Source organism: Sulfurimonas sp. (assembly GCF_028694605.1).
Classification (GTDB): Bacteria; Campylobacterota; Campylobacteria; order Campylobacterales; family Sulfurimonadaceae; genus Sulfurimonas.
In genome coordinates, this window is the sequence record NZ_JAQVKP010000011.1 from 1 (window position 1) to 97,751 (window position 97,751).

Below are 97,751 nucleotides of genomic sequence, written 5' to 3' on the forward strand. Positions count from 1 at the left end.
TTAAGAAAATTGAGTTAATTAGAGCAAAACAACGCGAAAGCAAAATGAGAATGATTTTTTTAAAGTAAAAAATAGCTACAATGAAAAATTAGCTACTTGGTGGGGATTGAATTTGCAAGTGGCTCTAATTTTAAAAATTAAGGTTAATTATATGATAAGCAAAAAAATCATTCCTTTATCGTTAGTAACGGTAGCAGTTTTAGGGGCAAATGAAGTTACGCTTCCAAATGTCAATGTCGAATCGACTACGATTACAGAAGTAAGCCAAAACGCACAACTCTCGGCGGATTTGGCACAAGCACTCAGCTCTAGCGTGCCGAGCATCGATATGAACCGCCGAAGCGGCATCGCAAACGACATCTATATCCGTGGGCAAAAAAGAGACAATATCTCTGTAAATGTTGACGGCACGAAAGTTTGCGGCGCATGTGTAAACAGAATGGATCCGCCGACTTCACATATCGTTACAAACCAGATTGACACAATCGAGGTAATTGAAGGACCTTACGATGTTGAAAACTTTGGCACACTAAGCGGCGGACTTAAAATCACTACAAAAAAACCATCGATAAAGCCTCAAGGAGAACTTAACTTTGGAATGGGAAGCTGGGGATACAAAAAGATAGGAGTAAGCGGAAGCGGTGGCACAGAGCGCATCCGTGCACTTATCAGCGCATCTTACGAGACAAGCAATCAGTATGAAGATGGGGATGGAAACACACTTGCAGAACAAGTCGATAATGCCATTGCAAACGGAAGCGCTCCTTCTTCAGCAGCTTACCAAACACAATATCATGACGTTGATTCATATACCAAAAAAAGTATCATGACAAAACTTTTCATTGAAACACTGCAAAACCAAGAGCTTCGCCTTAGCTACACGGGCAACAGAAGCGATGATGTTCTCTACGCAAACTCAAAGATGGACGCAGCGTATGATGACTCAAACATCTACAGCATTGAGTACAACATCGACGATGTGACAAAAGAGTACAAAAACATCAACATTCAGTACTACTACTCCGACGTTGACCATCCGATGGATACAAAATACAGAATATCAGGCGCTACAAGCTACAGCACGAACCATCTTAAAACTTCCATGCAGGGTGTGAAGCTTAAGAACAGTTTTGAGGTAGAAAGTTATAAATTTTTGCTCGGGCTTGATGGAAGCAAAAGAACATGGGAGGGTGAAAAATACAGTACAAACGCAACTACCGGTGTTGTAACTCCGATGGGTGTTAGCTTAACCCACACCCAAACAGACAACAAAGCCATATTTGCAAAAGCAGAGAAGAGTTTTGGTGACCTAAAAATCCAAACAGGTGCGAGATTTGACACAACAGAGATAGATCCGGACGATATAACAAAAAATGAAAACGATTACACAGCTTTAAGTGCAAATGTATTGGCAACATACTCTTTGGATGCTAAAAACAGCATCTTTTTAGGCTTTGGCTCTTCTGCACGTGTTCCTGATGCAAGAGAACTCTATCCTGTTGTTGATAACATCACAGGAAATCAAAATCTCAAACAGACAAAAAACAGAGAGATAGACCTTGGATATGAGACAAAACAAGACAGTTTTACTTTCAAAGCAAAAACTTTTTACTCTATGCTTGAAGACTATATCTACCTTAAACATACAACGCCAACTGCTTACACCTTTGAAAACATAGACGGTACCGTCTATGGTGTAGAGCTGAGCGGCTCTTACTTTGTAACGGATGCCATGACAGTTGATGCAAGCGCTTCTTACAAAAGAGGTAAAAAAGCATCTACATCAACACAAAGCGACAGAGACCTCGCAGACATGGCTCCGCTAAGAGGAAAAGTGGCGCTCAACTATGAGTATATGAGAGACTCTATAGCAACTTTGGAGATGCAAGCATCTGACAGATGGGACAACATAGACAGCAACAGCGGCGAACAAGAACTAAGCGGATGGAGCGTCTATAACGCAAAAGTAAAACATACACTTAGCAAAAGTGCAGATATAACAGTCGGTGTCAACAACCTTTTTGACACAACATACATCCAAAGCAACTCCTATGTTGACTTGATTTTACTAAACTCAAGCGGTACGACAATGCTTCTTAATGAACCGGGAAGATACTTCTATACAAACGTTAATTTCAAGTTCTAAAAGCCTTGCAGCCTGACTTTGCGTCAGGTGTATTGACTTATTGATTTTAAATCATTATACTTTCTTTGCTAATACAATTTTCTTCATGTGAACTATGGAGCGATAAATGAAGGTCGGGGGAGTAATTAACCTTCGGCCTTTTTTTTTGTCCTCCAAGTTCACATTTTGAAGGGGTTCTTTATGGATAAGCTTGTATTAGCATTGCTGCTTATGTGCATCTTCGCACCGTTACTTAGGTAACGCCAAGGGGTTTTTACCCCTTGCCCCCGTAAAAGCATTTTTTTATACCAATCTGGCTAAAATCTCCTTATGATAAAAAGATACCCAACCAAAAAAATATTTGTCGGCAGTGTTGCAGTTGGCGGTGATGCGCCCATAAGCGTGCAGTCTATGACATTTTCAAAAACTGCCGATGTGGCGAGTACGGTGGAGCAGATAAAACGCCTCCATTTTGCGGGGTGTGACATTGTGCGAGTCGCCGTTCCGGAGATGGAAGATGCACTCGCACTCAAATCCATCAAAGAGCAAATCTCACTTCCCCTTGTAGCAGATATCCACTTTAACCACCGTCTAGCGCTTGTAGCAGCGGAAGTGGTTGACTGCATACGCATAAACCCCGGAAATATCGGTTCAAAAGAGCGTGTCAAAGAGGTAGTCAAGGCGTGTCAAGCACGCAACATCCCTATCCGTATCGGGGTTAATGCCGGAAGTTTGGAAAAAGAGTTTTTAAACAAACACGGACAGACTTCAGAGGGGATGGTAGCTTCTGCGGAGTACAACATCAAGTTTTTAGAAGATTTGGGGTTTGATAACCTCAAAATCTCTCTCAAAGCGAGTGATGTTCAAAGAACGGTTGATGCCTACAGAATGCTTCGTCCAAAAAACAGCTACCCTTTTCATCTGGGCGTTACGGAAGCGGGAACTCGTTTTCACGCAACCGTAAAAAGCGCTATCGGTCTTGGCGCACTTCTGCTTGATGGTATCGGCGATACGATGCGAGTGAGCATCACCGGAGAGCTTGAAGAGGAGATAAAAGTTGCCCGTGCCATCCTCAAAGACAGCGGTGCGGCAAAAGACGGGCTTAACATCATCTCATGCCCTACTTGCGGGCGTATTGAGGCGGATTTGGTAAGTGCGGTGGGAGAGATAGAGGAGAGAACGGCGCACATCAAAGCACCGCTCAATGTCTCTGTTATGGGGTGTGTCGTCAACGCTATCGGCGAGGCGGCGCATGCGGATGTTGCCATTGCCTATGGTAAAGGAAAAGGACTTGTAATGGTCAAAGGCGAAGTAGTTGCAAATCTCGATGAGAGCGAACTTGTCGATAGATTTGTCAGCGAAGTCGAAAAAATGGCAAAAGAGTTGAACTAATGCAAGAAAATCTTTACAATCTCGCTTTTGAGCGAAGCATTTTAAGCTCTATCATCTTTGAGCCAAGCCAGTTTGACGAGCTAAGTTCACAACTCAAAAAAGATGATTTTTACCTCCCTGCACATCAAGATATCTTTCATGCCATGACGCTTCTTTTACAAAAAGAACAGCCTATAGATGAAGAGTTTATCAAAAAAGAACTTATCCGCATGAAGAAGTTTGATGAGGGCGTGATGCTTGAAATCCTCTCCGCAAACCCTATCTCCAACACAAAAGCCTATGTCGATGAGATAAAAGACAAATCACTCAAACGCCACCTTCTAACCCTCACAACAGAGATAAAAAGAGTAACGGTTGAAGAGGAACTGCCAAGTGCGGATGTTATCGACATAGTTGAGAGAAAACTCTATGAGATAACCCAAAACAGCCAAACAAGCGACTTTAAAGACTCTCCAAAGATGACTTTTGACACCATGGAGTACATCAAAGAGATGAAAGCCCGCGGCAACAGCGTTTTAGTCGGCGTGGACACGGGTTTTCATGAACTCAACAAGATGACGACGGGTTTTGGCAAAGGGGATTTGGTTATCGTGGCGGCTAGGCCTGCGATGGGGAAAACGTCCTTTATACTAAACACCGTCAACAACCTTATTGTTCAAGGCAAAGGGGTGGCATTTTTCTCGCTTGAGATGCCCGCAGAGCAGTTGATGCTCAGGCTTTTGTCTATCCAAACTTCCATACCGCTTCAAAAACTGCGTGTCGGAGATATGAACGATGAGCAGTGGAGTTCACTAAACGGAGCGATTGACAGGATGAACGGCGCAAAACTCTATGTTGATGATACGGGAAGCATCAACATAAACCAGCTCCGCTCCAAACTGCGCAAACTAAAAAACCAACATCCCGAAATTGAGATAGCCGTTATCGACTACTTGCAGATTATGCAGGGGATTGGAAGTCAAGAGAGACACTTGCAGGTCTCAGATATTTCTCGTGGACTTAAGATGCTTGCCCGTGAGCTAAATATGCCTATCGTCGCACTATCTCAGCTCAACCGTGGACTTGAGAGCAGAAACGACAAACGCCCGATGCTTAGCGACATCCGTGAATCCGGTTCTATCGAGCAGGATGCAGATATTATCCTTTTTGTTTACCGTGACGATGTTTACCTCTACAAAGAGGAAAAAGAGCGTGAAAAAGCGGCAAAAGCAGAGGGCAAAGAGTTTACTCCGACCTATATTGAGCGTGATGAAGAAGATGCGGAGATTATCATCGGCAAGCAGAGAAACGGTCCGACAGGACATGTGAAGCTTATCTTCCACAAAAAACTGACCCGTTTTGTTGATGCAACGCCGCATATCCGCTCCATTGAAACCGTCTTTGAAAATGTGGACACCCGTTCCGCAAACATCAGCTTTGGCAACGACACCATCTCAATGCCTCCTCTGTAGATGCTAGAGAGGGTTTCGCTTTTTAACTCATGGCGTGACATCTCTCTTTTTCTTTTTGCTTCCTTTTTTATCCTTTTTCTCTCCCTTTTTTTTGAGTACCGCAACTACAAAGAGTTTACCCGTTTTGACTCGGCACTCGTTGATGCCACCGTACTAAAGCAGTATGAGAAGCAAAACGGCAAAAGAACATACCAAGTGCTTAAACTCAAAAACAGTGACGGTATCACATTTTATACAACCGCAAAAAAATCGCTTCAAGATATGAAAAACAGCCGCCTAAAAATGGAGATTTGGGCAAAAGAACTTACCTTTTTTAACTACCTCAACTCCTTTTATGCCTTTAGCAAAATCATCTCCATAGAGGAGAACAACACCACAAAAGAGAAGGTCAACGCTTTTATCGCCTCTGCACACGAAGATGCCTTGATGGGCAATATCTATCAAGCGCTCTACACTGCCGAGGAAGTGGACCAAAAGACGCAAACCGCATTTTCCAACCTCGGTGTATCGCATATCGTTGCTATCAGCGGGTTTCATCTTAGCATCTTAAGTGCGCTGCTCTACTTTTTACTAAAACCTCTCTATGGTTTTGCGCAAGAGCGGTTTTTTCCTTACAGAAACTCAAAAATGGACATATTTGCAGTCGTTGCGGTTGTTCTTTTTGCCTATACGCTTTTTTTGGATGCACCGCCCTCGCTTGTACGCTCTTTTGCCATGTTTTTGGTAGGATTTTTTCTTTACGACAGAGGCATCAAAATCATCTCCATGCAGACACTTTTTGTTACCATCATACTTTTGCTTGCGTTTTTCCCGCGCCTTGCATTTTCTCTTGGTTTTTGGCTCTCCGCCGGCGGGGTTTTTTATATATTTTTATTTTTGATTCACTTCAAAAATCTCAACTTTTTTTGGCAAATGGTGGGCATCTCCGTACTTGTTTATCTCTACATGCTCCCTGTTTCGCTCTACATTTTTCAAAACTTCAGTATCTATCATCCCTCTTCCATCATCCTCTCCATGCTTTTTACGCCGTTTTACCCACTTAGCATATTGGCGCATTTGGTAGGATTTGGCGATTTTTGCGACCCTTTTTTACTTTGGCTTATGGAGCTTGGAGAAAACGGAACAAAAGTAGAACTTGCTCTCTACATCTTTTTACTCCACATAGCACTCTCTTTCGTCGCCATTTACAGCAAAATGGCGATGTGGGGATTAACCTTTTTCAGTACCCTTGTTTTCATATACGCTATGTATCAAGTGGCAGAGTTTTAACCCGTAGATAAAGATAATCCACGACGCATAAATCCATAAAAAAAGAAACATAAGGATAGAAAAAGAGCCGTACATCGTCTCGTACGCCTTGTTGTAAAAAACATAGTAGATAAAGAGATTTTTGGCGATACTAAAGACAACCGAAGCGGCAAATGAGCTTATAAATGAAGCTTTGGCATTAACCTTTACATTTGGCGCTATCTGAAACACAAGAAAAAAGAGCGCCCAGAGGATAAGATAAGGAACATAAGGGAGGATATTTATCTCAGCGGTATATTGACTGCTTGCCATCAGATTTGCCACATACCCCGTGATATAAAAAGAGACCCCAAGCCCAATGGGTGTGAGTGTAAGAAGCGTCCAAAAAGTAGTTACGCTTTCCCAAACTCCACGCACCTTTGCATGAAAAATTTTGTTTGCAATGTACTCAAAGTTTTGAAAAAAGAGAAGCGATGAGACGATAACCGCCGCAAAACTTACCGTGCTCATCTCAACCGAGTTTTGTAAAAACCCGTTGATATGCTCCATCACCGCCTCAGAGTTGACAGGCATAATGTTAGAGAAGATAAAATCACGCAACTTCTCATAGTACTGGGCAAAATTTGGCAATGATGTAAAGAGAGTAAGCGTAATCAAAAGAAGCGGCACAAGCGTAAAGATAGTATAAAAACTAAGGCTTGCCGCATAAAAAGCAAGGTCTTTATCTAAAAAGAGAGTAAAAAGTAACTTTACCTTCTCGTAGAGTTTTTTGCCCTCTATCATCATAATTTTAGGAGTTGTTCTTTTAGCTTAGGTATATGAACTCTAAGCACTATCTCTAAAATTTCATCATCCACGCTATCATAATCATGTGCTATAAAATTTCGAACAGCATTTAAACCCTTGAGGTCATTTTTATCTATTTGAGAGAGGAGTTCAAACTCATTTATTCTCTCTTTCATACCAAAATCTCCTCATTTTTTAGACTTTGCTGTATCAAGCTATTTTTACTGTTTGATGGTATAAAATCTATCTTTTTTTTCAGCTCTTTTTGCAGTTCTTCCTTAAATTCCTCTATTTTAAGAAGTTTTGCAAAAGCATTATCTTTAAAAAATCTCTCGTGATCCATCTTGTATGTCAAGTCTATATCACTAAAATCATCCGCATTTCCTCTAGCATAAGAGCCAAAGAGACTTACCACTCTAAAGCCCTCCTCTTGATGCGCTTCATTGAAATTTTTCAAAGCTTTTAGGATATTTTCTCTACTTAACATCACTAACCCTTACGACAATCCCATCTTATAAGGATTCAAGATATTATTAGGGTCAAATGCCATTTTGATAGATTTGAAAAGTGCCATCTCTTCTGGGGTAAATGCCATCTTCATATAAGGTGCTTTTGCAAGTCCTATGCCGTGTTCTCCGCTAAGCGTTCCGCCCAAATCTATAGTTGCCTGAAAAACTTCTTCTATGGCTTGATAAGCGATTTTTACCTGCTCGGGGTCTTTGCCGTCAACCATGACGTTTGTATGCACATTGCCATCACCCGTATGCCCAAAACATGGGATTTTTACATTGTACTTGTCGGCTATGGCATAAAATTTCTCTAAAAGCTCCGGAAGCGCAGAGCGTGGGACTGTAACATCTTCATTAAGCTTTTTGCTTCCATAAACACTTAGTGAAGGAGATGCGTTGCGTCTTGCAAACCAGAGATCAGATGCTTCTTGCTTATCTTTTGCGATTTTAAACTCACTGCATCCGTTCTCTTTAAACACCTTCTCAATTTGTGCAAGCTGAAAGTCCAAATCCTCTTCCAAGTTTCCATCCACATCCGTTACCAAAAGAGCCCCCGCATCCACAGGCAGCCCTTTTTTGTAAGTCTGCTCCACTGCTCGTATGGTAAGGTTGTCCAAAAACTCCATCGCAACAGGCGTGATACCGCTTGCCATTGTTTTATAAACCGCATTCATCGCTTCACTCACGCTAGAAAAGATTCCCATCGCCGTTTTTGTCATCTTTGGTTTTGGGATAAGTTTCAAAGTTATCTCTGTCAAAACCGCCAAAGTTCCCTCGGAAGCTATCAAAATCCCGCTGATATTATACCCCGCCACATCCTTAATGGTGCGTTTACCAGCTTTGATGATATCGCCGTTTGGAAGCACTGCACGAGTAGCCATCACATAATCTTTTGTAATGCCGTACTTTGCCGCACGCATACCGCCGGCATTTTCGCTTACATTGCCGCCGATGCTGGAGTACTCTTGGCTTGCAGGGTCCGGCGGATAAAAAAGCCCCACCTCTTCAACCGCTTTTTGCAGATCCATATTGATAACACCGGGTTGCACAACAGCAACCATGTTTTTCATATCAATCTCTAGGATTTTGTTCATATGGCGTTCCATGGCAAGGACGATTCCCCCGCTGCTTGGAAGTGCCCCGCCCGTAAAACCGCTCCCCGCACCACGAGGAACTATGACGATACGACGCTCATTACAATACTTTAAAATCTTACTTACATCATCTTCATTTCTTGGAAAGATTACCGCATCAGGCTCAAAATGCTCACGTGTCGCATCGTACGAGTAAGCGATAAGATGCGCCTTATCGCTATAGATATTTTCACTTCCTACAATCTGACTAAAATAGTCCAAATCTCTTTTTTCTATCATCTTTCTTTCCTTCAAAATCAAACTCTTTAAGTAAATCTTCAAATCTCTCGCCACCGCTCTTAAGTATCTCATAAAGCCCTTTATGACCGCGGTTTGCTTCTACCATCAGCTCATAATAGTACGGCTCATACTCCTTAAGCTCATTACTTCCCTCTCCCCACCAAGCAGCATCAATCTTTTCAATTCTTGTGTAAAAAGGGAGCTTTATCTCTTTTTGCTCCACTTTAGCATCCGTAATTGCCAAAATCTTAAAGCTCTTTGCATCCAGCGTAAAAACCCTGTTTTGCAAAAATAGAAAAACAAGCCCCACCGAACTCTCGGTACTCATCTGTGAAAAGTCGCTTCTTAATGGTGTCGGGTGTCCATTAAAAGAGAGCAGCGCAGCAAAAAGATCCGGATGTACCCACCCAAGAGCAGAACTCTTTGTGATTCTGTAGTAAATCTCCTCGCTTGGAGCTATCAGAAGTCCTCTGGTGTAGCCAAAAGCCAAAACAACCTCATCGCCAACTTCGACACTCCACTTCCCCTTTGGCAATGAGCCGCTGCTAAGCGCATCATACTCGCCTATGGAGAGTTTTGCTTTTTTTGTACTTGCGTCAAAGCTCTCAACTACAACACTTGCGACAATACTTCTCTTGTCGTTAGCTATTTTATGCACCACAAAACCGCTCACGCCTACATCAATCTTATCAACCTGAATCGTCACTTCGGTTGCACCCTCATTGACGCTTACAACAGGAGATTGTACAACTGCTCCAAAGAGCTGCAACACTGCTAGAACCGATAAAAATAAATACTTCATTTTTTTCACTTTGCAAATAATATAGTGCGATTATAGCAAACAAACCTCACACTAAGGCAAATTTTGTTAAAGTTTTAAAAATTCATAGTTACGGTTTTACAGTATGGTACGATTATTCCTTTTTTTACTTTTGACGATTTCTCTCTATGGCGCACGTGTCGAGACATTTCGTTGGAGTAACGGTGAGACATATCTCTCCTTTTTAGAGAGAAACAAACTCCCGCTCAAACCTCTTTTTTATAGCCTTGATGAAGATGAAAAACAGCTTACAGAAGAGATTATCTCCGGTGTTCACTGCAAAGAGACAAGGGACAAAGACGGCTCTGTTTTGCAAGTTTTCATTCCACTAAATGAAGAGCTGCAAATCCATATCTATAAAAAAAAAGAGGAGTATTTCTTTGAGACTATTCCTATCATAAGCGAAACAAGAACAGAGGCGTTTATTTTAAAAATCCAAAACTCCCCGTATCAAGATATACTTGATGAAACAGGGTCTAAAAAACTTGCTACTATTTTCGTGGAAGGATTTCAAAACTCTCTTAACTTTAGAAAAGACCTCAAAAAAGGGGACACGCTTGTAATGGTTTATGAACAAAAATACCGCTTAGGACAGCCTTTTTCAATGCCTACACTCAAAGCTTCGATGATAGAAGTCCATGGAAAAAACCACTATATCTATTTGGGTGCTGATGAAAGATACTATAACCAAGACGGAAACGAACTTCAAGGCTATTTTTTAGGAATTCCTGTAAAAAACGCAAGAATATCTTCTGAATTTACAAAAAAAAGATTCCATCCCATACTTAAAAAGTATCGTGCCCATTTAGGCGTGGACTATGCAGCAGGACGCGGCACTCCCATATACTCTGCCGGGGATGGAAGGATTTCGTTTATAGGAGATTCGGCAGGATATGGAAAGGTAACCAAGATTCAACATAGCGATGGATATCTCACTCTCTATGCACACCAAAACTCTTTCAAAAAAGGGCTGAGGAGCGGCTCAAATATCAAAAAAGGAGAAGTTATTGGCTATGTAGGAAGCACAGGACTCTCCACAGGACCACATCTTCACTTTGGTCTCTATAAAGATGGCGAAGCCATCGACCCGCTGCGCGTGGTACAAGTCGCAACAAAAAAGATTTCATCCAAAGAGAGAGAAGCCTTTTTCAAACTTAAAGAAAACTACAACAAAGATATAGATTCCCATATCACCAATGAGACAAAATTTGTAAGAGCCTCAATGCCGGAAAATGTCTGCTACTTTTTTGATGAAGATACCAAACATGAGCAATCTTCTCCGGCGGGTTAATTAAACTCTACTGGATCCATATCTATTTCTGCAAGAGCATTTTTACACACACTAACCGCTTTGATAATCTCCGTACTCTTATCTGAGCGTAAAAGTATCTCAAAGCGGTACTTGTCCGCCACTCTCTCAATACCGCACTTTCCAAAGCCGACAATCTCTACGCCTGCAAACGCACGCAAGCACTCCGCCATCTCATGCATCGCCTCTTGCGCCTTCACTCCGTTTTTGTGTGAAAACAGAACTCTGCAAAGCTTTTTGTAGGGCGGATAAAGCTCTTTGCGATACTCTTTTTCTTCTTCTAAAAACGCCTCATAATCTTGCACGAAGGTTTTAAAAAACTCCTCATTAAAGCTCTGCACAAGCACTTTGGCACTCTCTTTGCGCCCGCATCTGCCCGCTACTTGTACAAGTGTGGAGAGTGCTTTTTCTCTTGCTCTATAGTCGCTCATGCCAAGCATATTGTCCATTCCCAAGACCACCGCCAACGCCACACCGTGATAGTCATGCCCCTTGCTGAGCATCTGCGTACCTATGAGGACATCTATCTCTTTGGCATTAAATCGCTCCAACATCTCTTCAAGCTTTTTGGCGGTGGTAATGGTATCTCTGTCAAACTGTTCTACTCTGGCATCACTTATCTGCTCTCGTACCTCTTTGAGCGCTTCTGCCGTCCCTAGTCTGGAACTGACAAGATGCTCACTGCCACACTCTGAGCACTTTTGCGGTATAGCTTGTGCAAAGTTACAGTAATGGCACTTCAAAGAGCGGGTCTTTTGATGCACACTCATCCCCACACTGCAAAAAACACACTTGTATGTATGCCCGCAATCACCGCAAATAAGATACTTAAAGTTCGCACGTGTTGGGAGAAAAAGGATGGACTGCTCTTTTTGCTCCACACTTTTTTGCAAATGCTTAACTACAAGCGGTGAGAGACTTTCCACGCTCCGCTCATAGATAAACTCTTTTTGGGCGTTGAAGTAACCGCCTTTAAGCCTAAAATACGGAAACTTAACATAGCTGGTCAAACTCGGCGTCGCACTTCCAAGCACCACAGGCACATCATAGAGTTTTCCCATATAGATGGCGATATCTCGGGCATTGTAGCGTGGACGGGAAGAGGATTTATAGCTATCGTCATGCTCCTCATCCACCACTATCAGCCCCAAATCCCTAAGCGGCAAAAAGAGAGCCGAGCGCGGACCCGCTACTATCATCGCACTTCCGTCATAGATAGATAAGAGTGCTTTTTTCTTCTGAGACGGCGAGAGTTTAGAGTGCCAAAAAACAACGCTATCGCCAAAGTGAAGCTTGAGCCGTTTACTCATCTGAGGCGTAAGTGAGATTTCCGGCATAAGAAAGATAGAACGCTTTTTTTGCGCAATCATCTCCTCAAAGTACCGCATATAAATTTCTGTTTTACCACTTCCAGTATCGCCAAAAAGCACAGAGACAGGATGTTTTTTCAAAAACGCCAACGCCTCGTTTTGTTTGTCTGAGAGCCGGATGCCAGATTCCAAATCAAGTTTGGAATGACGACTGTCGTCATTCTGAACTTGATTCAGGATCTCCCCACCCCCAAAAGCCACCATTACCCCCAGTGCCTCACCAAGCGAACAAAAGTAGTAAGAAGCCATAAAAATTGCTATTTCAAGCTGCTTTGGCGAATAGTGAAATGAACCTGTCTCTAAAATCTCCAAACACTCAAACGACGGCTCATTACACACCGCCACAACCACACCCTCAACTTCTTTACCACGCATAGCAACGCTTACTTTTGCGCCAACAAGGGTGGTATGCCGACTTTGGTATGTTAAGAGTTCTAGCGGTGAGTTAAGAAGTGCGATGTTATAGTAATTCAAAGGTTTTTGTTCAAATTTTCAATCATAAGCATTTTGTCGATGCTTAAAATCAACCACCACGACTACGACTTTTTCATTCTCTACAAGATAAAAAAGTCTATAGTTTCCGATGCGATAGCGATAGTATTCCTCAAACTCACCTTTGAGTTTTTTGATATTCGTCCCAAAAAATGGATTTCTTTTTAACTGCGGATAAACAACATTGACTATTTTATCGTACTGTTTTTTATCAATTTCATTTTTAATTTTTATAAAAGAGTTAGCTTCTGCAATTAAAAAATCAGACAACTGTATAATCCCCATTTTTTAGCTCAGAAAACCCATTTCTTAGGCTCTTTACTAACTCTTTGTCATTCATAATTTCACTCATTTCATTATCATCTACATATTGAGATGATGAAAGATACTGCATTGTGGCAAATTCTATAAAATTAGAAATATTTCTTCTTTGTCCATCAGCGGCAAGTTTTATCATTTCATAAATGGAATCATCAATCTTCATTGTTAAAGTTTTCATAATTAAGTTCCTTTTGGAATATTATAACTAAAATCTCTAATTATATAAATTGCTAATTTTTAACCTGATATAAAATTGTTGTATCTAGCATAATCTATTTCTAATTGGTAAGTTGATTGCAGTATGTACCGCTTGTACATCCAAAAGAGCCTGTCGTGGCATTATAATCAAATTGCGTAGAAGTTGAGCCAACCCAGTATCTGTAGGAGCCGTTACCGTTTGCTCCATTGTTGTCCCAGTGACCTGAAGTGGAACTTGGCGTCATTGGAGTTATAAGAACTCCGCCAAAAAGCCCGCCGGTGTCCAAGTTTGCGGCAGTTATATAACTTCCGCCGCTGCCCAGCACCACATTTTTTTGTCTGTTGTTTGCTATGGCAGCCCTGATGGTAGCAACATCGCCTTTGCCTTTGGCTATATCCGCCTGTTCTCTCACACCTGCAAATTTTGGGAGTGCCACCGAAGCGAGTATGCCAAGCACCACGATGACAAAGATAAGCTCAATAACGGTAAAAGCGTGGGAGCGTTTCATAGAAGACCTTGCGTAATAATTTTAAAATTATCCTCAGACAACTTTAAAATGATTACCCTCTATATGCATTCCACCTCTGGAGAGGTGGAACGAGGAAATTACCATGTAGTAACAGCACCCGAAGCAGTATCTGAAACCTTCCATCTTGGAGCACTTGTCGCATTGCCATCCATAAAATCCACACCAAATTTCCCACCAGCTGTAGTATTTGCATCAAAAGTACAATCATTCTGATGTGAAAGCTCTTCAGGAATTGTATCAAGTTGCAATAACAACTCCGCTTGAGTATCGCATAATGTAGTAACAAGTCCTGTTCCTATCGTACCACTAATAGACTGAGCCCACAGAGCAGGACCAACAGTTCTATTCAACGTACCAACAAAAGCATCAACTTTACTATTGTGTGCTTGCTCAGAAACACCAATAAACTTCGGCAATGCAACCGCAGCCAAAATACCCAAAATTACGATTACGAAAATCAACTCTATCATAGTAAAACCAGCTCTTTTCATAAGAACTCCTTTTGTAGAAAAATTTGGGTTACACTTATAACCTTAAGAGCTATTATGAAACATAGAAGATTAATTGTTGCTTAATGTGATATTTCTTTTCGTTTTTCTAGTTTTTCTCGTTCCACCTCTCCCGAGGTGTCCTCTCGTCATCCTGAACTTGATTTAGGATCTTTGGTTTGCAAGAAGTCTATTAAATAAAAAATCCATTTTGGAACTATATTTGCTTATGATAGAGAAAAAAGAGGAGTTTTCATGAGCATACAGGTTTCAGCTACGCAAGAACTTGCTGCAAAAGCGCTTGATTATAGGGCTATTCGTCAGGACATGATATCTTCAAATATCGCAAATGCCGATACTCCTTTTTATAGACCTCGTGATATCCGTTTTGAAGATATGCTAGCGCAAGAAAAGGCAAAAGTGCTTGGGACTGGCAGCCCAAAACTTGAGATGGCACAAACAAGCAGTGCGCATTTTGCCCTTCAAGAAGAGCAGAGTACATCCAAGGCAAAGACATTTTTTCGTGATGGACATATGGCGCGCAATGACGGAAACAGTGTCGATTTGGATGTTGAGACTACGGAGATGAGCAAAAACTCTGTTATGTTCAACGCTCTTGTCAATGCGATGAAAAAAGATAGCGGCATCTATAAGAGCGTTATTGATTCATCTTCAAAAATCAGTTAAAGGTTTCATAAGTATGTCAAATTTTTTAAACAGCTTTGATATCAGCGGTTATGGACTCTCTGCACAGCGTGTGCGTGTCAACACCATTTCGCAAAACATCGCCAATGCACACACGACAAGAACGGACGAGGGCGGACCATACAGACGCAAAGAGGTGGTTTTTAAAGCTATCGACTTTAACGAGCAGTTTAACAAAGCCCTTGATGCTATGAGCGAGAGCGCAAAGTATGAAGACCCGCTGAGCGAGGGGGCATACGGCACAAAGGTAAATCCTGCTATAATGAGTGTTATAGTTGACAAAATATCCAGAGACGACAAAGCGCCGCTGATGAAGTTTGAGCCAAACCATCCCGATGCAGATGCAAACGGGTATGTCGCATACCCAAACATTAACCCCGTTATCGAAATGGCCGATTTAGTAGAAGCAACACGGAGTTATCAAGCCAATGTAGCGGCTTTTGAGAGTTCAAAAAACATGGCAAACAGTGCGATTTCACTGTTGCAGTAAATAAAAGAGGAAGAGTATGAGTCCAATTGACGGTATATCGGGCATTTCGTCTGCCGAACTATTAAAACAAAAAAGTGCTGTTGAGAGCAGTGGCGGAGAAGATTTTGCGCAACATCTCAAATCTGCTATTAGCGATGTTAATGATTTGCAGAAAAAAAGTGAAAAAGCACTTGGTGACATGGCAACAGGACAAGTAAAAGATCTGCATCAAGCAGCACTCGCTATAGGAAAAGCAGAAACAAGCATGAAGCTTATGCTTGAGATAAGAAACAAAGCACTCAGTGCTTATAAAGAATTAGGTAGAACTCAGCTATAATCTTTTTTTTAAAAACCAATTTAGCCAAGAAGTATGATTAACCAAAACAAAAGCAAAAAAATAGCCATTCTCTACGCCTTACTAGTTGTTGGTTTTTTGCTTTTTTTAGCAGCGGTACTCGCTACCGTACTCAAATCGCGCGACCTTCCGTCCCTTTACACAAAAAACAGCTCCAAGGCAACACGCGGCTCTATCATCAGTGCGGATGGCTACCGCATTGCAACTACTGTTAAGCTCTACAAAGCCATCGTCAACACACACTATATAGACCCTCTTAAAAAAGAGCTTTTTGTCAAACTTTTTAGTATCTACTCCGAGATAGACGCCAAAGAGATAGAAAAAAAACTCAATACACAAAAAGGGGTGGCAGTTCTTAGCTACAATATCCCGCAAAAGCAGGCACAATACCTCAAACAGCTTGCCTATGAGCTGCGAAGGTTAAAAGTTTTTATGGAGATAAAAAATCCTCTTACAGGCAGAACTTCGCTTCATGGGCTTAGTATTATTGAGAGCGGCGAAAGCAGAGAGTACGCTTATGGCAAACTTCTTACCCCTATTTTGGGCTATCCTCACAAGGTAGAAGAGGATGGATACACACTTATCAAAGGGATAAAGGGGCTAGAGAAAAGATTTGAAAATGAGCTTCAAGCAAAAGAGGATGAGTTAAGCCAAGGGCTAAGAGACGTTAACAGCTACATCATCCTAAACAAAAACAGCTTTACAAAACAAGAGGTAAACGGGCTTGACGTAAAACTTACTATTCCGATTTCTCTTCAGATACGTGTAGAAAATATGCTTGATGAAATGAAAGAGGATTTACGTGCCAAAGAGATTATGGTAAGTGTTATGGAAGCTTCTAGCGGAAAAATTCTCGCCATGGCAAGCTCCAATAGATTTTTGCCAAAAAATATAGAAACCGAGGATTATAAATCACTCAACAGCTCAATGATAGAGTATAGTTTTGAACCTGGAAGCGTTGTAAAAACCGTCACTTTTGCACTTCTGCTTGACAAAGGGCGTGTCAATCCTTATGATATGGTAAATGGGCACGGCGGACGTTATACTATAGGTAAAAAAACAATTACGGATGAACATAAATTTGACCGCTTAAGCGCTGAAGATATTATTGTACACTCCTCAAACGTAGGTATAGCCCAACTTGCTCAAAAACTGACAGGCGGAGAGTTTAACCAAGGGCTTATGGATTTTGGCTTTTCAAAAGCTTCTACGCCTGATTTGGTTTATGAGAGAGTTGGTTCCATACCAAGCACGATGCAGCTAAACAGCGAAATATATAAAGCTACATGTTCATACGGGTATGGCATGCGTGTAAATCTAATGCAGCTTATCCGTGCGTATAGTGTTTTTAATAATAACGGAAGAATTGTTACACCAAAAATCGTTGACACTTTTATCGATAGCCGCAGAAAAGAGATTGCCACACCGTACGAGGAGCAAGCGCAAGTTGTCAGTACTGCGACTGCGCAACGCATAAAAGATATTCTTATAAAAACGGTCAAAGAGGGGACTGGTACAAAGGCACAGACAGAGGGGCTTGAAGTCGGCGGTAAAACAGGAACGGCACATATCGTTGAGGGCGGGAGATATGTTAGCGAGTATAACACGGCTTTTATGGGATTCGCAAACGATATGAAAAATAAATATACTATAGGCGTTATCGTTATCAGACCTAAAAAAAGCCAGTTTGCCGCACAAACGGCAGTGCCTGTCTATAAAAAAATTATTGACTTGCTTGTTGAAGAGGAGTACTTAAAGCCAAATATTGTCGAGCAGCCTAGTCCCCCCAACAACAACCTCCACTAAAATGATAGTATTGCCAAGCTCTACTCTGGAAATTTGAACAAACTCGCGATTAACGATTGCTACGTAAGAGATTTGAAGCGGCGATAAAATCTCTCTCATATTTTCTACTATAGCGTTTGCATCCAAAACTCCTCGCATCACCATTGCAGTCGCACTGCGAAGAGATGTGGCGATTTTGAGTGCTTCTTGCCTCTCTTGTGCATTTAAGTAAGCATTGCGGCTGCTAAGAGCCAAGCCATCTTTTTCTCTTACCGTATCTACTGCAACGATAATTACGTTCATAAAGAGCTGTTTTACCATGAGTGTTATGAGATTGAGCTGTTGCGCATCTTTTTTGCCGAAGTATGCTCTTGTCGGATTTACTATGTTAAGAAGTTTCATAACCACAGTCAAAACACCGTTAAAATGCCCGGGGCGGCTCTCTCCCTCCAAGATATAGCCTCGCACCTTTGGGGCAAGAAGCGAAACCTCATCATTGCCATACATATCCTCTGCCTGCGGCAAAAAGAGCACATCCACTCCGCTAAGTTTGCATATAAGCTTATCTGCTTCATCTTTTTTAGGATACTTATCCAAATCCTCCCCCTTTAAAAACTGTGTAGGATTTAAAAAGATAGAGACAACAACAACCTCATTCTCCTCTTTTGCTCTTAAGATAAGTGCCCTATGACCCTCATGCAAAGCGCCCATCGTCGGAACAAAACCTACAGTTTGTGTCTCGTTTTTAAGGTACTCTTTTAACTCAAAGGGGGTAGATATAATCTTCATTTTAAGCCTTACTTTAATATAATCGCGCAATTATACAACAATGGAATTACATTTATGGACAACTACGAGTACACCGAACTTTTAAAAGATCTTTCAAAAAAAATGAGCAATATTACGGGTGTTGTTGAACCCGACAAACTTGAGACGAGGCTTCAAGAGATAGATGCGCTTGAGAACTCTCAAGATTTTTGGAATGATGCAGAACAAGCCGCAGTCATACAAAAAGAAAAAACCCAGTGCGAACGCAAACTCAAAAAATACAACCTTGCTAAAAACGCCATCAATGACGCAAAAGAGCTTTACGAGATGGCAAAAGCGGAAAATGACGAAGAGCTTATCAATGAGGCGTATGACGGCGCAAGCCATCTTGAAGATTTGATTCGCACCATGGAGATCGAGGTACTGCTTAGCAATGAAACAGACAGCAATAATGCCATCTTGTCTATCCACCCGGGAGCTGGCGGAACAGAATCGCAAGATTGGGCTTCCATGCTTCTTCGCATGTACAAACGCTTTGCGGAGCGACGTGGATGGAGCATAGAAGTACTTGACTATCAAGCGGGAGATGAAGCAGGGATAAAAGATGTCTCTTTGCTTGTCAGCGGCGAAAATGCGTATGGCTACCTTAAAGCAGAAAACGGGATTCATAGACTTGTGCGTATCTCTCCTTTTGACTCCAACGCAAAAAGACACACCTCTTTTACATCTGTTATGGTCTCGCCCGAAGTTGACGACAATATCAACATAGAGATTGAGGATAAAGACATCCGCGTGGACACATACCGCTCAAGCGGCGCAGGTGGGCAACATGTCAACAAAACTGAATCAGCCATCCGAATCACCCATCTTGCCACGGGCGTAGTCGTACAGTGCCAAAACGACAGAAGCCAGCACAAAAACAGAGCAACCGCTATGAAGATGCTCAAGTCTAGGCTTTATGAACTTGAACTTGAAGCACAAAAAGCAGCAGCAGACGGAACCCCAAAGAGCGAAATAGGATGGGGGCATCAAATCAGAAGCTACGTTATGCAGCCATATCAACAGATAAAAGATACAAGAAGCAACATCGCCTACTCAAATGTTGCAGCAATTCTTGACGGAGATATCGACAAAATGATAGAGGATGTGCTTATTTCTCAGAATCGTTCTTAGGAAGAAAACTATAGCCTAAAAAAAGAGCTCCAAAAATCATGGTTATCATGGTTAAATATTGCATTTGTGCTTCTTGGGTATTTTTAAGCTCCTCTACAAATTTAGAGCTTGAGGACTCTTCTTTGTGCTTTGCAGTTGCTCCGCCGCCACGAACACTTGCCTCCATCCGTGCTATATTTGCAGCGGCAATTTCATTTTCACTCATAACTTCTTTAGGCGCACTCCAAAAATATGCCACCATACCCACAAACAGCATGAACGCACCCAATAATCTAAAAATAACTACCTTGTGCTTATAAAATATCTCTTTCATTCTTCTTCTTTTTTTCCTATAATTTTATTATGAATATACTTAAAGAGTTTCAACTAGAAGACAAATGCTCCTACCTTGATGGCAAACATCAGACAACACATTATAAAGCAATTGAGGAGTGTTCCGCCTCTTTTTGTCAAGAGCTTATTGAGCGTGGCTATAGAAGGTTTGGTAAAATCTTTTTCCGCCCTGTTTGCGCTACTTGCACTGAATGCCAAAGCATCAAAATTGATGTGCAAAATTTTCACTTCTCTAAATCTAAAAGGAGAGTGCTACACAAAGCTTTCGACATTAAAAGTTATATCCGCAAACCGTCTCTAAGCAAAGAGCATCTCGAACTTTTTGAAAAATACCACCTTTATATGCAAGAAAAAAAAGGGTGGGAGCACACACCAAAAAGTGCGCAAACTTACTACAGCTCTTTTGTGGATGCACATTACGACTTTGGATATGAAGTTTTATACTATTTGAATGAAAAACTTATCGGAGTGGATCTTATAGACATTTTAGAAGATGGTATCTCGTCTATCTACTTTTACTATGATCCTGACTACTCAAGCTACTCCTTAGGAAGGCTCTCGCTCTACAACCAGATACTTTTTGCACAGCGTTGGAACAAGAGATGGATTTACCTCGGTTACTATGTTCAAGATTGCCCTTCTCTCTCTTATAAATCACACTATACCCCATATCTTACCCTTAAGGGGAGACCAAATTTAGAAGAAGAAGCGATTTGGATTTAGCTATAATTCCATTATGAAAAAGATACTGACAGAAATACTTTACTTTATGGCACTATTGTTGATTCTCGCACTCTTGCAGCATCCCGATTTACTCTCCTCACCTCTTGAGAGAGCAGCTCGTATGACGGAAAAAGGGAATTTTATTCATCCATTTTTATGGACATCGGGCGTTTACTTGGCAGTTGGTCTTGTACGATTGGTAGTAAAATATGCGCTTTACTTAAAGAATAGAAAGAAAAAATAGGAAAGGATTTTATACGGTTTTTTTAAAAGAGAAAGAGATGCTTCCAAAGGTAGCATCTCTAGGCTTGTCTAGCCGTTTCTCTTCTTGATAATCTCTTCAGAAACATTTCTTGGAACTTCTTCATAGTGATGGAACTCCATCGCATATGTTGCTCTTCCTTGTGTCGCTGAACGAAGATCTGTTGAATAGCCAAACATCTCAGCAAGTGGAACGTATGCATCGATAGTTTTGTTTCCGGCTCTGTCACCCATAGCACTTACTTGACCACGGCGACGGTTAAGGTCACCGATAACATCTCCCATATAGTCCTCAGGAACTTCAACTTCAACTTTCATGATTGGCTCTAGTATCGCAGGATTTGCTTTTCTACAACCCTCTTTAAAGCCCATTGAAGCAGCAAGTTTAAATGCCATCTCGTTAGAGTCAACCTCATGGTATGAACCATCATAAAGAGTGATATCCATATCTTCCATCGGGTAGCCCGCAAGAACACCGTTTGCCATAGTCTCGGCACAACCTTTTTCAACCGCAGGAATATACTCTTTTGGAACAACCCCGCCTTTGATTTCGTTATGGAAGACAAAACCTGTACCTGCTTCGCCCGGCTTGATTCTAAGATATACGTGACCGAATGCACCGCGTCCACCGGACTGCTTAGCATACTTGTACTCTTGCTCAACTTCTTTTCTGATAGTTTCACGGTAAGAAACTTGCGGTGCACCAACTTCAGCTTCTACTTTAAACTCTCTTTTCATACGGTCAACGATGATTTCAAGGTGTAGCTCACCCATTCCTGAGATGATTGTTTGACCTGTCTCTTCATCTGTATGAACTCTAAAAGATGGATCCTCAGCAGCAAGTTTTCCAAGAGCTAGTCCCATTTTTTCTTGGTCAGCTTTTGTTTTTGGCTCAACCGCAACAGAGATAACCGGCTCTGGGAATACCATACGCTCTAGGATAACTTTATCATCTTCTGAACAAAGGGTATCTCCCGTAGTTGTGTACTTAAGACCAACAACAGCAGCGATTTCTCCGGCATAAACCTCTTTAACCTCTTCACGCTTGATAGCATGCATCTTCACGATACGACCAATACGCTCTTTTTTGTCTTTTGTAGAGTTGTGAACAAAAGAACCTGCCTCTAATGAACCACGATAAACACGGATAAATGTCAATGTTCCAACAAACGGGTCTGTCATGATTTTAAATGCAAGTGAAGCAAAAGGACCTTTGTCTGTTGATTCAACAACAACTTCTTCATCTTCATCATCCATTTTTGTACCACGGATCGCCGCACACTCAGTCGGTGCAGGAAGGTAAGCAACAACTGCATCAAGAAGAGTTTGAACACCTTTGTTCTTAAATGCAGTACCTGCAGTCATTGGAACGATGTGCATATTGATTGTAGCAGATTTGATTCCATCAACAATCTCTTCTTCCGTAAGCTCTTCGCCCTCTAGGTATTTTTCTGCAAGATGCTCATTACCGTCAACTTCAGAGATAGATTCAATCATCTTTTCACGATACTCGGCAGCTTTGTCAAGCATATCTGCGGGAATCTCTTCTACATGGTAGTTTGAGCCCATAGCAGCATCTTGATCCCATACGATAGCTTTCATCTTTACAAGATCGATAACGCCTGCGAAACGCTCTTCTTCGCCGATTGGCAACTGAATAGGAACCGGATTGCCTTTTAAACGTGTACGGATTTGATCCTCAACCGCATAAAAGTTAGCTCCCGTTCTATCCATTTTATTAACAAATACTATCGATGGTACGCCATAACGATTTCTTTGTCTCCAAACAGTCTCAGATTGTGGCTGAACACCGCCAACTGCACAGAAAACTGAAACAGCACCGTCAAGAACACGCATAGAACGCTCAACTTCGATAGTAAAGTCAACGTGGCCCGGAGTGTCGATAATGTTTATCTGCTTACCGGCCCATTCACAAGTTGTAGCTGCAGAAGTAATCGTGATACCTCTCTCTTGCTCTTGCTCCATCCAGTCCATAGTAGCAGCGCCATCATGAACCTCACCGATTTTATGCTCACGACCTGTATAGAATAAAATTCTCTCAGTCGTTGTAGTTTTACCCGCATCAATGTGAGCAGCAATCCCGATATTTCTTACATCTTCTAATTTATGTGATCTTGCCATAATAATTCCTATTACCAGCGATAGTGAGCAAATGCTTTATTTGCTTCAGCCATACGGTATGTATCCTCTTTTTTCTTGAATGCATTTCCCTTGTCAGATGCTGCATCCATTAACTCGTTTGCCAATCTCTCAGCCATTGTTCTCTCGTTTCTTTTGCGAGAAGCGTCGATTAACCATCTAATAGCTAAAGATAGTTGACGCACCGGGCGTACTTCTACTGGAACTTGATAAGTAGCACCACCAACACGGCGACTTTTTACTTCTATAATAGGCTTAATGTTTTCGATAGCATTGTTAAATATATCAATTCCAACATTGTCGCCACGAGAGCTGATAATATCTAAAGCGCTGTAGATGATTTTTTCAGCTGTACTTTTTTTACCATCATACATTACTTTGTTGATAAACTTTGTCAAAATCTTGCTTCCATAGATTGGGTCTGGCATGATTTCACGAACGGGAGCTTTTCTTCTTCTCATTTGTAATTTTCCTTACTTCAATTTTTTTTAAATTTACTCAAAACATACCACTTAAGGCATATCCTGTGCTCTTTTGCTATTTTGCTTTGCTTCGTATCTTAGGATGAGCAGAGCCAACTTAAGTTATTACTTTTTTGCTTTAGGTCTCTTAGTTCCGTATTTAGAACGAGAAACAGTACGGTTTGCAACACCTGCGGTATCAAGTGCACCACGCACGATATGGTACTTAACACCCGGTAAGTCTTTGATACGACCGCCACGAACAAGAACGATAGAGTGCTCTTGAAGGTTGTGTCCCTCACCCATGATATAAGAGATAACTTCAAAACCAGAAGTTAAACGAACCTTTGCAACTTTTCTTAAAGCCGAGTTAGGTTTTTTAGGTGTTGTCGTATAAACACGAGTACAAACACCGCGACGCTGTGGACATGATACAAGAGCAGGTGATTTTGATTTCTTAACCACTTTTTGACGCTCTTTTCTAATCAATTGATTAATTGTAGGCATACAATTCCTTTACTTAATTTTTCCAGTAGAATTTAACTCACTAAATTTTAGGGAGTTATAGACGCGTGATTATAATAAAAATATAATAAAAAATAGCTTATTTTAAGTGTAGATTAATAAAAGAAACTCGCTATGTAGAAAATAGTAGAATTTTATAAAGGATTTAAAAAATAGGGGAAACCCTATTTTTTAGTTTTTTCCAAAAAGAATCTCTTGGTTTTTATAAATACCTGTTCCAACAGGAATAGTACGACCGATAATAACGTTTTCTTTAAGATCGTTTAGGTCATCTATTTTTGCACTTACAGCAGCTTCCGTTAATACTTTTGTTGTATCTTGGAACGATGCAGCAGAGATAATACTGTCAGCCGAAACAGCCGCACGAGTAATACCGACAAGGAATGGCTCGGCAATTGCAGGGCGACCGCCAAGCTTAACAATCTTCTCATTCTCTTGAGCAAACTTAGTTTTAGAGATTAAATCACCTTCAATAAACTTTGTATCGCCTGATTTAAGAATTTTTACCTGTCTTAGCATCTGCGTAAAGATAACCTCGATATGCTTGTCTGCAATATTTACCCCTTGAGAGCGGTAAACTTGCTGTACTTCACTCACTAGGTAGTTATAAAGTGTTTTTACACCCATAATACGCAGCAACTCATGAGAAGAGATAATACCCGAAGTAAGTCTCTCACCTGCATGTACAAAGTCACCCGTATTGACAACCGGTGTATGTGACTTGTCAACAAAGTACTCTTTTACCATCCCGCTGTCTGAGGCTACCAGAATTCTTATCTTACCACGGAGTGATTTTCCAAAAGTTACCGTTCCGTCAATCTCAGAGATTAATGCCGTTGCTTTTGGGCGACGACCTTCAAAAAGCTCACTTACACGAGGAAGACCCCCTGTAATATCGCTTGATTTTTGAAGTGCTTTTGGTGTTTTTGCAATAATATCGGCAACTTTAACTTTTGCACCATCTTCAACATAGATAGATGTCTTAGGCTGCATTTGGTATCTTAACAACTCTCCGTCTTCGCTTGCAAGAACTATTGTCGGTTTATACTCAACCGGAATATGATCACTTATCATAAGACGTGTTTTACCGCTTAGTTCATCATACTGCTCTGTAGCTGTTGTTCCAATAATGATATCCTCAAACTTCACAACACCGTTTGTTTCAGAGATAACAGGATTAGAGTATGGATCCCACTCCGCAATCACTGTTGACTCGTCGCTCTTTGGTTTTGCAATAACAGTTTTTGGATCAACAGTCGCATCATCCTCTGCAACAATAATAGAACCACGTGCTATATAATGGCGTACCGCTTCACGGTTGTTTTCATCAACAACAGTTGCGAAAAGACCCTTTTCAGCAACTTCATAACCAGCTTTAAGTCCTTCAAATCTCTCAAGATAGTCACCGCGTAAAATGAAGTATTTTACAACACCGTCCTCTTTTGCAAGAATTTTTTGCGTTACAGGTGCGCCATTTGCAACCAAAATCTCAGATGCGTACGGAATACGACTTGGAACATTCCATCCATCTTTGATAGTCTCAACGATAGACTCATTCTCTTTAACTTCAGCGCCGTTCTCATACGGGAAGTAGTATTTTCCTTCTATTTGACCGCCGACACCAGCTAGCTCATTTGGTTTTGCTATCTCATTTTTACGAAGCACATAACGTACGGTATCTGCTTTTGATGATACACTGATAATAACTTCATCATGTGCAGTTTGAACTTCAAACTTACCTGCAAAAGGAGCTTTAATTTTAGGTTCTACCAAAAGAATTGCTGCATTTCTACGGTTGGCAACGATATTTTTACCCTCTTTAGAAGCATACGTTTTAAGGTTATAGTAACGGATAAAGCCCTCTTTCTCAGCAACAACTTGTCTCTCTTGAGCAGTTGAAGACGCCGTACCGCCGACGTGGAAAGTTCTAAGCGTAAGCTGTGTCCCAGGCTCACCGATAGATTGTGCAGCGATGATACCGACTGCTTCACCCTTACGGACAATCTGCCCTGTTGCCAAGTTCACGCCATAACAAAGAGCACATATGCCATTTTCACTCTTACACGTTGTAGGTGTTCTGATATATGCCGTTTTAATACCGGCTTCAGCGATAACTTTTGCGCTTACTTCATCAATAAGGGTACCCTCTGCAAAAAGAATCTCGTTGCTTATCGGATCAATTACATCATCTGCCAAAACCCTGCCGTTAAGTCTGTCTTCAAGAGACTCAATCAGCGTGTTTTGATCACTAATGTCAGAGATTTCGATACCCTCATGTGTATGACAGTCATGCTCAACAATCTTAACATTTTGTGCAACGTCAACAAGTTTACGAGTAAGGTAACCGGCATTTGCTGTTTTTAGAGCTGTATCGGCAAGACCTTTTCTCGCACCGTGTGTAGAAATAAAGTATTCTACAACGTTAAGACCCTCTTTAAAGTTAGAGATAATCGGTGTTTCAATAATCTCACCGCTCGGCTTTGCCATAAGACCACGCATACCTGCAAGCTGACGAATTTGAGCCGCTGAACCACGAGCTCCGGAATCCGCCATCATGTGGATAGAGTTAAATCCTGCCTTATCTGTCTGAACCAGGCTCATCATCTGTGTAGCAAGCGTGTTGTTTGTATCTGTCCAAACGTCAATGATTTTATTGTATCTCTCTTGCTCTGTTAAAAGACCTGCTTCAAACTGCTTTTGAATCTCAAAAACTCTGTTTTTAGACTCTGTGATTTTTGCCTCTTTCGTAGCCGGAATTCTAATATCATCGATTGAGATAGAGATACCGGCTTCCGTTGCGTGCTTAAAGCCTAAGTTTTTAAGTCTATCTAAGAATCCTGCCGTTACTCCGATTCCGCCATGCTTTTGAACATAGTCAACAACCTCGTTGATTGCTTTTTTCTTCATAACTCTGTTCCAAAGCTCTACCGGAACAAAATCAGGCAAGATTGCTTTTAGAAGCATACGCCCTGCTGTTGTATGGATGATTCTACCCTCATCTCTTGTTCTTACTTTGGCATGCAAGTCAAGTGCGCCATGCTCAATAGCGATACGAACTTCATCCACGTTTGCAAATAGCTTATTGGAACCTTTTACACCATTTTTTTCTAATGTAATATAGTAAATACCAAGAACCATATCCTGCGAAGGTGTCGCTATCGCCTTTCCTGATGCAGGAAGAAGAATATTCATAGATGCAAGCATCAACACTTTTGCCTCAGCTATTGCAGCAGAGCTTAACGGAACGTGAACAGCCATCTGGTCACCGTCGAAGTCAGCATTAAATGCGGCACAAACAAGCGGGTGCAGCTGTATCGCTTTTCCATCAATTAGTTTTGGATGGAATGCCTGAATTGAAAGCTTGTGAAGCGTAGGTGCACGGTTAAGAAGAACCGGATAACCGTCAACTATCTCCGCAAGACACTCCCAAACTTCGTTCGTCTTATCTTCAATCATCTTCTTTGCAGATTTTACGGTCGTTGCATATCCTTTTTCTTCAAGCTTTGCAATCAAATGCGGTTTGAAAAGCTCTAAAGCCATCTTCTTAGGAAGTCCACACTGATCCATTGCCAAAGATGGACCCACAACGATAACAGAACGCCCAGAGAAGTCAACACGCTTTCCAAGCAAGTTTTGTCTAAAACGTCCCTGTTTACCTTTGATGATTTCACTCAAAGATTTTAGCGGACGCTTATTTGCACCTTTTACGGCATTTGCACGGCGACCATTGTCAAAGAGAGCATCTACCGATTCTTGAAGCATACGCTTCTCATTTCTAACAATAATCTCCGGTGCTTCAAGCTCCACAAGACGCTTTAGTCTCTGGTTACGGTTGATAACACGGCGATAAAGGTCGTTGACATCTGAAACCGCAAATTTTCCGCCATCAAGTGAAACAAGAGGTCTAAGATCCGGTGGAAGAACCGGCAAGATTGTGAGCATCATCCATGCAGGGTTATTTCCTGAATTTAAAAATGACTCGATAACCTTCAATCTTTTTGCGATTATTTTTGTTTTAGCCTCACTCTTTGTCTGCTCTATCTCTTCTTTTAACTGTGTAAAAAGATCTACAAGGTCGATAGAATCAAGCAAATCACGAACAACTTCGCCACCCATACGTGCTTTAAAGCCAAGCTCACCAAATCTGGAAACCAATGTACGGTACTGCTCCTCATTTAAAACATCATACTTGAGAACAGGAGTTTTTGCTTCAGCATCATAGTATGCTTCGCCACCGCTCTCAACGATATATGCCTCATAGTAGAGTACACGCTCAAGGTCTTTCATCTTGATACCAAGAAGAGTTCCTATACGAGATGGAAGTGAGCTAACATACCAAATATGAGCAACAGGAGTAACAAGTTCGATATGACCCATACGTGTACGACGAACTTTTGTAGAAGTAACTTCAACGCCACACTTCTCACAGACTACACCTTTGTAACGCATCTTTTTGTATTTTCCGCAAAGGCACTCATAGTCTCTTACAGGACCAAAGATTTTTGCACAAAACAGACCATCGCGCTCTGGTTTAAGCGTACGATAATTGATTGTTTCAGGCTTTTTAACTTCACCATGACTCCAAGATAAAATCTTATCCGGAGCAGCCAAGCGAAACTGTAATTGTTTTATATCCGCCGGTCTTTTCTCTTCACTTACTTCAATAGGTACTAGTTTACTCATTCTCTTCTACCTCGTCAAATATTTCTACATCCAGAGCCAATGATTGGAGCTCTTTTGTTAATACAAAGAGTGTTTCTGGGATACCAGATTCTGGTACCAATTCCCCTTTTGTAATCGCTTTGTAAGCACGCACACGCCCGTCAACATCATCTGATTTTATAGTTAACATCTCTTTAAGAACTGCACTCGCTCCATACGCCTCTAACGCCCAAACTTCCATCTCTCCAAATCTTTGACCGCCAAAGAGCGCTTTACCGCCGACCGGTTGTTGCGTTACAAGAGAGTATGGTCCGGTTGAACGTGCGTGAATCTTCTCATCAACCAAGTGATGAAGCTTAAGGATATACATATAACCGACATTGACGCGTTCTTTGATTTTCTCGCCTGTCATACCGCTATAAAGTACAGTTTTACCGTCTGTATCCATTTTAGCGAGTTCAAAAAGCTTCTCGAACTCTTTTGCATTTACGCCTTCAAAAATTGGGGTTGCGAACTTGACTCCTCTTGACCAATCTCTTGCATAAGAGAGAAGTTCTTCATCACTCATTTTGCCAAGTACCTCTTTTGCATTCATCATACCGGCAACATCAGCTACTTCAACCATTTTTGTGCGAATGTTTTCTATAAAATCTTTCTGTTTCGCATCAAACTGCGCTTGAATCTGATGACCAAGTTCACGTCCAGCCATACCTAAGTGCATCTCCAAAATCTGACCGATATTCATACGAGATGGAACCCCAAGCGGGTTGAGACATACATCCACGCTTCTTCCGTCTTCCATGTATGGCATATCAACTTCAGGGACGATTGTGGAGACAATACCTTTATTTCCGTGGCGTCCTGCCATTTTATCACCGACTTTTAACTGACGTTTTGTTGCAATGTAAACCTTAACATACTTTACAACGCCGTTTGGAAGAATGTCATCTTTTTCTAAGATATTAAGCTTTTCCTCATGCTCATCACGGAAAAGTCTCTTCTCTTTTTGAAAATAGTTTTTTGTTTTGTTATATTCAGACTGAATCTCTTCACTAAAAGATTTGATAATCGCATTCATTGCAAAACGATTAACCTCTACCAAATCTTGCGGATTAATCATATCTCCGGCTTTATAGTTCGTACTTCCTATTTTTATATCAGCTATAAGAGACTCTTTTGTTAAGAGTTTTGTAACTCTAAGCATCTCTTCCTTGTCTATCATAAGAAGTCTATCATAGTGCTCACGCTCTAAATGATCACGCTCCTCTTTCTCAAGCTCAAGTGTACGAGAATCTTTGTCATAACCTTTTTTTGTAAAAATTTTAACATCAACAACAACACCTTCCATACTCGGTGGGCAATAGAGAGATTTGTTAATAACATGTCCGGCTTTTTCACCAAAAATTGCGCGAAGAAGTCTCTCTTCAGGTGTCGGCTTTACCTCGCCTTTTGGAGAAACCTTTCCTACAAGAATCATTCCACCCGTAACATTTGTTCCGATTTTAACGATACCGCTCTCATCCAAGTGGGAGAGTTCATCATCTCTTACATTTGGAATATCACGCGTAATCTCTTCAACACCATGCTTCAGTTCTCTGGCTTCAACCTCTTTTTCATAGATATGAACCGATGTAAAAGCATCTTTGCGGATAAGTCTCTCGGAGATAACTATCGCATCCTCAAAGTTAAATCCATTCCATGGCATAAAGGCGACCATTGCATTAACACCAAGTGCAAGCTCTCCTTGATCCATATTTGGACCATCTGCAATAATCTGACCTTTTTCTACTCTTTGACCGACTTTCACGACAGGTTTTTGCCCAAATGCCGTGTTTTGGTTTGTACGAAGATTTTTTTGCAATGGATAATAATCTATATATATATCCCCATCATCTTCGCCCATCACATAGATATGTTTTGCATCAACTTTTTCAACCATACCTGAGCGTTTTGCTTTTACACATTCCCATGAATCACGCGCAACAAGCTTTTCAACACCTGTACCGACCATCGGTGCTTCACTTCTTATAAGCGGCACTGCTTGACGCTGCATGTTTGAACCCATAAGTGCGCGGTTCGCATCGTCATGCTCTAGGAATGGGATAAGCGAAGCTGCAACACCAACTACCATATGTGATGAAAGGTCTGCATAATCACACTCGGTTATCGGGCGGTGAAGAATCTCGCCATCAACTCTTGCTACAACAATTTTATCTACAAACTGTCCATCACTTCCAAGTTTGTTTGAAGCGGCTGCAATTTTCTTGCCTTCTTCTTGCGTTGCCGTAAGATAAACAATCTCGTTTGTAATTTTTCCGTCTTGCATTACTTTGTAAGGTGCTTCAATAAACCCGTGCTCATTTACTTTTGAATATGTTGCAAGAGTGTTGATAAGACCGATATTTTGACCCTCAGGAGTCTCGATAGGGCAGATTCTTCCATAGTGGGTCGGGTGAACGTCACGTACTTCAAAACCTGCACGCTCTTTAATAAGACCGCCCTCTCCGAGTGCCGACAAACGGCGTTTATGCGTTACTTCAGAGAGTGGATTCGTCTGATCCATAAACTGTGAGAGCTGTCCGCCTGAGAAGAATTCCATGATTGTTGAAGTTATCATCTTTGAGTTGATAAGATCATGGGGCATAAGCTCATTCATCGGACCACTCATTGTTGAAAGCTTATCACGAATAGCTTTTTGCATTTTTATCAAACCGTTATGAAGCTCGTTGCCCAAAAGCTCTCCGATAGAACGAATACGGCGGTTACCCAAGTGATCTCTATCGTCAATATGTCCTTGACCATTTTTAACTTTAATAACATACTTAACCGATTCGATAATATCTTCATGCGTTAAAACTGTCACATACTCTGGAATATCAAGTCCAAGTTTATGGTTCATCTTCATACGACCGACCTTAGTCAAGTCATATCTCTCAGGATCAAAGAAGAGTTGGTTGACAAAAACCTTTGCCGCCTCTTTTGTTACAGGCTCACCCGGTCTCATAACCTTATATATACGAATTGCAGCAAGGTCATTTTCATCTTCAATATCTTCTGTCTGTTTTAAAAGCTTTAAAGAATCCGCATCTGCATTAAATGCATTAATTACAGAACTATCCACACCCTCTGCCAAGTCGTTTGCTATACTAAAATTTTTAACTCCGACTTCACTCATTTTTTTAAGCTTTGTCTCATCAATGCGAGTCATTGCGTCAAAAAGAATTTCTCCTGTCTCAGGATCAACGATAGGATTTGCCAAATAACGATCAAGAAGAATCTCAAGCGGATACTCAACTTCTTTCAAACCATCTTCAATAAACTTTTGTGCTTTTTTTAAAGAAAGTCTTTTTCCTGACGTTAAAAGTATTTTTCCGTCTTTGTCAATCAAATCGTACGTTAATCTCGAAGAATAGTCATGAGGATTGAACGGCATTAAAAATTTATTATCAACGATACTAATTTTTTGAATTGGATAAAATAGCTTTAAAATATCCTGTTTTGAGTAGCCAAGTGCACGGAACATAATAGTTACAGGAACTTTACGGCGCTTGTTGATTCTCATATACAGGATATCTTTTGGGTCATACTCAAAATATAGCCAAGAGCCGCGATCCGGAATTATCTGACCTGTATAGATAAGCTTATTGCCGGATGTTGTTGACTCCTCTTCTTTAAAGATAACACCGGGAGAGCGGTGGAGCTGATTAACAACTACCCTCTCGACACCGTTAATAATAAATGAAGTCCTGTCTGTCATAAGCGGGATATCACGAACAAAAATACTTTGTTCTTTAATATCTTTTACACCTAATTTCTCTTTTGTGTTTTCATCTCTATCCCAAAGGACAAGACGTGTTTTCATTCTTAAGCTTACGGCATAAGTAAGTCCACGCTCCATACACTCTCTAACAGTATATTTTGGTTTGCCTACTTCACTGTCGATATACTCAACAGTCAATCTGTTTTGTGTATCATGAATTGGAAAAACTGATTGGAAAACCGTTTCCACGCCGCTTTGGGATCTGTCTTTTTCATCAAGCATCAAAAACTTGTTATATGAGCTCTGTTGTAGTTGTAATAAGTTTGGTACTTCTATTTGCTGAGGGGTTTTTGAGAAGTCAACACGAAGACGATTTCCGGAATATAAAGTATTTAACATTGGCTACCTCGGTGAGTTGTTATTAAGACCTAACCTTAAAAGATTAAGTTATCGTATCTAGGCGTCCCTAGATGATTTTTAGCTCAAAAAGTAAGAGCTTTTTTTACAGTGCTTATAAACGACATAAGGGCACTTTTACGAAAAGATTTTTATCTTCTCATAAAAGCGCCCAAAAGTACGTGACTTTAGGGGAAAACCCCTTCAATCACGCGTAGGTAGTAAAATTATTTAACTTCTACTTTTGCGCCAGCTTCTTCAAGCTCTTTCTTAGCGTTCATAGCAGTCTCTTTATCAACACCCTCTTTGATTGTTGAAGGTACGTTTTCAGTTGCATCTTTAGCTTCTTTTAGTCCAAGACCAGTAAGAGCACGAACAACTTTAATTACGTTGATTTTCTTATCACCTGCATCAACGATAACAACGTTAAATTCAGTTTGCTCTTCAACAGGAGCAGCAGCTACAGCACCGCCAGCAACAGCAACAGGCTGTGCAGAAACACCGAATTTCTCTTCGAACTCTTTTACCAATTCAGAAAGTTCTAATACAGAAAGTCCTGAAATAAACTCTAATACATCTTCTTTTGTTATTGCCATAATAATTCTCCATTATGAAATTTTTAATGATTGCTCATTTTTATTGTTAAAGGCAATTACGCCTCTTCTCTTTTTTGTCTCAATGCGTCCAAACCAATTGTAAAGTTTCTGATTGGTCCCATCCAAACAGATGCAAGCATACCAAGTAGTTCTTCACGTCCTGGAAGTTTAGCAAACGCTTCGACTTTAGCAGCATCGGCAGGTTCACGGTCAATATAAGCAGATTTGATAACAAATTTATCGTTATCTTTTGCAAAATCTGCAGCAACTTTTGAAGTAGAAATAGAATCTGCACCCCAAACTAAGATGTTAGTGTCTTTTAATGCAACACCTGTAAGTTCTGCATTTGTTAATGCGATAGTTGCTAAAGTATTTTTAACAACCTGAACTTTTGCATCTTTAGCGCGAGCCATTTTTCTCAATGCTTCAAGTTTAGAAACACTCAAACCTTTGTAATCACAAAAGATTACACTCTGAGCATCCTTGAATTCATTTGAAAGTACTTCAATAATTTCAGCTTTTTGTGTTTTTGTCATAGAATATCTCCTTTCCAGACAACACTTCAACAGGAACGCCGATAAATCAGCATATTAAGCTTCCGCTCCTATATCTTCAGTCCATAAAATGCAGTTACCAAAGCAGTAACTTGATAGTGCTTTACGAATAAAGCACTAAAAATTACTCAATTATTTCATCTCTGCCAATTGCATAACATCAAGTTTAAGAGCCGGACTCATTGTTAAACTAAGTGCACAATTTTTAATATAACGACCTTTTGCTGACGCAGGCTTATGTCTATTTATAGCTTTTACAAAAGTTACTAGATTTTCAGCGATTTTATCCGCAGCAAAACTTGCTTTACCTATTCCTGCGTGGATATTTCCTTTTTTGTCAACACGGAAATTTACTTGTCCACCTTTTACATTTTTAACAGCAGTTGCAACATCTGGAGTTACAGTACCTGTTTTAGGGTTTGGCATCATACCTTTTGGTCCTAAAATACGACCAATTTGTCCTACAAGACCCATACAGTCAGGTGCAGCAACTACGATATCAAAATTAAAGATACCATCTTTGATTTGTTGTACTAAATCGTCTGTTCCAACAATATCAGCACCGGCAGCTTTAGCCTCATCAGCTTTAACGCCTTTTGCAAAAACTGCAACACGAACTGTTTTTCCAGTTCCATGAGGAAGTACTATAGCACCACGAATCATCTGATCTGCATGTCTTGGGTCAACATTTAAGTTAAATGCTACTTCAACAGTCTCATCAAACTTTGCGCTTATCAACTCTTTTACCAGTGCTGAAGCTTCATCAACACCATATGCTTTTGCAACATCAATTTTTTCAATTAGTTGTTTATATCTTTTGCTCATTTTCAAATTCTCCTATAAATTCTGCCACAAAATTTTACATCACTGTGGTCGGTGATAAGATGCAGATATTAATCTACGATTTCAATACCCATCGAACGTGCTGAACCAGCGATTGTATTTGCTGCTGCTTCTTTGTCGTCAGTATTCATATCTTCAATTTTTCTATTGACGATTTCCATTACTTGTGCACGTGTAAGCTTTCCAACTTTATTTTTAAGCGGATTGCTTGAACCGCCTTTTAAACCTGCTGCATGTAAAATAAGTGCAGTAGCAGGCGGCTGCTTTACAACAAATGTAAAACTTTTATCAGTGTAAACAGTAATAACTACAGGAACTTTAAATCCCATCTTGTCTTTTGTTTTTTCGTTGAAGTTTTTAGTAAACTCCATAATGTTAACACCACGTTGACCGAGCGCAGGACCTACTGGAGGAGCAGGTGTTGCTTTTCCAGCTTCAATTTGCAGCTTGATATAGCCCATAATTTTTTTTGCCATCTTTTTTCCTTTGTAAAATTAAATTATTTTTTCAACTTGCGTATAAGCAATATCCACAGGAGTTGCTCTTCCGAAAATCGAAACATTTAGTTTTAGAGTTCCGTGCTCTAAATCATACTCATCTACAGTTGCCGTGAAGTTTGCAAAAGGACCTTCTGTAATACGGACTGTCTCACCACTATCGAAAAATACTCTTGGCTTAGGTGCTGCACGATTCGAAACGCGATCTAATATTACGTTAATGTCATGCTCGCTAAGCGGAGTGGGAGTATTGCCCTCTCCGATGAATCCAGACACTTTTGGTATAGTCTGAATAAGATGCTGAATCTCTGTATTAAGATCTATTCTTGCAAAAACATACCCTGAATAAAGAGATCTTTCGGTGATTTTTTTCTTACCGTCTTTTACTTCGATTACATCTTCAGTAGGTACAATAACATCTGTTATCACATCTTGAAGCCTCATCTCTTCAATCATATTTAAAATTGCTAAACGAACTGTTCTCTCATTTCCGTATGTTTGGATAGAGTACCATTGATGATTGCTTTTTTTCTTCTCCATTGACACCCTTTATCCTAATATTGCCGATACTATTGACGACATAACCAAATCAACAAGCGCTAAAAAAGCAGTTATTACAGTTACAACAATAATGACAGAGACATAAGCTTGCTTTACTTGACCTTTAGTAGGAAAAATAACCTTGCTTAATTCTAATCTTGCATTTTTAATATGTGAACCTAAATTCATTCAAGCTTCCTAATTACTCATTGATTATATATAAAGCTCAAAAGCTTTACAAATAATAAATGTATGGCAGGCGTAGAGAGATTCGAACTCCCAACACCCGGATTTGGAATCCGGTGCTCTAACCGTTGGAGCTACACGCCTATTTTAAACAAAAAAAGCCAAGTCAAAAGACTTAAGCTTCTATTTGCAACTATATTAGAGTTTCATCTCTTTATGAACAGTATGCTCACGACAAAACTTACAATATTTTTTTACTGAAAATTTCTCAGTATGAGTCTTTTTGTTTTTAGTTGTGTGATAGTTACGACGTGTACACTTCTCACATCCTAAATGTATTGCTTCTCTCATATTATTAACCTTTTAAGGGATTTTGCATATTTCGCTAAAGCGAATTATGCAAGAATCTCAGCTACAACACCGGCACCAACAGTTCTTCCACCCTCACGAATAGCAAACTTAGTACCTTTTTCCATAGCGATTGGGTGAATTAGTTCAACAGTAATGCTTACGTTATCACCTGGCATAACCATCTCAGTACCTTCTGGTAATGTGATTGCACCTGTTACGTCTGTTGTACGAACGTAGAATTGTGGGCGATAGTTACTAAAGAATGGAGTATGGCGACCACCTTCCTCTTTACTTAGTACGTAAATCTCAGCTGTAAATTTAGTGTGAGGAGTGATGCTCTTTGGCTTACAAAGAACCTGACCACGCTCAACACCATCTTTAGTAATACCGCGTAGCAATAGACCACAGTTATCACCAGCTTGACCTTGATCCATCTCTTTACGGAACATCTCAATACCAGTTACTGTAGTTGTTTGTGTATCGCGAATACCTACGATTTCAATAGTATCGCCAATCTTAACAACACCACGCTCGATACGACCAGTAACAACTGTTCCACGACCAGAGATTGAGAAAACGTCTTCAACTGGCATCAAGAAATCTTTATCAGTTTCACGAGTCGGCTCAGGAATATACTCATCTACCGCAGCCATAAGCTTTTGGATTTTTGCAGACCATGGTCCAAGTGTACCGCTTTTTGCTTCTTCAAGAGCTTCTTTTGCAGAACCAGCTACGATTGGAGTATCGTCACCTGGGAAATCATACATATCAAGAAGTTCACGGATTTCCATTTCAACTAGCTCTAAAAGCTCTTCATCATCAACCATATCTTCTTTGTTCATGAAAACAACGATATAAGGAACGCCTACTTGCTTAGAAAGAAGAATGTGCTCACGAGTTTGTGGCATCGGGCCGTCCGCTGCAGAAACAACAAGAATAGCACCGTCCATTTGAGCAGCACCTGTAATCATGTTTTTAACGTAGTCCGCGTGACCTGGACAGTCAACGTGTGCATAGTGACGCTTATCTGTTTCATACTCTACGTGCGATGTAGCAATTGTAATACCACGCTCACGCTCTTCAGGAGCATTGTCGATTTGATCGTAATCCATCATTTTTGCACCGTTTGTTACTGCAAGAACCGCAGTAATTGCAGCTGTCAGTGTTGTCTTACCGTGGTCAACGTGACCAATAGTACCAATGTTTACGTGCGGTTTATTACGCGAAAACTTTTCTTTTGCCATAGTGTCCTCCGACTTAATTTGTGAATAGAGATGGAATTGTACCCAAAAATTATTCAATTATTGCTTAAATTTTACCCGCGCTTCTTTTATGGAGCTCACGAGCGGATTTGAACCGCCGACCTCTTCCTTACCAAGGAAGTGCTCTGCCCCTGAGCTACGAGAGCGGACAAATAGAGTAAAAACACTAAGCAATAATTGCATAATTTTATAAATATATATATATTAGTTTTTTTGTGTAGATATAGCTATATATAGACGCTACTGCTTTAAAGACAATAGGTTTATGAAGTAGGTTGAAATTGTACTTCAGCTTCCAGAATCTCAATGGAGCGGGTGAAGGGACTCGAACCCTCGACCCTCAGCTTGGAAGGCTGACGCTCTAGCCAACTGAGCTACGCCCGCATCTGCCATTGAGTGGTGGTGAGTGGTGGATTCGAACCACCGAACCCGGAGGGAGCGGATTTACAGTCCGCCGTCGTTGGCCACTTGACTAACTCACCATAACTTATTATGTTTAATCTGGTCTAACACTGTTTCTAATATTCTCTCATTCAATGGTGCCGGCACGAGGATTTGAACCCCGGGCCTGCTGATTACAAATCAGCTGCTCTAGCCAACTGAGCTATGCCGGCGTTGAATTTGAGCCAGAATTATAGTGCAATCTTTTTCCAATGTCAAGAGTTTTGCTCTTAAATTTAAAATATCTTGCAATTTATGTAAAAAAGGGTACGATTTGAGCAAATTTTGGATTTTTTAAAAGGCTTCTTAATGTTAAAAATACTGTTTTCTCCGGCTGAAAATAAAAAGAGCGGCGGCAATGAAGAGAAAAAAGAGCTTTTTGGCGCTTATGGTTCACGGGATATTATTTTAAATGAGTATAACTCTATTGTACAAAGTGGCGATATGCAAAAAATAAAAGAACTTTTCGGTCTAAAAAAAGAGAGCGACTGCACTCCATATATTGCAGATATCTTTCATACACCGCTTATGCATGCTATTGAGCGTTATGACGGCGTAGCATACGACTATCTTAATTTTAATTCATTGCATAAAGATGCAAAAGAGTATCTCAAATCAAATACAATAATATTTTCAAATCTCTATGGACCGTTGCTCGGAGGCGATACAATAGCCAACTATAAAGTGAAACAAGGAAACAGTATCGGCAAGTACGCACCGGACAAGTTTTATAAAGATAGATTTTCCTATCAACTTGATCTTTATCTTGGAAATTGTGAGATTTTGGATTTACGTGCCGGATACTATGAAAATTTTTATGAGATTAAAAAGCCATACACAATGCTGAAATTCTTAAAAGATGGCAAAGTTGTAAGCCATTGGGCAAAGGCATATAGGGGCTTGGTTTTAAGAGCGGTTGCACAAAATGGCATAAACTCTATGAAGGAGTTTATGGCTTTGGAGATAGATGGCTTAAGCATTGCAGAGATTAGAGTTGTAAAAAACAAAACAGAAATCATCTACAACATTGTGAACTAATGACATGTAAAGTGCTTACAGTTTTATTCCCCTAAGTCTAAGCGAATTGGCAATTACGGAAACAGAACTAAAACTCATTGCCGCCGCGGCTATCATCGGTGAGAGCAGTATTCCAAAGAACGGATAGATTAGTCCCGCGGCAATCGGGATCCCCGCCGAGTTGTAAAAGAAGGAGAAAAAGAGATTTTGTCTGATATTTTGCATTGTTGCTCTACTTAGAACTCTTGCTCTGACTATACCTCTTAAATCACCCTTTACCAAAGTGACACCGGCACTCTCCATCGCAACATCGGTTCCCGTTCCCATAGCAATGCCGACATGTGCAAGTGCAAGTGCAGGAGCATCGTTTATGCCATCACCTGCCATCGCAACGATACGCCCCCCGGCTTGAAGTTTTTTAATAATCTCTGCTTTTTGCTCAGGCAACACCTCGGCATACACTTCGTCTATGCCGAGTTTTCTTGCAACAATCTCCGCTGTAGTACGATTATCGCCTGTAAGCATCACTACCCTTATGCCTTGTACATGTAGATTACGAATAGCTTCTGCCGTATTCTCTTTGATTGGGTCAGCAACAACAATAAAACCCGCTGCTTTTAAACCTACTGCAACCAACATTACAATATTGCCATCAGAGCGCTCTATATCTGCTTTTTTTGACAACTCAAGTGCATTTATATTTAAACTCTCAAACAGTTTTAGATTACCGACTGAAACTGCCTGTCCGTCAACTTTGCCTGTAATCCCCATTCCGCTTAGAGAGTTAAAGTTATCAGCTTTAACCAACTCAACCTCTCTATCTCTCGCCCCGTTTACGATAGCTTCTGCCAAAGGATGCTCACTCGCTCTCTCCAGACTTGCAACCAAACGCAAGAGTTCGTTTTCACCAAATCCATCTTCTACATGTACCTTTATAAGTTTAGGCTTTCCCTCTGTCAGCGTTCCTGTTTTATCGACTACAAGAGTATCAACCTTTTCCATTACTTCCAAAGCTTCCGCATTTTTGATTAATACTCCGCTTGTTGCACCTCGTCCTGTTCCTACCATTATGGAGATAGGCGTAGCAAGACCGAGTGCACACGGACATGCAATGATAAGTACAGAAACAGCGCTTACTACGGCATATGCCAGACGAGGCTCACTCCCCCATATCCACCATACAAAAAATGTTATTACACTGATACCGATAACAGCCGGAACGAAATAAGAAGATACTACATCAGCCAATTTTTGTATGGGTGCTCTTGAGCGTTGAGCTTTTGAGACCATATCTATGATTTGTGAGAGCAGAGTATCCGCACCGATTTTCTGGGTTCTCATCAGCAGCGTACCGTTTGAGTTAATAGTCGCACCTATAAGTTTTTCGCCTGCAAATTTCTTAACTGCAATAGGCTCACCCGTAACCATCGACTCATCAACATTACTTTCGCCTTCTATAACTATCCCGTCAACTGGAATTTTCTCGCCGGGACGGATACGCAGGATATCTCCTACATTTACTTTCTCTAGCGATATATCTTCCTCATTGCCGTTTTCTTTTACTATACGTGCCGTGTTAGGAGCAAGTCCAAGCAGGAGTTTGATTGCTACGTTTGTTTGTGAACGGGCACGAAGCTCAAGAACCTGTCCCAGAAGAACAAGCGTTGTTATTACTGCCGCTGCTTCAAAATATACATGTACCAAACCATTGCTCATCTGCATCAAAGGCGGAAAAATATGCGGCATGAACATTGCCACCACGCTATAACTCCAAGCAACAAAAACACCGATAGCAATCAGCGTGAACATGTTCAAATTCATTGTTTGCAGAGATTTATACCCTCGTACAAAAAATGGCCAGCCTCCCCAAAATACAATAGGCGCAGAGAGTAAAAACTCTATCCACTGAATCATTTTCATGCTTAATAAATTCGGCAATAATGCAGGCAATAAGTCTGCTATCATTGCCAAAGCAAACACGGGAATAGAAAGAGCCGTACTAACCCAAAAACGGCGACTCATATCTATAAGTTCTTCATTTTTTTCTTCTGCTGCTTTTACGACAATAGGCTCAAGTGCCATGCCGCATTTAGGACAGCTTCCGGGATGGTCTTGAACTATTTCTGGATGCATTGGACAGGTATAAGTTACTTGTTTCTCTGCTTTATGATGAGCTTGAGCATTTACATGGCAGAGTTTTGTATCCGTGCAAACTGGCTCGTTATAAACATGTATATATTTTTGAGGATTTTCTTTAAATTTAGCAAGACAATGTTCACTACAAAAGTAGTATTCTTTATTTTCATAACCGTATGAATATTTTGAGTCACTAGAAACACTCATACCGCAAATCAAATCTTTAAGTTCATTAGCTTTAATATGCATATCACTATTCATCTTTTTTTTCCTCTAAATCTTTAAAGTCGATTCTTCTTTTTTCAAGCTCTCTTCGATACGTTTCATAATCACCAAAATCAAAAAACTTATCATATCTTGAGTGCTTCTCTTTTTGCGCTCTTGAGTGTTTGATAGGACACCAAAACTGCTCGGTTCTGGCAGCTATCTCTCTAGTGTAAGCAATAACACCGTTAAAATATTCGCAATACCAGCAGTTTATCTTCTCTACTCTGTCAAGATAAAAGAGGTTGTATCTATCCATGATAACATAATCGCCTCTCTTAACTTTGGGAATTTTATAGATAGGGAAACAGACTGTCTGATAAATGGTTACGAAGATATCCACAAGAAGAGCAGGCAGCATCATAGACCAGATAAAGGGAATAGTAAAAACTGCTGATACCGGGAAAGAGGAGAGATACTTTATGGAGCTTACTATTCTACTTCTCCCCTCTTTTACTACACTCTCTTGGAATTTCACTTTTTTATCTTCAAGCGTATAGAAAAATTCATCCTGCTTTTTTCTAAGTTCTTGCATAAGTTCATCTTCAAGAGTTTTTATCTGGGCGGCTATCTCTTCTATTTTGTTATCCATTGTCTCTTCTTTTTTATAGAGTATAGCAGAAATCTTTTCTATTCGACAGGAAAAATAGTGTAGAATCATAAGTAAGAGATAGTAACTAATAAAAAGAGGGTTGTTTTTGGAAGATTCACAAGAGTACAAAAAGAAGAAAGCATATTTTGAAAAAATCATAACACTTTACGGCAGAAATGTCGTCGTAGAAGTTTTGCAAGAGAGCGGCATTGAGGTACATAAGGTACATATGGCAAACTCAAACAAGCCTGATGGTGTGATTGAGACGATTCTTAAACTTGCAAAAGAGAGAAATATAGAAGTCGCCTATCACGATAAAGCCGCACTCAGCAGAATCAGCAAAAACGCAAAACAAGATCAAGGAGTAGCTGTCGATATAATTGCTTCCTCCTACCAAAATGCAAACGAGATAAAAAACCTCAAAAGTTTTAAACTTCTTGCGCTTGATGGTATCCAAAATCCTCAAAACTTGGGGATGATTATCCGCTCATGTGCAGCTGGTTATGTCGATGGAATTATTCTTCCTAAAAAAAACAGTGCAAAAATCTCTCCACTTGTTATAAAAGCGAGTGCCGGAACGCTTTTTAGAGTTCCTATCTACTACTGCAACACTCTTGATGAAGTTTTAAGAGAGCTAAAAGAGGCAAAAATCTATCTGCTTTCTTCGCATGCAAAAAACAGTATATACAATATACAAAGAAGTGAAAAATCAATTTTTGTGCTTGGAAACGAGAGTGAGGGTGTTTCAAAAGAGATTGAAAAACTTTGCAACGACTCTCTATCTATTCCAATGAACAGAGGTGTTGAGTCTCTTAATGTTGCAGTTACGGCTTCTCTTATTGCTTTTATGAAGTAGCAATAGTTAGCTGAGTTTGGTATTAGCTCATCATAATTTCATAAGGTCGCTTAATCTCCCGTACAACCTCATCTACGCTCATGTGGCGTGATTTTCTTAAAAACTCACGCCCATCTAAAAAGAGCAGAACCGTAGGGATAGTAAAAACACTAAAGTATGCCGCTATCTCCTGCTCCACAGAAGTATCGATACTAAGAATCTTAAACTCCCTGAAATTACTCTCAATCGCTTCTAAAAGTTTTGGTTTTAGTGCGTGGCAAACGTTGCATGTCGGGGCTGAGAAGTAAAGCATTACCGCCCGATTTTCTTTTATACTCTTGTCTATATCTTCTATTGTTTGCATAGAACCATCCCCTATTTTGGTGTGAAATTATACTCTATTTGCTATAATCCCCCAATGAGTTCAATACTATTTTCCATTCTGGCTATTTATATATTTATTGTCATCGGTTTTGTTGCAAAAATGAGCTTCAAAGAGAGGATTGATGACAAAACTATCACGCTTCTTAATGTCTATTTTTTACAGGTTTTTCTTACATTTTGGGGACTTCTTATCCGTCCTGTCGATGTAACGCTTATTTTTGCACCCTCCATCTATCTTTTTATCACTCTTTTGGTTTTACTACTTGCAGCACTCTTTGCAAAAAAGTTGTTTCGAGATCAAAAAGAGTACTCTATAGCAACAGTTGCCGCAATTATAGGCAATACGGGCAATCTCGGCATTCCGCTTAACATAGCCATCTTCGGCGAGGAGTCGATTCCATACACAACCGTTATCAATCTTATGAATGTCTTTATAGTCTATACTGTTGGTGTTTACTACTACTCAAGAGGAAGTTTTGATATAAAAACATCACTCACAAACATTATCAAGCTTCCCATCCTGTGGGCGGCGATGGTGGCGATTTTGCTTAGCATCTATGGCTATAAGCCAAGCGAAGAGATTATGAAAACTCTTATGATGGGAGCTTATGCTTCCATTGTTATGCAGCTTCTTTTATTTGGTATCTATCTATATGGCACGAAAATAAGTGAGATTAGCAAAATGCTTACGCTATGGGTTATGGGCATAAAGTTTCTTTTTTTACCTGCTGTTGCATTTATCATACTCTCTTTTGTTGAACTTGACTCAATGATAAAAGGGATTATTTTTATAGAAATTTTAGTCCCTCTTGCCATTGCCAATGTAAATTTTGCCTCACTATACGAGTGTAAACCAAAAATCGTCACTGCGCTTGTTTTTATCTCCTCTCTTCTATTTTTAGGCATCATCTTTATCGGTGTCAAGATACTCTCTTATCTATGAACAAAATATATAAAATCTATAAGCTATTGTATAAAAAATATGGAGCTCAGGGATGGTGGCCTATCATCGGGTATGGATACCATAAACAAGACTACAGTTTTCCAAGAGATGAAAATGAGGTCTTTGAAGTTTGTTTGGGTTCTATATTGACACAAAATACAACATTTACTTCTGTAGTAAAATCTTTGAATAATCTATATGCAAAAAACGCCATTAGCGCTTCTGCAATCTTATTAATGGACATTAACGAACTTAAAGAAGCCATAAGACCATCGGGATACTTTAACCAAAAAGCAAGGTACATTTTGGAGTTTACCAAATTTTATACCACTCTTTATGGTGCAACTCCAACACGTGAGGCGCTTTTAGATGTTGTTGGTATCGGGGAAGAGACTGCTGATTCCATGCTATTGTACGGTTACAATCAAAGAGAGTTTAAAGTCGATGCTTACACAAAACGCATACTGCTTGCGCTTGGGATTATAGAGCAAAAAAACAGTTATTGCGAAATAAAGAAGCTTATGGAGAGTTCGCTAAAAGAGTGCATCAACGATGAGAAAGAACTTCTAAAAGTCTATCAGGAGTTCCATGCTCTTTTGGTAGAGCATGGCAAAAAGTTTTATTCCAAAAAGCCTTATGGCGTTGGGTGCTTTTTAAAGGAGCATCTCCGCTAATAACCTATTTTTTACAGCTGCTAACCGTCATATTGATTCTGTTTTTTTGCAAAAACTTATCTCCAAGCCCTTTTACCTCTTTAATCTCGTCAACTTTACTAAAACAGTTGTGCTTCTTTCTATACTCCAAAATAGCATTTGCTTTTGCCTCTCCAACGCCATTGAGTGTCATAAGCTCCGTTTTATTTGCTTTGTTAATATCTACTGCTCCAAAACTAAGTGAAACTCCTAAAATCAACAGTGACAACCATCTCATATATAACTCCTTATAATTTTAAATGTTTTATTTTATACTTAAAAACAAAAATATTTATCTATTTTTAACAAAATTTATTAAATTTTCCGCAAACTAGTCTATTTTGTAACATGATAGAATTTAAATATAAGAAAAATTAAATATTTGAGAGAAGAATCAAGAGAGCAAGAGGCGTTTTGCCCCTTACGAGATTTAGATGATTTTTGCCAAAACTGCTTCCACAGAGAAACCAAATTTTACAAAAAGCTTGTCTGCGGGAGCCGAAGCGCCGAATGTGTCCATACCGATTACCTCATCTGCTAGGCGGTACCACTCTAAACCACGGGCTGCTTCAATAGCCACTTTTTTAGTTTGTGATTTGATAACTGAATCTATATAAGATTTTTCTTGCTCTATAAAAAGGTCATAACACGGAACAGAAACAACATCTGCCTTAACACCTTTTACATTTAACGCATCTTTTACTTTAAGAGCAAGCTCCACTTCGCTGCCGCTTGCCATAAGAGTTATAGTCGCATCTGCATCACTGGCAAGCAAGTATCCGCCCTGAGCTACACTCCCTTTTATCGGAGAAGGAAGAACTGAAAGATTTTGTCTTGAGCAGACGAAAGCAGACGGAGATTTTTTCATCTCTAGCGCCACCTTCCAAGCTTCTACATTTTCCACGCCGTCAGCCGGTCTCCAAACATAGAAGTTTGGAAGCGCACGGAATTGGCTTAGATGCTCAATAGGCTGGTGTGTCGGTCCGTCTTCGCCTACCCCAATACTGTCATGCGTCCAAATAAAGAAGTGCTGAATGCCAGATAGAGCTGCGATGCGTGCCGCCGGTTTGAGATAATCAGAAAAGACAAAGAACGTAGCTGAAAATGGCATGAGTGGCCCATAAAGAGCGATTGCATTGGTAATTGAAGCCATTGCATGCTCACGGATTCCAAAGTAGATATTTCTTCCCTTTGGATAAGTACCCATATCAACAAGTTCGGTTTTGTTTGACGGGCTAAGATCTGCAGAGCCGCCTAAAAAACAAGGAAGCGCTTTTGCGATTGCATTTAAGATTTTGCCGTTTGTATTTCTCGTTGCATCAGCTTTTTCAAAAGCAGGCCACTGGATACGGGAAAAATCAGGATTTTGCAGAGCTGCCAAAGCCTCATTTTGCTCTGAAAGCGGAAGAGTTTTAAGAGAGTGAATCCACTCACGTTCTAACAAGTCACCCTTTTCTACTGCACATCTAAAGCGAGTCATCACATCTTCATCTACGTGAAAACATCTCTGCGCATCAAATCCACAAGCACTTTTTGCCTCAGAGATAACATCGCCACCTAGCGGAGCACCGTGAGAGTGGTGAGAGCCTTCAAGTTTGCCTGCACCTTTTGCGATAGTCGTATTTGCGATGATGATGGTAGGCTTAGAGTTGGATTTTGCAGTAGTGATTGCGCTGTCAATCTCATCAAAATTATGACCGTCACACTCCAAAACATCCCAGCCTTGCGATTCAAAACGAAGACGAATATTTTCACTAATACTTAAACTCGTTGAACCCTCAATGGTGATGCGGTTGGAGTCGTAAATAAGTATGAGATTGTCAAGTTTGTTGTGTCCAGCGATAGAACATGCCTCATAGCTCACACCCTCTTCCAAATCTCCGTCACCGCACAAGCAGTAAACATTGTGGTTAATAACTTTTGCTGTCTCAGAATTAACTTGTGCACCGACAAACTTTGAAGCCATTGCAAAACCAACCGCATTGGCTATACCTTGCCCAAGCGGACCGGTTGTGATTTCAATCCCCTCGGTATGTCCAAATTCTGGATGCCCCGGAGTTTTTGAGTCAAGTTGGCGAAAGTTTTTCAAATCATCAACAGTGAGGCCATACCCCCAAAGATAGTAAAGCGAGTAGATAAGCCCTGTCGCATGCCCGCCGGAAAAAACAAGTCTGTCGCGGTTTAACCAAGATGGGTTTTTTGGATTATGGTTTAGATGTTCGCTTAAAACTACTGCAATATCTGCAAGCCCCATCGGTGCACCGGGATGTCCGGAGTTTGCCTGCTGCACCATATCTGCCGCTAAAAATCTAATCGTATCTGCCATTTTTTGGCGCATCATATTGTTGTCCATATTTGTTACCTTTATTTGATTTATCTATGTCTGTTGATATAGTGTGTTAAAAGAGGTGAAAGCTCATCTTTGAGCTTTGCATCAAAACTCTCAAGCTCTTCTGTGACTTCTTGCGCCAACTCGTTTGCTTCATTCATAGCCACGCCAAGACCAAGAAGCGTTACAAAACTATTTTTTGCTTCGTCGTTATTTGTGAGTTTTCCGGCTGTTTCACTACTTTGCGTTACATCCAAAATATCATCTTGAATCTGAAAAAGAAGTCCAAGTTTTATCCCGAACTCATAAAGTCGTTCTCCCAGCTTTTCATCGCCAATAATAATTGCTCCCATCTTAAGTGATGCGGCAATCAATTTTGCAGTTTTGTTAATATGCAAAACTCTTACATCCTCTATGTCAAGCGGTTTGTTTTCAAAATAACAGTCTATCGCTTGTCCAAGCACCATGCCGTTCAAACCGCCATTAACAGCAAGCTCTCTCATGAGTGCCACCCTTGTAGCATCTGAAAAAGGAGCGTCACATAAAACTTCAAAGGAGTAGGTATTGAGTGCATCACCCGCCAAGATGGCAGTTACCTCGTCAAAAGCAACATGAAGTGTCGGTTCTCCACGTCGAAGCGGCGAATTATCCATTGCAGGTAAATCATCATGAATTAAGGAGTATGTGTGTAGAAGCTCTATAGCATACGCACCATAGTATGCTCCGCCAACCAATAGCGGATTATATGCATTGACGACACTCAAAAGAAGTGCCGGACGAAATCTTTTCCCACCTGCAATAAGCATCTTTTGGAGTGCTTTCTCGTAAGTCGGATGAATGCTCTTAGAAGTCGGTAAGTGATTTAGTAAAAAATTCTCAAAGTTTTGCATGCGAAATTGTATCTAATTTAGTTTCACAAAAAACTGAAAATTTTCTCTTTCAAATAGAAGATTAACCTCATTTTTTGGCTTATTTATCTGTGTAAAGATATCATCATAAGCTCTTAAGTCTTTTTTATTTATCTGCATCAATCTATCGCCTGTTTTTAAACCGTAGCGCGCCGCATGCCTCTCAATATTTATTATTTGTAGATTTTTATCAAAAGAGAGTCCTAAAAACTCTAAAAACACATCAGCTTTGTATCCTCCGCCGGCTCTTTTTTGTGTAGCTGCTTTATGCACGGCTACTTTATCAGCTCTTTTAACCTTCAAAGTGTGCTTAGAACCTATAGGACTAAAAAGTATATCTCGCATTAACTGCGCACTCTCTTTGACCTTTTTGCCATCAAATTCAAGTACAATATCTCCCACTTGGATAAGATTGCCTTGAATGAAAGGGTTAGAACTTGTCACAACAACAGCTCCGTTTTCATCTTTTACTCTAATACCTATATCGCCGTAAGAGACCTCTTTTGTCTTTAAAAATCTCTCTATATACTCTTTTTCTATGATGCCGCGCTCAGTTACAATCCCCTCTAATACACAGCAGCTATTTAGAAGAAGGCTAGGTGCTGATAGTGGTTCACTGAAGGTTGCAAGAGTGTTTAAACCGATCTGTTTTTTTACGATTTTGCCCTCTACAACCCGTTTGTTATCGACACCTATCAGACCAAGAGCTACGTTCATGTTTATAAGAAATGGATATTTGAATTTTTTTTCATCCTCTATAAGATAAAGGGAAAGATATGAATCATGTTTTATGATTTTTGCATTTGGTGGAGTTGCGGAAAAAACTAATCTTTGATTGTTTTTAAGAGGAATTTGAACTGTTTGTTCTACAATTGACTCAGAATCTACTACTTTTTGTCTGCAAGAGTCCAAACCGTCTTGACATGCATAAAGGCTTAAAAAAAAGAGGTGCAGCGCTACTAATAGCCTAAGCACCTACTTGCTCCCAAAAGGGTTAATGCCGCCTAGCATACCCAAAGCACTATTTTGCCTATTGTCTTCTACCATCTTGTTAGCATCATTTATGGCACCGATAAGTAAAATCTGCAGAGCGTCTTTATCTTCAAGAAGTGAGTCATCAATATTTATATCTGTTACCTCACCTTTGCCGTTTATGGTTACTTCAACCATACCGCCGCCGCTTTTTACCGTAAAATTTTTTGACTCTAGTTCAGTTTGAAGTTTTTTAGCGTTCTCTTGCATGCTCTCAAGCATTTTGCCCATCTCGCCTAAATTTCCAAACATCGCCTAAATCTCTTCTAAAATTTCTTCTATATCGTTGTCTTCATTGACCAAAACAACCCTTGGCTTATATGCCGCAAGTTCACTCTCATCATAAGTAGCATACGCAACGATAATTATTTTATCGCCTTTATGAACTTTTCTAGCAGCAGCTCCGTTAAGGCAGATATCTCTCTTACCGCGCTCACCTAAAATAATATACGTTGAAAATCTTTCACCATTGTTGATATTTAAAATTTCAACTTTTTGTCCAACCCTCATCTTTGAAGCTTCTAAAAGTTCCTCATCTACAGTAATAGAACCAACATAATTGAGGTTGGCATCTGTTACAGTAGCGCGATGAATTTTGCTGTACAGCATCTCTATTGTCATTTTTACATTCCCATCTGTTTTTTCATCTCACATGGAGAAATTGGCTCACCCCACATATCTTCGCTAATCAAATACTCTTTGACAACGTTTCCGCCGATAAGGTGCTCCTCGATAATTCTGTCAATCTTCTCTTTTGTAAGTGCGGCATACATAAAATGCCCTGGTTCTACAAGCATAACAGGACCTGCAAGACAGCGGTTAAGGCATGAAGTACGAATCGGCTGTACAGTACCCATAATCCCCTCTTTCATCAACTTTTGTGCCAAATGTTGAAACAAGTCCTGCGTTTGCGGGTTAACACACGATGGCTTAGGCATCCCCGGAGGAGATGATTGTTCACATTTAAATATATAAAATGCCGGCTGAGGAATCCCCATAAAAACCTTCCTTTTAAAAAATTTTGCAATTGTAACAAAAAAGTAACCCTAAAATGATAATAAGCCCAAATAAGTTCATTTATTTAAGTTTAGGATACCTCTTATGTTACTTACTGGCAAGTATCTCTCTTACCACTTCTCTATCATCAAAAGGAAACATCTGTTCATATATTATCTGATAGGTTTCATCCCCTTTTCCAAGAATAACAACAACTTCATCTTCTTTTTGGTCATTAAGTGCCATCTCAATGGCTTTTCTTCTGTTTAACTCTACACTTACTATACTTTTATCTTCTATGCCTTCCAAAATATCATTAACTATATCTTGTGGCTCTTCATTTCTCGGGTTGTCGCTTGTTATATAAACTTTTTTTGCCAAACTTGCCGCAACTCTGCCCATCAAAGGTCTTTTTGTTCTGTCTCTGTCTCCGCCTGCACCAAAAACAACTAAAAGTTCTTTCTCTTTTAGTGCATTAAGAACTTGTGCCATTCCATCAGGCGTATGAGCAAAATCAACGATAACATTTGGAACTTCGCTTACCTGCTCCATTCGTCCGCTCACACCCGCAAAGTTATCAACCACTTCACATACCTCTTCAAGTTTTTTACCGCTTAAAAGATGCGTTGCTGCGATTGCAGCCATTAAGTTATAGAGATTAAAAAAACCATGCAATGCAGAAGTAAAAGGAACGACTTGTCCAAAGTGCTGTATAATGCCGCTAGTTGCGTTGTTGAGCGAATAAGCTATCAATCTATAAGTTGCTGCATTTTCAATCCCATAAGTAAAAGTATTTTTGATTGCAAAGGATGCCTTTGGTTCATCTTTGTTGATTAGTTTTTTACCGTCATCTTGAAAGAAACTGTTTTTTGTAGCTATATATTCGCCTATTGTTTTATGAAAATCAAGATGGTCTTGCGTGATATTTGTTAAAATTTTCAGTTCAAAATTAAGCCCCTCAACCCTTTTTTGTGCTATTGCATGAGAGCTTACTTCCATGATAAAAAATTCGCACCCCTCACTTACCGCTTGATATATATGCTTATACGTATTGAGCAGTGACGGCGTTGTGAGTGTTTTTCCCTCAACAGTTCTGTCGTTCATAAAAAAACCGCGAGTTCCCTGAAATGCCGCTTTATACCCCAAATCCAAAAGAAATGAGTAGATGGCACTTGCGGTTGTAGTTTTACCATTTGTTCCTGTAATACCTACAATTTTTATCCTATCTATGCCAAAAAGTCTTGCTACCTCTTTAATGTTAATAATAGAGTGTGCACCTCTCGCTTTTGCATCTTTAAGATACTTCTCATTTTGCGGTGTTAAAACAAATGCCGTCTCCGCGTCACACTCTTTTGAGTCTTCTGTTATGTACCTAAACGCTTCCTCTGGAAGTTCAATTTTCAACTTTTTTGCCTTGTGCTAATTTTTTGAGAAGTTTTCTGAGAAGCTTATCGCTGGGATAAACACTCAAGGCATTTTCAAGATATGTAAGCGCCATCTCCGCAAAACCATGTTCTATCAGCTTGTCTAAAAAATCTATAAAATCCTCTTTTTGCGTGATAATAACACGTGTTGAAAACATGATATTTTCAAAAATTTCTTTAAAATCTCCACCCTCATCTACAAGAGTTTTAAAATCTTGGTATAAAATCCCATCTTCAAACTCAATTCTATCTCGCAGAGGTTCTGCAAAAACTTCTCTAAGCTTCTCTAACGAGCCATCCATATTTTTTAGTATCTCGCTCATAATAATATCTGCCTGCTCTTTGTCCTCTTCTTTTAGTACCTCATAGTAGTCAAATAGAGCCTCAGCCCCACCCTCTCCGCTTAGTGCCATCTCTGCCAAAATAACACCGTTATAAGCCTCTTGAGAGTTAGGAAAATTTTGCAAAACAGCAGCAAACTTCTCTAATGCATTTTTATAATCTGAGCGAGAGAAGCTCTCTTTTGCTTGTGTTAATGTCTTATATTTGCTCATAGCCATTTTTTATACATCCGTTTATAAATTATCTATATCATTTTCCATACCCAGAGGAACATTAATCACTATTAACTCTGGATGAATATCCATCTTTAATTGTCTCTCAACTCCATACTTAAGAGTAGTTCCACTGCTAGCACACCCTATGCATGCACCACGTAGCTGTATATATACTTTTGAATTTTTCACTGTTATAAATTTTATATCTCCACCATCAAGCGCTAAAGACGGACGAACTTTGTCAATAACCTTTCCTACTGGACTCATTAACTCTTCATCTGTAAATGGAATCATAACCACCCTTTAAAAAAATATATACTCGCACTATTAGCTTTCATAAGATATGACAAAATCGCTTAACAAGCGATAAAAAATATGACCTATTCTCCCACGGCAAGAATTTGATGCACATAAGACGGCTTTCGCATACCCACAAGAATAACATCGACATTTTTGGTTTGCATTAAAAATCTCATTGCACACTCCTGCATTGAGACAAAACACTCTTTAAAAAAATCTTCTAGTTCTGTCCGCGTTCTCTTTGAGCACTCATAAGCCACCATTTTTTTATATTCTATAAGATACGTATCCAAAAAACCGATAAGCTCTTCACTCTCATTTATATCAATATTTTCTAGCGTTTTTCGTATAAGAGGAACAATTTGAGTATAAAGAAATATATCATAATCGCCTATCCAGTCAAACTTATACATTGTTGCATCAAGCTGTTCAACAAGATTATAAAGTGTCTTTAGCTCTTCATTATCACAAAGCTCTAAAAGTTCGTTAAAGTGGTGATAGTACTCTCTGCTCTCTTCATAATCGGCTAAACGGTACATCTTGTTATTGTACTTTGCATTGAGTGGTCTATTTGCCAACACACGAAGTCCATTTTTTTTAGCCCAAGCTGCACATTTCAGTCCATCTCTCTCTAAGATATTAACCGGAAGCTCAATTGTGGTAAAACTATGCTTTTTATTGCCTACAAGCATTGCCGCATTTTGAGCCAGTGTCAGTAAATCCTCATACGGCAAAAATTCTTCGCTTGATTCCGGAAGGGCAAAGCTATTTGAGCTAATGCCATACGAGTTGATTCTTCCACTCTCAATCTCTTTTTCAAGACCGACAAAAGCCTCTTGCAGCCTCGCATACATCCCATCCAGTCTCTCATCTTTACCGACACTTCTATTGATAGCATCTAAAAGATAATATTCCGGATTATGTATCAAATAACACTCTATCGAATCTCTCTTAAGTCTCTTAAGCGAGAGTGTTAGTTGTTCCCGCATAAAAGAGCTAGAGATAGAGTGGTAGCACTCCTGTGAATATTTCACCATTTCATAGGAATTTTCAATAATAGAAGAATCTTGGAGATACTCTCGAAGAAGCGCACCTTGAATATAACCATACTTACTTATAATCTCAATCTCTTCTTGTACATCATGGTCAAATTCAGCTAGAGCGATTGCTACGGCACGCTCTGCGCCGCCGTCCATATAGTTTGAAGATGTATCTATGATTTTTATGCCATAACGTATTGCCTCTTTAAGTGCTTGAATATGTTGTGGATTGGAATCGCTTATTCTGTAAGTTCCAAATGCAAAAGTACTCATACTATCTCTCTTAAGTAGTTTGGAATGTGGAAAGTGTGGAGTTTTACAGCAGGAGCTGTCCTGCTGATTATCGAATTAGATTATACTAATTCGATAAATGCCATAGTTGTAGCGTCACCACGGCGGATACGTGTTCTAGTAATTCTCGTATAACCACCGGCACGATCAACATACTTAGGTGCTATCTCATTTACTAGGCTCTTTGTTGCTTCTTTGCTTTGAAGCGCCGCAAATACTGCTTTATGAGCATTTGAATCACCTTTACCTGCAACAGTAATTAGTTTTTCAATATAAGAGCGTAACTCTTTTGCTTTTTCTACAGTAGTTTCAATTTTACCATGTTCAATTAACGAAATGCTAAGGTTCTTAAGTAAAGCAGCACGGTGTGCACTTGTGCGACCTAGCTTACGGTATCCATGACAATGTCTCATCTCTAATTCCTCTATTTAGCTTACAAAGCTTCTATTTTCTTTTTTAATGCACTAACTACATCATCTGCTAAATCGCCGCCAACTTCATATCCAAATTCTTGAAGTTTTTCAACGATTTCATCATATGATTTCTTACCTAGATTCTTAACATTTTTAAGATCATTTGTACTCATCAATGCTATTTCACCAATTAGTTTAATGTTTGAGCGGTCAAGACAGTTAAAACTTCTTGCGCTTAAACCCAAACTGTCAATATGTGCACTCAATCTCTTAAGATCCGGATTCTCTTCACTTCTTTCAATTGCTGCCGGAGCTTTTACGCTAATTTCGCTGTTAAATACCGCTAACTGTGCGTACATAACTTCCAACGAGTTTCTAAATGCATCAAGCGGGGAAATCTGACCATCAGTTCTGATATTTAAAATCACTCTCTCAAAGTTAGGATTATCCTCAACAAGTACATTTTCAATCTTGTATGTTGCGCTGCGAACAGGTGTAAAATAAGCATCTAATGCTATATAACCATCTTCAAGCTCATCATATGTATATTCACTAGCAACATAACCGATGCCTTGAGCGATTCTAATACTGAAGTTAAGCGTAGAATCCTCATTTAATGTAGCAAGATGAGCATCAGGAGTTACTATTTCCACTTCATTATTTGTAAGATCACTGCCCTTAATTGTGCATGGACCGGCAAAATTATAATTAATCTCTGCTTCTGTAGCACCGCCAAGCAGCTTAAAACGAATCTCTTTCAGATTTAAAATAAAATCTGAAATATCTTCAAGCATACCACGCACTGAGTCAAACTCATGTTTAGCACCTTCAATTTTAATAGCTATTGGTGCATAACCAACAGAGCTACTTAACAAAAAACGGCGAAGTGGATGAGCTAAAGAGATAGCATATCCTGTTTCAAACGGATACGCCACTATATTTGCTTCATTCTCACTAATCTGCTCTACCTCAAATTCTCGAGGAGCAAGTGGAGTAGTTTTAATCTTTTTCATATCTCTTACGCCTTTTATTTTAACTATTATTTCGAGTAAAGCTCAACGATTAAACGCTCTTCTACAGGGATAACAACTTCTTCACGCTCCGGTAGGCGAGTAAAGATACCGAATTTTTTATCAGCATCAATATCAACCCATGGAGCCAAGCCAGTCTGGTTTGTTAGTTCGATAGCACGAACTATCTGAGAGTTGTTTTTGCTGCTCTCACGAACTTCAACTTTTTGTCCCGGTCTTACACGGTAAGAAGGAATATCAAGTTTCTTTCCATCTACCAAAATATGACCATGTGTTACAAGCTGGCGTGCAAAACGACGTGTTGTTGCAAATCCCATTCTGTAAATAACATTGTCAAGTCTTTGCTCAATTAGAGTTACAAGGTTTGTACCTGTATTTCCTTCTCTTCTTTTTGCTTCAACGAATAATGCACGGAACTGCTTTTCAGAAATACCGTACATAAACTTCGCTTTTTGCTTTTCATTAAGCTGTAAACCATACTCAGATGGTTTTTTACGACGCTGACCATGTTGACCTGGAGCATACGGGCGTTTTTCTAATGCAGATTTTCCTGCTAAACGGCGCTCTCCTTTGAGGTTAAGACTAACTCCAAATCTTCTTTCGATTTTTTCTACTGGGCCTCTATATCTTGCCATAAGTTAATCTCCTTACACTCTACGGCGCTTAGGCGCACGACATCCATTGTGTGGTAGCGGAGTAACATCTTTCATAAATGTTACACGGATACCTTCAATAGAACCTACTGCTTTAGTTGCAGTTTCTCTTCCTGAACCAGGACCTTGAACTTTAATACCAAGTTCTTTTATACCATGTACTTGAGCTTTTGCTACTGCATCTTCTACTGCTGCTTGCGCTGCAAACGGAGTAGATTTTTTGCTGCCTTTAAATCCAAGGCTACCAGCTGAACTCCAAGCAATCATGTTACCCATCTCATCTGTAATAGTTACAAGAGTATTGTTAAATGATGCAGAGATGTGGCAGATACCACGTGCAATATTTTTCTTTACTACTTTTTTTCTAACAGCTTTTCTTTTTGCCATCTGTTAATCCTTACGCTGCGCCGACAGTTTTACGCTTGCCCTTACGAGTGCGCGCATTTGTCTTAGTTTTTTGACCACGGCATGGAAGACCACGACGGTGACGAAGACCTCTGTATGAACCTAAGTCCATAAGTGCTTTAATATCCATTGCAACTTGTTTACGAAGATCACCCTCTACAACATGGTTTGCACGAATCTCTTTTGTGATTGCCGCAACATCATCTTCGCTTAGTTCGTAAACTCTTTTGTTATAGTCAATACCCGTTGCGTCAAGAATTTGACGAGAAGCGTATAGACCGATTCCATAGACGTATGTTAGACCATACTCTATTCTTTTTTTCTTTGGTAAATCAACACCTGAAATACGAGCCATGGTTATCCTTGTCTCTGTTTATGTTTTTTAACTTTGCAGATTACTCTTACAATGCCTTTTCTCTTAATGACTTTACAGTCATCACACATCTTCTTAACTGAAGCTCTTACTTTCATTGAAAGTCCTTACAATAAATTCTTATAAAACCTAATCGGTTTTATCTCTTCACCAAAGCCGCACAAGCGTACAAGAATCAATGAAACCTAATAAATCCATGTTCCTTGCTATTTTTAGGTAAATCTTTTTTGTATCTACCAATACTTTTATCTTTAATAAATATATTTATAGAGATAAAAACACTCTTATTTTTTGTTAAAACAGCAAAGCGGATGTGGATTATACACAAAAAAATGTAAAAGATTTATTAAGCTGCTTTTATTTACACATTATATTTCTTAATCAGCTATTTTTTTTACACTATTCCCATAAAACACTTACACCGTATTCAGGATGCAAAATAATATTTTTGCTGTAGTAATTTTTTTTACCATACTTTTTACTCAAAAACTCAACTTCTAGCGATTGATTTTCCAAAAGCTCTCTTATATCTTTAAACGAGAGCCATTTTCCATACCGGGAGAGTGCATTTTGCCAGATTCGAAACCCGCATGACGCATCTTCTCTTAGCTCAAACAATTCGCCATCCTCTGTTTTCCAGTGCGCATTTGTACATGCATATAGTTTGACTTTTTTTCCTTGAATCTCCTTATCCCTTATCTCAATCATTCCGCAATTGCAATACGGGCACTTTCCTAAAGTCATAAGACCTTCTCCTCTTTAATTATAGTTCTTGCAGAACTCAATTTTGAACGCTAAAGGAACTCATCCCTTTAGCTACGCTTACGCCACTCGCTATGGCGACTAAAGCTTACTTCTTTGAAGTAAGACAACTTCTTACAAAACAAGATTTTGCAAGAAGTGTATTTTAAAAATAGTACTGTTTTTAATTTTTAAATACAAAAAATATTGCAAAATGCCATATTTTTCCAATCAATATTTCATAGGCGTATCAAAGCAAAACAAGGGTACAATATATCTCTATATAGTTACGGAATTACCAAGGAATTACGATGCCACAAAACAAACACCTTGAGCTTGGGTATATCAATACTCTTAAAATCGACCGTGATACGCCACACGGACTTTTTTTAAAAGCGCTTGATGAGAAAGATGTTCTCCTCCCAAAAGCTTATGTTACACCCAATATGTACATTGATGATTTAGTGGACGTTTTTTTATATACTGACTCAGAAGATAGGCTTGTAGCAACTACGCTTAAACCAAAAGCAATGCTTGATGGTTTTGCGCTTTTTGAAGTAGTTGATACCGCTCCTTTTGGCGCTTTTGTCAACTGGGGTCTTGCAAAGGATCTTTTTGTTCCAAATATGTTTCAAAAAACACCTTTTAAAGTTGGCGAAAAAAGATTTCTCAAAGTTGTCTATGATGAAAAAACTCATCGTCTTGTTGGAAGCGAAAAGCTGGGAAACTTTTTTGACAAACGCCCAAAAGGTCTATCTCCGCACAAAGAAGTTAGCATTCTTATCATTGCAAAGACTCCGCTTGGCTATAAATGTATTGTGCAAGAGCGCTACGAGGGATTGATATACCACAATGAGATATTTGAAAAAATCGAACTTGGCATGCAAAAGAGAGCCTATATCAAAACGGTGAGAAAAGATGGCTGCATCGACCTGACATTGCAGCCAAACAAAGAGAAGAGAAAAGATGCTTCCGCGGAAAAAATTCTTGTATTGTTGCGCCAAAGCGGCGGAAGTATGCCATATAACTACAAAAGTGACGCGGAATTGATTCAAGATGTTTTTGGTCTCAGCAAAAAAGAGTTTAAGCGCTCACTTACATCACTTCAAGATAATGGAACTATTGAAGTAAAAGAGACGGGTATCTACCTCAAGTAAAATGGCAAAAGAGAAAAAAAGTATTAATTTAACTGAGTATAACATCTCTTTCTTTGTACAAAAAAGCACTTTTAAAGTACTACGTTTTCATCCTGCAAAAATGACAGTAGATGTTGCGGTTTATGAAAATGAGACAAAAACAGAAACAAAAACGCTTCCTTTTGCACATCTGCCAAAAGAGATAAAAAAAAGAATCAAACCTAATTGAAATTATTGTCTCTTTTTTGTTACTATACCCTACTAAATAATGGAGAGAGTACCTATGGCAGAAGTTAAAAAATGCGCATCCCTTGAAGAGGTGAGAAGCGAAATAGACAAGATTGATGATTTGATTGTTGAGCTTATTTCACAAAGAAGTCATTTGGTCCGCCAAGCTGCATCTTTTAAAAATAGCATTGAAGAGGTCAAAGCCGAGGATAGGGTTGATTATATTTTACAAAAAGTTCGCCACGCTGCCATTAAAGCAGATGTCTCCCCAAATATGATTTCTGATCTTTTTAAAATCATGATTAATGAAATGGTTGAGACAGAAATATCAGAATTTAGAAATACTCAAACATTCTAAGCTATCTCAATCAAAGATAGCTTATTTGTATCTGTAAGTGATACGACCTTTATCTAGTGAGTATGGAGTTAACTCAAGTTTCACTTTATCACCCGGCAATATCTTAATATAGTGCATACGCATCTTTCCTGCAATATGGCATAATATAATATGTCCGTTCTCTAACTCAACACGAAATGTTGCATTTGGCAAAGCCTCTATAATCTTGCCATCAACTTCGATAACATCCGATTTAGCCATTTTAATCCTTTTTTATGCAATAGATAAAATTTCAGCTTTACCATTGACAATTGCAACAGTATGCTCGTAGTGTGAACCGCGTAAACCATCGGCACTAACAACATCCCACTTGTTTTCTAAGATTAGTGGTTTTGAATCCTTTTGACATATCATAGGCTCAATACAAAAAACCATACCGTTTTTAATCTTTGGTCCGCTTTTTGCATCTTTACCCTCTAAATAGTTTGGAATCTCCGGTTCTTCATGCGGCTTTCTGCCAATACCGTGACCGCAAAAGCTGTACAATGGCACAAAACCCCGTAATCGAATCGAATTTTCCAAAATTTCAGAGAGCTCTTTAAACCGCATTCCAACTTTAATCGCTGCGATTGCTTCATAAAGAGTATCCTTTGCACATGCTATAAGCTCTTCGTCTCTAGCACTAACCGTTCCGACCGGAACTGTTATTGCGGCATCGCCGAACCATCCGTCAAGCTCTACGCCAATATCATAGCCGATAATATCACCCTCTTGAAGTTTATACTCTGATGGAATACCATGAATAATAACCTGATTGAGTGAGCAGCAGACAGAGTTAGGAAAGCCATAGAGACCCTTAAAAGATGGTCTTGCACCATGGGAGAGGATATAATCTTCTGCCATGGCATCAAGCTCTTTAAGCGAAGCCCCTACTTTTGTATTTTGACGCAGTAGTTCAAGAGCGCCGCCAACGATTTTATTGGCAGCACGAAGTTTTTCAATCTCTTTTGGTTGTCTTAGCGCTATGGCCATCAGTTAAAGACCAACTGCACTAAGTGTCTCATATTTACTCATGTAAATTTGAGCTTCAATTTTTCTCATCGTATCAAGGGCCACTTGAACAACAATCATAACCGCGGTACCGCCAAAGAAGAATGGAACCCCCATTCCTTTAATAATCATAAAAGGAAGCGTAGCCACAAGACCAAGGTAAAGCGCGCCTGTAAAGGTCAAATTACTCGCTGTTGTATTTAAAAACTCAGCCGTAGCATTTCCGGTTCTTATCCCCGGTATAAAACCACCCTGTTTTTTAAGATTTTCAGAGATGTCTTTTGAGTTGAAAGTAATCGATGCATAAAAAAACGCAAAGAAAACAACAAACACAAATGTCATAAAGTTAAAAAAGTAACTATTTGGGTTAAGATAATCTGCTATTGCCAAAATAGTCGGATTTGTACTACTTGATAAAACAGTCATTGGAAACATCAATATCGCACTTGCAAAAATAACAGGGATAACACCCGCTAAGTTTACCTTGATAGGTATATAGTTCATAACTCTTTTATTTTGATTTTGAATGATAACTTTTTTAGCGTATGTTACCGGAATACGGCGTTCGCCTAGTTCAACGTAAATAATAACAGCTATTGTTCCAAAGATTAGAGCAAGAATTGCCAATACAGTTAAAAAGCTCATCGCACCTGTATTTACCATTGTAACTGTTTGACCGATTGCACTTGGAATTGCAGATACAATTCCGGCAAAAATAATCAATGAGATACCGTTGCCGATACCGCTTTGTGTAATTTGTTCACCAATCCACATCAGAAGCATTGTTCCAGCCAACATCGAAACAGCCGAAACCATAATAAACGTGTTGTGATCGACTAAAATCGCACTGTTTCCATTTGGTCCGGTTAAACTCTGAAGTCCAACACTTATACCAACTGCCTGAACGATAGTTATTGCAATAGTTGCATAGCGGATAATCTGCATATATTTTACCATGCCGTCACGCTCTTTTTTCATCTGTCCAAGATTTGGAAATGTCGCAGCAAGAAGCTCCATGATGATAGATGCAGTGATGTAAGGCATAATACCAAGAGCGATGATAGACATTCTCTCAACGGCGTTACCGCTGAACATATTGAATAAACCGAGTGCGTCTGATTGGTGTGAATCGAAGAATGAAGCTATAACAGCAGTGTCAACGCCTGGTACCGGCACGTATGCCAGTAGGCGATAAATAAATAAAAACCCGATAGTAATAAATATCTTATTTACTAGATTTTTATTCACGACTATTTACCTGTTGAAGTAACGTTGTCGTCTTTAATTTTTGATGCCAACTCTTTTGCAGATGCACCAACTAACTTAACTTTCGTTACAGATGCAACCATCTTGTGAACACCACGGATACTCTCCATAGTTATCTCAGCCAGCTCTGCAACTGCTTTAATCTTATCTACGTTGATTACATATGGTTTTACAACACGAGATGTAAATCCGATTTTAGGCAATCTTCTTGCAAGCGGAGTTTGTCCACCTTCGAAATTTCTCTTTCTTGAGTTACCACTTCTTGCAGTTTGACCTTTTCCGCCACGTGTAGAAGTCTTACCCATCCCTGAACCACATCCGCGTCCAACTCTCTTAATATCTTTTACAGAACCCTCAGCAGGAGTTAAATTTTCAATACCCATAATCTATCCTTTTAAGCGACCTAGTGCTTCAACTGTTGCGCGCACTAGTGTACCTGGATTATTTGAACCAATTGACTTTGTAAGTACATCTTTTATACCTGCAAGTTCAAGAACAGGACGAGTTGCACCACCCGCGATTACCCCTGTACCCTCTGATGCAGGTTTTAAGATAACACGGCTAGCGTTATATTTATGCTCAACATCATGTGCTATAGTAGTACCTTTGATACTTACTTTGCTTAAGTTTTTAAATGCATTATCTACCGCTTTTTTGATAGCATCCGGAACTTCTTTAGCTTTTCCGGCACCAAAACCGATAGTACCTTTTTTATCACCTACTACTACAAGTGCTGTAAAACGGAAACGGCGCCCGCCCTTTACAACTTTTGTAACACGGCCTATATTAACGATTGATTCTTCAAAATCTTCTCTATTGATTTCTAACATAATAGCCCCTAGAACTTAATTTCGTTTGCACGAAGTGCGTCACCAAATGCAGCGATAACACCATGGTATTGGTAACCGTTACGATCAAATACAATCTCAGATATACTAACTTCTTTAAGTTTTGCAGCAAATGCAGCACCTAAAGCAGCAGCTCCATCTTTGTTTGCACTATGACCAATAGCTTTTGAGTTTAAAGATGCCAATGTTACAGAAGCTGCATCATCAATAGCTTGAACACTCAAATAACGATTTGAACGAAACACAGAAACACGAGGAAGTGAAGCACAACCAGATATTTTTGCACGAATACGGCGCTTACGCTTTAGGCGATTAGCGATTTTGCTTTTTAATACTTTTGCTTTCATCTATACCCCTTTCCTATTTTTTAGAAGTTTTACCGGCTTTACGCACGATAGTCTCTTCAGCATATTTTACACCTTTACCTTTGTAAGGCTCTGGTGGACGGAATGCTCTTATCTCAGCAGCGACTTGACCAAGTGCTTGCTTGTCATGACCCTTAAGAGTAATAACATTCTTTTCAACTGTTGCTTCGATACCTTCTGGCAATTCATAGTTGATATCATGAGAAAAACCAAGTTGGAGGTTGAGTACTTTGCCATTTACCGCAGCACGGTAACCAACACCGTTAATCTCTAGTGCTTTTGTATATCCGGTTGTTAAACCAGTTACGATATTTGCAGCAAGTGCACGATATGTTCCCCAAAATGCTCTATGTGTGCGAGCATCTGAAAGAGTAGCAAAAGTTAAAACATTTCCATCAATAGAGAAAGCAACATTTCCTTTTGTATCTAAATCAACACTATTTTTGCCTTTAGCAAAAGTTATAACATTCCCATTTGCACTTACATTAACATCAGCTGCAAATTGTACAGGTAATTTACCTATTCTTGACATGTTATCTCCTTACCAAATCGTACACATAACTTCACCACCAACGCCAAGCGCATACGCTTTGTCATTTGGTAGAATGCCATGTGATGTACTTACAATAATAGTTCCGTAACCATTTTTGAAACGCTTAATCTCTTCCTTGCCCTTATAAACACGACGTCCAGGCTTTGAAATTCTCTTCATTTCATTGATAACGCTTTTACCATTGTCAGCATACTTTAATACAACATTGATAGTTTTTTTAACGCCGTCTTCAACAACGTTGCAGCTCTCAATATAACCTTTTTCAACTAGGATATTTGCCATAGCTTCAATACTCTTAGAGTGTACAAGCGTAGTAGTATCCAGTCTTCTCATACCAGCATTACGAATGCGTGTTAACGCATCCGATACTAAATCATTAATCATTTTTTTCCTTTGCTAATCACTAGAAGTTTCAAGCGGCGGCGTAATGCTTACCAGCTTGACTTTCTAACGCCTGGGATTAATCCCTCATTTGCCATTTTTCTAAAACATACACGACAGATTCCAAAGTCACGGATGACAGAGTGTGGACGACCACAAACCTGACATCTTGTATAGCCGCGAACTTTGAACTTAGGCTCTCTTGCTGCTTTAGCAATCATCGATTTCTTAGCCATTAGTTGCTCCCTTTACTAAAAGGCATACCTAATTTCTCTAAAAGAAGAAATGCTGCCTTGTCTGAATCAGCAGTTGTTACAACTGTAATATTCATACCGTGAATCTGCATAACCGAATCATAACTAACCTCTGGGAAAATCAACTGCTCTTGAATTCCGAAGTTGTAGTTTCCGCGACCGTCAAAACCGTTTCTAGGAACACCACGGAAGTCTTTAACACGTGGAAGTGCAATAGAAACAAGGCGGTCGAAGAAGTTATACATCTTTTCACCACGTAAAGTTACACGGATACCAACTGGCATACCTTCACGCACTTTAAATCCGGCTACTGATTTTTTAGCTATCACCGTACTTGCTTTTTGACCTGCAATTTTTGTAATAGTATCTTCAATATTTTGGATAAGCTTGTTGTCTTTCATTGCAAAACCTGCACCTACAGAAATAACAACTTTATCCAATGCAGGAATCTGCATAGGGTTTTTAATCTCTAATTCTGCTTGTAATGCAGGCTTTAAGCTTAAGTATTTATCTTTTAAACGAGCCATTATTATGCCTCCACTTTACGAACATTTGAAACATCTATCGGCATCTCTTTATTGATATGTCCGCCTTTAGTGTTCTCTTCTGTAGGTTTGATAGCTTTTCTTGCTATTTTGCAACCCTCAACTATTACCTTGTTTTTCTTTGGTAATACTGCAAGTACAGTAGCTTTTGTTCCGCAATCATCACCGGCGATAATTTCTACAGTATCGCCTTTTTTGAAATTAAATTTTGCCATCACACAACCTCCGGCGCAAGAGATACGATTTTCATGAAACCGCCATAACGTACTTCACGAGCGATTGGTCCGAAAATACGAGTGCCAACCGGCTCTCTCTTGTCATCAAGTATAACAGCTGCATTATCATCAAAACGGATTAAAGAACCGTTTTCACGGTGAATCTCTTTTGCAGTTCTAACAACAACAGCTTTTACAACTTTACCTTTTTTAACTTTAGCAGTCGGAGTCGCTTTTTTTACAGAAGCGATGATAACATCACCAACCTGTGCATAACGACGCTTTGAACCGCCAAGTACCTTAATACACATAACTTCTTTTGCACCTGTATTATCAGCTACATTGAGACGAGTAAACGCTTGGATCATTATTGTGCTCCTAGTATTACTGTTTTAAGTCTATATGATTTAGTCTTAGAAAGCGGGCGACACTCGACTGCAACAATCTCATCACCTACTTTTAACTCATTGCGCTCATCATGTACCAAGTACTTTTTAAAGCGCTTTACAACTTTATGGTAACGTGGATGCATTACACGGCGTTCAACAACAACGCTTACCGTTTTGTCGCCTGAAATTTTTACTACATTACCTTGAATTTCACGTTTATGTGTCATTGCCAGCCCCTATTTCGCTGCACTAAGTGCAGTGTTGATTCTAGCAACATCTTTTTTAGCGATACGAAGTTCGCTAGTGTTTTGTAGTTGCATCATCTGTCTTTTAATCTTAAGTGTGAAGAGCTGTGTCTTCTTCTCTTTTAGCATTGCTTGAAGCTCTGCTACAGTTTTATCTGCTAAATCAGAATATTTCATTGCTCATCCCCGCAGTAATTATTTTTGATTTGAAAGGAAGCTTGTGCATTGCAAGAGTTAGTGCTTCACGAGCAAGCTCTTCCGGTACACCGGCCATTTCAAATATGATACGACCCGGCTTAATGTTCATAACCCACTGATCAACTGAACCTTTACCTTTACCCATACGAGTTTCAAGAGGCTTAGCAGTTAACGGTTTAGCAGGAAATACACGAATCCAAATCTTACCATTTCTTTTAATATGACGAGTAGCTGAAATACGAGCCGACTCGATTTGGCGAGAGTTAATACGTCCCGCTTCAGTTGCTTTTAAAGCAATATCACCAAATGCTAGTGAATAACCAGAACGAGCGTAACCACGGTTACGACCCTTCATCATTTTACGATATTTTGTTCTCTTAGGCATCAACATAATTATTCAGCCTTTCCGCTATTTTCGCGTTTTGGAGCACGCTTTGGACGACGCTCTTGTTTCTCTTGTTTCTCTTCTTTTGCTTCAGCAGGGATACCTTTTGTGAGAACTTCACCTTTGAATATCCAAACTTTTACACCGATACAACCATAAGTTGTGTGTGCTTCAGCAAAACCGTAATCTATTTTTGCACGAAGTGTATGAAGTGGAACACGTCCCTCTAAATACCACTCAGTACGAGCCATTTCAGCTCCGCCGAGACGACCGCTAACTGAAACCTTGATACCTTTAGCTCCGCCTCTTTGTGCATTTTGCATAACTTTTTTCATCGCACGTCTAAATGCAACACGGCGTTCTAGCTGTGTAGCAACGTTTTCAGCAACAAGCTGTGCAGAAATTTGAGCTTTTTTCTCTTCTTTGATATTAACTGATAATGGTTTTCCAACAAGCGCTTGAAGAGTATCTTTTAGCTTCTCGATATCTGAACCTTTTTTACCGATAATAATACCAGGACGTGCAGCAATAATAGTTACACGAAGTCTTTTTGCAGTTCTCTCTATTACGATGTTAGAAACACCAGCATAGTAAAGCTCTTTTTTCAAATATGTACGAATCTTGTGATCTTCACCAAGAGCAACAGAAGCTGTCTTAAAGTTAGGAAACCATCTGCTCTCCCAATTGCGGTTGATACCAAGACGTAAACCAATAGGATTAACTTTTTGTCCCATACTATTTACCCTCTACTTCTACTAAAATATGCGCTGTAGGTTTTCTAATACCAGAAGCCATACCACGAGCACGTGGACGGAATCTCTTTAGTACCGGACCGTTATCAACACGGCATGATGTTACAACACATTCACTTGCTTCGCTACCGCTGTTTGCAACTGCTGACGCAACTACTTTTGCGATAATTCTTGCTGCTTTGTTTGGTGTAAACTCAAGAGCTGCCAATGCTTGCTCAGCGTTCATACCTTGAATCTCTCTTGCGATAAGACGAGATTTTGTCGGTGAAACACGGGTAAATTTTAATAATGCTCTAGCCATGATTAACCTTTCTTCTGTACAGAGCCCTTGTGGCCCTTGAATGTACGAGTTGGTGCGAATTCACCTAATTTATAACCAATGTGGTTCTCTGTTACAAATACCGGAACAAATTTGCGACCATCATGAACATTAAGAGTAAGTCCTACCATATCTGGCAAAACCATACTTCTGCGTGACCAAGTTTTGATAGGTTTTTTAGAACCCTCTGCCTTAGCCGCAACTACTTTTTTCATCAAATGATCATCAACAAATGGACCTTTTTTTACACTTCTTGCCATTTAACTACCTCTTCGGATTAGATTTACGGCGAGTAATAATAAGTTTATCACTTGCTTTTTTACGACGAGTTTTAGAACCCTTCGTTGGTTTACCCCATGGAGTAACTGGATGACGACCTGAGTTCGTTTTACCTTCACCACCACCGTGCGGGTGATCGATTGGGTTCATCGCAGAACCACGAGTTTGAGGACGGATACCCATATGGCGAGTACGACCTGCTTTACCAAGAACAACGTTGATGTACTCTTCGTTTCCGACAGCACCGACTGTAGCCATACACTCGCCAAGAACTAAACGCATCTCAGAAGAAGGCATACGAAGTGAAACATACTTACCGTCACGACCCATAATTTGAGCAGAAGTACCAGCTGAACGAACCAACTGTCCGCCTTTGCCAATTTTAAGCTCAATGTTGTGAACAGATGTACCCACAGGGATATTCATAAGTTTCATAGCATTACCCGGCTTGATGTCAACGCCAGATGCATCGGCAATTACAGTATCTCCGACATTTAACCCTTTTGGTAAAAGAATGTATCTCTTGTCACCGTCAACATAAGTTACAAGTGCGATACGGCAGTTGCGATACGGATCATACTCAACTGTGCTTACTTTTCCTGCAACACCAAACTTATCTCTTTTAAAGTCAATAATACGGTAGAGTTTTTTTGCTCCTGCCTCTTTATGACGAGATGTGATACGTCCGTTGTTGTTTCTTCCTGCTGCTGCCGGAAGTTTTACAAGCAGTGAACGTACACTTGGTTTTGCAGTAATGTCATTGTTCTCGATGTTTGTATAAAAACGACGAGATGGGCTTGTAGGTTTATAAGATTTTATTGCCATATTATACCGCCAAACTTTCTATTTGTGCACCTTCTGGTAACTTCACATAAAACTTTTTGAAGTCATTTTGTTTACCAGCAACACCACGGAACTTTTTGATTTTTCCGTCTTGATTTAGTGAGTTGATTCTAGTTGGAATAATTCCAAAGTACTCACGAAAAACCTCTTTGAGACCAGTTTTACTCATACGAGGAGAAGTTTGCACAACGATGATTCCATCCTCTTGCATACCTAAAGTCTTCTCTGTATAGAGTATTGATTTGATATCTGTAATATCTGCCATTTACTTAGCCTCCCCTACAAGATTTTCCCATACCGCTTTTTCGATCACAAGTGAACGATAGTTTGCAGCTAGGTAAGCATTCAATTCATTCTCTTGAATCACGTAAGTGCTTGCAATGTTTTGAAATGCTAAATAAGTTTGTTCATCTAAAACAGTCTTAACAAAAAGAGTATCTCTTTGGTTAAGCGCTTTAAACATTGCCGCAGCATCTTTCGTTTTGCCAGATGCGATTTCAATGCTATCAACGATGAATAGACTACCATTTTGTGCATGCTCATTTAAAGCAAAGTTAAGAGCAAGTTTCTTTTGCTTCTTATTTACTTTTAGGTCATAGTTGCGGTTGTTTTTTGGACCCCACGCTTTACCACCACCAACGAATGACGGATCACGTCTTGAACCAGCACGACCACGACCGCCACCTTTTTGAGCCCAAGGCTTTCTACCGCCTCCTCTTACCTCTGCACGCGTTTTGGCAGTTGCAGTGTTTGCTCTCATAGCTGCTTGTGCAGACTTGACATAGAGATATAGGTTATGAGGATTAATACCGGAAAAACTCTCCGGTAAAGCTAACTCGGAAGCTTTTTCCATTTTCTCATTTAGAACTATTGCGCTCATTATTTAGCTACCTTTATACGACCCAAAGAACCATTTGCTCCAGATACAGAACCAACAACCGCAACGATTTTGTTTTCAGCATCAAAAGACAAAATCTCGTTCTTCACGCTATTTTGTGTATTTCCATATTGACCAGCCATTTTCTTGCCTTTCATGACACGACCCGGCCACTCTTTTTGTCCGATAGAACCTGTTCTACGATTAAATCTGTGACCATGTTCTGCAGGACCGCCACCGAAATTCCAGCGCTTCATAGCACCTGTAAAACCGCGACCTTTTGTGTTGAAAGTAGCTTTTACCACTTTTGCTTCTGCAAGCGGAGTAAGATCCAAATCACCAGCTTCACTGTTTGCTACTTCTAATGCAACAAACTTGTTGAACTCTGAAGAGATGCTATACTTCTTTTGCTGACCTTCAATTGACTTATTCATTTTCTTACCGCTATTGTAAGCTACGATTGCGACACCTTCGTTTACTTCACATACTTTTGCATCGAGAACTCTTAAAAGAGTAACCGGTTTGCTTGGAACTGTGATAGTACGGCTCATACCGATTTTTTCAACAATATATTCCACGATGACCTCCTTACTTATCCATAGAGCGAACTTCTACGTCCACTTCCGGTGCAAGATCTAGTTTCATTAGAGAGTCAACTGTTTCAGGCGTTGCAGAAACGATGTCGATAACTCTAGCGTGCATACGAATCTCAAACTGTTCACGAGAACTTTTGTTAACGTGCGGAGATTTGATAACTGTATATTTACGAATCTTTGTTGGTAAAGGTATCGGACCGCGAATTGCAGCACCTGTACGCTTAACAGCCTCTACGATTGATGCTACAGATCTATCGAGTACACGATGATCGTAAGCTTTCAACTTTAAACGAATTTTTTCCATGTTTTTCCTTCTAAAGAACTCGTCAGGTCAAGCCTAACTATGTTAAGGGAGCGGAATTGTACCCAAACTCACTTCATTATTCAAGGATTTAGGGGGCAAAATCTGAAATTTATCAAAATTTATTTCCTTTTAATAAGGAAATTGTAAAATTACGATATGGAAATTTTACTTGAAGAACTTTACAAAACCGATATCAGCTTAGAGAAATTTCACTTTAGAAAGCTATTCTTGGAAGACAAAAGCTACCAAATCAACGGTATCACACAAAGCGGAAAGACAAAAGTTGTCAAAAACTACCTTTTGGGTCTTAAAAAAAGTAGCTATTTATATATAGATTGCAATGATTTACGTATAGAAAAAGCTAAACTTAATGAAATTTTGCAAGATTTTTGCACCAAATATACCATAAACACGCTTGTGCTTGATAACTATACGCCGGAGATAAGAATCGTAAACATACCGCAGATTATCTTCTGCTGCGAGATACATTATGAAATTGACTTTTTAACGACCATGCGGCTCTATCCGCTTGATTATGAGGAGTTTTTATCCTATGAGCATAAATATGACTCCACCGCACTCAATCACTTTTTCAAACTTGGCGGTTTCCCCTCTATGCATAAAATCAGCTCCGATGATAGAGTGCTCTATCTGCAAAAAATACTCAAAAACGCACTAAGTACCATTGAGCTGGATATTCTCATATTTTGCGCAAAAATGATGGCACAAAAGATTTCCCCCTACTCCATCTATGAACGGCTAAAACAGACACAAAAAATATCAAAAGACAAGCTATACGCCGCCTTTGAAGCGCTTAGTGCCAAAGGGTATATCCATCAGCTTTGCAAAGTAAATCACCCAAAAGCCGTGAGAAAAATCTATCTTTGCGATATCTCTTTAAAGTCTGCACTCACAACAGAGAAACAATTTAGCAAGTTATTTGAAAACATGATTTATTTGGAGCTTTTAAAATCTGGCAAAGAGCTATTTTACGATGATGGGGTTGATTTTTACCTACCAAGTCATGAGGAAATTATTCTGGGTATGCCATTTGCGGACGAGAGAACACTTTTTAAAAAAATGGAAAACATAGAGGCATTTTTATTTACCTACCAGATAAAAAAGGTAACTGTTGTTACAATGAGTACAGAGGGAAGCATGAGCCATCCGCTCTCGGAGGTGGAGATGGTTCCTTTTGATATTTGGGCTTTGGGAGATTAAAATATGGATACGTTTACAAAGTTATGCGGCATAGATGAAGCAGGACGCGGACCGCTAGCCGGGGATTTGGTAATGGCAGGATGTATTTTACATCGCTTTGTAGAGGGGCTTGATGACTCTAAAAAGCTTACACCTAAAAAAAGAGAATTGCTCTATGAGCAAATAGTCCAAAATGCAACTTACCATATAGTGAAGTTTTCTGCCAAAGAGATAGATGATAATGGGATATCGCTTTGTATTAAAAATGGACTAAAGGAGATTATGAAAAATATTCCATCCGAGAAGTATCTTTTTGACGGAAATTCAAGTTTTGGTGTGCGTGGGCTTACAACGATGATACAAGCAGACGGCAAAATTCCCGAGGTGAGTGCCGCTTCCATCCTTGCCAAAGTAACTCACGATAGGGATATCATAGAGCTTGCCAAAAAGTATCCTGAATATGGATTCCAAAAGCATAAGGGGTATGGAACCGCACTTCATGTGGAGATGATAAAGAAGCACGGTTACTCGGAAGTGCATAGAAAAAGCTACAAGGTCAAGGCGCTTGAAAAAACGCTCTTTGACTAAAACTTCTTCGTATTTACCTCTTGAAGTGTTTTTTGAGACATTTTATCCAATTCTACGGCTATCGTCTCTATCTCATTGACATAGCGCGCATTGTTTGATGTTGTTTTGTCGATTTCAATGATAGCATCTGTTGCTTCATTGATATCATCTACTCTTGCTTGCATATCTTCGCCTATTTCAAGAACGGCTTGGGAGAGCGTCTCTATGCTGACATTAATCTCATGAAGACTTTTTTGTGTGTTTTCTGCAAGTTTACGCACCTCATCGGCAACAACGGCAAATCCGCGCCCATGTTCTCCGGCACGTGCCGCCTCAATCGCCGCATTTAGCGCGAGAAGATTTGTCTGGTCGGCGATGTCGGAAATAACACTTACAACATGCTTGATATCAGAAGATTGTGACGCAACCTGTTTTGTTTTTTGGGAAACCTCGACAATGGCATTGTTTGTATCTTCCATAACACGAGTGAGTTCTTGAAGCCTTCTTGCCTGTTTTGTCGATTCACTGCTTAAAAACTGCATCTTCTCTTTAAGCACCAATGATTTTTCGGAAAGCTGATTGGCATTGCCGCTTGATTCGCGTAACATATGCGAGATAGTATCACCGACACTGTTAAGCGCTTGTGCCACCTTGCCGTTATCGTTGGAGATTCTTGCTGTAAAATCTGACTTTTCAAAAGTACTCATAGTTGCGACTAGCTCATTTAGGTCACGACAAATATTTTGCTGTAACGAAAGAAGCATTCTATTGATATTTGCTTTTAGTTCCTCAAGCGCTTCGTTGTTTGTTGTGCACTCTACATGTTGGTTAAGATGCCCTTTGTCTATGGCTACAACAACCCGTTTCACTCCCTCAATCATCATCTTGTCACTCTCTATATTTTGACGGGTTTTAACAATATTTTCATCGACTACTTTGGACATAAGCGCTATCTCATCATCCCCTTTAATATCTATGAGTTTTGCCTGTGAACTCTCTTTGTTGAGGTATCTGAAAAACTCTAAAAGCCCTTTTTCAAACGTTTCCAGAGGGGTAAGAAGCACTTTTTTCATAGCCAAAAGTATAGAAACAGTCAGTACTGCAATCAAAACAACGATAAGAGCCAAAGCACTGTTAATCATGCTGCTTGCTTGGTTGATAGTAGCATCAACATCGCTTCTATTTGCTCCCAAAAGATAGATACCGATAGCCTTGCCGTCAAAATCTTTAATCTCTGCAAATGAGTAAAAATAGTTATCGTCAAGCAGATATCCGCTTGCTATAAGCTTGTCTATAGCTATGTTTTTAGCGCCTGCAAAAAATTTATCATCAACTGTTTTTTGGCTAAGGACATACCCACCGACACTTTTACTTGTATCTGCCAACTTGGCAAGATGCACAAGTTTTTGATCCATAAGCACTAAAAGATTCTCTTTTTCGGCATGAAACTGTTTTATAACGGACTCAAAAGCTTGCATAAACTCCAGCGAGCCTACATACTCACCATCCTTTAACACAGGGGCTATCCCCCTGATAGTAAGCCCTGCTTGCCCTACCTCTATGGCATGCATCGCTTTTTTTTGCTCTTTTACTCTGTTGATAGTATGGCGAAAACTCTTTAAATCATCGCCAAATTTTTCAGGATTCCATGCTCTAAGAAACGACTTGACATCTTTGTCATGGATGTGAATCTTTATATTTTTGAAATTTGTCTCGCTCTTATACTTTTGACTAATCTTCTCAATAGATGCCATCGCAATCTCTCTATCGTTTTGAATTAGCGCCGCTGCGATATTGGAGTCATTTGCGATTGCTATAGCATTTGTCACACCAACATCAAACTTGGCACCCATTCTATCTTGGATTTTAGAAGCGAGTGATGTTTGAATCGTTTTATATGTGTTATCTATAATTTGGGATTTAAAGTAGTTTAAAACAAAAAAACCACCCAAAAGCAACACAAGCGATATAGAAACTATAAGAATCGTAATCTTTTTTCCGACTGTCATTTTTTACCCTTTTCTAAAAGAGATAGTTTATCTCAAAGCGATACTCGCTGTAAGAGTCTTTATTGCTGCCATCAAGCCTATTGTCGGCATTTACATTTCCAAAACGTACTCTTGCATCAAGCTGCGGTGTTATTTGCTGTACCAAATCTATATGGATAACTTTATTGTCAGCCAACGCCCCTGCACCCTGCTTTGCCTCATCAAAATCCTGCACTACGTAGCGAGCGAGAGTTTTAAACCCTTTGAGAATATTTGCTTTACCAAAGTCATAGCTTGCTTCAAGCATTGTGCTTTGTGTATTTGCTATCCAGTTAAGCTGTGCCATCGCACGTGTATAGCCGCCTGTCGGGAACGCTCTCCAAGGAGCAACGATATCTGCTTCATCCGCTACATCAGAGTAACCGGCGAGGAGTTTTAATGCGCCTTTTGTAAGAACTAAACGAGCCATCCATGCAGAACTATCAAGCGTGAATCTATCTTTGTAGCCAAGGAGTGTCGATGGAGTTTTATCCATTCCAAGATTCCCGCTCAAACTTGCCCCTCCGATATCTCCGCCGCCGTTATCGAACTGCTCCATATATCTAAATCCCGGAGTAAGCGCATATCCGCCTCCAAGATCTATTTTATAATTTATCTCTGCAATCGCTGAGGAGAGAACATCAGGAACAGCCGTATAAGTGAAATCAAGTTTGAGGTTTTCTACAGAAGTATTTGTTAATGCACCGATAACCAACTCATGCTCCGTATCTTCACCTGCATTTTTAAAGTTACTGTAGCTTAACCCTTTGTGTGCCCCTGAATCATCATTGTTATTCCAGCTATCGCCTGAGCTGTCTTTATAGGTTATAACATCATGAAATGTCGTATGGTCACGCAATTTTTGCGCTGTAAAATAAGCAGCTTTGAGTGTTGTTTTTGGCAAATCTTTTGACTCAATACTCAAACCCTCAAAAGCATTAGGAATCATCTTTGTATCGTTTGATGCCGTAAGAGCCGATTCAAAAAGTTGGCGCCCAAATTTAAGTGATGTTTTTGCCACATCATACTGAATATATGACTGCGCCAAGACAGCCATATCCCAATCGCCGTCTGTTTTTACGTCATAACGGCTGAATGTATCTTTTCCTGATTTTACGAGACCAACATCAGCGTTATCTTCTCTCAGGCTTGAAAAAGGACTATTTGAGTAGTAAAATCCTACTGTTGTGCTCAAACCGTAGAATGGTGCTGTTTTATAGATAAGACTCCCGCCTAAGCCAAATGCTTTATTGTCCGCATTGGTAGCGTTATCCGGCGAATCCCAATCCCAACGAAAAGCATTTGTTCTCAAATGCCCATAAACCATACCCTTTGTAAAAACCTCTTCAAAAGTGTTAGCAGTTGTCGGAAGTACGTTATAAACTTCGTTCATATTTGCCTTCAAGGTTCTTTTTGGTTTGACATCCTCCGCCGCAACCGATAAACTCAGCGCCACAACAAGCGACAAACCCACATTTATAATCTTCATATAATCCCCCATGTTTTAAAAATTATCTAACAAAATCACGCTCACAAGTGTCCCTTGCGGCAAATCCCCATCCTCTTCACCTGTTACCATGAGAGCAGAGTTGTTTAGCATATTGGTCAGTATAGCCGAACTTCCCACTTTTTTATCTTGAAAATCGACAAAATATTCATTATCTTCCACACTAACGTTACATGCGGTAAATTCTGTCAGTTTGCTTCTCTTTTTAAAATCTTCATTTAGTTTTGCGGCTACCGTCTTATAAGCACTCTCACGCCCAAGCATCATTGCAACAAGCGGGAGTACATAAAGGATGGCTGTTACTGTTGATGAGTATGCAAACCCTGGGAGTGCTACAAAAAATTTCTTCTCTTTTTGCGCTACCAAGATATGTTTTCCGGGTTTGATGGCAACACCTTTGTAAACCACCTCTGCTCCAAGACGTGGAATCACATCTTTAACAAAGTCATAATCCCCAACGCTCACACCACCCGTACTTACCACGATATCGGCACTAGAGAGTGCATTTTGAAGGGTTTGCATGATGAGATTTTTATCATCTCTGAGCGTTCCAAGCTGAACTACTTCCGCTCCTGCTTGTTCAAAAAGCGCTGCAAGCGTATAGTTATTAGAACTTCTGATTTGTGCGGGGTTGTCGCTGAAAACTCCCAAATCCAAAATCTCGCTGCCGGTTGAAACCACGGCAACTCTGGGTTTTTGTGCAACTTTGACCATCACATGCCCAAGAGCCGCCATCACGCCAATCTCCGTAAATCCTATCTTTGTCCCTTTTTTTATAAGCACATCTCCGGCACTATACCCCTCGCCGATAGGGCGCACCGCATATCCGAGCGGCACTGGCTCATTAATGATAATTGCTCCGTCTTCAACGGTTACATTTTCTATAGGAATAAGCGTATCCGCCCCATGAGGCATCATCGAACCTGTAAAAGTTTTTATACATTCACCGCTTTTAAGTATGCGTTTCTCATCGCTTCCCGCAGGGTTGTACCCGATAATCTCAATGCGCCCACCTTCTAAGTCCTCATGCAAGATAGCATATCCGTCCATTGCCGCTGTTGGAAACTCCGGGTCGTTATACCTAGCAATAACGTCCTCAAAAAGCACTCGTCCTAAAGATTCGCCAAGATAGACGTTTTGGCTCCTTGAAGCATTAACCTCCAATAGCCCCAGCATTGTCTGGCTTGTTTCATAAGATAATAAACTCATTGTAAAATTCCGCTCCCTTTTATGGCAGTTGAACGCTCAAGTGCATAGATTCGCTTGCCACCTCGCAAATCATATTTCCAAATCGGCGCAGAGGCTTTAAAATCCTCCACAAACTCCTCTATAAATTCCAAAGCCACACGGCGTTTTGGAGAAAAAACAGCAGCAATATAGGAAGATTCATGAAGCAGCACATCGCCTCTTGAGTGCGCCATTTTTATGACTGCTCCTCGCTCTTTTGCCCTCTCTTGCCACGCACCAAACCATGAGTTTAAAATCGGCTCATATATATCAAAACTAAGCCCCTCAATGCCATCCTCATCCCGCACAGTTCCTACAAAAGGAATGTAAGCACCATAGTTGCTTCCGCTCTCTTGCTCATACCACTCTTTGAGTATCTTTGGCACATCAAGCGCACCGTCGTAAAGATAAAGCATCACTCAACCTCCACAAACAGGAGGCAAAAGAGCAACTCTGTCGCCATCTTTAAGCGTAAAATCTCGACTGCCGACAAGCACGTCATTTACTGCTACGGCAGAGTTTTCAAGCCATTGATGCATCTCCTTGTCCTCTTGAAGTATCTCTGCCAACTCGCTTAAGTTAGTTATATCAAGCTCTAGCGGGGCTTTTTGTATAGGTCCTAAAAATTCTACTCGTACCAAAGGAGTTCTCCTGAAATTTTCGTTTTTATGATTATATCCAACTCATCTTTTTTATAAGTTAAGCGGTATAATTGTGCTTTTATTGGAGGGAAATGTGGTTTTTGGAAAAATTGAGTATCTCAATCTTCTGCCTTTTCATGTTTTTATGAAAAGATTCGTAAGAAGTTCGCAAGCGAGTATGAGTATGAACTACCATAAAGATGTTCCTGCAAAGACAAACAAAAAGTTTCTCTTACGCCGTGTGGATGCTGCTTTTATATCGAGCATCCGTGCAAAAGGGCGTGAGCATATTAACCTCGGTATCATCGCAAAAAAAGAGGTTTTAAGCGTCATCGTTACTCCCAGCCAAAAGCATCTCTCAGACAAAGAGTCTGAAACATCAAACCTGCTTGCAAAGATTTTACACCTCAAAGGCGAAGTTCTTATCGGCGACAAAGCACTCCGCTACTCCCTGCAAAACAAGCCGTATATCGACATGGCAAAAAGATGGAACGAAACATACAATCTTCCTTTTGTTTTTGCACTTTTGTGCTACCACAAAGATAAAAATCTCTATAAAAAGATAGAAAAAAACTTCCTCAAAAAAAAGATAAAGATTCCTCGCTATATCCTCAAAGAGGCTGCATCAAGAACGCAAGTATCTGAGCAAAATATACTCCGCTATCTTACATATATCTCATACGACTTCGACACAAAAGCAAAAAGAGGGGTTCAAAAATTTTATAAAGAGGCACAAAAATGGTCGCCGATAAGATAGAGAAGTGGCAAAACTACCCTTTTGGCAAAGCATGGCAAAAGGCGTTTGCTTTTTTAAACACGCTTACACCTACAACCAAAGACGCAAAGTATGAGATAGACGGTGATGACATTTTTGCCATCGTAATGAGCTATAACACACTAAAAAGAGAGGACGCGGTTATAGAATCACACCAAAAATATGTTGATATTCAAGCAACACTTCGAGGAATTGAAGGTTTTGAGTGCTTTGGCATAGATACGCTTGCTATCAAAACACCTTACGATGCCGCAAAAGATATAGCATTTTATGAAAAGAACGCTATTCCCCACTCACGCATCAACGTCACAGAGGGTTGTTTTGTGATGTTTTTTCCACATGACGCACATATGCCATGTTTGAGAGTAGCCGACAAACATGAGCATATAAAAAAAGTTGTCATAAAGATAAAGGCAGAGCTGCTTAACTACTCTTCTTCATCATCCCCATAGTCATCGTCATACCCTTCCTCGTCATCATACTCATCTTCATCATCAAACCCCTCATCTTCATACTCATCCTCCATCTCTTCTTCTAGTTCGTCATCATCATGAAAATTATTTGGCATGTCTGCTCCTTATTATGTTTCGATAAATTTTATCAACTTTAACTTTAAAATTTATGCATGCACCCTCTTTTTTTATCTAAAAATTGATTTTTAGCCATAAAGAGCACCTCTAAACTAAATCTTCTTAGCGCCGATATTGTTTTATTAGATACTAAGTGATATGGTTTCGCTTTAACAAGGAGTTAAGATGGGTATAAGTTCATTAGGTGCAGGCGGCGGCGTTTTAACACAAGACCTGCTCGACCAACTCAAAGAAGCCGACCAAGCACAGTACATCAACCCGCTAGATACCAGAAAAGCGACAGAGACAAAAAAACAAGACGCTTTCAATGTTATTAATGCTTATATGGATAATGTAGATGCTAGTCTGAAAACACTCACGCAATATGGTGTTTTTGAATCACGAACAGCAAGCAGCAGCAATGAAGATGTCGCTACAGTTAGTGCGGCAGATAGCAGTGATGTGCAAGATTTTTCGCTAGAGGTGTTGTGGCTTGCAAAAAAAGAGATTGTACAGAGTGGCACATTTGCTACAAAAACATCAACTGTTGCTACGGGTTCTGGAAAATTTGATTTGCAAGTCGGAGGCGAGACTTTTAGAATTGACTATAATGCCGCAACAACGCTTGAAGACCTTAAAAATTCAATCAACAAAGAAGCCGGGGATAGCGTAAGTGCGACAATCGTCCAAATAGCGGATAATGATTTTAGACTCTTTTTAAGTGCAAAAGAGAGTGGACTTAATCAAGATATAACCATAACTGATGTTGCAGGAGAAGGCGAGGCGCTAAACGCCGCACTTACGACCGGTGTCACAAATGTTCAAGAGGGAATTGACGCTTCTTTTAAGTATAACTCTCAGACTATCACAAGAAGCAGCAATGACGTAAAAGACCTACTCTCCGGAGTTACCATAACGCTCAAAGAGGTTGGAGTTGCCAATATTTCCGTGGGACAAAACAAGGACAATATTGCATCCAAGATAGAAAATTTTATTAGCAAGTACAACTCTGCACTCTATCAGCTTACAACCGATACAAAGTCAAGTGAAAACGCTGAGGAGAGGGGTATCTTCTCCAATGAAAGCATTATGAAGACAATGAAAGCCGACCTGCTTAACATGATAAACAATGCAGGCGAGAGCGTAGGCAGAGCGCAAGACTACGGCATAAAAATAGCAGAAGACGGAAGTCTCAGTCTCGATAAAACAAAACTAAATGAGATGCTGGATGAAAATGCCGATAATGTAAAAGCTTTTTTTACCGGCGGTACTTTTGTTAAGAGTGACGGCTCCGAGGCAGAAATAGAAGGTGCCTTTACACAGATGCTTGAAAAAGTGCAGGAATACACAAAGTACAATGCAAATCTTGACCAGTACAAAACACTTTTGGAAGACAAGATAGAGAGTTTAACAGAGCAAAGAACCAAAGCACTGGAGAGATTAACAACCAAATATGAGATTATGGCAAAGCAATTTGCAGCGTATGATGCAGTTATCACACAGCTTAACAGTGTCTCTTCTATGTTTACCGATTTGGTAAATGCGCAATCGGCGGACAATTAATCAAAAAATAGAGTAAAAAGCCTAAAGCAAATCCTAAAATAGCCGATTTGCTCTGCATGAAACATAAAGTTAAAGATGATACAAAAGGGTCTGAAATGTATGGTAATACAGCTTATAATATATACTCACAAAACAATGTAGGAATAGAATCTCCTGAAAAATTGATAGAGATGATGTACGAAGGGGTGCTTCGTTTTAATGCGCAGGCAAAAAAAGCCATCAAGGATGGCAATATAGAAAAAAGAGTTTACTGGATTAATCGCTCCATAGCCGTGATAACAGAACTTATTGCTGTTTTGGATTTTAAACATGGAAAAGTTGCCTACTATCTTGAGGGGCTTTATAACTACCAGATTCAACTTCTCAATCAAGCCAATGTCAAAAAAGACGAGTCTAAAATCGATGAAGTCAATAATGTCTTCAAAGGGCTTCTTGAAGCATGGAGAGAGACTACCAATGTGGCTGGGTAAACTCAAGATTGCCGTAGTAGAGGGCGATGTCGCTTCACTTCAAAAACTGCTTGGCAGTGTTCCGCAACTAAAAGAAAAAGAGGAGATGCAAGAGGCACTCTATCTTCTCAAAGAGGCAACATTTCAGATACAAAAACTAAAAGATGAAACGCTGATATCTATGCAGCAGATGAAAAAAAATATTGCATTTTTACACTCAACAGATTCACATTCTTTTAAAAATTTAGATATTCGCCTTTAAATTTGCTTTTTTTAGGTATAATTCCACCGCTTCTCTTTAGACCTGTGCAATGGTGTCCGAAGATACTGTGTCAGGGTAGGAATACAGCAGCACGCCTTTGTCCGCTATGTGCCGCAGGTATCTGGAGGGGAGTCTCTTGATTTATCTCCAACTTCTTAGTTAAAATTTCTCAATCATTTCTATATTTCGATATCCCACACGCCTGATTTGGTTTTGGCGGATTATTTTTTAAGTAGGTTAAATCCTCTAAGGTTTGTGTCAAAACTCTTTTTTGCTGCAAAAGCGGAAGCATGCGGTTGTCTTTTTCGTTCATTGGAAGGCTCATGTCAAGCAGTATCGCCTCCACCTCTTTGTCTAAATCCTGAAGTGCATTATGTATATGTTTTATGGAATTCATAGCAAAATTATAGCTGATTTGAAAAAAATTGGGTATAATTGCGCCCTTAAAGTGCGTTTGCGCTTGAGAATTTTACAAAGGAGTTTCGATGCCAAAGATGAAATCTGTTAAAGGTGCTGTTAAGCGCTTTAAAGTGAAGAAAAATGGTACAGTTAAACGTGGTACAGCGTTTAGAAGCCATATCTTAACAAAACAAGATCCACAAACTCGTACAAGACAGCATAAACCAAAAGTGATTGCTAAAGTTGACGAAAAAAATGTAAAGGCTATGATTAACTAATTTTAGTTGATTCATTAAATCTCCAAACTTCAGGTTTGGGCAAGACCACCAAAAGCGTGGCACCCTGAGTACAAAAGAGTGACTGGGTAAAGAACATAAAGGAAAAATATGCCAAGAGTAAAAACAGGTGTTGTTCGTAGAAGAAAACACAAAAAGATTTTAAAACTAGCTAAAGGTTTTTATAGCGGTCGCCGCAAACATTACCGTAAAGCTAAAGAGCAGTTAGAGCGCTCAATGTACTACTCATTCCGTGACCGTAAGCAAAAGAAACGTGATTTCCGTAAACTATGGATTATCCGTATCAATGCAGCTTGCCGTTTAAATGGAATGAACTATTCAACATTTATCAATGGTCTTAACAGAGCTGGCATCGAGCTTGACCGTAAAGTTCTTGCTGATATGGCGATGAATGACGCAACAGCGTTTAGCGCAGTTGCAGCAGCATCAAAAGCAGCACTTAGCAAGTAAACAACTGACCGCTTACGCACACTTTTATAAAAAAGTTCGTAAGCGCGTCTCTTCTCTTATTTTCCCTCTTCTATTTTGTGCAAGAAAAGTACACTTGTTCCTTTTGCATTGTAGTATATTCCACGTGAAGATTGTCTTGAGATATAAACACCTCTGCCGTTAAAATTTTTTCTATCACGGAAAATCTTGCTTAGGATCTGTGTATCAAAGCCATCACCTTCATCTCTAATGGTTGTTGTAATGTATCTGCTACCGCTATAGTAAATCGTGCTAACAGAGACTTCTATCTTTTTGTTACATGCCTTATCCAGTTTTTCAAGAGTGGTGAAGTAATTATCTTCCTCCATAAGCTTATGCTTTGTTTGTGCATCAACCCCTAGATTGCCATGTTCATAAGCATTCATAAAAAGTTCGGTAAAAACAACGCCGGCATTGTAGGCAAGTTTGTAATCGCTTGTAAGAGAGGCCCAAAAATTAACATACCAATCATTCGCCTCCTCTACTGCTGCCAAGCTTGTTTCAAAACTTTTATTGACAGTAGCACTAGTGGTGTAGTCAAGCCTATTGATAAAGACAAATGTCATATCATCCTCCTGCTCTTCTATCTGCCACAGGATTTTTTCACGGAGTTCATCTTTGGAAAAAGAGGACAGAAAGTCTCTTTCCAAGTAGTTTGTGTAGGGCTTACACCTACCACGCATACTGCTTTCTACAACACCGTCACTATAAAAAAGAAACTTCATCATATTTAAAATATCTAAAGATGAGACATTTGTTTGGCTGGTGTATTTGCTGAGAGGTGGGTTATTAGATTTAATTTTGACTATTTCGTTTGTATTTGACTGCATAAGCGAAGGCGGCATCGCAAATTTTGCATACTCCATTGTGAGATTTTTGTAGTCAATAACAACAAAGTCCGCTGCTATCGCCTCCTCATCAAGAAGGATAGGTTTTATATAATCAACTGCCTCATTAACAACCTCTTTTAAATCAAACGGTCTAACTCTTTTATCGATGATATGATTAATGTGTGAGGTAAGCAACATCGAAGTTAATGAAGCAGAAAGACCCTTACCCATGCCATCAATGATAAAATAAAACTGCGTATCTTTATCTATCTCTCTGGCACTATAGGAATCACCGCTTAAGACATCAAGCGGCTTATAAAAAAAATCAATTAGTACTACAGAGTTGTTTTCATGCATCTGGTAGTAAAAATCATTTCTTAGAATGTTGAGTTCTTTGGCAAATGCCAGTTCCTCTTGAAAAGAGTTGTACTTCTCTTTTTTTTCAAGTTCTTTGATTTTTTTCTCTCGCTGTTTTTTAAGGTATCTATCTGCCAAAACAATTTTTGCGGCATTTTCAACTGCTTGAATTACCTCAGATGCTACAATGGGTTTTTTTAAAAAGTTGTTAACGCCTAAGCGGAGTGCTTCGATAATAATATCTGTCTCTTTTATGGCAGTCACAAAAATAATTGGTACTTCGGTATCTATCCCTTTAATTCGCTTAATCATCTCAATGCCATTGAGATGTGGCATACTATAGTCCGTAATTATGATATCCACTTTATGAAGAGCAAATTTTTCTATACCCTCTTCGCAATTTGATGCAAAAACAATCTCTTTTACGATATCTTTAAAAATGGAAGCATAAATGAACTGTGCTGCTTCATTTTCTTCGACACATAAAAGTGTCAAAGAACCGAGATAACCCAATATTGAGGCGTCAATGTCGTTTTGCATTAAATTCTAAATTTGCTCAACTCACTCTGGAGCCTGTTTGCATCCATTGAGAGCTTTAAAGCTGCTTCATCAACAAGGTTTCGGTGTGCTGTGTTGTTCTTAGAGATTTCAATGATTTCATTCATCTCTTCCATAAGTTCTTTTGTTTTTGTTGCGATATATGTACTCTGGTGCATCGCATCATTTGATCTTTCTGCCGTTGCGGAGAGGTTGTCTTTTGTCTCTTGGGAAGAAGTTATAAGCCCTTGCGCCGAACTCGCAATACTTGTCATATTGCGTGATGTTTTTGCAGTCTCTTCTGCAATCTCAATAACGTTTTGTGTGATAAGATTAACATTTGCGCTTATCTCACTTAAGCTTCTTTGTGTTCTCTCTGCCAGTTTGCGCACTTCATCCGCAACAACTGCAAATCCGCGCCCATGCTCCCCTGCACGTGCCGCTTCTATGGCTGCATTGAGTGCTAAAAGGTTAGTCTGGTCTGCAATATCTGAGATAATGGCTAAAACATCTTTTATGTTTTTTGCTTGTTCCGTAAGCGATGAGACTTTGTGTGCCAACTCTTGTTGATTTTGGCTTCCCTCGTCAATAGCCCGCACAACCATATCCAACTCATCTATAAAGCTATCCAAAACATTAAATGTTTTATTTAAATCTTCCGTAATGGTGATAGACGACTCCTCTATTGCATCAAGACGCCCTCCGACCTCAGTTACAAGCAAATTGATATTGCCGATTTTTTTATCTGCAACTTTGCCGTTTTGAGTAAGCTGTTCGACAATGCCGCTGAGTATCTTGCTCTCTTTTGATGTTGTTGTGGAGACATCTTTTGCTTGATATACACTCTCTTTAAAAGCCACTATCATTGTGTGGAGCGCTCTTGAGATTTGAGAAATCTCATCTTTGCCTTCAACAATGATATCGCATGTCAAATCAAGGTTGCTTGAGACACAGCCAATCTTATCTAAAGAACTTCTCACGCTTGTGTTAACACCCCTGCTGATAATGAAGATGATAACAAAAATAGCAATAGCAAATGCGGTGTAGCTTCCAAGTGATACAACAGCCGTAGTAATAGAAACGCTTTTAAGTCTCTCTAGCAGTTGTGTATTTTGCTCTGCTAACGTATCATCTATCTCTTTTAAAATATCAATCTTTTTAGTTATTGTCTTAAACCAAACAACACTATCTATACCAAAGTCACCTTCCAAAGCTTTTGCTCTTGCAATATCTCTCATTTTGTTAACTTCGGCGATGACCGGAGCCTCTATCTTTGTTTTGTAAAGATTTTTAGACTCTTCGGTTGCCATTGCTAAAAAAGCATCCATATAAGCGTTTTGTTCTGCTATAAGTGTAATCCATTTTGCAAAAACACCCTCTCCAAATTTACCTGCTCCAAATGTAGCACTCATAACAGCACGCTCGATCCCTGCACGCTCTTTTGATTTGAGAAAGTTACTATATGCATCAAGCGCCTTAATAAGTTCCGGAGCAGTCGCTATCTTTGCGCTGAGCGAGACAATGTTTAAGATTTTTGTATTCATGTCGGTATAGTATGCCACACTATCTTTTGTGCTGATAGAGAGTGCATCTACTTGCGAGCGAATGGTGTTGATTTTCTCCATATCTGCCTGAAATGCAACGATTTGACTTTTAAGCTCTGTAGATAAACGTGTCAAATCAAGCGTAGCAATATACTCTTTAAGTGCTTCGTACTCTTTTGCGGTAGCCTCTCTTTGCTTTGGCAAGATATCGCCAAACTGTTTTCCGCCGGAACCCAGAAAGCCGGCACTTGCCCCACGTTCCTTTTGTGTCTCATGGATAACAAGACTTAACTTTTGAGAGAGAACATTGAGTTCTTGAGAACGTGTAATGGTCGTTTTGTCCTCTGCAGCCTTAAATGTCGCTAAAACAATGATAATCAGCGCAAAAGATACAACGATAGCCGTAATTAGATTGAGTTTATACTTGATAGTCATAGCATACTCCTATATGCTTTAAAAGTAGAAACAAGATTTAAATCATCTAAGAGATTGAAAAGCTCCTCGTTGCCAACAATAAGGCGCACATCCACCTTGTCTTTTAAAACAAGCTTGTTAAGATAACCGATTACGGAAGAAGTTATCGAAAGAGAATCAACAATGTTGATAGTAACCAACTTATGTGTCGCAACAACTCCATCTACGGTTTGTTTGATGCTTTGAAAGTCTGCAATCGTTTTTATATTTCCAGTAATCGTAACAATTCCTGATGAGGATTTTATTTCCATGTGTACCCACTTTTTTTGAATTATAATTCTCTCTGATTATATATATAAGTCTATACTTAAAAGTATTAAACTTAACTAAAACGGTTTAAGATAGAATCCATCCACTCTTTCATCTTTTTCTCGTAACCGCTCTCTTTTAGCGTAATAAATTTGAGCGGTTCTGAAAGGTATGTCTGTTTTACATAGCCGCCAAAATCATGCGGGTAAAGGTAGCCTTCATGATTTTGCCTGATATGCTTTGGGATTTCTAGCATTACCCCGTTTTGAACGGCGCGCATGGCTTCATTGATGGCGGTATAAGAGGAGTTGGATTTTGGAGAGGCGCAGAGATAGACAACGGCTTGAGCAAGGATGATGCGGGCTTCCGGGTAGCCTATCTTTGCGACACTTGTCATCGCACTTGTAGCAAGAGTAAGTGCCTGAGGGTTGGCGTTGCCCACATCTTCACTTGCGAGGATGACAAGCCTTCTTGCTATAAACTCCGCACTCTCTCCGCCTTCAATGAGACGTGCAAGATAGTAGATGGCGGCATCCATGTCGGAGCCGCGAATCGACTTTATCATCGCACTTGTAAGGTCGTAATGCACTCCTGCTTCACTGCTTCCCGCACTCAGCGCATTTGGTCTTAGCGACTTTAGGAGGGCAAGCGTGATGTGTGTATCTATATTTGAAGCAAACTCAAGAAGCTTAAGCATTGCTCTTGCATCGCCGCCGCTGCTAAGAATGAGATACTCTGCCGCATCCTTGTCACACACAAGAGAACTCTCAGATAAAGCCTTTGCAAGAAGCTTTTCAAGCGATTCATTTGAGATAGCGTAGAGTTCAAAAAGCATGGAGCGGGAACGGATGGCAGATGTGAGCGAGAAAAATGGGTTTTCGGTGGATGCGCCGATGATAAGAGCAGAGTTGTTCTCCATGACGGGAAGCAAAACCTCTTGCTGATTTTTTGCCAAGCGGTGTACTTCATCTATAAATAGAAGCGGCTTTTGGAGTGTATTTTTGTAGCGCTCAAAGATTTTGCGCAAATCCTCTATCTTAATGCTTGTTGCATTGAACTCATAAAACGGAAGTTTCATAGTTGTAGCGATGATGCGTGCAAGTGAGGTTTTGCCGCATCCCGATGGTCCAAAGAAAAAAGCGTGTCCCAAAGCCTCTTTTTCACAAAGCACTCTCAATGGGGCGGCGGGCGCACTCAAATGCTCTTGCCCAACCATTGCATCAAAAGATTTTGGACGTAAAAGATGGGTAAAATCAGCCAAAATCAGCCTCTCTTTTTCTCTTTAAACACCGGCTTTTTTGCAGTTTTACGAGGCTCTTTTGTATGCTCTTTTTTAAAATCTTTCCTGGACTCTTTTTTTGGTGTACCCTCTTTTTTTGAAGGCGCTATTTGGCTCTCTTTTGAAGGACGCGGTTTTTTTGTCTCTTTGCTCTGCTCTTTTTGTTCCTCTTTTAGAAACTTTGCGAGTGCGGAGTATTCGCTGCGGGTTAAAAAGCGTACTTTGCTCTCTGGGAGGTTATTAAGCTCTATCTCTGCAAAACTTACCCTCTTTAAGTCAACAACTTCTGCTTTGAAATGGGCAAAAAAGCGTCTAAGTTCACGGTTTTGCCCCTCGCTGATAGCCACTTTGAGCGTGGAGTAGTTGGGTTGGTTTTTTTGGATTTTGTAACCGATAAAGGGTTTAAACTCCATCTGCGTTATCTTTGAGTGGCTATGCCCGCCTGCCGTTGCGTCTTCCAGCACCATGCCGCCTAGCATCGCTGCTTCCATCTCTGGTGTAATTTCACCTCTGATTTTGATTTTGTAGATACGCTCTAGGTCTGACTCCATCAGTGCGGATGCAACCCTTGAGGTGTCTGTAAGCAGCAATAATCCCTCAGAAGCAAAGTCAAGTCTGCCCACAGGGATGTAGTGTTTGTACTCTTTTGGAAGCGTGTCATAGATGGTGCGTCTGCCTTTTGGGTCGCTTTTTGTAACAAGTTCGCCTTTTGGTTTGTTATAGACGATTACGGTATATTTGTCACGAGGCGAAACTTGCTTGCCGCTGACATAGACCTCTGAAACACCCTCAATGACATCGGTAGCCGGATTTGTTTGAATCTCGCCGTCCACTCTTACATAGCCGGCTTGAATAGCCTTGTCCGCCTCTCTTCTTGAGTAGCTTGCGTGATGTGCGATATATTTGTTAAGTCTCATGAGATTCCTTTTTCTATGAGTGTATGGATATGAAGCACTCCCTGCACTCTTTTTTGGCTATCGGTAACTACTAAAAGCTGTATCTTTTTCTCCTCTATCATCACAAGTGCTTCACTTGCAAGGAGGTTTTCATCTGCTATGGTTTTTGGGCTTAGCGTAGCATACTTCAAAACGCTCTCTTCAAGTGAAAAATCCTCACTCATCAAAGCTCTTCTGATATCGCCGTCACTCACAAGCGCTAAAAGTCTCTCGTCTTCATCAACAACCAGAACAGTTCCGATTCTCCCCTCGCTTATCTTGACGATGGCATCTTTGACTTTTGTCTGCGCACCAATAAGTGGCAAATCTTTTGTGCGCATCAAATCTTTAACCTTTACAAAGAGTTTTTTACCCAAAGCTCCCCCCGGATGAAAGGAGGCAAAATCACTTTTTTGAAAGTTTTTTGCTCTCATAAGGCACACCGCAAGTGCATCACCGAGGGCAAGCGTGAGTGTGGTAGAACTTGTAGGGGCGATGTTGAGCGGACATGCCTCTTTTTGGACGACTACATCTATGACCAAATCACTGTAGCTCCCAAGCGTAGATGTTTTGTCCCGTGTCATACCGATAATAGGCGTGCCAAATCTTTTGATATGCGGCAAAATGGAACTAAGCTCCTCACTCTCTCCGCTGTAGCTGATGGCAAGAACCACATCCTCTTTGCCAATCATCCCAAGGTCGCCATGAAGTGCTTCTGTTGGATGAAGAAAAAAGCTGGGTGTTCCCGTAGAGGCAAAAGTAGCTGCCATCTTAGCACCGATAAGTCCGGATTTGCCCACGCCTGTCACGATAAGTTTGCCTTTGCATGCGAGAACCATCTCTACGGCTTTGTCAAAAACATCGTCAATGTTTTTTGCACTATCAAGGAGAGTTTGCGCTTCTATCTGTAGGGTTTGTTGTGCGATTTCTTTGTAATTCATGGTGCAATTATACCCTCTTTGGGTATAATAATCGCTAGATTTTTTAAAGGAAAAAGTATGAGAGATAGACTCGGAAAATACGTAAGCAGTATCAGCACACTCAAACTTGAAGAGCGGTCGCTTTATTATAATACGCTGATTTTAGCGGAGGAAGGTGCAGGAAAGACCAATTTGGCGTGTCGCATACGTAACTACGTCATTGATAACAATGTTGCAACTTTGTATCTTGACTTCTCCAACTCGGATGAGCATGACATAGAACTACGCTACAAAGATGAGCATTTTAACTATATAAGATTTGATGAAAGTGATGAGTTTCAAGAGAATTTTAACGCTCTCGTAGAGGCAAAAAAGCATATCTATATGGCAGTTGACCCGAACTTTTTCTCTAACAAAAAAGATATTACCAGTAAACTTACCCTTACATTGCAACATAAAGGGCTGTTGGCAAACTACTACTACTTTTTCCACGATATTGAAAATCTCAACGGTTTTTACACAAAATTTGAAGACTTTTTGCTCTATATGCTTAACTTCTTAAATCTTAAAAAATATGGGCTTACTTTCTTGGCACAGCCGCACTCTACATTTGAAAATCCGCAGATAAAGCTTCTTTTTACATTCTTGTATGTCGGGAAATGCTCTAATTTGGAGTATTTCAACACGTCAAGTCTTAAAAAGATGCCAAAAAACCGCTTTTTTTATCAGTACAGAACAAACTACCAAACACTTTTGTTTAACGATATAAAAAGTAATGTTGTTGAGATTGACGAATATACATTTGACGTGTAACAATGCAAAAGTTGTTTGATGAGGTTGCATCTTTAGATAAAAGGTGTTATGAGGAGTTTTTTTTAAGCGAAGATATCTTGATGGAGCATGCCGCAGAGGGTATGGCTGAGTATATTCGTAACAATTTTAACAAAAATGCAAAAATCATCATAGTGTGTGGCAGCGGCAATAACGGAGCCGACGGCATAGCACTTGGAAGGCTTTTGCACGGTACCTATGATGCCTCACTTCTCATTCTCAAAAAACCATCATCGCCAATGGCAATTTTGCAACAAAAAAGAGCAAAAAGCGTAGGTGTAAAAGAGATAGAAAAACTAGAGCATTGTGATGTTTTGGTCGATGCCATTGTGGGAACGGGCTTTATCGGTACGTTTAATGCCGAACTACAAAATGTGCTAGAGCAGATGAATGCACAAGAAGCCTTTAAAATAGCATGTGATGTACCGTCCGGTTACCTTTTTTGTGCAGATGTCACGCTCACAATGGGTGCATTAAAAAAAAGAATGTTTTTAGACAGCGCAAAAGAGTTTGTAGGCGATATAAAAGTTCTTGACTTGGGCGTCAGTAGAGATGTTTATGAAAAGCCGAGTGGGTGGAACTTGCTGGATTTGCAAGATTTGAAGCTTCCCCACAGAACAAAAAAAGACTCTCATAAAGGGTGTTACGGGCATTTGGCGTTGGCACTCGGAGAAAAAAGCGGAGCAAGTATCATGAGTGCTTTATCGGCGTTGCGCTTTGGTGCAGGACTTGTAACTTTGGTCGGATATGAAGTCATTCAAATCCCGCATCAGCTTATGTACTCTCATGAAGTACCAGCAAATGCGACTGCATTAGCTCTTGGCATGGGACTTGGAGCCGAGTTTAGCCAGATAGAGCTAGATACATTTTTGGACAACTCTCTGCCGCTTGTCGCCGATGCAGACATACTCTCTTTGCCTGTTATTTTAGATATTTTAAAGCGGGATAACGTCATTGTAACCCCGCACGCAAAAGAATTTGTCGCGCTTTTAAAGATAACAAATGTGGCTAACATTACCACCGAGGAGCTGCAAAAAGAGCGGTTTAAATATGCAGAGCTTTTTTGCAAAACCTTCCCAAATATCACACTGCTCTTAAAAGGGGCAAACGTTATCATCGGGCAAGACGAGAGATTTTATATCAACCCGCACGGAACACCCGCCCTTGCCAAAGGCGGCAGCGGTGATGTTTTAAGCGGTCTTGTCGGCGCACTTTTGGCACAAGGACGCACCCCGCTAGAAGCCGCAATCAACGGTTCATTAACACACGCTAAACTTGCACTAAATTACAATGGCGCAGATTTTTCACTCACGCCTGATGATTTGATAAACGAAATAAGCAGATTGGAGAAATAAATGAAAGAGACACTAAAAATAGGAAAATATGAGTTAAACAGTCGCTTAATCGTTGGGAGCGGGAAGTACAAAGATTTTCAAACAACCAAAGAGGCTACTCTTGCCAGCGGGAGTGAGCTTATCACCGTTGCGGTACGCCGTCTAAACATCACAGACCCTAGCAAAGAGAATTTGCGTGATACGTTTGCAGGTACAAATGTGAAGTTTTTACCAAACTCCGCAGGATGCATAACGGCAGAAGAAGCAATAACCACTTTTAGGCTTACTCGTGAGGCGACTGGGATTGACCTTATCAAGCTTGAAGTTATAGGCGATACGCAAAAGACACTTTATCCGGATGTATTAGAAACCATCAAAGCGTGTCAAATACTCGCAAAAGAGGGCTTTACTATTATGGCATACACATCAGATGACCCAATCATGGCAAAACGCCTTGAAGATGCAGGTGCGCATGCCATCATGCCTCTGGCTGCACCAATCGGGAGCGGTCTTGGGATACAAAATCCTTACAACATCGTCTTTATCCGCGAGGCGGTAAGTGTTCCTGTTATCGTTGATGCGGGCATAGGATGTGCGAGTGATGCGGCGTATGCGATGGAGCTTGGAGCCGAGGGCGTACTTACAAACACTGCCATTGCCGGAGCGCAAAACCCTATAATGATGGCGGAGGCGATGAAACACGCTGTTATCGCAGGTCGTATGAGCTACCTTTCAGGACGCATAGCAAAAAGACCTTACGCAACCGCTTCAAGCCCTGTAAACGGACTTATTCAGTTCTAAAACACAAAAGAGCATCTGTCTCTGCCGCTCTCTTTGGCGCGGTAGAGTTGCTCATCCGCCTACTAACTTTAAATACGTGTTAAACCTCGATTTTTTGCGACAAATGCGTCATAAGAAGTAACTGCCCCATAGCTTCAAAAAACTTTTGAACACCATCATCTCCGGAGGACAACGCCTTTTGCATCGCTGCTACAAACGACTCTTGAGACGCTACAGATGCCATCATAAAACTATCTATGACAAATACAAACGTAAGCGTATGAACCTCGCCGTTGACGTCAAAATCTATCTTTGAATCAGGACTTATCCCCTCTTTTTTTAAAAGTTCCATACACGCCTCTCTTTTGCTCATCGCAGCGCCTCCTCGTCCAATGCGCCGCTTTTGAGCTTTGCGACATACTCCTCAAGCTCCCGTTTCACGTCGCCGCCAAGGATAAAAAGCCCAAGTATGTTTGGCAGCGCCATGGTTAAAAAAAGCATAAAACTAAAGTCCACAAGCACAGCGGTTTCAGTAATAGTTGCCAAGATGATAAGCAACAGATAGCCTAGCTTATAAACCATAGAGTATCTTGTGCCAAATAGAAAAACCCACGCTCGTTCGCCATAGTAAGACCAAGCAATAATAGTCGAAAATGCAAAAAGAGTGATGCTAAGAGAGAGAATAGTAGGGAACCAAGAGACTACCGTTCCATACGCAGCACTCGTAAGCGCAGCTCCCTGTTTTGCTTCTATAAGCGACATATACGCCCCATCATGCGCATAAACACCGGTTATGACTATGACAAGCGCAGTCATCGTACAAATAACGACAGTATCTATAAAAGGCTCATAAAGCGCTACAAGTCCTTGACGTACGGCATATTTTGTCTTAACAGGCGCATGGGCAACAGGCGAAGAACCAATCCCGGCTTCACTTGAAAAAACTGCTCTTTGAAACCCCTGAACGATAGCACCAGCCACTCCGCCATAAAGCGCACTCGTAGAAAATGCTTCATGAAATATAATAGCAATAGCATCATCAAGCTTTTCAAAATGATACGCAAGTATCCACAAAGAAGCGCCGATGTAGATAACAGCCATGATGGGCACAAGAAATTCCGTGATTTTTGCTATGCGTGTAACACCCCCGATGATGACAAACCCCGCAAACATCGTGACAACAAGACCAAAAATAATGGGAAAATCTTTAAAAAAGGGGATTTCTTGTGAAACTGCTCCAAGAGATTGTGAGACTTGAAAGATATTGCCTCCGCCAATAGCACCGCCTATCATAAACAGCGCAAAAACAAGAGCAAGCACTTTGCCAAATTTCGCATACCCTTTTTGTGCCAAGCCGCGAGAGAGATACTCCATAGCCCCGCCCATAACACTCCCGTCTTGCAAAAAAACTCTATGCTGCAGCGAGAGCGTCACCTCTGTAAACTTTAAACTCATCCCTAAAAAACCTGCAACTATCATCCAAAAAGTTGCCCCTGGACCACCAAGCGAAACAGCAAGCGCAACTCCGGCAATATTGCCAAGCCCAACCGTTGCACTAAGTGCAGTAGTAAGCGCTCCAAATGGCGAAATTTCCCCAACATCCTCAGCGGTACGGTACCTACCGCGAATAATGTCAAAAGAGTGTTTAAACATTCTAAGGTTGATAAACTTTGTTAAAAAAGTGAGATAAATACCGCCAAAGATAAGCCAAGCCACCAAAAAAGGAACCCTTACCCCATCTATACTACCAAAAAAAATATCAAAAAAAAGAATTGTCTCTAAAAAAGAGTTGATACCGCTAAAAAAATTATTCAAAACAAAACCCCTTATATGCCTAATATGTTATTGTAACAAACTACACTTAATATTGGTATTAGCGAGTGTATTTTGGGTTTTGCAAGAAACTTATTGAAAAATCCATGAAATACTATTGACTTTTTAATTATTATTGACTATAATTTCGCCTCATTAATCAGCTGCAATGTTGTTTTAATGTGCAGGTCGGGGTGTAGCTCAGTATGGTTAGAGTATCTGGTTTGGGACCAGAGGGCCGAAGGTTCGAGTCCTTTCACCCCGACCATTAAGTAAAAGTAAATTATGGTGGAATTAGCTCAGTTGGTTAGAGCACCAGATTGTGGTCCTGGGGGTCGTGGGTTCAATTCCCATATTCCACCCCATAATCAAATATAAAAACGATGAAAAATAATAAATTTAAGCGTCCGTAGCTCAATGGATAGAGTTTCGGACTTCGGATCCGACGGTTATAGGTTCGAGTCCTATCGGGCGCACCACTTTTATACATGCGTCCATAGCTCAGCTGGATAGAGCACACGCCTTCTAAGCGTGCGGTCTCAGGTTCGAATCCTGATGGGCGTACCACTTTTTATCGTTACACACAACTACATGCGGATGTGGTGAAATGGCAGACACGCTAGACTTAGGATCTAGTGCCGTAAGGTGTGGAGGTTCAAGTCCTCTCATCCGCACCATTCTTCTATTAAAATCTCTTGAAACATCGTTAATTACGAGCTTTTCTCAATGCTTTAAGTTTCAGAAAAAATCATTTTAGTCACCCATTAGTCACCAATTCAAATTTTAGCCATAGTTTTCTAATAAAAAAATACTTACCATTTAAGCTTAAAAACAAATCTATACATCTCTTATGTACTCAAATCACATCAATTATGCTCATATAAAATCAGGCGTAGTCAAAAATGCACTCAGGCAAAAAATTTCCATAACCCGTATAATTTTCATCAATTATTCAACGGGGTACCAAGTGTTTTTCACTCCCAATGTGAAGGAAGTCATCTTTGGCTTCCCGTTGAGTAATTCAACCGGAGCACTTGGTACCTGTTCCCCACTCAATCAAATATCAATGTTAAAAAAAGTGATGGGCGTATTATCAAGCGTCCGGTGAAGTAGATATATCATTTATGTGCAATATCATAGTTAAAAAGCATAATGAGTACCTAATATATTGAAAAAAGAGTAGAAATTGATACAGTTGCGGCTGGTTTGTCAATCGACAAGCTTATTATCAAGATATCAAACAAGCGGCACTCCTTTCAAATGAAGTTTGCGAAGCTTCACATGGTCTTAGATGGAACTTTGCAAAAAGAAGGATGTTTGAGTACGCAAAAGCAGGTTATAGCTATGAAGACTCTCTTCAACAAGTAAGCTATGAGATGAAGCATAATCGGGCTAGTATTACATTGCATTATTTAACATAAAAGGCGATTTTTCTTTTTTTGATTTCGCTTTAAAACTCAACTATGTATAATTTTGTAAAAAAGATTTTGCATGATGAAAAAGCCACAAAAGATTACTGCCCATACACTTAAACGAATTGAAAAAGTTTTAAAAAAAGTAAACTCTCCCATAGATACTTTTGAGTTATTTTTCACAACCTTGGGAGCGATAGCTCTTGAGCCGACATTTCATCCAAACAAACTTGTAAATATCGTTTTCTCAAATGCTGCATTTGAGTCAGAAAATGAAGCTAAAAGCGTTATTCAAGAGGTTTTAGAGTTTAGCAATGATATTAGTTTTACATTGATGCAGCTAGAAGAAGGTAACCTAAGAAATAGAGATATTGCGACACTTGGTAAAAACCTTTGCAAACTTATTTATGATAAATTAACTCTTGATACTCTAAGGGAGAAGTATGTGATGACTATCATGAGTGGGCTTTATGATTCTTTTGAAAGTAAAGGCTATGACTTTAGCACTCTTAATAGTTTGATGCGCTCTATAAAGACGGAATATGGTGAATTTGAAGATTTAGTGCATTCCATAGCAACAATGTTCTCCATGTCGTCTATATGTAACACAAAAGAGTTTATGCAGATTTTATCCTCAGACGGTAATACTATAGAGCAGTTTTTAGAGGATTTTTCCGCAACCGCTATAAGTACCTACTACATGCTTGATTTAATCAGAAAAGTAGAACATGTAAAAGAGCAAACATTTGAGGAAGCAAAAAGAAACGATCCTTGCCCATGCGGAAGCGGAAAAAAGTATAAAAAGTGCTGTTTGAACAAAAACAAAAATCCGCTAAGTTCTCTTAGTCCATATAAACTGCTCTACAAACCAAAGCTCTCAAAAAGTGAAGTTCAAAACTACTATAACTGCTACAACAAGCTCTTAACCTTCGTATATAGCAAATACGCAAAAGCCAAAAAGCGACCGAAAAAAGATGCCATTTTTAATATTATGGAAAACGGAACATACTTTTGTGATTTGGAGCTTATGAATAGCGGCGAGATAAGCGATATTAGAGACTACTTTGCAAAAAATCCACAACTCATAGACGAATACCTCTCAAATGAGCAAGCTTCTCTTACGCAAATAGAGCTCCAAACCATAAAAAGTTTCAAAAATATACTCTATGATCAATTTATCATCATGGAGAAAATAAACAATTCAGAAATACTTGCATGGAGCCTTAAAAAGAAGAAAATATACTTAGTTTACGGTCTTTATGACCCAATAGCCGAGATAATTCCAAGTTTTCCTTGTATAGCTTCTTTGATACTCTTAGGGTATGGAGATAGAATCGTCTATGATGGACTGATGGGTGTAAATAATATTGAAATCGGAGACAATATGCTCTCAAATCTGATAGAGGAGTATAAAAATCTCAGAGACACAAACGGAGTCGTTTTGAAGTTTTAGGAGGCTTTTATTGAGGCTTCAACTACTTTTGTAATTTTTTAAAAGAATCTAAGATACTTTCTCCAAAATTTCTTTTCGTTTATCCCAATCACTCATATAAAGAGATAGATAATCATAAAATTCACGAGAATGATTTGGATAAATCAAATGAACCAGTTCATGAAAAACTACATATTCTATACAAATTTTAGGCTTTTTTATAAGCTCAATGTTAAGATTAATATATGATTTATGAGGGTTACAGCTTCCCCACGAGTAAATATTCCTACAGCTCATGGGAGAAACTACAATCCAGATTTTGGGTATGTGATAGAAACAGAAGATAAAAAAGAGTTGTATTTTGTAGTTGAAACTAAAGGTGTTGATGATGAGATAGGTTTAAGACCACGAGAAAAACTTCAAATTGAAAGTGCAAAAGCATTTTTCAAAAAGTTAAAAGATAATGGTGTAAATGTAGAGTATAAGACCAAGTTAAACAGTCCTGAACTATCACAATTGATAAGCGATATTTTGAAGTAAGATTTTGTTAGTTTTTTTGATAAAAAGGCTAAGATAGCTAGTCCTAACCTTTTTATTAAATTGAAGTGTCTCTATTGTTGCATTTTTATTTTTAGAGTTAAATTTTTTTCAGCTGTCAAATAATGATCACTTTTTGACACCTAGTACAAATAAATTTTGCTTGTATATGAGCAAAACCTCTCCATTTTCATTCATTTATTTTTTATCTAGTTCAAATGTAAACTATACTCTATATTAGCCCTTTAACAGATAGAAGGGCACTTTCACTAAAAGAATATTTTCCGCCACTATTTTTTCTATAATGTACATTTTCTTTCAAAGTGTCCTCCTTTTTAATCTTATAACGCAAAGCTTCTTTTGATATCCCCAATATATTTGCAGCTTTTTCCAAGCCTTTAATATTAAACTCATCAAATAAATCAACTTTGCCAGTTCTTCGTAAAAGTAAATCAACTTTTTTGTTTAAGTTGCTCAACTTTCGCACATAGAAAATCCTAAATTTCCTACATTCAAAAGCATAAATAAAGCCCATAAATAGGCACTTTAAAGTATAATTTGTTTACGACAACAGACCAATACAAGGTGCTTTTTTATGA

The 97,751-nt window shown here is 39.8% G+C and carries 119 protein-coding genes, 10 tRNA genes and 1 other RNA gene; 39 read left to right on the plus strand and 91 right to left on the minus strand.

Features of this window, described 5'->3' with window-relative positions:
• The first annotated feature begins 151 nt into the window (after positions 1 to 151).
• From PHY84_RS07570 to PHY84_RS07585, 4 genes are all read left to right on the plus strand, one after another.
• Positions 152 to 2,146: a TonB-dependent receptor gene (locus PHY84_RS07570; protein ID WP_299858776.1), complete on the plus strand. Its 1,995-nt coding sequence runs from the start codon at positions 152 to 154 to the stop codon at positions 2,144 to 2,146.
• Positions 2,147 to 2,455: 309 nt separating this feature from the next.
• Positions 2,456 to 3,517 carry a flavodoxin-dependent (E)-4-hydroxy-3-methylbut-2-enyl-diphosphate synthase gene (gene ispG, locus PHY84_RS07575; protein ID WP_299858777.1) on the plus strand — a complete coding sequence of 354 codons (1,062 nt, stop codon included), beginning with the start codon at positions 2,456 to 2,458 and terminating at the stop codon, positions 3,515 to 3,517.
• Positions 3,517 to 4,968, plus strand: coding sequence for a replicative DNA helicase (locus PHY84_RS07580; RefSeq protein ID WP_299858778.1), 1,452 nt, complete (start codon positions 3,517 to 3,519; stop codon positions 4,966 to 4,968). Before ispG ends, PHY84_RS07580 begins: the two co-directional genes overlap by 1 nt.
• Entirely contained in the window at positions 4,969 to 6,237 is a 1,269-nt protein-coding gene (locus PHY84_RS07585) for a ComEC/Rec2 family competence protein (protein WP_299858779.1), read from the plus strand.
• On the opposite strand, the gene PHY84_RS07590 is transcribed toward PHY84_RS07585, so the two are convergent.
• Genes PHY84_RS07590 through PHY84_RS07610 form a run of 5 tightly spaced genes read right to left on the minus strand, consistent with a single transcriptional unit; the run spans position 6,178 to position 9,686 of the window.
• A complete protein-coding gene (locus PHY84_RS07590) occupies positions 6,178 to 7,002 on the minus strand; it encodes a YihY family inner membrane protein (RefSeq protein WP_299858780.1) in 825 nt (274 codons plus the stop codon). The two genes, PHY84_RS07585 and PHY84_RS07590, sit on opposite strands and share 60 nt — an antisense overlap.
• Positions 6,999 to 7,178, minus strand: coding sequence for a HepT-like ribonuclease domain-containing protein (locus PHY84_RS07595; RefSeq protein WP_299858781.1), 180 nt, complete (start codon positions 7,176 to 7,178; stop codon positions 6,999 to 7,001). The genes PHY84_RS07590 and PHY84_RS07595 overlap by 4 nt, the downstream gene beginning before the upstream one ends.
• Entirely contained in the window at positions 7,175 to 7,489 is a 315-nt protein-coding gene (locus PHY84_RS07600; RefSeq protein WP_299858782.1) for a nucleotidyltransferase domain-containing protein, read from the minus strand. The genes PHY84_RS07595 and PHY84_RS07600 overlap by 4 nt, the downstream gene beginning before the upstream one ends.
• A 9-nt stretch (positions 7,490 to 7,498) precedes the next feature.
• A complete protein-coding gene (locus PHY84_RS07605; protein ID WP_299858783.1) occupies positions 7,499 to 8,884 on the minus strand; it encodes an FAD-linked oxidase C-terminal domain-containing protein in 1,386 nt (461 codons plus the stop codon).
• On the minus strand, positions 8,853 to 9,686 hold the full coding sequence (locus tag PHY84_RS07610) for a plasminogen-binding N-terminal domain-containing protein (RefSeq protein ID WP_299858784.1): 834 nt from the start codon (positions 9,684 to 9,686) through the stop codon (positions 8,853 to 8,855). Before PHY84_RS07610 ends, PHY84_RS07605 begins: the two co-directional genes overlap by 32 nt.
• Before the next feature lie 103 nt (positions 9,687 to 9,789).
• Between PHY84_RS07610 and PHY84_RS07615 the strand changes: the two genes are divergently transcribed.
• Positions 9,790 to 10,995 carry a peptidoglycan DD-metalloendopeptidase family protein gene (locus tag PHY84_RS07615; protein ID WP_299858785.1) on the plus strand — a complete coding sequence of 402 codons (1,206 nt, stop codon included), beginning with the start codon at positions 9,790 to 9,792 and terminating at the stop codon, positions 10,993 to 10,995.
• Here the strand turns inward: PHY84_RS07615 and PHY84_RS07620 are convergent.
• From PHY84_RS07620 to PHY84_RS07640, 5 genes are all read right to left on the minus strand, one after another.
• Entirely contained in the window at positions 10,992 to 12,857 is a 1,866-nt protein-coding gene (locus tag PHY84_RS07620; RefSeq protein ID WP_299858787.1) for a primosomal protein N', read from the minus strand. The two genes, PHY84_RS07615 and PHY84_RS07620, sit on opposite strands and share 4 nt — an antisense overlap.
• A gap of 18 nt (positions 12,858 to 12,875) precedes the next feature.
• A complete protein-coding gene (locus PHY84_RS07625; RefSeq protein WP_299858788.1) occupies positions 12,876 to 13,145 on the minus strand; it encodes a type II toxin-antitoxin system mRNA interferase toxin, RelE/StbE family in 270 nt (89 codons plus the stop codon).
• Positions 13,138 to 13,374 carry a CopG family transcriptional regulator gene (locus PHY84_RS07630; protein WP_299858789.1) on the minus strand — a complete coding sequence of 79 codons (237 nt, stop codon included), beginning with the start codon at positions 13,372 to 13,374 and terminating at the stop codon, positions 13,138 to 13,140. The genes PHY84_RS07625 and PHY84_RS07630 overlap by 8 nt, the downstream gene beginning before the upstream one ends.
• Before the next feature lie 100 nt (positions 13,375 to 13,474).
• Positions 13,475 to 13,903, minus strand: coding sequence for a type II secretion system protein (locus PHY84_RS07635; protein ID WP_299858790.1), 429 nt, complete (start codon positions 13,901 to 13,903; stop codon positions 13,475 to 13,477).
• A gap of 98 nt (positions 13,904 to 14,001) precedes the next feature.
• Positions 14,002 to 14,415, minus strand: a complete 414-nt coding sequence (locus tag PHY84_RS07640) for a type II secretion system protein (RefSeq protein ID WP_299858791.1) — start codon at positions 14,413 to 14,415, stop codon at positions 14,002 to 14,004.
• A gap of 252 nt (positions 14,416 to 14,667) precedes the next feature.
• Here PHY84_RS07640 and flgB point away from each other — a divergent pair, with 252 nt between their 5' ends.
• The 4 genes from flgB to PHY84_RS07660 are packed head-to-tail and all read left to right on the plus strand — an operon-like array spanning position 14,668 to position 17,747.
• On the plus strand, positions 14,668 to 15,099 hold the full coding sequence (flgB, locus tag PHY84_RS07645; RefSeq protein ID WP_299858792.1) for a flagellar basal body rod protein FlgB: 432 nt from the start codon (positions 14,668 to 14,670) through the stop codon (positions 15,097 to 15,099).
• 13 nt (positions 15,100 to 15,112) lie between these two features.
• Complete coding sequence (gene flgC / locus PHY84_RS07650) at positions 15,113 to 15,607, plus strand: flagellar basal body rod protein FlgC (protein ID WP_299858793.1); 495 nt, start codon at positions 15,113 to 15,115, stop codon at positions 15,605 to 15,607.
• Between the two features lie 16 nt (positions 15,608 to 15,623).
• Positions 15,624 to 15,923, plus strand: coding sequence for a flagellar hook-basal body complex protein FliE (gene fliE, locus PHY84_RS07655; RefSeq protein WP_299858794.1), 300 nt, complete (start codon positions 15,624 to 15,626; stop codon positions 15,921 to 15,923).
• Between the two features lie 33 nt (positions 15,924 to 15,956).
• Positions 15,957 to 17,747, plus strand: a complete 1,791-nt coding sequence (locus tag PHY84_RS07660; protein ID WP_299858795.1) for a penicillin-binding protein 2 — start codon at positions 15,957 to 15,959, stop codon at positions 17,745 to 17,747.
• Here PHY84_RS07660 and panC read toward each other — a convergent pair.
• Positions 17,694 to 18,515, minus strand: a complete 822-nt coding sequence (panC, locus tag PHY84_RS07665) for a pantoate--beta-alanine ligase (RefSeq protein ID WP_299858796.1) — start codon at positions 18,513 to 18,515, stop codon at positions 17,694 to 17,696. The genes PHY84_RS07660 and panC overlap by 54 nt on opposite strands.
• 54 nt (positions 18,516 to 18,569) lie before the next feature.
• Between panC and prfB the strand changes: the two genes are divergently transcribed.
• Positions 18,570 to 19,667: a peptide chain release factor 2 gene (gene prfB, locus PHY84_RS07670; RefSeq protein WP_299858797.1), complete on the plus strand. Its 1,098-nt coding sequence runs from the start codon at positions 18,570 to 18,572 to the stop codon at positions 19,665 to 19,667.
• Here prfB and PHY84_RS07675 read toward each other — a convergent pair.
• The gene (locus tag PHY84_RS07675; protein WP_299858798.1) at positions 19,645 to 19,980 is read right to left on the minus strand and encodes a hypothetical protein; all 336 of its coding nucleotides are present in this window, start codon (positions 19,978 to 19,980) and stop codon (positions 19,645 to 19,647) included. The genes prfB and PHY84_RS07675 overlap by 23 nt on opposite strands.
• Positions 19,981 to 20,009: 29 nt before the next feature.
• On the opposite strand from PHY84_RS07675, the gene PHY84_RS07680 reads away from it, so the two are divergent.
• Together PHY84_RS07680 and PHY84_RS07685 are read left to right on the plus strand one after the other, a co-directional pair.
• Entirely contained in the window at positions 20,010 to 20,723 is a 714-nt protein-coding gene (locus PHY84_RS07680; protein ID WP_299858799.1) for an arginyltransferase, read from the plus strand.
• Between the two features lie 13 nt (positions 20,724 to 20,736).
• Complete coding sequence (locus PHY84_RS07685) at positions 20,737 to 20,967, plus strand: hypothetical protein (protein WP_299858800.1); 231 nt, start codon at positions 20,737 to 20,739, stop codon at positions 20,965 to 20,967.
• Between the two features lie 68 nt (positions 20,968 to 21,035).
• Here PHY84_RS07685 and fusA read toward each other — a convergent pair whose 3' ends face one another.
• From fusA to PHY84_RS07775, 18 genes are all read right to left on the minus strand, one after another.
• Complete coding sequence (gene fusA / locus PHY84_RS07690) at positions 21,036 to 23,126, minus strand: elongation factor G (protein WP_299858801.1); 2,091 nt, start codon at positions 23,124 to 23,126, stop codon at positions 21,036 to 21,038.
• Positions 23,127 to 23,137: 11 nt separating this feature from the next.
• Positions 23,138 to 23,605, minus strand: coding sequence for a 30S ribosomal protein S7 (gene rpsG, locus PHY84_RS07695; RefSeq protein ID WP_299858802.1), 468 nt, complete (start codon positions 23,603 to 23,605; stop codon positions 23,138 to 23,140).
• A 126-nt stretch (positions 23,606 to 23,731) separates the two neighbouring features.
• The gene (gene rpsL, locus PHY84_RS07700) at positions 23,732 to 24,112 is read right to left on the minus strand and encodes a 30S ribosomal protein S12 (RefSeq protein ID WP_299858803.1); all 381 of its coding nucleotides are present in this window, start codon (positions 24,110 to 24,112) and stop codon (positions 23,732 to 23,734) included.
• Between the two features lie 189 nt (positions 24,113 to 24,301).
• Positions 24,302 to 28,813, minus strand: coding sequence for a DNA-directed RNA polymerase subunit beta' (rpoC, locus tag PHY84_RS07705; RefSeq protein WP_299858804.1), 4,512 nt, complete (start codon positions 28,811 to 28,813; stop codon positions 24,302 to 24,304).
• Entirely contained in the window at positions 28,806 to 32,951 is a 4,146-nt protein-coding gene (gene rpoB / locus PHY84_RS07710) for a DNA-directed RNA polymerase subunit beta (RefSeq protein WP_299858805.1), read from the minus strand. The genes rpoC and rpoB overlap by 8 nt, the downstream gene beginning before the upstream one ends.
• A gap of 224 nt (positions 32,952 to 33,175) precedes the next feature.
• Positions 33,176 to 33,544: a 50S ribosomal protein L7/L12 gene (gene rplL / locus PHY84_RS07715; RefSeq protein WP_299858807.1), complete on the minus strand. Its 369-nt coding sequence runs from the start codon at positions 33,542 to 33,544 to the stop codon at positions 33,176 to 33,178.
• A 56-nt stretch (positions 33,545 to 33,600) separates the two neighbouring features.
• Positions 33,601 to 34,080, minus strand: coding sequence for a 50S ribosomal protein L10 (gene rplJ, locus PHY84_RS07720; protein ID WP_299858808.1), 480 nt, complete (start codon positions 34,078 to 34,080; stop codon positions 33,601 to 33,603).
• A gap of 150 nt (positions 34,081 to 34,230) precedes the next feature.
• On the minus strand, positions 34,231 to 34,923 hold the full coding sequence (rplA, locus tag PHY84_RS07725) for a 50S ribosomal protein L1 (protein ID WP_299858809.1): 693 nt from the start codon (positions 34,921 to 34,923) through the stop codon (positions 34,231 to 34,233).
• Between the two features lie 68 nt (positions 34,924 to 34,991).
• Complete coding sequence (rplK, locus tag PHY84_RS07730) at positions 34,992 to 35,417, minus strand: 50S ribosomal protein L11 (RefSeq protein ID WP_299858810.1); 426 nt, start codon at positions 35,415 to 35,417, stop codon at positions 34,992 to 34,994.
• Between the two features lie 18 nt (positions 35,418 to 35,435).
• Positions 35,436 to 35,978 (minus strand): transcription termination/antitermination protein NusG, encoded by a 543-nt coding sequence (gene nusG, locus PHY84_RS07735; RefSeq protein ID WP_299858811.1) that lies wholly within the window; start codon positions 35,976 to 35,978, stop codon positions 35,436 to 35,438.
• Positions 35,979 to 35,987: 9 nt separating this feature from the next.
• Complete coding sequence (gene secE, locus PHY84_RS07740) at positions 35,988 to 36,167, minus strand: preprotein translocase subunit SecE (protein WP_299858812.1); 180 nt, start codon at positions 36,165 to 36,167, stop codon at positions 35,988 to 35,990.
• A 64-nt stretch (positions 36,168 to 36,231) separates the two neighbouring features.
• Positions 36,232 to 36,308 (minus strand) — tRNA-Trp (locus PHY84_RS07745).
• Positions 36,309 to 36,362: 54 nt separating this feature from the next.
• Positions 36,363 to 36,515, minus strand: coding sequence for a 50S ribosomal protein L33 (rpmG, locus tag PHY84_RS07750; RefSeq protein WP_137011688.1), 153 nt, complete (start codon positions 36,513 to 36,515; stop codon positions 36,363 to 36,365).
• Positions 36,516 to 36,559: 44 nt separating this feature from the next.
• Complete coding sequence (gene tuf, locus PHY84_RS07755; RefSeq protein ID WP_299858813.1) at positions 36,560 to 37,759, minus strand: elongation factor Tu; 1,200 nt, start codon at positions 37,757 to 37,759, stop codon at positions 36,560 to 36,562.
• A gap of 89 nt (positions 37,760 to 37,848) precedes the next feature.
• Positions 37,849 to 37,923 (minus strand) — tRNA-Thr (locus PHY84_RS07760).
• A 161-nt stretch (positions 37,924 to 38,084) separates the two neighbouring features.
• Positions 38,085 to 38,161, minus strand: a tRNA-Gly gene (locus tag PHY84_RS07765).
• A 13-nt stretch (positions 38,162 to 38,174) separates the two neighbouring features.
• A tRNA-Tyr gene (locus tag PHY84_RS07770) sits at positions 38,175 to 38,259 on the minus strand.
• Positions 38,260 to 38,314: 55 nt separating this feature from the next.
• Positions 38,315 to 38,391: transfer RNA gene (locus tag PHY84_RS07775), tRNA-Thr, on the minus strand.
• A 136-nt stretch (positions 38,392 to 38,527) separates the two neighbouring features.
• On the opposite strand from PHY84_RS07775, the gene PHY84_RS07780 reads away from it, so the two are divergent.
• On the plus strand, positions 38,528 to 39,256 hold the full coding sequence (locus PHY84_RS07780) for a YaaA family protein (RefSeq protein ID WP_299858814.1): 729 nt from the start codon (positions 38,528 to 38,530) through the stop codon (positions 39,254 to 39,256).
• Positions 39,257 to 39,271: 15 nt separating this feature from the next.
• Here PHY84_RS07780 and PHY84_RS07785 read toward each other — a convergent pair whose 3' ends face one another.
• Complete coding sequence (locus tag PHY84_RS07785) at positions 39,272 to 41,632, minus strand: heavy metal translocating P-type ATPase (protein ID WP_299858815.1); 2,361 nt, start codon at positions 41,630 to 41,632, stop codon at positions 39,272 to 39,274.
• Positions 41,625 to 42,227 (minus strand): hypothetical protein, encoded by a 603-nt coding sequence (locus tag PHY84_RS07790; protein ID WP_299858816.1) that lies wholly within the window; start codon positions 42,225 to 42,227, stop codon positions 41,625 to 41,627. The genes PHY84_RS07785 and PHY84_RS07790 overlap by 8 nt, the downstream gene beginning before the upstream one ends.
• A 106-nt stretch (positions 42,228 to 42,333) precedes the next feature.
• On the opposite strand from PHY84_RS07790, the gene rlmB reads away from it, so the two are divergent.
• Complete coding sequence (gene rlmB, locus PHY84_RS07795) at positions 42,334 to 43,083, plus strand: 23S rRNA (guanosine(2251)-2'-O)-methyltransferase RlmB (protein WP_299858817.1); 750 nt, start codon at positions 42,334 to 42,336, stop codon at positions 43,081 to 43,083.
• Between the two features lie 22 nt (positions 43,084 to 43,105).
• Here rlmB and PHY84_RS07800 read toward each other — a convergent pair whose 3' ends face one another.
• A complete protein-coding gene (locus PHY84_RS07800; RefSeq protein ID WP_299858818.1) occupies positions 43,106 to 43,426 on the minus strand; it encodes a thioredoxin family protein in 321 nt (106 codons plus the stop codon).
• Positions 43,427 to 43,480: 54 nt separating this feature from the next.
• Here PHY84_RS07800 and PHY84_RS07805 point away from each other — a divergent pair, with 54 nt between their 5' ends.
• Both PHY84_RS07805 and PHY84_RS07810 read left to right on the plus strand, forming a co-directional pair.
• A complete protein-coding gene (locus PHY84_RS07805; RefSeq protein ID WP_299858819.1) occupies positions 43,481 to 44,389 on the plus strand; it encodes an AEC family transporter in 909 nt (302 codons plus the stop codon).
• On the plus strand, positions 44,386 to 45,063 hold the full coding sequence (locus tag PHY84_RS07810) for an endonuclease III domain-containing protein (protein WP_299858820.1): 678 nt from the start codon (positions 44,386 to 44,388) through the stop codon (positions 45,061 to 45,063). The genes PHY84_RS07805 and PHY84_RS07810 overlap by 4 nt, the downstream gene beginning before the upstream one ends.
• 4 nt (positions 45,064 to 45,067) lie before the next feature.
• On the opposite strand, the gene PHY84_RS07815 is transcribed toward PHY84_RS07810, so the two are convergent.
• The 18 genes from PHY84_RS07815 to PHY84_RS07900 all read right to left on the minus strand — a co-directional run bounded on the left by PHY84_RS07815 (position 45,068) and on the right by PHY84_RS07900 (position 57,577).
• Positions 45,068 to 45,319, minus strand: coding sequence for a helix-hairpin-helix domain-containing protein (locus PHY84_RS07815; protein ID WP_299858821.1), 252 nt, complete (start codon positions 45,317 to 45,319; stop codon positions 45,068 to 45,070).
• A gap of 192 nt (positions 45,320 to 45,511) precedes the next feature.
• Entirely contained in the window at positions 45,512 to 47,434 is a 1,923-nt protein-coding gene (gene tkt / locus PHY84_RS07820; protein WP_299858822.1) for a transketolase, read from the minus strand.
• Between the two features lie 20 nt (positions 47,435 to 47,454).
• Entirely contained in the window at positions 47,455 to 48,300 is an 846-nt protein-coding gene (locus tag PHY84_RS07825) for a polyprenyl synthetase family protein (RefSeq protein WP_299858823.1), read from the minus strand.
• Between the two features lie 12 nt (positions 48,301 to 48,312).
• Positions 48,313 to 49,293, minus strand: coding sequence for a PDZ domain-containing protein (locus PHY84_RS07830; RefSeq protein WP_299858824.1), 981 nt, complete (start codon positions 49,291 to 49,293; stop codon positions 48,313 to 48,315).
• Complete coding sequence (locus PHY84_RS07835) at positions 49,294 to 49,602, minus strand: YbaB/EbfC family nucleoid-associated protein (protein WP_299858825.1); 309 nt, start codon at positions 49,600 to 49,602, stop codon at positions 49,294 to 49,296. It abuts the gene before it with no gap.
• Positions 49,603 to 49,605: 3 nt separating this feature from the next.
• Entirely contained in the window at positions 49,606 to 49,971 is a 366-nt protein-coding gene (gene panD, locus PHY84_RS07840; RefSeq protein WP_299858826.1) for an aspartate 1-decarboxylase, read from the minus strand.
• Between the two features lie 2 nt (positions 49,972 to 49,973).
• The gene (locus tag PHY84_RS07845; RefSeq protein WP_299858827.1) at positions 49,974 to 50,348 is read right to left on the minus strand and encodes a (2Fe-2S) ferredoxin domain-containing protein; all 375 of its coding nucleotides are present in this window, start codon (positions 50,346 to 50,348) and stop codon (positions 49,974 to 49,976) included.
• Positions 50,349 to 50,454: 106 nt separating this feature from the next.
• The gene (locus PHY84_RS07850) at positions 50,455 to 51,750 is read right to left on the minus strand and encodes a UDP-N-acetylmuramoyl-L-alanyl-D-glutamate--2,6-diaminopimelate ligase (protein ID WP_299858828.1); all 1,296 of its coding nucleotides are present in this window, start codon (positions 51,748 to 51,750) and stop codon (positions 50,455 to 50,457) included.
• Positions 51,740 to 52,324 carry a hypothetical protein gene (locus PHY84_RS07855; RefSeq protein ID WP_299858829.1) on the minus strand — a complete coding sequence of 195 codons (585 nt, stop codon included), beginning with the start codon at positions 52,322 to 52,324 and terminating at the stop codon, positions 51,740 to 51,742. Before PHY84_RS07855 ends, PHY84_RS07850 begins: the two co-directional genes overlap by 11 nt.
• 21 nt (positions 52,325 to 52,345) lie before the next feature.
• The gene (locus tag PHY84_RS07860; RefSeq protein ID WP_299858830.1) at positions 52,346 to 52,621 is read right to left on the minus strand and encodes a NifU family protein; all 276 of its coding nucleotides are present in this window, start codon (positions 52,619 to 52,621) and stop codon (positions 52,346 to 52,348) included.
• Between the two features lie 86 nt (positions 52,622 to 52,707).
• Positions 52,708 to 53,940, minus strand: a complete 1,233-nt coding sequence (locus PHY84_RS07865; protein WP_299858831.1) for an aldo/keto reductase — start codon at positions 53,938 to 53,940, stop codon at positions 52,708 to 52,710.
• A gap of 80 nt (positions 53,941 to 54,020) precedes the next feature.
• Complete coding sequence (gene rplQ, locus PHY84_RS07870) at positions 54,021 to 54,371, minus strand: 50S ribosomal protein L17 (protein ID WP_299858832.1); 351 nt, start codon at positions 54,369 to 54,371, stop codon at positions 54,021 to 54,023.
• Between the two features lie 20 nt (positions 54,372 to 54,391).
• A complete protein-coding gene (locus tag PHY84_RS07875) occupies positions 54,392 to 55,384 on the minus strand; it encodes a DNA-directed RNA polymerase subunit alpha (RefSeq protein ID WP_299858833.1) in 993 nt (330 codons plus the stop codon).
• Positions 55,385 to 55,410: 26 nt separating this feature from the next.
• The gene (gene rpsD / locus PHY84_RS07880) at positions 55,411 to 56,037 is read right to left on the minus strand and encodes a 30S ribosomal protein S4 (protein ID WP_299858834.1); all 627 of its coding nucleotides are present in this window, start codon (positions 56,035 to 56,037) and stop codon (positions 55,411 to 55,413) included.
• Between the two features lie 12 nt (positions 56,038 to 56,049).
• Positions 56,050 to 56,442: a 30S ribosomal protein S11 gene (rpsK, locus tag PHY84_RS07885; protein ID WP_299858835.1), complete on the minus strand. Its 393-nt coding sequence runs from the start codon at positions 56,440 to 56,442 to the stop codon at positions 56,050 to 56,052.
• 10 nt (positions 56,443 to 56,452) lie between these two features.
• Positions 56,453 to 56,815, minus strand: coding sequence for a 30S ribosomal protein S13 (rpsM, locus tag PHY84_RS07890; RefSeq protein ID WP_299858836.1), 363 nt, complete (start codon positions 56,813 to 56,815; stop codon positions 56,453 to 56,455).
• Between the two features lie 2 nt (positions 56,816 to 56,817).
• Entirely contained in the window at positions 56,818 to 56,931 is a 114-nt protein-coding gene (gene rpmJ / locus PHY84_RS07895) for a 50S ribosomal protein L36 (RefSeq protein WP_008338806.1), read from the minus strand.
• A 301-nt stretch (positions 56,932 to 57,232) separates the two neighbouring features.
• Positions 57,233 to 57,577: a hypothetical protein gene (locus PHY84_RS07900; RefSeq protein ID WP_299858838.1), complete on the minus strand. Its 345-nt coding sequence runs from the start codon at positions 57,575 to 57,577 to the stop codon at positions 57,233 to 57,235.
• A gap of 308 nt (positions 57,578 to 57,885) precedes the next feature.
• Between PHY84_RS07900 and PHY84_RS07905 the strand changes: the two genes are divergently transcribed.
• From PHY84_RS07905 to PHY84_RS07915, 3 genes are read left to right on the plus strand one after another with little or no spacing between them, the layout of a single operon-like run.
• Positions 57,886 to 58,731 (plus strand): S1-like domain-containing RNA-binding protein, encoded by an 846-nt coding sequence (locus tag PHY84_RS07905; protein WP_299858839.1) that lies wholly within the window; start codon positions 57,886 to 57,888, stop codon positions 58,729 to 58,731.
• A 1-nt stretch (position 58,732) separates the two neighbouring features.
• Complete coding sequence (locus tag PHY84_RS07910) at positions 58,733 to 58,939, plus strand: hypothetical protein (protein WP_299858840.1); 207 nt, start codon at positions 58,733 to 58,735, stop codon at positions 58,937 to 58,939.
• Positions 58,940 to 58,993: 54 nt separating this feature from the next.
• A complete protein-coding gene (locus PHY84_RS07915; RefSeq protein WP_299858841.1) occupies positions 58,994 to 59,296 on the plus strand; it encodes a chorismate mutase in 303 nt (100 codons plus the stop codon).
• 21 nt (positions 59,297 to 59,317) lie between these two features.
• Here the strand turns inward: PHY84_RS07915 and infA are convergent, their stop codons facing one another.
• The 23 genes from infA to rpsJ are packed head-to-tail and all read right to left on the minus strand — an operon-like array spanning position 59,318 to position 69,939.
• Positions 59,318 to 59,536, minus strand: coding sequence for a translation initiation factor IF-1 (infA, locus tag PHY84_RS07920; protein WP_008338996.1), 219 nt, complete (start codon positions 59,534 to 59,536; stop codon positions 59,318 to 59,320).
• A gap of 12 nt (positions 59,537 to 59,548) precedes the next feature.
• Positions 59,549 to 60,307, minus strand: a complete 759-nt coding sequence (gene map, locus PHY84_RS07925; RefSeq protein WP_299858842.1) for a type I methionyl aminopeptidase — start codon at positions 60,305 to 60,307, stop codon at positions 59,549 to 59,551.
• 3 nt (positions 60,308 to 60,310) lie between these two features.
• A complete protein-coding gene (gene secY / locus PHY84_RS07930; protein ID WP_299858843.1) occupies positions 60,311 to 61,573 on the minus strand; it encodes a preprotein translocase subunit SecY in 1,263 nt (420 codons plus the stop codon).
• Positions 61,574 to 61,575: 2 nt separating this feature from the next.
• The gene (gene rplO, locus PHY84_RS07935; protein WP_299858844.1) at positions 61,576 to 61,974 is read right to left on the minus strand and encodes a 50S ribosomal protein L15; all 399 of its coding nucleotides are present in this window, start codon (positions 61,972 to 61,974) and stop codon (positions 61,576 to 61,578) included.
• A 3-nt stretch (positions 61,975 to 61,977) separates the two neighbouring features.
• Positions 61,978 to 62,421, minus strand: coding sequence for a 30S ribosomal protein S5 (rpsE, locus tag PHY84_RS07940; protein ID WP_299858845.1), 444 nt, complete (start codon positions 62,419 to 62,421; stop codon positions 61,978 to 61,980).
• Between the two features lie 8 nt (positions 62,422 to 62,429).
• Positions 62,430 to 62,786 (minus strand): 50S ribosomal protein L18, encoded by a 357-nt coding sequence (rplR, locus tag PHY84_RS07945; protein WP_299858846.1) that lies wholly within the window; start codon positions 62,784 to 62,786, stop codon positions 62,430 to 62,432.
• Between the two features lie 13 nt (positions 62,787 to 62,799).
• The gene (gene rplF, locus PHY84_RS07950) at positions 62,800 to 63,336 is read right to left on the minus strand and encodes a 50S ribosomal protein L6 (RefSeq protein ID WP_299858847.1); all 537 of its coding nucleotides are present in this window, start codon (positions 63,334 to 63,336) and stop codon (positions 62,800 to 62,802) included.
• Positions 63,337 to 63,345: 9 nt separating this feature from the next.
• On the minus strand, positions 63,346 to 63,741 hold the full coding sequence (gene rpsH / locus PHY84_RS07955; RefSeq protein ID WP_299858848.1) for a 30S ribosomal protein S8: 396 nt from the start codon (positions 63,739 to 63,741) through the stop codon (positions 63,346 to 63,348).
• A 47-nt stretch (positions 63,742 to 63,788) separates the two neighbouring features.
• Positions 63,789 to 63,974, minus strand: coding sequence for a type Z 30S ribosomal protein S14 (locus PHY84_RS07960; RefSeq protein WP_299858849.1), 186 nt, complete (start codon positions 63,972 to 63,974; stop codon positions 63,789 to 63,791).
• Positions 63,974 to 64,519, minus strand: a complete 546-nt coding sequence (gene rplE / locus PHY84_RS07965) for a 50S ribosomal protein L5 (RefSeq protein ID WP_299858850.1) — start codon at positions 64,517 to 64,519, stop codon at positions 63,974 to 63,976. Before rplE ends, PHY84_RS07960 begins: the two co-directional genes overlap by 1 nt.
• Positions 64,520 to 64,521: 2 nt before the next feature.
• Positions 64,522 to 64,752 (minus strand): 50S ribosomal protein L24, encoded by a 231-nt coding sequence (gene rplX / locus PHY84_RS07970; RefSeq protein WP_299858851.1) that lies wholly within the window; start codon positions 64,750 to 64,752, stop codon positions 64,522 to 64,524.
• On the minus strand, positions 64,752 to 65,120 hold the full coding sequence (gene rplN, locus PHY84_RS07975) for a 50S ribosomal protein L14 (protein ID WP_299858852.1): 369 nt from the start codon (positions 65,118 to 65,120) through the stop codon (positions 64,752 to 64,754). Before rplN ends, rplX begins: the two co-directional genes overlap by 1 nt.
• On the minus strand, positions 65,120 to 65,368 hold the full coding sequence (gene rpsQ / locus PHY84_RS07980; protein WP_299858853.1) for a 30S ribosomal protein S17: 249 nt from the start codon (positions 65,366 to 65,368) through the stop codon (positions 65,120 to 65,122). Before rpsQ ends, rplN begins: the two co-directional genes overlap by 1 nt.
• Before the next feature lie 9 nt (positions 65,369 to 65,377).
• Complete coding sequence (gene rpmC, locus PHY84_RS07985) at positions 65,378 to 65,563, minus strand: 50S ribosomal protein L29 (protein ID WP_299858854.1); 186 nt, start codon at positions 65,561 to 65,563, stop codon at positions 65,378 to 65,380.
• On the minus strand, positions 65,550 to 65,975 hold the full coding sequence (rplP, locus tag PHY84_RS07990; RefSeq protein WP_299858855.1) for a 50S ribosomal protein L16: 426 nt from the start codon (positions 65,973 to 65,975) through the stop codon (positions 65,550 to 65,552). Before rplP ends, rpmC begins: the two co-directional genes overlap by 14 nt.
• A gap of 2 nt (positions 65,976 to 65,977) precedes the next feature.
• Entirely contained in the window at positions 65,978 to 66,703 is a 726-nt protein-coding gene (gene rpsC / locus PHY84_RS07995; protein ID WP_299858856.1) for a 30S ribosomal protein S3, read from the minus strand.
• A gap of 1 nt (position 66,704) precedes the next feature.
• Complete coding sequence (gene rplV / locus PHY84_RS08000) at positions 66,705 to 67,022, minus strand: 50S ribosomal protein L22 (RefSeq protein ID WP_299858857.1); 318 nt, start codon at positions 67,020 to 67,022, stop codon at positions 66,705 to 66,707.
• Between the two features lie 2 nt (positions 67,023 to 67,024).
• Positions 67,025 to 67,300 (minus strand): 30S ribosomal protein S19, encoded by a 276-nt coding sequence (rpsS, locus tag PHY84_RS08005; protein WP_299858858.1) that lies wholly within the window; start codon positions 67,298 to 67,300, stop codon positions 67,025 to 67,027.
• A 4-nt stretch (positions 67,301 to 67,304) separates the two neighbouring features.
• Positions 67,305 to 68,144, minus strand: coding sequence for a 50S ribosomal protein L2 (gene rplB / locus PHY84_RS08010; protein ID WP_299858859.1), 840 nt, complete (start codon positions 68,142 to 68,144; stop codon positions 67,305 to 67,307).
• A gap of 1 nt (position 68,145) precedes the next feature.
• Positions 68,146 to 68,427 carry a 50S ribosomal protein L23 gene (locus PHY84_RS08015; RefSeq protein WP_299858860.1) on the minus strand — a complete coding sequence of 94 codons (282 nt, stop codon included), beginning with the start codon at positions 68,425 to 68,427 and terminating at the stop codon, positions 68,146 to 68,148.
• Complete coding sequence (gene rplD, locus PHY84_RS08020; RefSeq protein WP_299858861.1) at positions 68,428 to 69,042, minus strand: 50S ribosomal protein L4; 615 nt, start codon at positions 69,040 to 69,042, stop codon at positions 68,428 to 68,430. It abuts the gene before it with no gap.
• Positions 69,042 to 69,617 carry a 50S ribosomal protein L3 gene (gene rplC / locus PHY84_RS08025; protein WP_299858862.1) on the minus strand — a complete coding sequence of 192 codons (576 nt, stop codon included), beginning with the start codon at positions 69,615 to 69,617 and terminating at the stop codon, positions 69,042 to 69,044. The genes rplD and rplC overlap by 1 nt, the downstream gene beginning before the upstream one ends.
• 10 nt (positions 69,618 to 69,627) lie before the next feature.
• On the minus strand, positions 69,628 to 69,939 hold the full coding sequence (gene rpsJ, locus PHY84_RS08030) for a 30S ribosomal protein S10 (RefSeq protein ID WP_299858863.1): 312 nt from the start codon (positions 69,937 to 69,939) through the stop codon (positions 69,628 to 69,630).
• Between the two features lie 156 nt (positions 69,940 to 70,095).
• Between rpsJ and PHY84_RS08035 the strand changes: the two genes are divergently transcribed.
• Together PHY84_RS08035 and PHY84_RS08040 are read left to right on the plus strand one after the other, a co-directional pair.
• Positions 70,096 to 71,160, plus strand: a complete 1,065-nt coding sequence (locus PHY84_RS08035) for an ATP-binding protein (RefSeq protein WP_299858864.1) — start codon at positions 70,096 to 70,098, stop codon at positions 71,158 to 71,160.
• Positions 71,161 to 71,163: 3 nt separating this feature from the next.
• A complete protein-coding gene (locus tag PHY84_RS08040; protein ID WP_299858865.1) occupies positions 71,164 to 71,727 on the plus strand; it encodes a ribonuclease HII in 564 nt (187 codons plus the stop codon).
• Here PHY84_RS08040 and PHY84_RS08045 read toward each other — a convergent pair.
• The 5 genes from PHY84_RS08045 to PHY84_RS08065 are packed head-to-tail and all read right to left on the minus strand — an operon-like array spanning position 71,724 to position 77,108.
• Entirely contained in the window at positions 71,724 to 73,715 is a 1,992-nt protein-coding gene (locus PHY84_RS08045; RefSeq protein WP_299858866.1) for a methyl-accepting chemotaxis protein, read from the minus strand. The genes PHY84_RS08040 and PHY84_RS08045 overlap by 4 nt on opposite strands.
• Before the next feature lie 13 nt (positions 73,716 to 73,728).
• Positions 73,729 to 75,222, minus strand: a complete 1,494-nt coding sequence (locus PHY84_RS08050) for an OprD family outer membrane porin (RefSeq protein WP_299858868.1) — start codon at positions 75,220 to 75,222, stop codon at positions 73,729 to 73,731.
• Positions 75,223 to 75,237: 15 nt separating this feature from the next.
• Complete coding sequence (gene glp / locus PHY84_RS08055; RefSeq protein WP_299858869.1) at positions 75,238 to 76,449, minus strand: gephyrin-like molybdotransferase Glp; 1,212 nt, start codon at positions 76,447 to 76,449, stop codon at positions 75,238 to 75,240.
• The gene (locus PHY84_RS08060; protein WP_299858870.1) at positions 76,446 to 76,883 is read right to left on the minus strand and encodes a molybdenum cofactor biosynthesis protein MoaE; all 438 of its coding nucleotides are present in this window, start codon (positions 76,881 to 76,883) and stop codon (positions 76,446 to 76,448) included. The genes glp and PHY84_RS08060 overlap by 4 nt, the downstream gene beginning before the upstream one ends.
• A 3-nt stretch (positions 76,884 to 76,886) precedes the next feature.
• Complete coding sequence (locus PHY84_RS08065) at positions 76,887 to 77,108, minus strand: MoaD/ThiS family protein (protein ID WP_299858871.1); 222 nt, start codon at positions 77,106 to 77,108, stop codon at positions 76,887 to 76,889.
• 73 nt (positions 77,109 to 77,181) lie between these two features.
• Here PHY84_RS08065 and PHY84_RS08070 point away from each other — a divergent pair, with 73 nt between their 5' ends.
• Both PHY84_RS08070 and PHY84_RS08075 read left to right on the plus strand, forming a co-directional pair.
• Positions 77,182 to 77,865 (plus strand): MqnA/MqnD/SBP family protein, encoded by a 684-nt coding sequence (locus PHY84_RS08070; protein ID WP_299858872.1) that lies wholly within the window; start codon positions 77,182 to 77,184, stop codon positions 77,863 to 77,865.
• Positions 77,847 to 78,335 (plus strand): YhcH/YjgK/YiaL family protein, encoded by a 489-nt coding sequence (locus tag PHY84_RS08075; RefSeq protein WP_299858873.1) that lies wholly within the window; start codon positions 77,847 to 77,849, stop codon positions 78,333 to 78,335. Before PHY84_RS08070 ends, PHY84_RS08075 begins: the two co-directional genes overlap by 19 nt.
• On the opposite strand, the gene PHY84_RS08080 is transcribed toward PHY84_RS08075, so the two are convergent.
• Positions 78,311 to 78,451, minus strand: coding sequence for a hypothetical protein (locus PHY84_RS08080; protein WP_299858874.1), 141 nt, complete (start codon positions 78,449 to 78,451; stop codon positions 78,311 to 78,313). The genes PHY84_RS08075 and PHY84_RS08080 overlap by 25 nt on opposite strands.
• Positions 78,452 to 78,638: 187 nt before the next feature.
• On the opposite strand from PHY84_RS08080, the gene fliD reads away from it, so the two are divergent.
• From fliD to ffs, 4 genes are all read left to right on the plus strand, one after another.
• Positions 78,639 to 80,015, plus strand: coding sequence for a flagellar filament capping protein FliD (fliD, locus tag PHY84_RS08085; protein WP_299858875.1), 1,377 nt, complete (start codon positions 78,639 to 78,641; stop codon positions 80,013 to 80,015).
• Positions 80,016 to 80,110: 95 nt separating this feature from the next.
• Positions 80,111 to 80,485 (plus strand): flagellar export chaperone FliS, encoded by a 375-nt coding sequence (gene fliS, locus PHY84_RS08090; RefSeq protein ID WP_299858876.1) that lies wholly within the window; start codon positions 80,111 to 80,113, stop codon positions 80,483 to 80,485.
• Positions 80,472 to 80,726, plus strand: a complete 255-nt coding sequence (locus PHY84_RS08095; RefSeq protein ID WP_299858877.1) for a hypothetical protein — start codon at positions 80,472 to 80,474, stop codon at positions 80,724 to 80,726. The genes fliS and PHY84_RS08095 overlap by 14 nt, the downstream gene beginning before the upstream one ends.
• A gap of 33 nt (positions 80,727 to 80,759) precedes the next feature.
• An RNA gene (gene ffs / locus PHY84_RS08100) (signal recognition particle sRNA small type) lies at positions 80,760 to 80,857 on the plus strand.
• Between the two features lie 38 nt (positions 80,858 to 80,895).
• Here ffs and PHY84_RS08105 read toward each other — a convergent pair.
• Positions 80,896 to 81,123, minus strand: coding sequence for a hypothetical protein (locus PHY84_RS08105; protein WP_299858879.1), 228 nt, complete (start codon positions 81,121 to 81,123; stop codon positions 80,896 to 80,898).
• A gap of 88 nt (positions 81,124 to 81,211) precedes the next feature.
• Between PHY84_RS08105 and rpmI the strand changes: the two genes are divergently transcribed.
• Together rpmI and rplT are read left to right on the plus strand one after the other, a co-directional pair.
• Positions 81,212 to 81,403, plus strand: coding sequence for a 50S ribosomal protein L35 (gene rpmI / locus PHY84_RS08110; RefSeq protein WP_299858880.1), 192 nt, complete (start codon positions 81,212 to 81,214; stop codon positions 81,401 to 81,403).
• A 108-nt stretch (positions 81,404 to 81,511) separates the two neighbouring features.
• Complete coding sequence (gene rplT, locus PHY84_RS08115) at positions 81,512 to 81,871, plus strand: 50S ribosomal protein L20 (RefSeq protein WP_299858881.1); 360 nt, start codon at positions 81,512 to 81,514, stop codon at positions 81,869 to 81,871.
• A 56-nt stretch (positions 81,872 to 81,927) separates the two neighbouring features.
• On the opposite strand, the gene PHY84_RS08120 is transcribed toward rplT, so the two are convergent.
• From PHY84_RS08120 to PHY84_RS08145, 6 genes are all read right to left on the minus strand, one after another.
• Positions 81,928 to 83,616, minus strand: a complete 1,689-nt coding sequence (locus PHY84_RS08120; protein ID WP_299858882.1) for a response regulator — start codon at positions 83,614 to 83,616, stop codon at positions 81,928 to 81,930.
• Positions 83,616 to 85,592 (minus strand): methyl-accepting chemotaxis protein, encoded by a 1,977-nt coding sequence (locus PHY84_RS08125; RefSeq protein WP_299858883.1) that lies wholly within the window; start codon positions 85,590 to 85,592, stop codon positions 83,616 to 83,618. Before PHY84_RS08125 ends, PHY84_RS08120 begins: the two co-directional genes overlap by 1 nt.
• Positions 85,589 to 85,882, minus strand: coding sequence for a hypothetical protein (locus PHY84_RS08130; RefSeq protein WP_299858884.1), 294 nt, complete (start codon positions 85,880 to 85,882; stop codon positions 85,589 to 85,591). Before PHY84_RS08130 ends, PHY84_RS08125 begins: the two co-directional genes overlap by 4 nt.
• Positions 85,883 to 85,953: 71 nt before the next feature.
• Positions 85,954 to 87,141, minus strand: a complete 1,188-nt coding sequence (locus PHY84_RS08135) for a replication-associated recombination protein A (protein WP_299858885.1) — start codon at positions 87,139 to 87,141, stop codon at positions 85,954 to 85,956.
• 2 nt (positions 87,142 to 87,143) lie between these two features.
• On the minus strand, positions 87,144 to 88,076 hold the full coding sequence (locus PHY84_RS08140) for a pseudouridine synthase (protein ID WP_299858886.1): 933 nt from the start codon (positions 88,074 to 88,076) through the stop codon (positions 87,144 to 87,146).
• Entirely contained in the window at positions 88,073 to 89,035 is a 963-nt protein-coding gene (locus PHY84_RS08145) for a KpsF/GutQ family sugar-phosphate isomerase (protein WP_299858887.1), read from the minus strand. Before PHY84_RS08145 ends, PHY84_RS08140 begins: the two co-directional genes overlap by 4 nt.
• A 57-nt stretch (positions 89,036 to 89,092) precedes the next feature.
• On the opposite strand from PHY84_RS08145, the gene PHY84_RS08150 reads away from it, so the two are divergent.
• The 3 genes from PHY84_RS08150 to PHY84_RS08160 are packed head-to-tail and all read left to right on the plus strand — an operon-like array spanning position 89,093 to position 91,980.
• Positions 89,093 to 89,827, plus strand: coding sequence for an ATP-binding protein (locus tag PHY84_RS08150; RefSeq protein WP_299858888.1), 735 nt, complete (start codon positions 89,093 to 89,095; stop codon positions 89,825 to 89,827).
• A 2-nt stretch (positions 89,828 to 89,829) separates the two neighbouring features.
• Entirely contained in the window at positions 89,830 to 91,200 is a 1,371-nt protein-coding gene (locus PHY84_RS08155) for an NAD(P)H-hydrate dehydratase (protein WP_299858889.1), read from the plus strand.
• Complete coding sequence (locus tag PHY84_RS08160) at positions 91,201 to 91,980, plus strand: thiazole synthase (RefSeq protein ID WP_299858890.1); 780 nt, start codon at positions 91,201 to 91,203, stop codon at positions 91,978 to 91,980.
• 79 nt (positions 91,981 to 92,059) lie between these two features.
• On the opposite strand, the gene PHY84_RS08165 is transcribed toward PHY84_RS08160, so the two are convergent.
• On the minus strand, positions 92,060 to 92,332 hold the full coding sequence (locus tag PHY84_RS08165) for a hypothetical protein (protein ID WP_299858891.1): 273 nt from the start codon (positions 92,330 to 92,332) through the stop codon (positions 92,060 to 92,062).
• Positions 92,329 to 93,774, minus strand: a complete 1,446-nt coding sequence (locus tag PHY84_RS08170) for an alanine/glycine:cation symporter family protein (RefSeq protein ID WP_299858892.1) — start codon at positions 93,772 to 93,774, stop codon at positions 92,329 to 92,331. The genes PHY84_RS08165 and PHY84_RS08170 overlap by 4 nt, the downstream gene beginning before the upstream one ends.
• Positions 93,775 to 93,961: 187 nt before the next feature.
• Here PHY84_RS08170 and PHY84_RS08175 point away from each other — a divergent pair.
• The 6 genes from PHY84_RS08175 (at position 93,962) to PHY84_RS08200 (ending at position 96,636) form a co-directional block, all read left to right on the plus strand.
• Positions 93,962 to 94,039: transfer RNA gene (locus PHY84_RS08175), tRNA-Pro, on the plus strand.
• Positions 94,040 to 94,059: 20 nt separating this feature from the next.
• Positions 94,060 to 94,136: transfer RNA gene (locus PHY84_RS08180), tRNA-His, on the plus strand.
• Positions 94,137 to 94,174: 38 nt separating this feature from the next.
• Positions 94,175 to 94,250, plus strand: a tRNA-Arg gene (locus PHY84_RS08185).
• An 11-nt stretch (positions 94,251 to 94,261) separates the two neighbouring features.
• A tRNA-Arg gene (locus tag PHY84_RS08190) sits at positions 94,262 to 94,338 on the plus strand.
• 26 nt (positions 94,339 to 94,364) lie between these two features.
• Positions 94,365 to 94,448 (plus strand) — tRNA-Leu (locus PHY84_RS08195).
• Positions 94,449 to 95,265: 817 nt separating this feature from the next.
• Positions 95,266 to 96,636 carry an SEC-C domain-containing protein gene (locus tag PHY84_RS08200; RefSeq protein ID WP_299858893.1) on the plus strand — a complete coding sequence of 457 codons (1,371 nt, stop codon included), beginning with the start codon at positions 95,266 to 95,268 and terminating at the stop codon, positions 96,634 to 96,636.
• A 48-nt stretch (positions 96,637 to 96,684) separates the two neighbouring features.
• On the opposite strand, the gene PHY84_RS08205 is transcribed toward PHY84_RS08200, so the two are convergent.
• A complete protein-coding gene (locus PHY84_RS08205; RefSeq protein ID WP_299858894.1) occupies positions 96,685 to 96,912 on the minus strand; it encodes a M48 family metallopeptidase in 228 nt (75 codons plus the stop codon).
• Between PHY84_RS08205 and PHY84_RS08210 the strand changes: the two genes are divergently transcribed.
• Positions 96,868 to 97,155, plus strand: coding sequence for a hypothetical protein (locus PHY84_RS08210; RefSeq protein WP_299858895.1), 288 nt, complete (start codon positions 96,868 to 96,870; stop codon positions 97,153 to 97,155). The genes PHY84_RS08205 and PHY84_RS08210 overlap by 45 nt on opposite strands.
• 229 nt (positions 97,156 to 97,384) lie before the next feature.
• Here PHY84_RS08210 and PHY84_RS08215 read toward each other — a convergent pair whose 3' ends face one another.
• The gene (locus tag PHY84_RS08215) at positions 97,385 to 97,687 is read right to left on the minus strand and encodes a hypothetical protein (RefSeq protein ID WP_299858896.1); all 303 of its coding nucleotides are present in this window, start codon (positions 97,685 to 97,687) and stop codon (positions 97,385 to 97,387) included.
• Between the last annotated feature and the right edge of the window lie 64 nt (positions 97,688 to 97,751).

What these genes read in the sequence shown, in the direction of transcription:
- PHY84_RS07570 (WP_299858776.1), top strand. Translation starts at nt 152, where the DNA reads ATGATAAGCAAAAAAATCATTCCTTTATCGTTAGTAACGGTAGCAGTT.
- ispG (WP_299858777.1), top strand. Translation starts at nt 2,456, where the DNA reads ATGATAAAAAGATACCCAACCAAAAAAATATTTGTCGGCAGTGTTGCA.
- PHY84_RS07580 (WP_299858778.1), top strand. Translation starts at nt 3,517, where the DNA reads ATGCAAGAAAATCTTTACAATCTCGCTTTTGAGCGAAGCATTTTAAGC.
- PHY84_RS07585 (WP_299858779.1), top strand. Translation starts at nt 4,969, where the DNA reads ATGCTAGAGAGGGTTTCGCTTTTTAACTCATGGCGTGACATCTCTCTT.
- PHY84_RS07590 (WP_299858780.1), bottom strand. Translation starts at nt 7,002, where the DNA reads ATGATGATAGAGGGCAAAAAACTCTACGAGAAGGTAAAGTTACTTTTT.
- PHY84_RS07595 (WP_299858781.1), bottom strand. Translation starts at nt 7,178, where the DNA reads ATGAAAGAGAGAATAAATGAGTTTGAACTCCTCTCTCAAATAGATAAA.
- PHY84_RS07600 (WP_299858782.1), bottom strand. Translation starts at nt 7,489, where the DNA reads ATGTTAAGTAGAGAAAATATCCTAAAAGCTTTGAAAAATTTCAATGAA.
- PHY84_RS07605 (WP_299858783.1), bottom strand. Translation starts at nt 8,884, where the DNA reads ATGATAGAAAAAAGAGATTTGGACTATTTTAGTCAGATTGTAGGAAGT.
- PHY84_RS07610 (WP_299858784.1), bottom strand. Translation starts at nt 9,686, where the DNA reads ATGAAGTATTTATTTTTATCGGTTCTAGCAGTGTTGCAGCTCTTTGGA.
- PHY84_RS07615 (WP_299858785.1), top strand. Translation starts at nt 9,790, where the DNA reads ATGGTACGATTATTCCTTTTTTTACTTTTGACGATTTCTCTCTATGGC.
- PHY84_RS07630 (WP_299858789.1), bottom strand. Translation starts at nt 13,374, where the DNA reads ATGAAAACTTTAACAATGAAGATTGATGATTCCATTTATGAAATGATA.
- PHY84_RS07635 (WP_299858790.1), bottom strand. Translation starts at nt 13,903, where the DNA reads ATGAAACGCTCCCACGCTTTTACCGTTATTGAGCTTATCTTTGTCATC.
- PHY84_RS07640 (WP_299858791.1), bottom strand. Translation starts at nt 14,415, where the DNA reads ATGAAAAGAGCTGGTTTTACTATGATAGAGTTGATTTTCGTAATCGTA.
- flgB (WP_299858792.1), top strand. Translation starts at nt 14,668, where the DNA reads ATGAGCATACAGGTTTCAGCTACGCAAGAACTTGCTGCAAAAGCGCTT.
- flgC (WP_299858793.1), top strand. Translation starts at nt 15,113, where the DNA reads ATGTCAAATTTTTTAAACAGCTTTGATATCAGCGGTTATGGACTCTCT.
- fliE (WP_299858794.1), top strand. Translation starts at nt 15,624, where the DNA reads ATGAGTCCAATTGACGGTATATCGGGCATTTCGTCTGCCGAACTATTA.
- PHY84_RS07660 (WP_299858795.1), top strand. Translation starts at nt 15,957, where the DNA reads ATGATTAACCAAAACAAAAGCAAAAAAATAGCCATTCTCTACGCCTTA.
- panC (WP_299858796.1), bottom strand. Translation starts at nt 18,515, where the DNA reads ATGAAGATTATATCTACCCCCTTTGAGTTAAAAGAGTACCTTAAAAAC.
- prfB (WP_299858797.1), top strand. Translation starts at nt 18,570, where the DNA reads ATGGACAACTACGAGTACACCGAACTTTTAAAAGATCTTTCAAAAAAA.
- PHY84_RS07675 (WP_299858798.1), bottom strand. Translation starts at nt 19,980, where the DNA reads ATGAAAGAGATATTTTATAAGCACAAGGTAGTTATTTTTAGATTATTG.
- PHY84_RS07680 (WP_299858799.1), top strand. Translation starts at nt 20,010, where the DNA reads ATGAATATACTTAAAGAGTTTCAACTAGAAGACAAATGCTCCTACCTT.
- PHY84_RS07685 (WP_299858800.1), top strand. Translation starts at nt 20,737, where the DNA reads ATGAAAAAGATACTGACAGAAATACTTTACTTTATGGCACTATTGTTG.
- fusA (WP_299858801.1), bottom strand. Translation starts at nt 23,126, where the DNA reads ATGGCAAGATCACATAAATTAGAAGATGTAAGAAATATCGGGATTGCT.
- rpsG (WP_299858802.1), bottom strand. Translation starts at nt 23,605, where the DNA reads ATGAGAAGAAGAAAAGCTCCCGTTCGTGAAATCATGCCAGACCCAATC.
- rpsL (WP_299858803.1), bottom strand. Translation starts at nt 24,112, where the DNA reads ATGCCTACAATTAATCAATTGATTAGAAAAGAGCGTCAAAAAGTGGTT.
- rpoC (WP_299858804.1), bottom strand. Translation starts at nt 28,813, where the DNA reads ATGAGTAAACTAGTACCTATTGAAGTAAGTGAAGAGAAAAGACCGGCG.
- rpoB (WP_299858805.1), bottom strand. Translation starts at nt 32,951, where the DNA reads ATGTTAAATACTTTATATTCCGGAAATCGTCTTCGTGTTGACTTCTCA.
- rplL (WP_299858807.1), bottom strand. Translation starts at nt 33,544, where the DNA reads ATGGCAATAACAAAAGAAGATGTATTAGAGTTTATTTCAGGACTTTCT.
- rplJ (WP_299858808.1), bottom strand. Translation starts at nt 34,080, where the DNA reads ATGACAAAAACACAAAAAGCTGAAATTATTGAAGTACTTTCAAATGAA.
- rplA (WP_299858809.1), bottom strand. Translation starts at nt 34,923, where the DNA reads ATGAGCAAAAGATATAAACAACTAATTGAAAAAATTGATGTTGCAAAA.
- rplK (WP_299858810.1), bottom strand. Translation starts at nt 35,417, where the DNA reads ATGGCAAAAAAAATTATGGGCTATATCAAGCTGCAAATTGAAGCTGGA.
- nusG (WP_299858811.1), bottom strand. Translation starts at nt 35,978, where the DNA reads ATGGAGAAGAAAAAAAGCAATCATCAATGGTACTCTATCCAAACATAC.
- secE (WP_299858812.1), bottom strand. Translation starts at nt 36,167, where the DNA reads ATGAATTTAGGTTCACATATTAAAAATGCAAGATTAGAATTAAGCAAG.
- rpmG (WP_137011688.1), bottom strand. Translation starts at nt 36,515, where the DNA reads ATGAGAGAAGCAATACATTTAGGATGTGAGAAGTGTACACGTCGTAAC.
- tuf (WP_299858813.1), bottom strand. Translation starts at nt 37,759, where the DNA reads ATGGCAAAAGAAAAGTTTTCGCGTAATAAACCGCACGTAAACATTGGT.
- PHY84_RS07780 (WP_299858814.1), top strand. Translation starts at nt 38,528, where the DNA reads ATGTTAAAAATACTGTTTTCTCCGGCTGAAAATAAAAAGAGCGGCGGC.
- PHY84_RS07785 (WP_299858815.1), bottom strand. Translation starts at nt 41,632, where the DNA reads ATGAATAGTGATATGCATATTAAAGCTAATGAACTTAAAGATTTGATT.
- PHY84_RS07790 (WP_299858816.1), bottom strand. Translation starts at nt 42,227, where the DNA reads ATGGATAACAAAATAGAAGAGATAGCCGCCCAGATAAAAACTCTTGAA.
- PHY84_RS07800 (WP_299858818.1), bottom strand. Translation starts at nt 43,426, where the DNA reads ATGCAAACAATAGAAGATATAGACAAGAGTATAAAAGAAAATCGGGCG.
- PHY84_RS07805 (WP_299858819.1), top strand. Translation starts at nt 43,481, where the DNA reads ATGAGTTCAATACTATTTTCCATTCTGGCTATTTATATATTTATTGTC.
- PHY84_RS07810 (WP_299858820.1), top strand. Translation starts at nt 44,386, where the DNA reads ATGAACAAAATATATAAAATCTATAAGCTATTGTATAAAAAATATGGA.
- PHY84_RS07815 (WP_299858821.1), bottom strand. Translation starts at nt 45,319, where the DNA reads ATGAGATGGTTGTCACTGTTGATTTTAGGAGTTTCACTTAGTTTTGGA.
- tkt (WP_299858822.1), bottom strand. Translation starts at nt 47,434, where the DNA reads ATGGACAACAATATGATGCGCCAAAAAATGGCAGATACGATTAGATTT.
- PHY84_RS07825 (WP_299858823.1), bottom strand. Translation starts at nt 48,300, where the DNA reads ATGCAAAACTTTGAGAATTTTTTACTAAATCACTTACCGACTTCTAAG.
- PHY84_RS07835 (WP_299858825.1), bottom strand. Translation starts at nt 49,602, where the DNA reads ATGTTTGGAAATTTAGGCGAGATGGGCAAAATGCTTGAGAGCATGCAA.
- panD (WP_299858826.1), bottom strand. Translation starts at nt 49,971, where the DNA reads ATGACAATAGAGATGCTGTACAGCAAAATTCATCGCGCTACTGTAACA.
- PHY84_RS07845 (WP_299858827.1), bottom strand. Translation starts at nt 50,348, where the DNA reads ATGGGGATTCCTCAGCCGGCATTTTATATATTTAAATGTGAACAATCA.
- PHY84_RS07855 (WP_299858829.1), bottom strand. Translation starts at nt 52,324, where the DNA reads ATGAGCAAATATAAGACATTAACACAAGCAAAAGAGAGCTTCTCTCGC.
- PHY84_RS07860 (WP_299858830.1), bottom strand. Translation starts at nt 52,621, where the DNA reads ATGATTCCATTTACAGATGAAGAGTTAATGAGTCCAGTAGGAAAGGTT.
- PHY84_RS07865 (WP_299858831.1), bottom strand. Translation starts at nt 53,940, where the DNA reads ATGAGTACTTTTGCATTTGGAACTTACAGAATAAGCGATTCCAATCCA.
- rplQ (WP_299858832.1), bottom strand. Translation starts at nt 54,371, where the DNA reads ATGAGACATTGTCATGGATACCGTAAGCTAGGTCGCACAAGTGCACAC.
- PHY84_RS07875 (WP_299858833.1), bottom strand. Translation starts at nt 55,384, where the DNA reads ATGAAAAAGATTAAAACTACTCCACTTGCTCCTCGAGAATTTGAGGTA.
- rpsD (WP_299858834.1), bottom strand. Translation starts at nt 56,037, where the DNA reads ATGGCAAGATATAGAGGCCCAGTAGAAAAAATCGAAAGAAGATTTGGA.
- rpsK (WP_299858835.1), bottom strand. Translation starts at nt 56,442, where the DNA reads ATGGCAAAAAGAAAAGCTGTTAGAAAAAAAGTAGTAAAGAAAAATATT.
- rpsM (WP_299858836.1), bottom strand. Translation starts at nt 56,815, where the DNA reads ATGGCTCGTATTTCAGGTGTTGATTTACCAAAGAAAAAAAGAATAGAG.
- rpmJ (WP_008338806.1), bottom strand. Translation starts at nt 56,931, where the DNA reads ATGAAAGTAAGAGCTTCAGTTAAGAAGATGTGTGATGACTGTAAAGTC.
- PHY84_RS07900 (WP_299858838.1), bottom strand. Translation starts at nt 57,577, where the DNA reads ATGACTTTAGGAAAGTGCCCGTATTGCAATTGCGGAATGATTGAGATA.
- PHY84_RS07905 (WP_299858839.1), top strand. Translation starts at nt 57,886, where the DNA reads ATGCCACAAAACAAACACCTTGAGCTTGGGTATATCAATACTCTTAAA.
- PHY84_RS07910 (WP_299858840.1), top strand. Translation starts at nt 58,733, where the DNA reads ATGGCAAAAGAGAAAAAAAGTATTAATTTAACTGAGTATAACATCTCT.
- PHY84_RS07915 (WP_299858841.1), top strand. Translation starts at nt 58,994, where the DNA reads ATGGCAGAAGTTAAAAAATGCGCATCCCTTGAAGAGGTGAGAAGCGAA.
- infA (WP_008338996.1), bottom strand. Translation starts at nt 59,536, where the DNA reads ATGGCTAAATCGGATGTTATCGAAGTTGATGGCAAGATTATAGAGGCT.
- map (WP_299858842.1), bottom strand. Translation starts at nt 60,307, where the DNA reads ATGGCCATAGCGCTAAGACAACCAAAAGAGATTGAAAAACTTCGTGCT.
- rplO (WP_299858844.1), bottom strand. Translation starts at nt 61,974, where the DNA reads ATGGGTATTGAAAATTTAACTCCTGCTGAGGGTTCTGTAAAAGATATT.
- rpsE (WP_299858845.1), bottom strand. Translation starts at nt 62,421, where the DNA reads ATGTTAGAAATCAATAGAGAAGATTTTGAAGAATCAATCGTTAATATA.
- rplR (WP_299858846.1), bottom strand. Translation starts at nt 62,786, where the DNA reads ATGAAAGCAAAAGTATTAAAAAGCAAAATCGCTAATCGCCTAAAGCGT.
- rplF (WP_299858847.1), bottom strand. Translation starts at nt 63,336, where the DNA reads ATGTCAAGAATAGGTAAATTACCTGTACAATTTGCAGCTGATGTTAAT.
- rpsH (WP_299858848.1), bottom strand. Translation starts at nt 63,741, where the DNA reads ATGATTAATGATTTAGTATCGGATGCGTTAACACGCATTCGTAATGCT.
- PHY84_RS07960 (WP_299858849.1), bottom strand. Translation starts at nt 63,974, where the DNA reads ATGGCTAAGAAATCGATGATTGCTAAAGCAGCAAGAGAGCCTAAGTTC.
- rplE (WP_299858850.1), bottom strand. Translation starts at nt 64,519, where the DNA reads ATGGCTCGTTTAAAAGATAAATACTTAAGCTTAAAGCCTGCATTACAA.
- rplX (WP_299858851.1), bottom strand. Translation starts at nt 64,752, where the DNA reads ATGGCAAAATTTAATTTCAAAAAAGGCGATACTGTAGAAATTATCGCC.
- rplN (WP_299858852.1), bottom strand. Translation starts at nt 65,120, where the DNA reads ATGATCCAAGCGTTTACTCGTCTCAATGTAGCTGATAATACAGGTGCA.
- rpsQ (WP_299858853.1), bottom strand. Translation starts at nt 65,368, where the DNA reads ATGACACATAAACGTGAAATTCAAGGTAATGTAGTAAAAATTTCAGGC.
- rpmC (WP_299858854.1), bottom strand. Translation starts at nt 65,563, where the DNA reads ATGAAATATTCTGATTTAGCAGATAAAACTGTAGCAGAGCTTCAAGCA.
- rplP (WP_299858855.1), bottom strand. Translation starts at nt 65,975, where the DNA reads ATGTTGATGCCTAAGAGAACAAAATATCGTAAAATGATGAAGGGTCGT.
- rpsC (WP_299858856.1), bottom strand. Translation starts at nt 66,703, where the DNA reads ATGGGACAAAAAGTTAATCCTATTGGTTTACGTCTTGGTATCAACCGC.
- rplV (WP_299858857.1), bottom strand. Translation starts at nt 67,022, where the DNA reads ATGGCTAGAGCATTATTAAAATTTACCCGTGTTTCACCGACAAAATCT.
- rpsS (WP_299858858.1), bottom strand. Translation starts at nt 67,300, where the DNA reads ATGGCAAGAAGTGTAAAAAAAGGTCCATTTGTTGATGATCATTTGATG.
- rplB (WP_299858859.1), bottom strand. Translation starts at nt 68,144, where the DNA reads ATGGCAATAAAATCTTATAAACCTACAAGCCCATCTCGTCGTTTTTAT.
- PHY84_RS08015 (WP_299858860.1), bottom strand. Translation starts at nt 68,427, where the DNA reads ATGGCAGATATTACAGATATCAAATCAATACTCTATACAGAGAAGACT.
- rplD (WP_299858861.1), bottom strand. Translation starts at nt 69,042, where the DNA reads ATGAGCGCAATAGTTCTAAATGAGAAAATGGAAAAAGCTTCCGAGTTA.
- rpsJ (WP_299858863.1), bottom strand. Translation starts at nt 69,939, where the DNA reads ATGGAAAAAATTCGTTTAAAGTTGAAAGCTTACGATCATCGTGTACTC.
- PHY84_RS08035 (WP_299858864.1), top strand. Translation starts at nt 70,096, where the DNA reads ATGGAAATTTTACTTGAAGAACTTTACAAAACCGATATCAGCTTAGAG.
- PHY84_RS08040 (WP_299858865.1), top strand. Translation starts at nt 71,164, where the DNA reads ATGGATACGTTTACAAAGTTATGCGGCATAGATGAAGCAGGACGCGGA.
- PHY84_RS08045 (WP_299858866.1), bottom strand. Translation starts at nt 73,715, where the DNA reads ATGACAGTCGGAAAAAAGATTACGATTCTTATAGTTTCTATATCGCTT.
- PHY84_RS08050 (WP_299858868.1), bottom strand. Translation starts at nt 75,222, where the DNA reads ATGAAGATTATAAATGTGGGTTTGTCGCTTGTTGTGGCGCTGAGTTTA.
- glp (WP_299858869.1), bottom strand. Translation starts at nt 76,449, where the DNA reads ATGAGTTTATTATCTTATGAAACAAGCCAGACAATGCTGGGGCTATTG.
- PHY84_RS08060 (WP_299858870.1), bottom strand. Translation starts at nt 76,883, where the DNA reads ATGCTTTATCTTTACGACGGTGCGCTTGATGTGCCAAAGATACTCAAA.
- PHY84_RS08075 (WP_299858873.1), top strand. Translation starts at nt 77,847, where the DNA reads ATGGTCGCCGATAAGATAGAGAAGTGGCAAAACTACCCTTTTGGCAAA.
- PHY84_RS08080 (WP_299858874.1), bottom strand. Translation starts at nt 78,451, where the DNA reads ATGCCAAATAATTTTCATGATGATGACGAACTAGAAGAAGAGATGGAG.
- fliD (WP_299858875.1), top strand. Translation starts at nt 78,639, where the DNA reads ATGGGTATAAGTTCATTAGGTGCAGGCGGCGGCGTTTTAACACAAGAC.
- fliS (WP_299858876.1), top strand. Translation starts at nt 80,111, where the DNA reads ATGTATGGTAATACAGCTTATAATATATACTCACAAAACAATGTAGGA.
- PHY84_RS08095 (WP_299858877.1), top strand. Translation starts at nt 80,472, where the DNA reads ATGTGGCTGGGTAAACTCAAGATTGCCGTAGTAGAGGGCGATGTCGCT.
- PHY84_RS08105 (WP_299858879.1), bottom strand. Translation starts at nt 81,123, where the DNA reads ATGAATTCCATAAAACATATACATAATGCACTTCAGGATTTAGACAAA.
- rpmI (WP_299858880.1), top strand. Translation starts at nt 81,212, where the DNA reads ATGCCAAAGATGAAATCTGTTAAAGGTGCTGTTAAGCGCTTTAAAGTG.
- rplT (WP_299858881.1), top strand. Translation starts at nt 81,512, where the DNA reads ATGCCAAGAGTAAAAACAGGTGTTGTTCGTAGAAGAAAACACAAAAAG.
- PHY84_RS08120 (WP_299858882.1), bottom strand. Translation starts at nt 83,616, where the DNA reads ATGCAAAACGACATTGACGCCTCAATATTGGGTTATCTCGGTTCTTTG.
- PHY84_RS08125 (WP_299858883.1), bottom strand. Translation starts at nt 85,592, where the DNA reads ATGACTATCAAGTATAAACTCAATCTAATTACGGCTATCGTTGTATCT.
- PHY84_RS08130 (WP_299858884.1), bottom strand. Translation starts at nt 85,882, where the DNA reads ATGGAAATAAAATCCTCATCAGGAATTGTTACGATTACTGGAAATATA.
- PHY84_RS08140 (WP_299858886.1), bottom strand. Translation starts at nt 88,076, where the DNA reads ATGAGACTTAACAAATATATCGCACATCACGCAAGCTACTCAAGAAGA.
- PHY84_RS08145 (WP_299858887.1), bottom strand. Translation starts at nt 89,035, where the DNA reads ATGAATTACAAAGAAATCGCACAACAAACCCTACAGATAGAAGCGCAA.
- PHY84_RS08150 (WP_299858888.1), top strand. Translation starts at nt 89,093, where the DNA reads ATGAGAGATAGACTCGGAAAATACGTAAGCAGTATCAGCACACTCAAA.
- PHY84_RS08155 (WP_299858889.1), top strand. Translation starts at nt 89,830, where the DNA reads ATGCAAAAGTTGTTTGATGAGGTTGCATCTTTAGATAAAAGGTGTTAT.
- PHY84_RS08160 (WP_299858890.1), top strand. Translation starts at nt 91,201, where the DNA reads ATGAAAGAGACACTAAAAATAGGAAAATATGAGTTAAACAGTCGCTTA.
- PHY84_RS08165 (WP_299858891.1), bottom strand. Translation starts at nt 92,332, where the DNA reads ATGAGCAAAAGAGAGGCGTGTATGGAACTTTTAAAAAAAGAGGGGATA.
- PHY84_RS08200 (WP_299858893.1), top strand. Translation starts at nt 95,266, where the DNA reads ATGAAAAAGCCACAAAAGATTACTGCCCATACACTTAAACGAATTGAA.
- PHY84_RS08210 (WP_299858895.1), top strand. Translation starts at nt 96,868, where the DNA reads ATGAGGGTTACAGCTTCCCCACGAGTAAATATTCCTACAGCTCATGGG.
- PHY84_RS08205 (WP_299858894.1), bottom strand. Translation starts at nt 96,912, where the DNA reads ATGAGCTGTAGGAATATTTACTCGTGGGGAAGCTGTAACCCTCATAAA.
- PHY84_RS08215 (WP_299858896.1), bottom strand. Translation starts at nt 97,687, where the DNA reads ATGGGCTTTATTTATGCTTTTGAATGTAGGAAATTTAGGATTTTCTAT.